The organism is Leucobacter sp. CX169, from assembly GCF_017161405.1.
Lineage (GTDB): Bacteria > Actinomycetota > Actinomycetes > Actinomycetales > Microbacteriaceae > Cx-87.
The window spans coordinates 1,208,444-1,322,862 of record NZ_CP071051.1 but is presented as its reverse complement, the minus strand read 5'-3'; the positions used below and the strand labels follow the sequence as shown (position 1 = coordinate 1,322,862).

The 114,419-nt window shown below is 68.1% G+C and carries 107 protein-coding genes and 2 tRNA genes (2 of these 109 running past the window's edge); 16 read left to right on the top strand and 93 right to left on the bottom strand.

Features of this window, described 5'->3' with window-relative positions:
- On the top strand, positions 1-686 hold the 3' portion of the coding sequence (locus JW030_RS05915) for a universal stress protein (protein ID WP_188044861.1). The gene continues 163 nt to the left of window position 1, outside the view; only the last 686 of its 849 coding nucleotides appear in the window; its start codon lies beyond the left edge, outside the window; the stop codon is at positions 684-686.
- 70 nt (positions 687-756) lie between these two features.
- Here the strand turns inward: JW030_RS05915 and JW030_RS05910 are convergent, their stop codons facing one another.
- The 4 genes from JW030_RS05910 to JW030_RS05895 form a co-directional block, all read right to left on the bottom strand.
- Positions 757-2,304 carry a carboxylesterase/lipase family protein gene (locus JW030_RS05910; protein ID WP_188044862.1) on the bottom strand — a complete coding sequence of 516 codons (1,548 nt, stop codon included), beginning with the start codon at positions 2,302-2,304 and terminating at the stop codon, positions 757-759.
- Between the two features lie 17 nt (positions 2,305-2,321).
- Entirely contained in the window at positions 2,322-2,996 is a 675-nt protein-coding gene (locus JW030_RS05905) for a GAP family protein (RefSeq protein ID WP_188044863.1), read from the bottom strand.
- Between the two features lie 94 nt (positions 2,997-3,090).
- Positions 3,091-4,818: a hypothetical protein gene (locus JW030_RS05900; RefSeq protein WP_188044864.1), complete on the bottom strand. Its 1,728-nt coding sequence runs from the start codon at positions 4,816-4,818 to the stop codon at positions 3,091-3,093.
- Positions 4,815-5,471 (bottom strand): response regulator transcription factor, encoded by a 657-nt coding sequence (locus JW030_RS05895; protein ID WP_188044865.1) that lies wholly within the window; start codon positions 5,469-5,471, stop codon positions 4,815-4,817. Before JW030_RS05895 ends, JW030_RS05900 begins: the two co-directional genes overlap by 4 nt.
- Before the next feature lie 111 nt (positions 5,472-5,582).
- Between JW030_RS05895 and JW030_RS05890 the strand changes: the two genes are divergently transcribed.
- A complete protein-coding gene (locus JW030_RS05890; RefSeq protein WP_188044866.1) occupies positions 5,583-5,858 on the top strand; it encodes a hypothetical protein in 276 nt (91 codons plus the stop codon).
- Complete coding sequence (locus JW030_RS05885; protein WP_188044867.1) at positions 5,855-6,532, top strand: Pr6Pr family membrane protein; 678 nt, start codon at positions 5,855-5,857, stop codon at positions 6,530-6,532. The genes JW030_RS05890 and JW030_RS05885 overlap by 4 nt, the downstream gene beginning before the upstream one ends.
- Here the strand turns inward: JW030_RS05885 and JW030_RS05880 are convergent.
- The 14 genes from JW030_RS05880 to JW030_RS05815 form a co-directional block, all read right to left on the bottom strand.
- A complete protein-coding gene (locus tag JW030_RS05880; RefSeq protein WP_188044868.1) occupies positions 6,529-7,011 on the bottom strand; it encodes a DUF4870 domain-containing protein in 483 nt (160 codons plus the stop codon). The genes JW030_RS05885 and JW030_RS05880 overlap by 4 nt on opposite strands.
- 49 nt (positions 7,012-7,060) lie before the next feature.
- Positions 7,061-8,179: a hypothetical protein gene (locus tag JW030_RS05875; protein ID WP_188044869.1), complete on the bottom strand. Its 1,119-nt coding sequence runs from the start codon at positions 8,177-8,179 to the stop codon at positions 7,061-7,063.
- Positions 8,176-9,588 (bottom strand): NAD(P)/FAD-dependent oxidoreductase, encoded by a 1,413-nt coding sequence (locus tag JW030_RS05870; protein WP_188044870.1) that lies wholly within the window; start codon positions 9,586-9,588, stop codon positions 8,176-8,178. Before JW030_RS05870 ends, JW030_RS05875 begins: the two co-directional genes overlap by 4 nt.
- Positions 9,589-9,874: 286 nt before the next feature.
- Positions 9,875-9,947 (bottom strand) — tRNA-Ala (locus tag JW030_RS05865).
- Between the two features lie 73 nt (positions 9,948-10,020).
- The gene (gene rsfS, locus JW030_RS05860) at positions 10,021-10,386 is read right to left on the bottom strand and encodes a ribosome silencing factor (RefSeq protein WP_188044871.1); all 366 of its coding nucleotides are present in this window, start codon (positions 10,384-10,386) and stop codon (positions 10,021-10,023) included.
- Between the two features lie 40 nt (positions 10,387-10,426).
- Positions 10,427-11,929, bottom strand: coding sequence for a hypothetical protein (locus JW030_RS05855; protein ID WP_188044872.1), 1,503 nt, complete (start codon positions 11,927-11,929; stop codon positions 10,427-10,429).
- Positions 11,926-12,528 carry a nicotinate-nucleotide adenylyltransferase gene (gene nadD / locus JW030_RS05850; RefSeq protein ID WP_188044873.1) on the bottom strand — a complete coding sequence of 201 codons (603 nt, stop codon included), beginning with the start codon at positions 12,526-12,528 and terminating at the stop codon, positions 11,926-11,928. Before nadD ends, JW030_RS05855 begins: the two co-directional genes overlap by 4 nt.
- 7 nt (positions 12,529-12,535) lie before the next feature.
- The gene (locus JW030_RS05845) at positions 12,536-12,745 is read right to left on the bottom strand and encodes a hypothetical protein (protein ID WP_188044874.1); all 210 of its coding nucleotides are present in this window, start codon (positions 12,743-12,745) and stop codon (positions 12,536-12,538) included.
- Between the two features lie 59 nt (positions 12,746-12,804).
- Positions 12,805-14,058 carry a glutamate-5-semialdehyde dehydrogenase gene (locus JW030_RS05840; protein WP_188044875.1) on the bottom strand — a complete coding sequence of 418 codons (1,254 nt, stop codon included), beginning with the start codon at positions 14,056-14,058 and terminating at the stop codon, positions 12,805-12,807.
- A gap of 63 nt (positions 14,059-14,121) precedes the next feature.
- Positions 14,122-14,919 (bottom strand): glutamate 5-kinase, encoded by a 798-nt coding sequence (gene proB / locus JW030_RS05835; RefSeq protein ID WP_188044876.1) that lies wholly within the window; start codon positions 14,917-14,919, stop codon positions 14,122-14,124.
- On the bottom strand, positions 14,912-16,420 hold the full coding sequence (gene obgE / locus JW030_RS05830) for a GTPase ObgE (protein ID WP_188044877.1): 1,509 nt from the start codon (positions 16,418-16,420) through the stop codon (positions 14,912-14,914). The genes proB and obgE overlap by 8 nt, the downstream gene beginning before the upstream one ends.
- 93 nt (positions 16,421-16,513) lie before the next feature.
- A complete protein-coding gene (gene rpmA, locus JW030_RS05825) occupies positions 16,514-16,771 on the bottom strand; it encodes a 50S ribosomal protein L27 (RefSeq protein WP_188044878.1) in 258 nt (85 codons plus the stop codon).
- 49 nt (positions 16,772-16,820) lie between these two features.
- Complete coding sequence (gene rplU, locus JW030_RS05820; protein WP_188044879.1) at positions 16,821-17,129, bottom strand: 50S ribosomal protein L21; 309 nt, start codon at positions 17,127-17,129, stop codon at positions 16,821-16,823.
- 215 nt (positions 17,130-17,344) lie between these two features.
- Positions 17,345-20,122, bottom strand: a complete 2,778-nt coding sequence (locus tag JW030_RS05815) for an Rne/Rng family ribonuclease (RefSeq protein ID WP_188044880.1) — start codon at positions 20,120-20,122, stop codon at positions 17,345-17,347.
- A 284-nt stretch (positions 20,123-20,406) separates the two neighbouring features.
- Here JW030_RS05815 and JW030_RS05810 point away from each other — a divergent pair, with 284 nt between their 5' ends.
- Complete coding sequence (locus JW030_RS05810) at positions 20,407-21,027, top strand: vitamin K epoxide reductase family protein (protein WP_188044881.1); 621 nt, start codon at positions 20,407-20,409, stop codon at positions 21,025-21,027.
- A gap of 25 nt (positions 21,028-21,052) precedes the next feature.
- Here the strand turns inward: JW030_RS05810 and coaE are convergent, their stop codons facing one another.
- Positions 21,053-21,649, bottom strand: a complete 597-nt coding sequence (gene coaE / locus JW030_RS05805) for a dephospho-CoA kinase (protein ID WP_188044882.1) — start codon at positions 21,647-21,649, stop codon at positions 21,053-21,055.
- A 111-nt stretch (positions 21,650-21,760) separates the two neighbouring features.
- On the opposite strand from coaE, the gene JW030_RS05800 reads away from it, so the two are divergent.
- Complete coding sequence (locus JW030_RS05800; protein WP_188044883.1) at positions 21,761-22,372, top strand: DUF4126 domain-containing protein; 612 nt, start codon at positions 21,761-21,763, stop codon at positions 22,370-22,372.
- Positions 22,373-22,511: 139 nt separating this feature from the next.
- Here the strand turns inward: JW030_RS05800 and rpsA are convergent, their stop codons facing one another.
- The 3 genes from rpsA to polA form a co-directional block, all read right to left on the bottom strand.
- The gene (rpsA, locus tag JW030_RS05795) at positions 22,512-23,963 is read right to left on the bottom strand and encodes a 30S ribosomal protein S1 (protein WP_188044884.1); all 1,452 of its coding nucleotides are present in this window, start codon (positions 23,961-23,963) and stop codon (positions 22,512-22,514) included.
- A 191-nt stretch (positions 23,964-24,154) separates the two neighbouring features.
- Entirely contained in the window at positions 24,155-24,766 is a 612-nt protein-coding gene (locus JW030_RS05790) for an ankyrin repeat domain-containing protein (RefSeq protein ID WP_188044885.1), read from the bottom strand.
- A 42-nt stretch (positions 24,767-24,808) separates the two neighbouring features.
- Positions 24,809-27,445, bottom strand: coding sequence for a DNA polymerase I (gene polA, locus JW030_RS05785; protein WP_188045033.1), 2,637 nt, complete (start codon positions 27,443-27,445; stop codon positions 24,809-24,811).
- Between the two features lie 94 nt (positions 27,446-27,539).
- On the opposite strand from polA, the gene JW030_RS05780 reads away from it, so the two are divergent.
- Complete coding sequence (locus JW030_RS05780) at positions 27,540-27,959, top strand: hotdog fold thioesterase (RefSeq protein ID WP_188044886.1); 420 nt, start codon at positions 27,540-27,542, stop codon at positions 27,957-27,959.
- Between the two features lie 71 nt (positions 27,960-28,030).
- Here the strand turns inward: JW030_RS05780 and JW030_RS05775 are convergent, their stop codons facing one another.
- On the bottom strand, positions 28,031-28,666 hold the full coding sequence (locus JW030_RS05775; RefSeq protein ID WP_223159815.1) for an ANTAR domain-containing response regulator: 636 nt from the start codon (positions 28,664-28,666) through the stop codon (positions 28,031-28,033).
- Positions 28,667-28,679: 13 nt separating this feature from the next.
- Between JW030_RS05775 and JW030_RS05770 the strand changes: the two genes are divergently transcribed.
- Positions 28,680-28,761 (top strand) — tRNA-Leu (locus tag JW030_RS05770).
- A 158-nt stretch (positions 28,762-28,919) separates the two neighbouring features.
- On the opposite strand, the gene pyk is transcribed toward JW030_RS05770, so the two are convergent.
- From pyk to JW030_RS05615, 31 genes are all read right to left on the bottom strand, one after another.
- A complete protein-coding gene (gene pyk / locus JW030_RS05765; RefSeq protein ID WP_188044888.1) occupies positions 28,920-30,377 on the bottom strand; it encodes a pyruvate kinase in 1,458 nt (485 codons plus the stop codon).
- A 69-nt stretch (positions 30,378-30,446) separates the two neighbouring features.
- On the bottom strand, positions 30,447-31,388 hold the full coding sequence (gene lgt / locus JW030_RS05760; RefSeq protein ID WP_188044889.1) for a prolipoprotein diacylglyceryl transferase: 942 nt from the start codon (positions 31,386-31,388) through the stop codon (positions 30,447-30,449).
- Positions 31,389-31,445: 57 nt separating this feature from the next.
- Positions 31,446-32,234 (bottom strand): tryptophan synthase subunit alpha, encoded by a 789-nt coding sequence (gene trpA, locus JW030_RS05755; protein WP_188044890.1) that lies wholly within the window; start codon positions 32,232-32,234, stop codon positions 31,446-31,448.
- Positions 32,231-33,463 (bottom strand): tryptophan synthase subunit beta, encoded by a 1,233-nt coding sequence (trpB, locus tag JW030_RS05750; RefSeq protein WP_188044891.1) that lies wholly within the window; start codon positions 33,461-33,463, stop codon positions 32,231-32,233. Before trpB ends, trpA begins: the two co-directional genes overlap by 4 nt.
- A 40-nt stretch (positions 33,464-33,503) precedes the next feature.
- Positions 33,504-34,274, bottom strand: coding sequence for an indole-3-glycerol phosphate synthase TrpC (gene trpC / locus JW030_RS05745; RefSeq protein WP_188044892.1), 771 nt, complete (start codon positions 34,272-34,274; stop codon positions 33,504-33,506).
- Positions 34,275-34,276: 2 nt separating this feature from the next.
- Positions 34,277-34,510, bottom strand: a complete 234-nt coding sequence (locus JW030_RS05740; RefSeq protein ID WP_188044893.1) for a DUF6704 family protein — start codon at positions 34,508-34,510, stop codon at positions 34,277-34,279.
- Between the two features lie 114 nt (positions 34,511-34,624).
- A complete protein-coding gene (locus JW030_RS05735) occupies positions 34,625-35,335 on the bottom strand; it encodes a Trp biosynthesis-associated membrane protein (RefSeq protein WP_188044894.1) in 711 nt (236 codons plus the stop codon).
- On the bottom strand, positions 35,335-36,888 hold the full coding sequence (locus tag JW030_RS05730; protein WP_188044895.1) for an anthranilate synthase component I: 1,554 nt from the start codon (positions 36,886-36,888) through the stop codon (positions 35,335-35,337). The genes JW030_RS05735 and JW030_RS05730 overlap by 1 nt, the downstream gene beginning before the upstream one ends.
- A gap of 90 nt (positions 36,889-36,978) precedes the next feature.
- On the bottom strand, positions 36,979-38,673 hold the full coding sequence (locus JW030_RS05725) for an ABC transporter permease (RefSeq protein ID WP_188044896.1): 1,695 nt from the start codon (positions 38,671-38,673) through the stop codon (positions 36,979-36,981).
- The gene (locus JW030_RS05720) at positions 38,670-39,635 is read right to left on the bottom strand and encodes an ABC transporter ATP-binding protein (protein WP_188044897.1); all 966 of its coding nucleotides are present in this window, start codon (positions 39,633-39,635) and stop codon (positions 38,670-38,672) included. Before JW030_RS05720 ends, JW030_RS05725 begins: the two co-directional genes overlap by 4 nt.
- 57 nt (positions 39,636-39,692) lie before the next feature.
- On the bottom strand, positions 39,693-40,079 hold the full coding sequence (gene hisI / locus JW030_RS05715) for a phosphoribosyl-AMP cyclohydrolase (protein ID WP_188044898.1): 387 nt from the start codon (positions 40,077-40,079) through the stop codon (positions 39,693-39,695).
- Positions 40,076-40,855: an imidazole glycerol phosphate synthase subunit HisF gene (hisF, locus tag JW030_RS05710; RefSeq protein WP_188044899.1), complete on the bottom strand. Its 780-nt coding sequence runs from the start codon at positions 40,853-40,855 to the stop codon at positions 40,076-40,078. The genes hisI and hisF overlap by 4 nt, the downstream gene beginning before the upstream one ends.
- A 12-nt stretch (positions 40,856-40,867) precedes the next feature.
- Positions 40,868-41,707: an ATP phosphoribosyltransferase gene (gene hisG, locus JW030_RS05705; protein ID WP_188044900.1), complete on the bottom strand. Its 840-nt coding sequence runs from the start codon at positions 41,705-41,707 to the stop codon at positions 40,868-40,870.
- Positions 41,708-41,796: 89 nt separating this feature from the next.
- Positions 41,797-42,060: a phosphoribosyl-ATP diphosphatase gene (locus tag JW030_RS05700; RefSeq protein WP_188044901.1), complete on the bottom strand. Its 264-nt coding sequence runs from the start codon at positions 42,058-42,060 to the stop codon at positions 41,797-41,799.
- A gap of 83 nt (positions 42,061-42,143) precedes the next feature.
- Positions 42,144-42,806, bottom strand: coding sequence for a ribulose-phosphate 3-epimerase (gene rpe / locus JW030_RS05695; RefSeq protein ID WP_188044902.1), 663 nt, complete (start codon positions 42,804-42,806; stop codon positions 42,144-42,146).
- Between the two features lie 183 nt (positions 42,807-42,989).
- Complete coding sequence (locus JW030_RS05690) at positions 42,990-44,519, bottom strand: RsmB/NOP family class I SAM-dependent RNA methyltransferase (RefSeq protein ID WP_370567017.1); 1,530 nt, start codon at positions 44,517-44,519, stop codon at positions 42,990-42,992.
- Complete coding sequence (locus JW030_RS05685; RefSeq protein ID WP_188044903.1) at positions 44,516-45,430, bottom strand: methionyl-tRNA formyltransferase; 915 nt, start codon at positions 45,428-45,430, stop codon at positions 44,516-44,518. Before JW030_RS05685 ends, JW030_RS05690 begins: the two co-directional genes overlap by 4 nt.
- Before the next feature lie 155 nt (positions 45,431-45,585).
- Entirely contained in the window at positions 45,586-47,670 is a 2,085-nt protein-coding gene (locus JW030_RS05680) for a hypothetical protein (RefSeq protein ID WP_241095583.1), read from the bottom strand.
- A gap of 9 nt (positions 47,671-47,679) precedes the next feature.
- Complete coding sequence (gene metK / locus JW030_RS05675; protein WP_188044904.1) at positions 47,680-48,873, bottom strand: methionine adenosyltransferase; 1,194 nt, start codon at positions 48,871-48,873, stop codon at positions 47,680-47,682.
- 110 nt (positions 48,874-48,983) lie between these two features.
- Positions 48,984-49,238 (bottom strand): DNA-directed RNA polymerase subunit omega, encoded by a 255-nt coding sequence (gene rpoZ, locus JW030_RS05670; protein WP_188044905.1) that lies wholly within the window; start codon positions 49,236-49,238, stop codon positions 48,984-48,986.
- A gap of 75 nt (positions 49,239-49,313) precedes the next feature.
- Positions 49,314-50,207 carry a guanylate kinase gene (gmk, locus tag JW030_RS05665; RefSeq protein WP_188044906.1) on the bottom strand — a complete coding sequence of 298 codons (894 nt, stop codon included), beginning with the start codon at positions 50,205-50,207 and terminating at the stop codon, positions 49,314-49,316.
- Positions 50,204-51,085 carry an orotidine-5'-phosphate decarboxylase gene (gene pyrF, locus JW030_RS05660; protein WP_188044907.1) on the bottom strand — a complete coding sequence of 294 codons (882 nt, stop codon included), beginning with the start codon at positions 51,083-51,085 and terminating at the stop codon, positions 50,204-50,206. The genes gmk and pyrF overlap by 4 nt, the downstream gene beginning before the upstream one ends.
- Entirely contained in the window at positions 51,082-54,384 is a 3,303-nt protein-coding gene (carB, locus tag JW030_RS05655) for a carbamoyl-phosphate synthase large subunit (RefSeq protein ID WP_188044908.1), read from the bottom strand. Before carB ends, pyrF begins: the two co-directional genes overlap by 4 nt.
- On the bottom strand, positions 54,384-55,583 hold the full coding sequence (gene carA, locus JW030_RS05650) for a glutamine-hydrolyzing carbamoyl-phosphate synthase small subunit (protein WP_241095582.1): 1,200 nt from the start codon (positions 55,581-55,583) through the stop codon (positions 54,384-54,386). Before carA ends, carB begins: the two co-directional genes overlap by 1 nt.
- Complete coding sequence (locus JW030_RS05645; RefSeq protein WP_188044909.1) at positions 55,584-56,111, bottom strand: hypothetical protein; 528 nt, start codon at positions 56,109-56,111, stop codon at positions 55,584-55,586.
- The gene (locus JW030_RS05640) at positions 56,108-57,496 is read right to left on the bottom strand and encodes a dihydroorotase (RefSeq protein ID WP_188044910.1); all 1,389 of its coding nucleotides are present in this window, start codon (positions 57,494-57,496) and stop codon (positions 56,108-56,110) included. The genes JW030_RS05645 and JW030_RS05640 overlap by 4 nt, the downstream gene beginning before the upstream one ends.
- A complete protein-coding gene (locus JW030_RS05635; protein WP_188044911.1) occupies positions 57,493-58,500 on the bottom strand; it encodes an aspartate carbamoyltransferase catalytic subunit in 1,008 nt (335 codons plus the stop codon). The genes JW030_RS05640 and JW030_RS05635 overlap by 4 nt, the downstream gene beginning before the upstream one ends.
- On the bottom strand, positions 58,497-59,027 hold the full coding sequence (pyrR, locus tag JW030_RS05630; protein WP_188044912.1) for a bifunctional pyr operon transcriptional regulator/uracil phosphoribosyltransferase PyrR: 531 nt from the start codon (positions 59,025-59,027) through the stop codon (positions 58,497-58,499). The genes JW030_RS05635 and pyrR overlap by 4 nt, the downstream gene beginning before the upstream one ends.
- Before the next feature lie 102 nt (positions 59,028-59,129).
- On the bottom strand, positions 59,130-59,582 hold the full coding sequence (gene nusB / locus JW030_RS05625; RefSeq protein ID WP_188044913.1) for a transcription antitermination factor NusB: 453 nt from the start codon (positions 59,580-59,582) through the stop codon (positions 59,130-59,132).
- Between the two features lie 2 nt (positions 59,583-59,584).
- A complete protein-coding gene (efp, locus tag JW030_RS05620) occupies positions 59,585-60,148 on the bottom strand; it encodes an elongation factor P (RefSeq protein ID WP_188044914.1) in 564 nt (187 codons plus the stop codon).
- A gap of 104 nt (positions 60,149-60,252) precedes the next feature.
- On the bottom strand, positions 60,253-60,687 hold the full coding sequence (locus tag JW030_RS05615) for a type II 3-dehydroquinate dehydratase (protein WP_188044915.1): 435 nt from the start codon (positions 60,685-60,687) through the stop codon (positions 60,253-60,255).
- A gap of 70 nt (positions 60,688-60,757) precedes the next feature.
- On the opposite strand from JW030_RS05615, the gene JW030_RS05610 reads away from it, so the two are divergent.
- On the top strand, positions 60,758-61,324 hold the full coding sequence (locus JW030_RS05610) for a thioesterase family protein (RefSeq protein WP_188044916.1): 567 nt from the start codon (positions 60,758-60,760) through the stop codon (positions 61,322-61,324).
- A 40-nt stretch (positions 61,325-61,364) separates the two neighbouring features.
- Here JW030_RS05610 and aroB read toward each other — a convergent pair whose 3' ends face one another.
- The 10 genes from aroB to JW030_RS05560 all read right to left on the bottom strand — a co-directional run bounded on the left by aroB (position 61,365) and on the right by JW030_RS05560 (position 72,163).
- Positions 61,365-62,456, bottom strand: coding sequence for a 3-dehydroquinate synthase (gene aroB / locus JW030_RS05605; RefSeq protein ID WP_188044917.1), 1,092 nt, complete (start codon positions 62,454-62,456; stop codon positions 61,365-61,367).
- Positions 62,453-63,202: a shikimate kinase gene (locus JW030_RS05600; protein WP_241095581.1), complete on the bottom strand. Its 750-nt coding sequence runs from the start codon at positions 63,200-63,202 to the stop codon at positions 62,453-62,455. The genes aroB and JW030_RS05600 overlap by 4 nt, the downstream gene beginning before the upstream one ends.
- Complete coding sequence (gene aroC / locus JW030_RS05595; RefSeq protein WP_188044918.1) at positions 63,199-64,395, bottom strand: chorismate synthase; 1,197 nt, start codon at positions 64,393-64,395, stop codon at positions 63,199-63,201. The genes JW030_RS05600 and aroC overlap by 4 nt, the downstream gene beginning before the upstream one ends.
- Positions 64,396-64,400: 5 nt before the next feature.
- Positions 64,401-65,267, bottom strand: a complete 867-nt coding sequence (locus JW030_RS05590) for a shikimate dehydrogenase (RefSeq protein ID WP_188044919.1) — start codon at positions 65,265-65,267, stop codon at positions 64,401-64,403.
- A 4-nt stretch (positions 65,268-65,271) separates the two neighbouring features.
- Positions 65,272-66,381: an endolytic transglycosylase MltG gene (gene mltG, locus JW030_RS05585; RefSeq protein WP_188044920.1), complete on the bottom strand. Its 1,110-nt coding sequence runs from the start codon at positions 66,379-66,381 to the stop codon at positions 65,272-65,274.
- A 4-nt stretch (positions 66,382-66,385) separates the two neighbouring features.
- Positions 66,386-66,895 carry a Holliday junction resolvase RuvX gene (ruvX, locus tag JW030_RS05580; RefSeq protein ID WP_188044921.1) on the bottom strand — a complete coding sequence of 170 codons (510 nt, stop codon included), beginning with the start codon at positions 66,893-66,895 and terminating at the stop codon, positions 66,386-66,388.
- Complete coding sequence (gene alaS, locus JW030_RS05575; RefSeq protein WP_188044922.1) at positions 66,892-69,546, bottom strand: alanine--tRNA ligase; 2,655 nt, start codon at positions 69,544-69,546, stop codon at positions 66,892-66,894. The genes ruvX and alaS overlap by 4 nt, the downstream gene beginning before the upstream one ends.
- A 28-nt stretch (positions 69,547-69,574) precedes the next feature.
- Positions 69,575-69,799, bottom strand: coding sequence for a hypothetical protein (locus tag JW030_RS05570; RefSeq protein ID WP_188044923.1), 225 nt, complete (start codon positions 69,797-69,799; stop codon positions 69,575-69,577).
- A gap of 131 nt (positions 69,800-69,930) precedes the next feature.
- Positions 69,931-70,560, bottom strand: a complete 630-nt coding sequence (rpsD, locus tag JW030_RS05565; protein ID WP_188044924.1) for a 30S ribosomal protein S4 — start codon at positions 70,558-70,560, stop codon at positions 69,931-69,933.
- A gap of 220 nt (positions 70,561-70,780) precedes the next feature.
- A complete protein-coding gene (locus JW030_RS05560) occupies positions 70,781-72,163 on the bottom strand; it encodes a replication-associated recombination protein A (RefSeq protein WP_188044925.1) in 1,383 nt (460 codons plus the stop codon).
- A gap of 126 nt (positions 72,164-72,289) precedes the next feature.
- On the opposite strand from JW030_RS05560, the gene JW030_RS05555 reads away from it, so the two are divergent.
- Together JW030_RS05555 and JW030_RS05550 are read left to right on the top strand one after the other, a co-directional pair.
- Positions 72,290-73,516, top strand: coding sequence for a DUF349 domain-containing protein (locus JW030_RS05555; protein WP_188044926.1), 1,227 nt, complete (start codon positions 72,290-72,292; stop codon positions 73,514-73,516).
- A gap of 252 nt (positions 73,517-73,768) precedes the next feature.
- A complete protein-coding gene (locus JW030_RS05550; RefSeq protein WP_206348636.1) occupies positions 73,769-74,173 on the top strand; it encodes a hypothetical protein in 405 nt (134 codons plus the stop codon).
- Positions 74,174-74,278: 105 nt separating this feature from the next.
- Here JW030_RS05550 and JW030_RS05545 read toward each other — a convergent pair whose 3' ends face one another.
- On the bottom strand, positions 74,279-75,010 hold the full coding sequence (locus JW030_RS05545) for an alpha/beta fold hydrolase (protein WP_188044928.1): 732 nt from the start codon (positions 75,008-75,010) through the stop codon (positions 74,279-74,281).
- Positions 75,011-75,083: 73 nt separating this feature from the next.
- Between JW030_RS05545 and JW030_RS05540 the strand changes: the two genes are divergently transcribed.
- Complete coding sequence (locus JW030_RS05540; RefSeq protein WP_188044929.1) at positions 75,084-75,782, top strand: YafY family protein; 699 nt, start codon at positions 75,084-75,086, stop codon at positions 75,780-75,782.
- A 31-nt stretch (positions 75,783-75,813) separates the two neighbouring features.
- Here JW030_RS05540 and JW030_RS05535 read toward each other — a convergent pair whose 3' ends face one another.
- From JW030_RS05535 to leuA, 7 genes are all read right to left on the bottom strand, one after another.
- Entirely contained in the window at positions 75,814-78,063 is a 2,250-nt protein-coding gene (locus JW030_RS05535) for a bifunctional (p)ppGpp synthetase/guanosine-3',5'-bis(diphosphate) 3'-pyrophosphohydrolase (RefSeq protein ID WP_305798135.1), read from the bottom strand.
- Positions 78,064-78,126: 63 nt separating this feature from the next.
- Positions 78,127-79,170: a protein translocase subunit SecF gene (gene secF / locus JW030_RS05530; RefSeq protein WP_188044930.1), complete on the bottom strand. Its 1,044-nt coding sequence runs from the start codon at positions 79,168-79,170 to the stop codon at positions 78,127-78,129.
- Positions 79,170-80,939 carry a protein translocase subunit SecD gene (gene secD, locus JW030_RS05525; RefSeq protein WP_188044931.1) on the bottom strand — a complete coding sequence of 590 codons (1,770 nt, stop codon included), beginning with the start codon at positions 80,937-80,939 and terminating at the stop codon, positions 79,170-79,172. The genes secF and secD overlap by 1 nt, the downstream gene beginning before the upstream one ends.
- Before the next feature lie 41 nt (positions 80,940-80,980).
- Complete coding sequence (gene yajC / locus JW030_RS05520) at positions 80,981-81,457, bottom strand: preprotein translocase subunit YajC (RefSeq protein ID WP_241095580.1); 477 nt, start codon at positions 81,455-81,457, stop codon at positions 80,981-80,983.
- A gap of 62 nt (positions 81,458-81,519) precedes the next feature.
- Positions 81,520-82,530: a Holliday junction branch migration DNA helicase RuvB gene (gene ruvB, locus JW030_RS05515; protein ID WP_188044932.1), complete on the bottom strand. Its 1,011-nt coding sequence runs from the start codon at positions 82,528-82,530 to the stop codon at positions 81,520-81,522.
- Complete coding sequence (gene ruvA / locus JW030_RS05510) at positions 82,527-83,150, bottom strand: Holliday junction branch migration protein RuvA (RefSeq protein ID WP_188044933.1); 624 nt, start codon at positions 83,148-83,150, stop codon at positions 82,527-82,529. The genes ruvB and ruvA overlap by 4 nt, the downstream gene beginning before the upstream one ends.
- A gap of 75 nt (positions 83,151-83,225) precedes the next feature.
- Complete coding sequence (gene leuA, locus JW030_RS05505) at positions 83,226-85,001, bottom strand: 2-isopropylmalate synthase (protein WP_188044934.1); 1,776 nt, start codon at positions 84,999-85,001, stop codon at positions 83,226-83,228.
- A gap of 181 nt (positions 85,002-85,182) precedes the next feature.
- On the opposite strand from leuA, the gene JW030_RS05500 reads away from it, so the two are divergent.
- A complete protein-coding gene (locus tag JW030_RS05500; protein ID WP_188044935.1) occupies positions 85,183-86,967 on the top strand; it encodes a DUF2207 domain-containing protein in 1,785 nt (594 codons plus the stop codon).
- Between the two features lie 100 nt (positions 86,968-87,067).
- On the opposite strand, the gene JW030_RS05495 is transcribed toward JW030_RS05500, so the two are convergent.
- From JW030_RS05495 to lepA, 13 genes are all read right to left on the bottom strand, one after another.
- On the bottom strand, positions 87,068-87,454 hold the full coding sequence (locus tag JW030_RS05495) for a DUF5684 domain-containing protein (protein ID WP_188044936.1): 387 nt from the start codon (positions 87,452-87,454) through the stop codon (positions 87,068-87,070).
- A gap of 40 nt (positions 87,455-87,494) precedes the next feature.
- On the bottom strand, positions 87,495-88,418 hold the full coding sequence (gene era / locus JW030_RS05490) for a GTPase Era (RefSeq protein WP_188044937.1): 924 nt from the start codon (positions 88,416-88,418) through the stop codon (positions 87,495-87,497).
- Positions 88,415-89,740 (bottom strand): hemolysin family protein, encoded by a 1,326-nt coding sequence (locus JW030_RS05485; protein WP_188044938.1) that lies wholly within the window; start codon positions 89,738-89,740, stop codon positions 88,415-88,417. The genes era and JW030_RS05485 overlap by 4 nt, the downstream gene beginning before the upstream one ends.
- Positions 89,737-90,198, bottom strand: a complete 462-nt coding sequence (gene ybeY / locus JW030_RS05480; RefSeq protein WP_188044939.1) for an rRNA maturation RNase YbeY — start codon at positions 90,196-90,198, stop codon at positions 89,737-89,739. The genes JW030_RS05485 and ybeY overlap by 4 nt, the downstream gene beginning before the upstream one ends.
- The gene (locus JW030_RS05475; protein ID WP_223159817.1) at positions 90,195-91,262 is read right to left on the bottom strand and encodes a PhoH family protein; all 1,068 of its coding nucleotides are present in this window, start codon (positions 91,260-91,262) and stop codon (positions 90,195-90,197) included. The genes ybeY and JW030_RS05475 overlap by 4 nt, the downstream gene beginning before the upstream one ends.
- The gene (locus JW030_RS05470; protein ID WP_188044940.1) at positions 91,252-91,602 is read right to left on the bottom strand and encodes an HIT domain-containing protein; all 351 of its coding nucleotides are present in this window, start codon (positions 91,600-91,602) and stop codon (positions 91,252-91,254) included. Before JW030_RS05470 ends, JW030_RS05475 begins: the two co-directional genes overlap by 11 nt.
- A 10-nt stretch (positions 91,603-91,612) precedes the next feature.
- Positions 91,613-92,410: a hypothetical protein gene (locus tag JW030_RS05465; RefSeq protein WP_188044941.1), complete on the bottom strand. Its 798-nt coding sequence runs from the start codon at positions 92,408-92,410 to the stop codon at positions 91,613-91,615.
- An 8-nt stretch (positions 92,411-92,418) separates the two neighbouring features.
- Positions 92,419-93,222, bottom strand: coding sequence for a 16S rRNA (uracil(1498)-N(3))-methyltransferase (locus JW030_RS05460; RefSeq protein ID WP_370567018.1), 804 nt, complete (start codon positions 93,220-93,222; stop codon positions 92,419-92,421).
- Complete coding sequence (gene dnaJ / locus JW030_RS05455; protein WP_188044942.1) at positions 93,203-94,291, bottom strand: molecular chaperone DnaJ; 1,089 nt, start codon at positions 94,289-94,291, stop codon at positions 93,203-93,205. Before dnaJ ends, JW030_RS05460 begins: the two co-directional genes overlap by 20 nt.
- A 70-nt stretch (positions 94,292-94,361) precedes the next feature.
- Positions 94,362-95,399, bottom strand: a complete 1,038-nt coding sequence (gene hrcA, locus JW030_RS05450; RefSeq protein ID WP_188044943.1) for a heat-inducible transcriptional repressor HrcA — start codon at positions 95,397-95,399, stop codon at positions 94,362-94,364.
- A gap of 87 nt (positions 95,400-95,486) precedes the next feature.
- Positions 95,487-96,713: a radical SAM family heme chaperone HemW gene (hemW, locus tag JW030_RS05445; protein ID WP_188044944.1), complete on the bottom strand. Its 1,227-nt coding sequence runs from the start codon at positions 96,711-96,713 to the stop codon at positions 95,487-95,489.
- Complete coding sequence (locus JW030_RS05440) at positions 96,713-97,471, bottom strand: DUF1990 family protein (protein WP_241095579.1); 759 nt, start codon at positions 97,469-97,471, stop codon at positions 96,713-96,715. Before JW030_RS05440 ends, hemW begins: the two co-directional genes overlap by 1 nt.
- Entirely contained in the window at positions 97,468-99,318 is a 1,851-nt protein-coding gene (gene lepA, locus JW030_RS05435; RefSeq protein WP_188044945.1) for a translation elongation factor 4, read from the bottom strand. Before lepA ends, JW030_RS05440 begins: the two co-directional genes overlap by 4 nt.
- A gap of 256 nt (positions 99,319-99,574) precedes the next feature.
- On the opposite strand from lepA, the gene rpsT reads away from it, so the two are divergent.
- Positions 99,575-99,835 carry a 30S ribosomal protein S20 gene (gene rpsT / locus JW030_RS05430; RefSeq protein WP_188044946.1) on the top strand — a complete coding sequence of 87 codons (261 nt, stop codon included), beginning with the start codon at positions 99,575-99,577 and terminating at the stop codon, positions 99,833-99,835.
- Positions 99,836-99,940: 105 nt separating this feature from the next.
- On the opposite strand, the gene JW030_RS05425 is transcribed toward rpsT, so the two are convergent.
- The 5 genes from JW030_RS05425 to JW030_RS05405 all read right to left on the bottom strand — a co-directional run bounded on the left by JW030_RS05425 (position 99,941) and on the right by JW030_RS05405 (position 106,750).
- On the bottom strand, positions 99,941-100,939 hold the full coding sequence (locus JW030_RS05425; protein WP_188044947.1) for a DUF808 domain-containing protein: 999 nt from the start codon (positions 100,937-100,939) through the stop codon (positions 99,941-99,943).
- Between the two features lie 158 nt (positions 100,940-101,097).
- Positions 101,098-102,126 (bottom strand): DNA polymerase III subunit delta, encoded by a 1,029-nt coding sequence (gene holA / locus JW030_RS05420; RefSeq protein WP_188044948.1) that lies wholly within the window; start codon positions 102,124-102,126, stop codon positions 101,098-101,100.
- 9 nt (positions 102,127-102,135) lie between these two features.
- Positions 102,136-104,646: a ComEC/Rec2 family competence protein gene (locus JW030_RS05415; protein ID WP_241095578.1), complete on the bottom strand. Its 2,511-nt coding sequence runs from the start codon at positions 104,644-104,646 to the stop codon at positions 102,136-102,138.
- Positions 104,643-105,617 (bottom strand): ComEA family DNA-binding protein, encoded by a 975-nt coding sequence (locus JW030_RS05410; RefSeq protein ID WP_241095577.1) that lies wholly within the window; start codon positions 105,615-105,617, stop codon positions 104,643-104,645. Before JW030_RS05410 ends, JW030_RS05415 begins: the two co-directional genes overlap by 4 nt.
- Positions 105,618-105,805: 188 nt before the next feature.
- Complete coding sequence (locus JW030_RS05405) at positions 105,806-106,750, bottom strand: GlxA family transcriptional regulator (protein WP_188044949.1); 945 nt, start codon at positions 106,748-106,750, stop codon at positions 105,806-105,808.
- Positions 106,751-106,859: 109 nt separating this feature from the next.
- Between JW030_RS05405 and JW030_RS05400 the strand changes: the two genes are divergently transcribed.
- On the top strand, positions 106,860-107,507 hold the full coding sequence (locus JW030_RS05400; RefSeq protein WP_188044950.1) for an isochorismatase family protein: 648 nt from the start codon (positions 106,860-106,862) through the stop codon (positions 107,505-107,507).
- 98 nt (positions 107,508-107,605) lie between these two features.
- Here JW030_RS05400 and leuS read toward each other — a convergent pair whose 3' ends face one another.
- Together leuS and JW030_RS05390 are read right to left on the bottom strand one after the other, a co-directional pair.
- Positions 107,606-110,140, bottom strand: coding sequence for a leucine--tRNA ligase (gene leuS, locus JW030_RS05395; RefSeq protein ID WP_188044951.1), 2,535 nt, complete (start codon positions 110,138-110,140; stop codon positions 107,606-107,608).
- Between the two features lie 50 nt (positions 110,141-110,190).
- Positions 110,191-111,600, bottom strand: coding sequence for an anthranilate synthase component I family protein (locus tag JW030_RS05390; protein WP_241095575.1), 1,410 nt, complete (start codon positions 111,598-111,600; stop codon positions 110,191-110,193).
- Between the two features lie 51 nt (positions 111,601-111,651).
- On the opposite strand from JW030_RS05390, the gene JW030_RS05385 reads away from it, so the two are divergent.
- Together JW030_RS05385 and JW030_RS05380 are read left to right on the top strand one after the other, a co-directional pair.
- Positions 111,652-112,323: a maleylpyruvate isomerase N-terminal domain-containing protein gene (locus JW030_RS05385; protein WP_206348634.1), complete on the top strand. Its 672-nt coding sequence runs from the start codon at positions 111,652-111,654 to the stop codon at positions 112,321-112,323.
- A complete protein-coding gene (locus JW030_RS05380; RefSeq protein WP_188044952.1) occupies positions 112,323-113,129 on the top strand; it encodes an aminotransferase class IV in 807 nt (268 codons plus the stop codon). The genes JW030_RS05385 and JW030_RS05380 overlap by 1 nt, the downstream gene beginning before the upstream one ends.
- A 189-nt stretch (positions 113,130-113,318) precedes the next feature.
- On the opposite strand, the gene cydC is transcribed toward JW030_RS05380, so the two are convergent.
- A protein-coding gene (cydC, locus tag JW030_RS05375) for a thiol reductant ABC exporter subunit CydC (RefSeq protein WP_241095574.1) crosses the window boundary here: on the bottom strand, positions 113,319-114,419 show its 3' portion. The gene runs 603 nt beyond the window's last position; the window shows 1,101 of its 1,704 coding nt (coding positions 604-1,704); its start codon lies beyond the right edge, outside the window; the stop codon is at positions 113,319-113,321.

Here is a 114,419-nt window from a genome sequence, read left to right as displayed (position 1 = left end):
AGCACGCCTCCGAGCAAATGCTTGAGGCCGAGTGCGCCTACGCCGCATCACGCGGATTTACGGGAAAAGTGACCGGCACCGCGGTCGTCGGCCACCCAATCGCCGAGGTCGCGGAGGCCTCGAAGCGTGGCGACCTCGTCGTGCTGGGAGCTCACGAGGGCAGCCGGCTCGCCGGGTCTTTCTTCGGCACCCGCGCCGTAAAGATCGCGGCAGCCGCATTCTGCCCGGTGGCCGTCATCCCGTTCAAGCGGCACCCCGCCGCAGCGGGGGTCGTCGTCGGCGTCGACGGCTCGGAAGCCTCGACAAAGGCTGTGGCCTACGCGGCTGAAGAAGCGTCTCGGCGCGGCGTTGCCCTCCACGCCGTCTATGCGTGGATGCCGCCACTCACGCCCGGCCTTGAGTACCTCTGGAGCGATGAGCTTGCCGAGTCGCAGCGCGCCGCCGCCGACGAGGCGATCGCCATCGGCGTCGCGGGGCTCGCGAGTCGCTACCCCGACCTGGTGATCGAGCGACACACGGTACAGTCACCCCCGGTCGCCGCCCTGCTCAACGCCGCCGAGAACGCCGAACTCCTCGTGGTGGGCAGCCGCGGGCGCGGCGGTTTCCAGCGGCTGCTGCTCGGCTCGGTGAGCCACGGCCTGCTCCAGGCCCTTCCCTGCCCGATCATCGTCACGCGCGCGGAGTAAGACGGGCCGACGAGAGACGCGCAGCGGCGGCCGGCACCCCTGGGTGTTGGCCGCCGCTGCGCGTCTCTCGTCAGCGGAAGGACAGCGCCGTATCGCCCCACCCCTGGCGCAACGTATCGTCGAGGTCTGAACGCACCTCGTCGGTCGCGTCAATGTGCAGTGACTGTCGGCGAGCCAGGTCGAACTGCGGCCACTCGGTCGCAGGCGCCGGAGCTCCCGGGGCCTCACCGTTGGCGAAGGCGGTCCAACGGGCACGCATGCGTTCCGACAGCGCCCGTCCCTTGCGCCGTCCGCCCAGGAGGAAGGTCGGGTCCTTCGGGGTCGTGTCGAGATTTCCCCAGACGTAGGGCAGCTCGGTCGCGTGTGTCGCGCCTATACCGAGTACGCGCAGCATCGGCGTGGCGTAGTCGAAGCGGTAGAGCCAGACAGGGGCCACCTTGCTGTGACCTTCGACAGCCCAGAGGGTGGGCATCCGAAAGCCGATGTCGCGGGCGATCCCGAGGCCAATCGCCCGATGCCGCACCCCCTCGTACGCCTCGAGGACCTGCTCACGGGGCGGCAGCGTGACGTCCGGGTTCTCGGCGCTCATCGCCGCGAACATGGCGTTGATTGTCGGCTCGGTAATCGGCATGAGCGGCGACTTCATGTACTTGAAGAGGGTCGCTTCGTCCCGGTTGGTGCCGATCAGCAATGGCACCGGAAGCGCCCGGCCCTCACGAAGCCGCGTGAGGGGATGCTCGGGGATGAGCTCCCCCTCCACGACGGGAGCGAACGGTAGCGTCCCGGGCGCGAGGGCTGGGATCTTCGCGTAGACCTCGCTGCTCGCCGCCACGATTTCATCGACACTCTTCTCTCGGGCCTCGGTGACGGTCTCCGCCCCGAGCGCCGCGAGGAATACCTTCGCCGCGGTCTTCGCGCGCTCGCTGGTATAGACCGAGCTCACTGGCGAGCTCTCAGCGATTGCGCGGGAGAACAAGCCCTCGGCGCTGGGCATTGCGAGGAGTGTCGTGACAATCCCGGCCCCAGCCGACTCGCCGAAGACGGTGACCCTTGCCGGGTCCCCGCCAAACGCGGCTGCATTGTCCTGCACCCACCTGAGCGCCAAGAGAACATCACGTACCGCGAGATTGCTGTCCACCTCAGCTCCGTCCGCGAAGCCAGTGAGGTCGAGAAACCCGAGGCCGCCCAACCGGTAGTTGATACTCACCAGGATCACGTCGCCCGACTCCACGAGCGCGCGCCCGTCGAAGAGCGGCTGGCTCGCCGAGCCGAACGTGTACGCGCCACCGTGGACCCAGACCATCACCGGTCGCGGCGCGGCCGTCTCAGCGTCCGCGCCCCACGGCGCCCAGACGTTCAAGAACAGGCAGTCCTCGTCCGTGACGGTGTCCGCGCCAAGCGGAACGGCCGGGTTCAGCGATTGGGGCGCGGCGGCGCCGAACGCGCGTGCATCGAGCACTCCGTCATGCACCGGGCTCGCCACGGGCGCCCGCCAGCGCAGGTTTCCTGTCGGGGCCTGCGCATAGCGGATGCCCTTCCACACGGCGATGCCGGCCGTGGCGATGCCGCGAACGCGACCGGCCGAGGTCGAGACGATGGGATGGGAGAGATCAGTCATGATTCGTCCTTTCAAGTTCAGCGAACGAGCTGGTGAATGAGGTGCGACGCTTCTACCGCCGCGAGTACCGCAAACAGGACCGTCATAATGGCCGCGTTGTGCTGCACCATCTCCGTCTTCAGCCGCTCAAGGACCGCAATGACGCGCTGCGACCCGCTCGCAGCGAGCAGCGTCGGCAGCAGGATCCCGAGCGAAGCGTAGATCGCGAACATCGCGCTGAGCGCGATCACCATGAGCACCCCCAGGTCGTGCGCGCCGATCAGCGAACCGGCCTTCAGCTCAAGCGGGATGTTCTTGCTGTTCGTCACGGCCATGAGCGCGCCGAGGCCTGCGGCCTTCAGAGGCGTGAGCGAGTCCACCGCAGCAAGCCAGGACGGCATCGACGCGGCCGCACCCCCTCGGGGTCTCCCGAGCCAGCTCACGACGGCCAGCACCGTGAACCCGAGGGCCAGCGCTGCGGTAATGACGAGTACGACGGTGTCGTCCTTGTCCGAACCGCCGGCTCCCGCGCCGGCGGTGGAAAGCGCCGCGACCAGCGTGAACGCGAAGCCGACCAGGATCACGGCCGCCACGTATGCGAGTCCGTTCCTGCCGCCGCGCGGGGACAGGAGGATCGCGACGATTGCAACGATCGGCAGCGGGCTGATGATGCTTCCCAGCCCCAGCGGTAGTAGTTGTCCGAGATCACCCATAGTAAACGTCCTCCCCCTGGCGCCGTGCCCCTCGCACTGGCGCTGGGGTGACGGTATCGCGACCCCGTAGCCGACGGAGCCGTGGAGGGGGAAATTACGACTGAGCCTGCGCCCCGACGCGCACCCCGACGGTGAGTTGCACCGTGCCCATCGACTCGGTGAGTTCGACCCGGTCCGCCCGGCGGCGCAATTCGCGCACGCCCGAGCCTCCCGCAACGAGGTGCTCCAGCGTTCCGGGCGACGAAACCCGAAGCGTCACCGCGCCGGCTTCGAGTTCGAGCCGAACCCGCGCGATCGGGCGGGCCGCGTGCCGCAAGATGTTCGTGAGTGCCTCCGAGAGCGCGTCGACCACGACCCGGCCCGACGCAGGTGACGCGTCGAGTATCGGCCAGACGTTCGCGTCGCACGACAGGTCGCAATCAATCACGCGCCCCCAGGCCGCCAGCACTTCCTCAACGGCCTGCCGCGAAAAGGCGACCGGTGACCTCGGCTCGTCGATGCGCTCGATCGCCGCACGGATGGTCCCGAGCTCGCGCTCCCAAGCCCGCTGATCGTCGTGTTGGGACAGGAAAACGACAGCTGTGAGGCACGCAGACTGCACTTCGCCGTGCACCCACTCCGCGGCGTCGGCGAGTACCTGTTCCGCCGAGCGCCGACCCTCGTACTCATCGGCGCGGTACCGGAGGAGCTGGGCGGCCAGGCGCTCCTCCTCAGCGGCGAGCCGAAGAACGTGGCCCGCGCAGAGCCCGCTTGCCACAGCGATCACGAGATAGGTGACGGGTCCCACCGCCGAGATGCCCGCCTCCGGCAACACCAGCCACGCTGCGGCTGAGAGCGCGATTGACACAACCGTGTATCCGACCAGCAGGGACAGGGCGCGGCCCCGACCGGTGCGCGGTGCACACCGATCCACGCCACGAGCCAGGGCATTCTCGGCGAGCGCCCCGCAGCCGCCCACGACGAGTACTGCCCAGAGGGTGGGGCCGGCCCCGGCGCGCTGCAATAGAAACGGGAGGAAGATCAGCACGTAGAGCAGCGTCGGGAGCCCGATTGGCGGGGGCGAGAGCACCCAGAGGTGTGGGGAAATCTCCCGCTCCGCCGAGGCTGGAAAGCCGTGCTCGGAATCGGGATTGGCCGAGGCCAGGTCTGTTTCCCGCAGCGCACTGAACTCGTGCGCGACGGGTCGCACAATCCCCTCGGAGAATGCCAGCAGCACCGTCGAGCGCTCCCCCGGCCCGATGCCGAGCACCCCCTCTGGGACGGCGGCGAGGAGGCGCTCCCGGCCCCTATACACGGCCGCGCTCGCGCTCGCACGTAGCTTCGACCCCGCCGTCCGCTCGCATTCAAGTGCTCGCGTCACGGTGGCGAGCGAGGCAAGCACCTCCCGCCGGCGGCGCAGCGTCGAGGTCGCGAGCGCGATGAGCGTGAGCGAGATCGAGATGACGAGGAGATTGGTCAGGATCCTGCCGGCCATGGGCACGGGCAGGCCGGGCACTCCGGCCAACTCCATAAGCGCTTGGGTGAAAAGCGGGCGCAACGCACCCAGCACCGCCATCGTTGCGAGTACCACCGCCGTGCGCGCGGCCGCGGCGCGAACCCGGCGCTCGAGCAGCGCGCCAATGCTTCCCACGCCGCCAATGACGACGTGTACTCCCGCCGCGACAGCGATACCCAGCATCCGCTGCGTGGGGGTCGTCGCGGAGTCGTACCCTCCCAGGAGGGTGATCGCGAACGGTGCAGTGACCAACCATGACCACACCGAGAAGAACGAGCCGTGCGAGAGGACCTGGCCGACCTGGGCGAACGGCCGACGCAGCGTCACGTCGGGACGAGGGGGCCGAAGAGCCGATTGTACTCGTTGGCAGCCACCACCCGCGGATTGACCGCGCTCACCCGCGAAACGCCAAGCGTGTCAAACACCCGAGCCACCGTGCGTTCGACCGCGCGCACCGACGCGTCGGTGCGCGCGGCGATTTCCGTGTTGGAGAGCCCCGCAGCGATCAGGGACAGCACACGACGCTGGTGTTCGGTGAGCGCCCCGATCCCCGCTGGCAAGTCAGCCGGCACCGTCGCCGCCATCGGCTGGTCCTCGCGAGCACGCAGCGCCTGCTCGAGCGCCGCTACGAGGTCGTCCGGAGAAGTGATCTGTGTCTTGTCGAGGTGGACTGCTCCGAGGATCGCATCCTGACCCTGCGGATGCGCCGCGCGCGGGAAGCTCGTCACGAACACGATGCCCAGATGCGGCGCAAGCCGTCGGGCGATGTGGGCGAGTTCAACGCCATCGGGACGCGATCCCAGCTCGATGTCGGTGACCAATACATCCGGGTCCCACTCCTCCAGCATGTCGAGTGCCGCGTGTGCCGAGGAGGCGCTCATCACTGCAAACCCGGCGCTCTCAAAGACGGCGGCGGTGAGCACTCGCATGGCCTGCTGGTCCTCCACGTACAGCACACGTCGAGTCCACTGAGTCTTCATTTTCCGAGCGTATCAATTGCCGAAGAGCATCGGCGTGAGAAATGCAGAGCCGTTCCGCCAAAATGCGATCACCGGGCCATAGCATTGAGCCACTTGCCTGAGGAGGCCTCCATGACTTCTGCACCTGTCCCGAACACGCCCCGTCCATCGCCAGCCCCGTCGAGCCCCGAGCAGCGACGCTCGATGTCGGGCAAAACGATCACCGCATTGATCCTGCTGGCGATCTCGCTCGCCTTCGTCTTCTCGAACCTGAATCAGGGAACAATCATGTTCCTCGGGTTTCGCTTCGTGATGCCCGTCTGGATCTGGTTCCTCGGCGTGCTGCTCATGGGAGTCGTCATCGGCTCGCTCTTCCCCTGGTTCCGCGGACGGCGCAAGAAGAAGTGACCCGCGTCTGGCCCTGGGTACGCCTGGCGGGGGCTGCCCTGATTCTCGCCGCCGTCATCGCTCAATTGTCCGTCACCATCACTGGCGCGATCGACCATCATCGCGACGTCGCGACTACCGCGGTGAACTTCATGAGCTTCTTCACGATTCAGTCGAACTTGCTGGCCATGGTGACGCTAGCCGTCGGCGCGTTCCTGAGCTGGCGCCGACCCGCCACCGAATCCCGTGAGCCGATCTGGTTCGCCGCCTTGCTGGCCTCGGTCACGACCTACATGATCGTGACCGGCATCGTCTACAACACGCTGCTCCGCGGCGTCGCGCTGCCGCAGGGCACCACGGTGCCCTGGTCGAACGAGGTGCTGCACGTCATCGCCCCGCTGATCCTGCTCCTCGATCTCCTCGTCGCCCCGGGACGACGCGGGCTGGGTTGGGGCAGGATCCTGACGATCGCGGCTTACCCGATCGCCTGGGTGGCATACACACTGATCCGGGGTCCGATCACGGTCAACCCCGTCACCGGGGAGCCCTGGTGGTATCCGTATCCCTTCCTCAACCCGCATCTGGTGCCCGGAGGGTTCCTCGGGGTGACCGGGTACATCATCGGCATCGCCATCGCGATCGTCGCCGTGGGCGCCGCCGTGCTGTGGTGGGGACGTCGCCGCGATCGCGCCTAGGCGCTCGGGCGCAGGAACGGGATCGCGAGCGGATTGCGGAAGACGCGAGTTCCGCTGATGACCGTGCCCGCAATCGTGACAATCGCGTGCGCGATGGCGAGCACGACGTAACCCAGGACAGCGAACCCGATCGGGAAGAACCCGGCCGATTTCGTCTCAGGGAATCCGACCGCGAGGGTGAGGACGTACAGCCCCAAGAGCACGACGACACTGAGCACGGTCAGGCCCCAGTTTGCGGCAATGCGCGCATTCTCCGTGGCCAGCGGGATGCCCCTGCGCTTCGTCGATGGATAGACCGCGGCCATGACGATGCCGGCAATCACGATGCCCACCAGGGGCGCGGGAATGTAGGCCAAAAAGCCAAGCGCCCACGACTTGCGGCCGGTAGGGGGCTGCTGCACATACTGCTGCTGCAGCGGATAGGCGGGCTGGGGAGTCAGCGGCTGCTGCGGGGCGGGCTGGAATACAGGATCAGACATCGGGGCACTTTCCGGCGAGGGTGATGCGCAGCGGACTGCCGGCGCGTGCCTAATCTAGCGGGTGCGTGCGCAGAGCCGTGTCGGGGGCACGCCCGCGTATTTTTCGGAATGCGCCCGCGCCGGCGGCACGCACCGACTGAGCCGAACGGGACGCCCCCGCGAGCCAGGCCCCCAGGGCGACGAGCCCCGAGAAGACCATCCCGGTGACTGCCGTCGCCGCGAGGGCCGCGGTGAGCTGGCCATACATCGCAGTGGCGGCATCGGCCGGGAGGAGAGAGGGACTGACCTCGCCGAGAAAGAGTGCACGCCCCAGGTTGACGCCCAGCGCGAGGAGCCCGAACGCCGCAGTGAGAGCCGCCGCCGCCCAGGCGAACGCGCGCAGGCGGCGCTTCGCCACGAGCACGCCCCCGGCGACGAGCACGAGCGAGACCCAGGGCAGCCAGTATCCCACTGTTGCCACGAGCTGGTAGCCCACGCGAATCTGCCCGAGGGATTCGGACTGCACGATGGGAATCTCGCGATCCACGTCGGGAATTGCCGCCGCGAACGCCACCCCGCGGTCGACGAGTTCCTTCTGCACCGCCTCGGCCACGACGCCAAGCCGCAGGGAGAGCATGCCGTCCGAGGCGAGTCCGAGCGCAGACCCCGGTTGGTCTTGGATGACTGCGATGGTTTCGGAGTGCGCCAGCGCCAGGGTCTGGCTCCAGACTCCGGCGAACCGCGGGGACGCAACCACGTTCGTGACAACGTCGCCAATCATCGCCTCGATCCCCATCGCAGCGGGACCTTCCAGCAGTCCCAGCGCGGCTTCCGTCCGGGGCGGTAGTCCCAGCCCTCGAATGCCGTCGGCGACGTCCCGCACCATGCCCGGAACGTCGACCTGATCGTTGATCGCGGCCGTCACCTCGGTCGCGATGAGTGCTTGCACGGCAGGATCCTGCGCCAGAGGCCCCAAGGTCGCAACGAAACGGTCGGTGTCGACGAGCTCGAGCCTCGCCCACGCTCCGAGCACCGCGACGGGAGCAAGGACAACGCCCAGCGTGATCAGAATGACCGCCAAGGTAGACCGTAGCCACCCGGAACGCGTGGGGCGCTGGAGCGTCCGATTCTCGCGCTCGAGTGAAGCCACCCGATCACGGAGTGCGTCGAGTTCGTCGAGCTCGCTCATGGTGTCCCCTCGGCCTCGAGAAAAGCGGGCGTGAACAAGAGGTTCAGACCCTCTGCAATGGTGGGATGTGCAATGATCGCGTCGCGCACCCGCGTGTATTCGAGGGCCGCGAGCATCGCCATCTGCAGGACGGCGATCGCCTCGCTCGCCTCGGGCCCGCGCAGGGCTGCCCCCAGTATCTGGTGGCTGTCGGCGTCGATGACGGCTTTCCAAGTGCCCTCGAGGTGCCCCAGTGTGCGCGCCCGGGGAATCGCCGCCACCGGCATCCGCGCGATGCGCACACGATGGCCGGCCGCACGCGCCGCCGACTCGGTGAGCCCGACGCGCGCCAGCTCGGGCGTGGTGAAAACGCAGTACGGAATGAGACGACCGTTCGTGCTGCGCAGCGCGCCCGCTCCGGCACGCGACGCGAGGTTGTGGGCGAGCACTCGATAGTCGTCGTAGGAGGCGTGCGTGAACTGCGGACTGCCGGCGACATCGCCCGCCGCCCAGACACGCTCGGCGCTCGTGCGGAGATACTCGTCGACCTCGACGAAGCCGCGATCAGTCAGGCGCACGCCCGCGCGTTCGAGGTCGATTCCCGCTGTCTGCGGCGTGCGCCCGACTGCGACGAGCACCTCTGATGCAGCGAGGGTGACCCCTGAGTTCAGGGTGACCGAAATCGTCCCGTCGTCGGCACGCGACACCCGCTGCGCCGTCTCCCCCAGGTGCAGCGTGATGCCGGCGGCCCGAAAACTCTGGGCGACTTCTTCGGAGACGTCCGGGTCCTCCCCCGGCAGCAGTCGCTCCGCGCGCTGCACGACCGTGACGGTGACGCCCAGGGTGTTGAGGACGTCTGCGAACTCGCAGCCGATGTAGCCGCCGCCGAGGACGATGATGCTCTGCGGCAAGGCGTCGAGGCGAAGAAGCGTCTCGCTCGTGTGCACCTCGACGCGATCGAGCCCCTCAATGTTCGGAATCGTCGGGGATGCGCCGAGGTTCAGCACCACGTCGGCGCCGCGAATCGTACGCACTCCGCCGTCCGGCAGCGTCACTTCCACTGTTCGTGGGGCGACGAAGCGTGCCTCGCCCAGGATCAGGTCCATCCCCGAACCGGTGAACGCCGCGAGCTGCCCCTGGACCATCGCGTCGACGACATCCTCCTTGCGCCGGCGGAGCCGCCCGATCTCCGCTCGGACGTCCTCCGCCCCGGCGATCCCAAACTCGGCTGCGCGTCGAACGTCTTGCAGGATCCGCCCGCTGTTAATCAGCGTCTTCGTCGGGATGCAGGCGACGTTGATGCAGGTCCCGCCGATCATGCCCCGTTCCACCATGGCGACCGACTGCCCGGCGCGGGCGCATTCCATTGCGAGTGACTTGCCCGCTTTGCCTCCCCCGACGACGAGGAGGTCTACGTTTTCGAGCACCATGGCGCCGGGGCGCCCTCTCGGTGCCGGGGTAGCTCACGCGCCGCGGAGGCGCCAATGAGCGTCGCGCAACGGAGCGTGCAAGAAGATGACATTGACGACTCCCCGAAATCCGACCTGGCCGCTCGCGCGGGACACAATGGCATGAGGCGCCCATCGCGCCCCTGACTCGGAGGGTACACCACGGTCAGTCAGATCCGGGGGCATGAGCCACGTCTCGCACCCATGCAAAAAGCCCGGGCGATGTTTCGCATTTCTGCGATTCATTGCCCGGGCTTTTCGATAAACGTGGATCTGAGGGGATTCGAACCCCTGACCCCCTGCATGCCATGCAGGTGCGCTACCAACTGCGCCACAGACCCGTGGAAGTCGGACGAATGCTCGCCCGACAACTCATTTAGCTTACAACAGAGGGGTACCCCCGCCGCAAATCGGTCACACCTCGGGCGCGTCGAGAGCGATCGCGGGGCAGTCCTTCCAGAGCCGCTCGAGGTCGTAGAACTCGCGCTCCTCCTGGTGGAAAACATGCACGATGAGGTCGCCGAAATCCAGCAGCACCCAGCGCCCGGTCTCGCGACCCTCGCGCCGAAGCGTCCGAGTTCCAGCTTCATTCAGCTGGTCCTCGATCTCGTCAGCGATCGCCTGCACGTTGCGCTCGACGCTTCCGCCGACGATGAGGAACACGTCGGCCAGGCCGAACGTCTCCGATACGTCCAGGGCCACAGGCCCGGTCGCACCCTTGTCTTCTGCCGCTTGTACTGCAACCCGCAGTTCACGCAGCGCCTGCTCAGTAGCAGCCACACTTCTCCTTCATGGATTTACGAATTCGGGAGCCGACTGGCTACCCAAACATTCCGTTTGACGCGCCCCAGGCCAGTAGCCCGATCACGGCGAGCAGCAGCCCGCCGGCGGTCAGCGAGAGGATCAGCGGAAGCCGATTCCCCTTCTTGGTGTGCGGGGCAACGACGCCGGATCCCTCGACGGTTCGCGCGCTGATGGCGCGCGTTGCCGACACCGGGGCGGAGTCATCAGGGACAGGCTCGTCGCTCAAGTCGATTCCGAGGTCGGCAAGCGGGTCAGACTCGATCGAGTCGTGCAGACGCGCGTGCCCTCCCGTCTCGCCTAACGACTTCGGCAGCTCGATGGAACCGGTGACGAACAGCTCACCGGTCTCCCCCAACGGTCCGGCCAGGTCGGTGCCCTCGGGCATCGACGGCAGGATCAGTGCCGCCGTGTTCGACGACGTCGCACCCTCGGCAGCAATTGCGCGCGAGATGAGGTCGTCGAAGTCGCCGGTGCGTTCAGTCAGCGGAGCGATGAGATCGTCCGATGGCAGTGCCGGAATCGCCTGCGTCGCCGGATCATCGAAGACCGAACGCTCTTCGGCGAGCGGCGCTATGTCGGGGAACGAGTAACTCGTGCGAGCCGAGGTAGGCGCGGGTGCGTCGGCAACTTCGCCGTCCTCGTCCTCATCCTCGTCCTCATCTACCGCCAGGGCGGGGGCTGCGGGCTCGAAGTGGTCGAAGGTGACTGCTGCACCCATAACATCCTCGGCGACGAGTTCTCCGACAACGTCTTCGTCGCCATCAATCTCAAGAATCTCTTCCTGGGGCGCCTCGTCGTCTGCCGCCTCCGCGTCAGCCTCCGGCTCGACTGCGGCTTCGTCGTCGCTCGCCGCGTCCTTCGAGCGACTCCAGGGCATCCGGAACCGACCCTTTGCGGGAGCCGCAACCGACGCCTCCCCCTCGAGCTCTTCGTCAGATCCGTCCGTGCCGCTCTCGTCGAGCGCATCGATTGCCGACTCGCTCGGCTCAGCTGCCGCGCTCGTCGACACCTCAAGAAGATCCGCGAACGACATCGCCTCGGTGGGAGCCAGCCGGTCATCAAACTCAGGAACCTCGACCGGGGCGACAACGAACTCGTCTGCCGCGATCGCGGGTTCATCCGCGGGTGCGGCGTCGGCTCCCGCTTCGGGCTGGGGGTCTGCCGCGGTCTCAGTCGATTCCACAACCGGTGCGCTCGGCTCGACCTCATCGTCGACCTCGGTGTCGACGACAGTGTCCGTCTGCGGCGCGGCCACAGGCGCGTCAACCTCTGCCTGGCGGGCAAGCGCCGCCTCGCGTAGCTCGCGCATTTCGCGTCGCGTGCGCACCCGGCCATTCTCGTCAACCGGCGAAATCTCGATCGCGTCGCTGCCAGTCGCCGTCACTGCGGCGTTTTCCGCAGCATTCTCCTCGGCGGGGGCAGGGGAACTCGAGACCACGGGGATCCCGGTGGTCTCCAATTGCTCCTGCATCCGCCGCGCACGGCGGCTGGTCAGCTTCGGTTCCTCGTGCTCGTTCATCTATTTACTCCCGAGTCCGTATACAGGTCGTGCTTCGCAATGTACTGGACTACGCCGTCTGGCACGAGGTACCAGACAGGAAATCCCCGCGCGACCCTACTCCTGCAGTCCGTCGAAGAGATCGCCAGCGCGGGAACTTCAAGCAAACTCACGTTCTCGCCGGAAAGCCCCAGCGCAGAAAGCTCGTGGCCAGGACGCGACACCGCGATGAAGTGGGCGAGCTCCCAGAGCTCGTCCACATCTTTCCAGCTAAAGATCTGCTCGATCGCATCGGCACCCGAAATAAAGAACAGATCCGCGTTCGGGTATGCCTTACGGATGTCGCGCAACGTGTCGACTGTGTAGGTCGGGCCGGAACGGTCGACATCCACACGGCTCACACTGAATCGCGGGTTGGAAGCGGTCGCGATCACCGTCATCAGGTAGCGATGCTCGCTCTCCGACACCACCGTCTTCTGCCAAGGACGGCCAGTGGGCACAAAGACCACCTCATCGAGGTCGAAGCTCTGTGCCACCTCGCTCGCCGCAACTAAGTGGCCATGGTGGATCGGGTCGAACGTACCGCCCATCACGCCGATCCTGCGGCGATTCGTGGACATGCGCCGCCTAGTGGCCGTGCGAATCGCCGTGCTCGCGGGCGTAGGCAGCAGCCTTTTCCGCGTGGCGGTTCGCCACGTCGCGGAAGCTGAAGGTCACAAGACCCAGCACCACGAAGAGGGTGAGGACGATCGCCCCGAACATCGGAGCGGGCATCGGAAGCTCGTTGACAACGTGCGCGCCTTCGCTAGCAGCGGCAATCGTGGCGAGAACAGACATCAGTTACTTCCTTGAACGTATCGTCGGCCGGGTGGTCGAAACTAGTCTAGCCGGTCTGATCAGCGGATTTGGCCTGAGCCACGCACAAGCCACTTCGTGCTCGTGAGTTCAGGAAGCCCCATCGGCCCGCGCGCGTGCAACTTCTGAGTAGAAATACCCACCTCAGCGCCGAACCCGAACTCGCCCCCATCGGTGAACCTCGTAGAGGTATTCACCATTACCGCGGCCGAGTCGACCTCGGCAAGGAAGCGTTCTGCGTTCGCATAGTCCGCGGTCACGATGCACTCAGTGTGGTGCGTCGAGTAGCGGTCGATGTGCTCCATCGCTTCGTCGATGGAGTCGACAACGCGGACCCCCATCTCAAGGCCCAGGTGCTCGGTAGCCCAGACCTCGTCAGTGGCCGAGTGCATAGCGGGGACCAGGTTGCGCGCGGCATCGTTCCCGTGCAGCAAGACCCCGGCTCCCATGAGATCGGCCGCAATGCGGGGCAGCACCCGGGCGGCTGCGTCACGGTGCACCAAGAGCGTCTCGGCGGCGTTACACACGCTCGGGCGATGTGTCTTCGCGTTCTGCACGATCGCCGCAGCCATCTCGACGTCGGCGCTCGCGTCTACGTAGACGTGCACGATGCCGGCGCCGGTCTCAATAACGGGGACGGTCGAGTCCTGCACGACACTTGCGATCAGACCCGCACTCCCCCGCGGGATCAGGACATCGACGTAGCCGCGAGCGCGCATGAGGCGAGCCGCCCCCTCGCGACCGAACTCATCGATGGTCTGCACCGCTGCGCCGGCAAGTCCGACGCTGTTCACCGCCTGCTGAATGAGAGACACGAGCACCGCATTGCTGCGCTCGGCGGCGGTGCCACCGCGCAGCACCGCGCCATTGCCACTCTTCAGCGCGAGGGCCGCAATGTCGATCGTGACGTTCGGGCGCGCCTCGTAGATCGCGCCCACGACGCCGAAGGGCACCCGCACCTGCGCGAGGGTGATTCCGTTCGGAAGCGTGCTGCCACGTACGACGGCGCCGACGGGATCCGGAAGTGCAATAATCTCGCGTACCGCAGCGGCGAGTCCGCGCAGCCGGGTCTCGTCCAGCAGCAGCCGGTCGAGGAGACCTGCTTCCAGCCCGTTGTCGCGCCCGCGGGCCAGGTCATCGGCATTTGCCTCGACGATCTCTGGGATCGATGCCTCGATGTGCTGGGCGATCGCCTCGAGCGCCGCATTCTTCTGGGCGGTCGTGGCGGTGGCGAGCGTCTTCGCCGCGGTACGGGCGGCAACCAGGCGGTCGAGAAGCGGGTCCTGAGCATTCATTCCGCCAGCATATCGCGGGATAGAGCGCCGGCGAACGAGAACCACCGAGGCCCTCGCGTGCCCCTAGGCGGACGCCGCTGTGGCGGCGGGAGCTGCCTCAAACCAGGTGCCGAGGTCGACCCCGTCGAGCAGCTCGCCGATGCGACTCGTTTCGGTCAGCACCACCGACACGCCGGCATCGGCCGCCAAACGCGCCGCCTGCACCTTAGTCTGCGCACCACCGGTGCCCCAGCCGGACTCGGCCTCGCCAATACGTACGCCGCTCAGTTCATCGCCGTAGGGAACGCGGGCAATTCGCTTCGCCCCCTTTTCGGTGGGGGGCGCGGTGTAGAGCGCGTCAACGTCGGAGAGCAGCACGAGGGTGTCGGCGTCGACCAGGCGCGCGACGAGCGCGGCAAGCCGATCGTTGTCGCCAAAGCGGATCTCGTGTGTCGCGACGGTATCGTTCTCGTTCACGATCGGCAGAATTCGCAGCTGCAGCAGGCGCTCAAGAGATCGCTTCGCATTGCCGCGGTGGGTGGGGTTCTGCATGTCCTGCGCCGTCAGCAGCACCTGCCCGGCGATCAGGTTGTGAGCGCTCAGCGCACGCTGATAGCGATTAATGAGCACGTTCTGGCCCACTGCTGCCGCGGCCTGCTGGGTCGCGAGATCGTCGGGACGCGTCTCGAGTTCGAGGTACGGCACCCCCGTCGAGATTGCACCACTCGAGACGAGCAATACCTCAACTCCGGCGGCGCTCAACCGCGCGAGCTGATCGACGAGCAGCGGAATCTGATCCGCGTTCTCGCCGCTCACGGAGGAGGAGCCCACCTTGACTACCAGCCGGCGGGCCCCAAACAGCGCTTGTTCCGTACTACTCATCCAACGCTTCCCACATGCCAGACTCACGCTCGCTCTTCAGCTGCGACCGAGCCTCAGCCTTCGCGTCCATGAGATCGTGGTACTCCTCGCGACGCTCCTTGTTGGTGCGCCGGTTGTTCTGCTCGACACGCGCGTCGGTGCCGCGCTGGCCCATCTGAACCTCTGCGGCAGTGGTCAGGGTCGGCTCCCAGTCGAAGACGACGCCGGATCCGGGGCCGATGACGACGGTCGAACCCTCAACGGCACCCGCCTTGACGAGCGCCTCCTCGATGCCGAGCTTCTGCAAACGGTCAGCGAGATAGCCCACGGCCTCGTCGTTCTTGAAGTCGGTCTGCGCAACCCAGCGTTCGGGCTTGAGACCCAGTACGCGGAAGAAGTTGCCGTAGCTGCCGCCCTCGGAAACGACGCGGAACCCGCCGTCGTTCACCGGCTTCGGGCGAATAATGATGCGCTCAACCGAGTTCTCGCGCGCGATGCGCGCAGCGCGCTCGGCCTCTACGACCTCGGCCAGCGCGAAGTTCATCTCGCGAAGGCCCTCGTGGGCGACCGCCGAGATCATGAAGACCCGGTAGCCACGCGCTTCGAGCTCGGGCTTCACCAACTCAGCAAGTTCGCGTGCCTCGGGCACGTCAATCTTGTTCAGCGCGACCAGCTGCGGTCGCTCAATGAGCGGCACCTGGCCCTCTTCGACCGGGTAGGCACCCAGCTCGTGCAAGATGACGTCGAGGTCGGAGAGCGGGTCGCGACCCGGCTCGAGCGTTGCGCAGTCGAGGACGTGCAGCAGGGCGCTGCACCGCTCGACGTGGCGCAGGAAGTCGAGTCCGAGGCCCTTTCCCTCGCTCGCGCCCTCGATCAACCCGGGAACATCGGCGACCGTGAAGCGGTGTTCACCCTCCTGTACCACGCCCAGGTTCGGGTGCAGCGTCGTAAAGGGGTAATCGGCAATCTTCGGCCGAGCGGCGCTCAGCGCCGCGATCAAGCTGGACTTTCCGGCCGACGGGTACCCCACCAGGGCAACGTCGGCGATGGTCTTCAGCTCGAGCGTGACCGAACCTTCCCACCCCTCGGTGCCGAGGAGCGCGAAGCCGGGGGCCTTGCGCTTCGTGCTGGCGAGCGCGTTATTGCCCAGCCCACCCAGGCCGCCCTCGGCAATGACGTAGCGCATGCCGGGCTCGGTGAGGTCCACCAGGACCTCGCCGTCAAGATCCTTCACGACGGTACCGACGGGCATCGGCAGCTCAAGGTCGGGGGCCTTGTTCCCGTCACGGTAGTTGCCCGCGCCGTAACCGCCGTTCTCGGCGGTACGGTGCGGTCGACGGTGGTACTCCAGGAGCGTCGTGACCTGCGGATCCGCGACCAGCACGACGTTGCCGCCGTTGCCGCCCACGCCGCCATCAGGGCCGGCGAGCGGCTTAAACTTCTCGCGCCTGATCGATGCACAACCGTCGCCGCCTCGACCCGCCTTTAGGTGGAGCTGTACTTGATCAACAAAGGTGACCATGTTTCGTCCTTCCTTACCGCGGTCGCGGCAAACACACTCCGGATACGGCAAAGGCGAGCCGAAGCTCGCCCCTGCCATTCAAACTTCTAGCGACTACGCTGCTGCGGCCACCACGTTGACGACCTTGCGGCCACCCTTGCGACCGAACTCGACCGCGCCAGCGGCGAGGGCGAAGAGGGTGTCGTCGCCACCACGGCCAACATTGGCGCCCGGGTGGAAGTGGGTTCCGCGCTGACGCACGAGGATCTCGCCCGCGTTGACCTGCTGGCCACCGAAGCGCTTCACGCCGAGGCGCTGGGCGTTCGAGTCACGACCGTTACGAGTCGAGCTCGCACCTTTTTTGGATGACATTAGTTCAGTCTCCTCTGAATATATTTCTGAGAGCGTCAGTAGCCAGTGGCTACTTGATGCCCGTCACCTTGATGCGGGTCAGATCCTGGCGGTGTCCCTGGCGGGACTTGTAGCCGGTCTTGTTCTTGTAGCGCTGAATGATGATCTTGGGGCCACGGAGATCTTCGAGGATCTCGGCGGTGACCTTGACCTTGGCGAGCACTGCCGCGTCGGTCGTCACCTGATCGCCATCAACGAGCAGCACCGCGGGAAGCTCAAGCTTGCCCTTGGCCTCGCCCGAAAGACGGTTCACCGTGATGATGGACCCGACCTCTACCTTCTCCTGCCGGCCACCGGCGCGCACAACTGCGTAAACCACTTGTCTACCTTTTCTTCGAGGGAATCGTCTTCTGGGCTCTTCGCGAAATATGTTCACGAAGGCTGTCTCGAGTGCGGATTGTTCCACCCACGGCCAGAGACCGATACGGGGTTCCGCAGTGCCATCCCCAGCGGGACGGCAGCAACACTCAACTATATCGCAGGGTTTCTAGCCGGTCAAATGCAGCGAACCGCGTGTCTCGGCGAAAAATCCGGCTATTCGGCTCCGTCAGCGAGCGAGCCACCGCGGATAGCACCCGTGGAAACTCGCCGACGACGGTTCCGACTCTGGCCGGGGGCCGGAGCCTCCGGAAGCGCATCGAGCACCGAGTCCAAGAGCCCCGCTTTCGGAGCGTCCCCACTCGCCTGCGTCGCACGGGGCGACTCAGCGGGCGGGTTCTTACCGGAGGGCATTGCCTGGCCAAGCATCTCGGCCACTGCGCGCACGGCATCGGCATCGACGGTCTCCGCGGGGGCCTCGGACCGACTCACCACCGGGACATCGGCAATGAGCTCGGCAACCGCCTCGGCGGCGCGCGCCTCGCGACTCGCATCGTTCTTTGCGCGGCGGCTGCGCACGCGACCGGACACCGCGGGCGCCTGCTGCGCTGGCGCTTGCGCCGGGGCCACCAACTGAGTATCTGCCGAATCGGCGGCCTCGTGATGCGCGTCTTCTCGCCCGGAAGCCGGGATCGTGGAAGCAGCAACCGCGGCGAGCATGTTCTTGGCGCCGTCCGTGATGCTGTGGGTCTGCGCTGCGGGCTGAGGCTGGACCGGAGCCGCGGACTTTCGGCGATTGCGCGAGCTGTTATTCGCCGCGCCTCCGCCGTTGCCGTTGCTACCGTTCGCGTTCGCACCTGCATCGCTCCGGTGACGAGTCACGGGGTCGTGATGCACGATGATGCCGCGGCCGGCGCAGGTGTCGCACGGCTCACTGAATGACTCCAGCAGGCCCAGGCCAAGCTTCTTGCGCGTCATCTGCACGAGCCCCAGCGACGTGACCTCGGCCACCTGGTGCTTGGTGCGATCCCGACTCAAGCACTCGACCATGCGGCGGAGCACGAGATCACGGTTCGACTCGAGCACCATGTCGATGAAGTCGACCACGATGATGCCGCCGATATCGCGCAGGCGCAGCTGACGCACGATCTCCTCAGCCGCTTCGAGGTTGTTCTTCGTCACCGTCTCCTCGAGGTTTCCCCCCGAGCCGACGAACTTGCCGGTATTGACGTCGACAACGGTCATCGCCTCGGTCCGGTCGATCACGAGCGAACCGCCGGACGGCAGCCACACCTTGCGATCGAGCGCCTTCGAGATCTGCTCCGTAATACGGAATTCCTCGAAGATGTCGCGCTCTTCCTCGTAGCGCAGCGTGCGCTCCAAGAGATCGGGGGCCACCTGGCCGAGGTAGTCGTGGATCGTCTGGAAGGTCGACTCCCCCGAGACCACCATGCGGTGGAAGTCCTCGTTGAAGACATCCCGCACAATCTTGATGAGCATGTCGGGCTCGGAGTGCAGCAAGGCCGGGGCTCCGCCCTTGCCGGTGCGCTCCTGAATCGACTCCCACTGACGGGTGAGGCGCTGTACGTCGAGCGTGAGCTGTTCTTCGCTCGCCCCCTCCGCGGCGGTGCGCACGATGACGCCCACACCCGTGGGAAGCGCTTCCTTCAGGATCTTCTTCAGGCGTGCGCGCTCCGTATCGGGAAGCTTGCGGGAGATGCCGTTCATGGATCCACCGGGAACGTACACGAGGAAGCGCCCCGGGAGCGACACCTGGCTCGTGAGACGGGCGCCCTTGTGTCCGACGGGATCCTTCGTCACCTGGACGAGGACCTGGTCACCGGGCTTCAACACGTTCTCAATGCGGCGGGCGGTGTTGCCGCCCTCAAGCGCAGACCAATCAACTTCGCCCGAGTACAGCACGGCATTCCGGCCGCGACCAATATCGACGAAAGCGGCCTCCATGCTCGGCAGCACGTTCTGGACGCGTCCGAGATACACGTTGCCAATCAGCGAGCTCTCACTCGAGCGAGCCACATAGTGTTCAACCAGCACGCTGTCCTCGAGGACACCGATCTGGATCCGGTCGTCCTTTGAGCGAACCACCATGACACGGTCGACCGACTCTCGACGGGCGAGGAACTCAGACTCGGTCACGACGACGCGACGACGTCCAGCCTCGCGGCCATCACGGCGACGCTGCTTCTTGGCTTCCAGCCGCGTCGATCCCTTGATCTTCTGCGGCTCGGTAATGAGCGGCGCCTGACGTTCGCGAACGCGACGCGGCTCTTCCTCGTGCTCAACATCACTGCCCGAACGACGACGCGTGCGTCGGCGGCCGCTCTCGCGGTCGTCCGAGTCGCGGTCGCGCTCCTGGAAGCGGTCCTCACGAGAGTCGCGGGATGCTCGCGCCTCGCGCTGGCGATCCGCGCGCTGATCGAAGATCTCGTCCAGCTCGCGCAGGTCACGGCCGGAGTCTCGCCGCGAGCGCGGCGGGATCGGCATCACATCGGGTGCCAAGAAGATGAGCTTCGTCGTGGCGCGGAAGCGCTGCTCCGGCGTCATCTCGGCAAACGGAATGACTGGGGCGAGTGCCGGAGCGGCCGCTTCAGCGGCTTCTTCGGCCACGGGCTCCGCTGCCGCGGGTTCCGCGCCTGCGGGCTCTTCGACCCGGGGGGCCTCGGCTGCCGGAGCGTCGTCAGTCGCCGCGGCTGCATCGCTTGCCGCTGCATCGGCGACAACTGCGTCAGTAGCGACAGCCTCGAGCAGCTCCGTTGCCGGCTCGACGGCCGCTTCGTCCGCCTCGGTGCCGGGCTCTGCGGCGGACGACGCCTCATCTCCCGCTTCCGCCACGGCTTGAGTGCCGGCCGCGTCTACGGTCGCCTCCTCAGCGTCGCGGACCGACTCGGCCGCAGCATCCAGTGCGACGTCCGTTGTCTGTTCGTTTTCCCCGCTCAGTTCGGGCTGTTCATCGTCATTCTGAAAATTCACCATTCGCAGGTGCACTCCTCTACCGGGCGAGCTTCCGCTCCCCGGATATCTCACTCCTGCGGCGACTTCTGCGCCGCGAATCCTTTGCGGCACCCTCGGTGCCGTCCGGTCGTTCATCGACCGTCGGCACCCTGTCGGGCACCGGTAAACTTCGCACGTGGCCCGGACCTAGAGTCCGAGTTCACGCTCTGACCATTATGTCATGCGGGGGCCGCGGGAACACCCCTCGCCACGACGGGATTTGCGCGCTCAGGCGAGCGCCCCTCGGCGGGCGATAGGATCCTGCCATGACGACGTCCGCGAACGCGCCCGCTCAGCCTCGCCCGGTAGCCTTTGCCCTGTTCACGATTGTGCTCGGCGCCATTGGCTGGTTTGCCTCGTGGGAGCTCTTGACCGAGTACATTAAGACGCTGCAGAACCCCGGGTACAGCCCCAACTGCAACGTGAGCGTGCTCGTCACCTGCGGCCCCAACATGGGTTCCTGGCAGGGATCCCTCCTCGGCTTCAGCAACACCATCATCGGCGTTTCCGCCTTTGTCGCCCCGATCGTCGTCGGCGCAGCCTTGCTTGCCGGCGCTCGATTCTCGCGCTGGTTCTGGCACCTCTACCAGCTAGGCCTGCTCGCCGGTTTCGTCTTCATCTGCTGGCTGTCCGTGCAGAGCGTCTTTGCTCTCGGCACGCTGTGCCCCTGGTGCATGGTCGTATGGACGGTCATGATTCCGCTCTGGTGGACCGGGCTCTTCCGCCCGTTTGCCGCCGGGGATATTCCCTCCCCCGCAGGCACGCAGCGAGTCTTCCAGGGTCTGTACTCATGGAGCTGGGTCTTCGTGGTCGCGTGCTACTTCATCATCGCGACCTTCGCGCAGGTCAACTTGAACTGGCTCGCGGAGCTCATGCGAGCGTTCTAGCGAACACCGTACCGTCCCCGGTGGGCTATCCCGTCAACCGTTCCCACAACGCATCGGCCGCGGCCAGGGTTTCTTCCTCCGATCGCGAGGTATCGATGATGACGTCGGCGATCGCACGGCGTTCCTCGTCGCTCGCCTGGTTGCGCACGCGGGCACGCGCATCGGCTCCAGACATGCCGCGGTGCGCCATCAAGCGCTCCACACGCATCTCGGCAGGCGCATCAGCCACGACGATGAGATCCCATGGGTGGTCTACGCCGGCCTCCACGAGCAGTGGAACGTCGTACACCACCACCGCGTCAGGATCGCGCTCCCCCGCCTCTCTGATGAGCCTGCGGGTGAGTTCCTGCACCGCCGGGTGCACGATCGACTCGAGGTCCTCGAGCGCGCTGCCGTCCGAGAACACCAGCGCACCCAGCGCCGCACGGTCGAGCTCGCCGTCGCCCGTGATGATCCCCTGCCCAAATCGCCGGGCGATCTGAGCGAGGGCGGGAGTTCCCGGCGCCACCACGTCGCGGGCTAGTTGGTCGGCATCCAGATGCACGGCCCCGTGTTCCGCGAGGCGTCGGGCAATCGTTGACTTGCCGGACGCGATTCCGCCGGTGAGACCGATGAGCTGCACGCACGCAGTCTATCCGGGGCGTGGCCTGGCACACACGTGCTGGGAAGGACTCGCTGACGTCGTACACTGGGGCCAGCCGAAATCGGGCCTGCAGGTCGACGGGAGACACCCATGATTGAAGTAGTCACCGGGTTGGTGCTCGCCTCCGCGGCCGGCCTCAACGCCTACATCCCGCTGCTCGGCCTCGGACTCCTCTCGCGGTTCACCGAGCTCGTTGCCCTGCCCGACGGCTGGGCGTGGTTGGAGAACACCTGGGTGATGGTGATCCTCGGCGTGCTGCTCGCCATTGAGACGCTGGTCGACAAGGTCCCGGCGCTCGACACCGTCAATGACGTGCTGCACACGGTCATCCGCCCGGCGTCCGGCGGGCTGGTGTTCGCCGCCGGCGCCTCGAGCGAGACCGTGGCGGTCACCGATCCGGCGGCGTTTGTCTCGTCCCAGAACTGGTGGCCGTTTGTCATCGGGATCCTGGTCGCGCTCGTCCCGCACCTCTTGAAGATGATCAGCCGCCCGGTGCTCAACGCCGTCACAGGCGGGGCTGGAGCCGCGGTGGCGAGCACCGCAGAGGACATTGGAGCGGTCACGCTCACGGTGCTCGCGGTCGTCGTGCCGATCCTGGCGCTGCTGCTGCTCGTGGGACTCGTGGTTTGGCTCTCGCTCCGTCTGCGACGGGCATTGCGGCGACGCGAGGCCGCCCAGCTCGCTGCGCGGGCGTCCGTCTAGCGCACGGCCAATACGCTCGCCCATTGGCCGCGCCCTCGGCGGCGCCTCCAGCCAACGCCGAAGGCCCGGCGCCCCTTTCGGGGAACCGGGCCTTCAGTGTGTGAAGTGCTTCAGCCTGAACGAGGTCAGACCGCGAGGACTAGTTGCCCTCGAGGCGCTCCTTCAGCGCAGCAAGCGCCTCGTCGTCGGCAAGGGTGCCGGCCGAGGAGGAATCGCTCGAGAAGGTGGAAGCGCCAGCCTCAACCTTGGGGGCCGCAGCCTGATCCACGATCGACTGTGCAACCTGCTTCTTGTGCGACTCCCAGCGAGCCTGGGCAGCTGCGTACTCGAGCTCCCACTTCTCGCGCTGAGTCTCGAAGCCTTCCTTCCACTCCTGGGTCTCAGGATCGAAGCCCTCGGGGTACTTGTACTCACCGTTCTCGTCGTACTCGGTGGTCATACCGTAGAGCGCCGGATCGAACTCGGTGCCCTCGGGATCCACACCGTCGTTCGCCTGCTTGAGGCTGAGCGAGATGCGGCGACGATCGAGATCGATGTCGATGATCTTGACGAAGACCTCTTCGCCAACCGACACGACCTGCTCGGCGAGCTCAACGTGCTGGCCCGAAAGCTCGGAGATGTGCACGAGGCCCTCGATGCCATCGGCAACGCGAACGAACGCACCGAAGGGAACGAGCTTGGTGACCTTGCCCGGAGCGATCTGGCCGATCGCGTGCGTGCGGGCGAAGACCTGCCACGGATCTTCCTGTGTCGCCTTGAGCGAGAGCGAGACGCGCTCGCGATCGAGCTCGACCGAAAGCACCTCGACGGTGACTTCCTGGCCAACCTCGACGACCTCGGATGCGTGGTCGATGTGCTTCCACGACAGCTCCGAGACGTGCACGAGGCCGTCGACGCCGCCGAGGTCCACGAACGCGCCGAAGTTGACGATCGAGGAGATAACACCCTTGCGGACCTGGCCCGGTGCGAGGTTCGCGAGGAACGTCGAACGGCTCTCCGACTGGGTCTGCTCGAGCAGCGCACGGCGCGAGAGCACGACGTTGTTGCGGTTCTTGTCGAGTTCGAGGATCTTCGCCTCGAGCTCCTGGCCCAGGTACGGGGTCAGGTCACGCACGCGGCGCAGCTCGATGAGCGAGGCCGGGAGGAAGCCGCGGAGCCCGATGTCCACGATGAGGCCGCCCTTGACGACCTCGATGACGGTGCCGGTGACGACGCCGTCCTCTTCCTTGATCTTCTCCACATCGCCCCATGCACGCTCGTACTGAGCGCGCTTCTTGGACAGGATCAGACGGCCTTCCTTGTCCTCCTTCTGGAGAACGAGCGCCTCGACGGTGTCGCCGACCTTGACAACCTCGTCGGGGTTGACATCGTGCTTGATGGAAAGCTCGCGGGAGGGGATGACACCCTCGGTCTTGAATCCGACGTCGAGGAGAACCTCGTCGCGGTCAATCTTCACCACGGTGCCCTCAATGAGGTCTCCGTCGTTGAAAGACTTAATCGTCAGTTCGACCGCGGCAAGAAAGTCTTCTGCAGATCCGATGTCGTTGATCGCGACCTGCTTGAGTGCCTGATCGGTCGTTGCGTTCGTCATGTAGTTTGTACTCCAGGGTGGACAGGAATTCGGGCCGGGATCAGGAAATGATCTGAATCTCGGCGATGGATTGGGTATATCTCGCCACAAGCGTGACGCTCTAGCCTAGCGCGCCGCTGCCGGTCCGGTCAATTGCGCTTCCGGGCGCGTCGCGCGGACTTCCCCTAAGGGAGACCTACTCGGGAGAGTCCCTATCGGTGCCCGCCCGCGGCCTCGATCAGCTGTGCGAGGCCCGCGTACCCTCGCGCTTCCGCGTTCGCCAGCGGGGTTCGGCCCTCGAAATCACGGAGGTTCGGGTCGGCCCCGCCGGCGAGCAGGAGGCGCACGGTGTCGCGGTGCTGCTCGTCGTCGGCGCCAAGCAGCACCGCCTCCTGAAGCGCGGTCCAGCCGAGCTTGTTGACGTGATTGGGGTCAATGCCTGCGTCAAGCAGCAGCTCCGTGACCCGGACGTGGCCATACTCCCCCGCGGGAATCAGCGCCGTACCGCCGTAACGATTGGTTCGCGCAAGGTCCGCGCCGTGGCGGAGGGTGAGTTCGAGGATCTCGACGTACCCCTCGGCGCCGGAGTAGAGGTAGGCGTTGTCGAGCTGATCATCTTGCGCATTGACGTCGGCGCCCGCTTCGATGAGCGCCCGGGCCGCCGCGACGTGGTTCTGCTGCGTCGCGAACAGGAGTGGAGTGCGTCCACGAGGGCCCCGGCGCTCACGCTCCGCTCCCCGAGCCAACGCCTCAGCCACCCGGGCGCCATCGTTCGCGGCGATCGCGGCGTGCAGTTCGTCGTTCGGGTCGAGCTCGGGGGACATCAGACGGGCCTCCTGCCAGGGGTTCGGATGGGGCAGACCGGGCTAGTGCGCGGCCGCGTTCCAGTTCGCGCCCCGGCCAACCTGCACCTCGAGCGGCACCGAGAGCTCCGCCGCCCCAGCCATCTCTTCACGCACAATCGCCTCGAGGGCATCCCACTCGCCCGGCGAGACCTCGAACATGAGCTCATCGTGAATCTGCAGCAGCATGCGCGAGCTCAACCCGGCCTCGGCTACCCGGCGTTCGATCTTGATCATCGCCAACTTGATGATGTCCGCCGCGCTTCCCTGAATGGGGGCATTGAGCGCCGCGCGTTCCGCGTTCTCGCGCAGCACCCGGTTCGGGCTCGCCAGATCAGGGAACGGGCGCCGACGGCCGAAGATGGTCTCGGTGACGAGCTCCTGCTTCGCCTCCTGAACGACCGAGCGCAGGTAGTCACGCACCCCACCAAAGCGCTCGAAGTAGTCGAGCATGAGCTGCTTCGCCTCGCCCGCGCTGATACCGAGCTGCTTCGACAGGCCAAACGCGGACAGCCCGTAGGCGAGGCCGTACGACATGGCCTTCACCTTCGAGCGCATCTCGTTCGTCACCTCGTCGGGGGCGACCCCGAAGATGCGCGATCCGACAAAGCGGTGCAGGTCCTCGCCCGCGTTGAACGCCTCGATCAGGCCAGCGTCGCCCGAGAGGTGCGCCATGATGCGCATCTCAATCTGCGAGTAGTCGGCCGTCAGCAGGCACTCGTATTCGGGGGCGTGAATGAAGCCCTCGCGAATGCGGCGGCCCTCCTCCGTCCGGACCGGGATGTTCTGTAGGTTCGGCTCGGTCGAGGCCAAACGCCCCGTGCTCGCGCCGATCTGCACGAGCGTTGTGTGGATGCGCCCGTCGGGCTGCACCGCCTTCACGAGCCCCTCGATGATCTGGCGCAGTTTATTGGCATCGCGGTGCGCGAGCAGGCTGCCGAGGAACGGGTGCGGGTGCTTCGCCTGTAGGTCGGTCAGCGCCGCCGCGTCAGTCGTGTAGCCGGTCTTCGTCGCGCGGGTCTTCGGCATCCCGAGCTCGGTGAACAGCACCTCCTGTAACTGCTTGGGCGAGCCGAGGTTGACCTCGTGACCCAGGTAACCAAAGGCCTCCTGCTCGAGTTCCACGACTCGCTCAGCCAGCGCCGCCTCGTGCGCCTGCAAGAGCGGGAGATCCATCTGGACGCCGCGGCGTTCGAGATCCCCCAGCACCGGCACGAGCGGCAACTCGATCGAGCGATACACGAAATCAGTCTTGCCCTGGAACTGCTCGAGCAGGGCGGCGTGGACGCGCAGCACGTACCAAGCGAGTTCCGCCTCGCCCGCGACGCTTCCCTCTTCCGGCACCAGCTGGTTGGGGTCGCCCTCCGGCACCTGCTCTCCCAGATAGCGCGCCACGGCCGCCGCGATCGTTTTCTCGGGCGCAGTCGGCCGTGCGAGCCAGGCGGCCACGAGGGCGTCGCCGGCGAGCCCGCCAAGCCGGATCCCGGCCCGATCGAGAATCTTGCTCTGTGCCTTCGCGTCCCACAAAATCTTGGGCGCGTCCGAGGTCAGCCAGCGCTCGAGCGGCGCGTAATCGCTTGCGCCCGGACGCCAGGTGAGCTGGACCGAGGCCGTCGTGCTCGCGACACCGATGCGCACGGCACCGTCGCCGTCGTCGGCGAGCAGCACCGCCGGGCTCTCGAGCGCGGCGAGCCACACCTCGAGCTCTTCGTCGAGCAACACCTTCGCGGCCGGAGCGACCGGCACCTCAGCGACGGCGGTCGCGGCTGTAGCGCCGGAGGTCCCGGCCGGCACCTCGGCGCCGACGAGTTTGGCGACACGTTGCAACAGCGTCCGAAATTCCAGTCGGCCGAACATGTCCTGTACCTGCGCGAGGTCCATCTCGCCGCGCTTGAGTGACTCGAGGGTTACGTCGAGCTCGACGTCGCGCACGAGTCGGTTCAGCCGCCGGTTCCGCTCGGCCAGGTGCGCATGCTCGCGGAGGCTCTCGCCCACCTTCCCGCCGATCTCGTCCTGGCGTCGCAGAATCTCCTCGAGCGAACCGAACTGGTTGATCCACTTCACGGCCGTCTTCTCACCGACCTTGGGAACGCCGGGGAGGTTGTCGCTCGTCTCGCCGACCAGCGCCGCGATCTCGGGGTACTGCTCGGGACGAATGCCGTAGCGCTCCATGACCTTCGCCGCGTCGTAACGGGTGAGCTCGCTCACGCCCTGCTTGGACGGGTAGAGCAACGTCACGTTGTCGTCGACGAGCTGGATGGTGTCACGGTCCCCGCTCACCACGAGCACGCGGTATCCCGACTCCGAGCCGCGCAACGAGAGCGTGGCGAGGATGTCGTCGGCCTCGTAGTTTTCCTTCTCGATCGTCACGATCCCCATCGCGTGCAGGGCCTCCTGCAGCAGTGGGATCTGTCCCTTGAACTCGACGGGAGTCTCGCCACGAGTGCCCTTGTACTCGGGGTACTCCTCAGTGCGGAACGAGTGCCGAGAAATGTCGAAGGCGACCGCGAGGTGGTCCGGCTTCTCGTTCGCCAGCAGATTGATCAGCATGGCAATGAACCCGTGGATCGCGTTCGTGTGTTGCCCGTCACGGGTCTGGAAGCTGTCTACCGGGAGCGCGTAGAAGGCGCGGAAGGCCAGCGAGTGGCCATCGATGATCATCAGAGTAGGCTGGGGCGAATTCGACACGTCACCAGCCTACTTCGCTAGGCACCATCTGCGGGCCTGATCCGGCCCGGAAAGGACGCCTCGCCGCATGAGCCAGCGCACCGAAATCGACCCGCTCGCCTACATCCAGGAGCGCGGACTGGGCGCCCTCGCGGATCGGATGGGTATCGAGATGATCGAGTTCACCGCCGATCACGCGATCGCGACAATGCCGGTCGAAGGAAACACGCAGCCGATCGGCCTGCTGCACGGAGGTGCGTACGTCGTGCTCGGCGAGACGCTCGGCTCGATGCACGCGAATCTGCACGCCCCCGAGGGGTTCGTGGGTGTCGGTGTCGACATCAACGCGACACACACCGGATCTGCGACCGCGGGCATCGTCCGTGGGGTGTGCACGCCGATCCACCTGGGCCGCACCCTCACCGTCCACGAGATTGTGATCTCGGACGAGCAGGATCGACGCTGCTCAACCGTGCGCATCACGAACGTGTACCGCCCGATTCGCTAGCCCCACAAGCAAAACGGCCCCGGATCCTGTCAGGATCTCGGGGCCGTTTGTCGATCGTGGCTCTGGCCAGGCTACTTCTTCTGTGAACCGAGCTGATCGATGATCGTCTTGGCGACGTCCTGCATGGTCAGGCGACGATCCATGGATGCCTTCTGGATCCAGCGGAACGCGTCGGGCTCGGAGAGGCCCATCTTGTCGTTGAGGATGCCCTTGGCGCGGTCGACGAGCTTGCGGGTCTCAAAACGCTCGGCGAGGTCAGACACCTCGGACTCGAGCGCCACAATCTGCTGGAAGCGAGAGATCGCAATCTCGATCGCAGGCAGCAGGTCGGCCGGGGTAAACGGCTTGACGACGTACGCGAGTGCGCCGGCTTCGGTGGCTCGGTCGACGAGCTCCTTCTGGCTGAAGGCGGTGAGCAGCACGACGGGTGCGAGGTGGTTCTTGTTGATGCGCTCGGCTGCCGAGATGCCGTCGAGCTGGGGCATCTTGACGTCCATCACGACGACGTCGGGGCGGAGCTCTTCCACCAGAGCAACTGCGGTCTCTCCATCACCCGCTTCGCCCACAACATCGAATCCGTTGTCGCGCAGGATTTCTACGATGTCGAGCCGGATGAGTGATTCGTCTTCGGCGACGACAACGCGTCGCTTGGAGCTTGGGGTGTTGGCCTGGTCAGTCACGACACTTAGTTTACGGTACGCTGGCATGTGTCACCTGTAAGCCGGATTGGCGGAATCGGCAGACGCGGAGCACTCAAAATGCTTTGCCTTCGGGCGTGCGAGTTCAAGTCTCGCATCCGGCACTGATTGACACAGGAGAACGCCGGGTCCCCTCTGGGGCCCGGCGTTCTCCTGTTTGCGCGCGGCGCACGCTGCGCCGTGAAACACGAAAGCGCCAGGAATCCCTGCGGGGAAACCTGGCGCTTTCGTGTTCGCGCGGGCGTGTCGGCCCGGAGTCGCGCTAGTCCGCGAGGTGCTTGCGCGGTCCCGCGTCGGCGAGCAGGCCGGAGGACTCCCCCACGCGGTGGATACGCAGCGTGTTGGTCGAGCCCACTACTCCGGGAGGGGATCCGGCAATCACGAGCACCGTGTCGCCGACCTGGGCTCGCTCGTTGGAGAGCAACACGCCATCGACCTGCCCGAACATCTCGTCCGTCGAATCGACACGCGGCGTGGTGAAACTGTCCGCACCCCACGTGAGTTCCATGCGGCGACGAATCGCGTAGCTGGGCGTGAAGCCGAGAATGGGGATGGGCTTGCGCAGTCGCGACATCCGGCGCACCGTGTCGCCCGACTCCGTGAAAACGCAGATGTACCGGGCGCCAATGAACTCCGCGACCTCGGCCGCGGCGAGCGTGAGCGCGCCTCCCTGCGTGCGCGGCTTCGTGCCGAGCGGGTCGATGCGATCGAGCGCGTGGTCCTCCGTGGCGGAAATGATGCGCGCCATCGTCTCGACCGCGACGATCGGGTACGCCCCCACGCTCGTCTCGCCCGAGAGCATGACCGCGTCGGCGCCATCGAGCACGGCGTTGGCGCAGTCAGACGCCTCGGCGCGGGTCGGGCGCGGGTTCTCGATCATCGACTCGAACACCTGCGTCGCCACGATGACGGGTTTCGCGTTGCGGCGCGCGATGGCGATGGCCTCGGTCTGAACGAGCGGCACCCGCTCCAGCGGCATTTCGACGCCCAGGTCGCCCCGGGCGACCATGATGCCGTCAAACGCCTGGACGATCTCCTCGAGGTTGTCCACCGCCTGCGGCTTCTCGATCTTGGCGATCACGGGAAGGCGAACGCCCTCCTCGTCCATGATCACGTGCACCCGGGTGATGTCGGCGGCGTCGCGCACAAACGAGAGCGCGATGTAGTCGACGCCCAAACGCAGCGCCCAGCGCAGGTCGGCTTCGTCCTTCTCGGACAGCGCGGGAACGTTGACCGCGACGCCGGGAAGGTTGATCCCCTTGTTGTTCGAGATCGCGCCGGGCACCTCGACCACGGTGTAGACGGTGTCGTCCGTCACGCGCACTGCGCGCAGCGTCACCTTGCCGTCGTCGATGAGCAACGGATCGCCGGGGCTCACGTCGCCGGGCAAGCCCTTGTGCGTCGTGCCGCCGATCGTCCGGTCCCCCACGATCTCGCGAGTCGTGATGGCGAACTCGTCGCCGACCTCAAGGTCGTACGGGCCGTCAGTGAATCTTCCGAGCCGAATCTTCGGCCCCTGCAGGTCGGCGAGCACCGCAATCGGGCGCCCGACCTCAGCCTCAGCGCGGCGAATGTTGCGGTACACCCCCTCGTGCACGTTATGGGTGCCGTGCGAGAGGTTCAGCCTCGCGACGTTCACTCCCGCCTTGATGAGGTCCAGCGTGTGGTCGTAACTCGACACAGCCGGACCCCAGGTCGCGACGATCTTTGCGTGGCGCATGCTCGCTCCTCGAGGTAGATGATGCGGCGCTGCCCACGCCGCAAGGGTGCCGCGACTGACGGCGGAAAGCTAGGCGTCCGCCGCCACGTTCCCCTTGGCACTTCGCGCCGCGAGTACATGGTGGTACTCGTCGGGGTTCGCGGTCTCCTCTTCAATCGACTGTACCGGGTTTCGGCGACCGGGAAGGTACACGCTCGTCTCAATTCCGGGGTGACGACGACGCTGGACCAGGATCAGCACGATGCCGGCAACGATCGCGACGAGGGCGGTGAAAACGTTGGTGCGCAGGCCCAGGATGATGAGGCTCGGATCGACCCGAATCGACTCAACGATCGCGCGCCCGATTCCGTACCAGATGAAGTACATCCCGAGGAAGGTGCCCCAGCGCGGCTTCAGACGACGCTCAATTGCGAGCAGCACCACGATGCCGAGCAGGTTCCAGAGCAGCTCGTACAGGAAGGTGGGGTGGAACAGCGTTCCCTCGGGAAGCCCGACGGGGAACGCCGGGTTGTTGGCGGAAATCTCGAGGCCCCAGGGCAGCGTGGTCGGGCCGCCGAAGAGCTCGTGGTTGAACCAGTTCCCGAGGCGACCGAAGGCCTGCGCCAGGAGCAGTCCGGGAACGAGCGCGTCGGCGAACGACCAGAAGCGGACGCCGGTCAGGCGCGAGGCGATCAGCACGCCGATGGCACCACCGAGCAGTGCACCGAAGATCGCGATGCCGCCCTCCCAGATTGCGAAGACCTTCCAGAGGTCCTTGCCCGGGCCAAAGTAGTCACCGAAGTGGGTCACGACGTGGTAAATCCGGGCGCCGATGATGCCGAGCACCACCGACCAGACCATGAAGTCGATTGCAACGCCGCGCTCGGCCCCGCGCTTCGTCAGGCGACTGCTGACCCACAGGGTGGCGGCGATGATGCCGAGCAGGATCCAGAGGGCGTAAAAGTAGATCCGAATCGGACCGATCTGCAAGAAGCTCACGTCGGGGCTCGGGATACTGAACGGGAGAATCATGCCTCTTCTTTCACCTGAGAAAACTGGGGGCGTCGTTCCGGGTGGAACGAAGCAATCCTAACGCTGCGTGCCTTCGGCCAGCGCCGCGGCGACCGCCCGGACGCCCGCGACGCCATCCGCCGCGAGTGCACGCACGAGTGCAGAGCCCACGATCGCACCATCGGCGTACTCGAGCACCTCGCGCACCTGGGCGCCGGTCGAGATGCCGAGGCCCACACAGCTGTGCTCGCACCCGACCGCGCGCAGGCGCTCGACGAGGGTGCGTGCGGCCTGATCGACATCCCCGCGGGCGCCGGTAACTCCCATGGTCGACACGGTGTACACGAAGCCGCGGCTGAGTTCGGTGACGGTGCGCAGGCGCTCGTCACTCGAGGTCGGGGCGGCGAGGAACACGCGGTCCAGCTCTGCCCGCTCGGAGGCGGCCAACCAGTCGCCGGCCTCGTCGGGGATCAGATCGGGAGTAATGAGACCTGCACCCCCGGCGGCCTTGAGCTCGTCGGCGAACCGGTCCACGCCGTACTGCATGACGAGATTCCAATAGGTCATGACGAGTACGGGGGCCTTGACCTGCTTCGTGATCTCGCGGACCGCAGTGATGCCGTCTGCGACGCGGAAGCCGTTCTTCAGCGCCTCGACCGTGGCAGCCTGGATGACCGGGCCGTCCATGACGGGGTCCGAGTAGGGCATGCCGAGCTCGATGATGTCGACGCCGCCCTCGACCATTGCGACCGCGGCATCGATGCTCGTCTTCAGATCAGGGAAGCCGACCGGAAGGTAGCCGATGAGCGAACCGTTGGATGCGTCCTTGCGGATCTGGAGCGTGCGCTCCACTGCGGACTCGCTCACGCGCTTGCTCCCTCTGCCGTCGAACCGTCTACTGGGGAGTCGTTCAGGCCGAAGTAGCTGGCCGCCGTCTCCATGTCCTTGTCGCCGCGCCCCGAGAGGCACACGAGCACGGTCTGATCCGGGCGCATGGTTGCGGCAAGCTTCAGGGCGCCCGCGAGCGCGTGCGAGGACTCGATCGCCGGGATAATTCCCTCGGTGCGCGACAGCTGCATAAGCGCGTCCATCGCCTCCGCGTCGGTGATCGGCAGGTATGTCGCCCGCCCGATCGCCTGCAACCAGGCATGCTCCGGACCGACGCCCGGGTAGTCGAGTCCCGCCGAGATCGAGTGCGATTCGATCGTCTGGCCGTCCTCGTTCTGGAGCATCTGGCTGCGGGCGCCGTGCAGGACGCCCGGGCGCCCGAGCGTCAGGGTCGCTGAATGGCGAGGGGTGTCGATTCCTTCGCCCGCCGCCTCGTAGCCGTAGATGCCGACCGACTCGTCGTCGAGGAACGCCTGGAACAGGCCAGCAGCGTTCGAGCCGCCGCCCACGCACGCGGCGATCGCGTCGGGCAGCGCGCCCGTGCGCTCAAGCATCTGTTCGCGCGCTTCCTCGCCGATGATCTGCTGGAAGTCGCGCACCATCGTCGGGAACGGGTGCGGACCGGCGACGGTGCCGAAGACATAGTTCGTCGTCTCGACGTTCGTGACCCAGTCGCGCATCGCCTCGTTGATTGCGTCCTTGAGGGTGCGCGATCCGGCCTCGACCGGGATCACCTCGGCGCCGAGCAGCCGCATCCGGGCGACATTGAGCGCCTGGCGCTCGGTGTCGACCGCGCCCATGTAGATCGTGCACTCCAGGCCGAAGAGGGCCGCCGCGGTCGCCGTCGCCACGCCATGCTGGCCGGCACCGGTCTCGGCGATCACGCGCTTCTTGCCGATGCGCCGCGTCAGCAGCGCCTGGCCGAGCACGTTATTGATCTTGTGCGAGCCCGTGTGGTTCAGGTCCTCGCGCTTCAGCAGGATCCTGGCGCCGCCGGCGATCGCCGCAAACCGCTTCACCTCAGTGAGCGGTGAGGGGCGACCCGTGTAGTCCTTGAGCAGCCCGGCGAGTTCTGCCCGGAAGGCGGGATCCGCCTTCGCTGCGTCGTAGGCATCGGTGAGCTCGTCGAGCGCGAGCACGAGGGATTCGGGAACGAAACGTCCGCCGAATTCGCCGAAGTACGGCCCGGATACGTGGCTGAGAGTCATGGGATCCTCGAAGTGGTTGTGGGGCGCCAGGGGCGCCAAGTTACACGCTCAGGAAGCCAGCGAGCGTGGCGATGGGGTCGTTCGTCACCAGCGCCTCGCCGACCAGCACGACGTCGGCGCCGGCCTCGCGGTAGTGCGCGACGTCGGCGACGTTCAACACTGCTGACTCTGCGACGCGAATCACGCCGGCCGGAATCTGGTCCGCGACGCGACCAAACAGGTCGCGATCAAGCTCGAACGTCGAGAGGTTGCGGGCGTTGACCCCGACCAGCTCCGCGCCGAGGTCGACGGCGCGGGAAACCTCGTCGGCCGAGTGCGTCTCGACCAGCGGGGTCATGCCAAGCTCACGCACGAGCGTGTGCAGGCGCACCAGCGTCGTCTGTGGCAGCGCCGCGACGATCAGCAACACGAGGTCCGCGCCCGAGGCACGGGCCTCAAGCACCTGGTACTCCTCGCCGATGAAGTCCTTGCGGAGCACCGGTAGGCTGACCGCCTTGCGCACTGCCTCGAGGTCCGCGAGCGACCCGCGGAACTTGCGCTCCTCGGTCAACACGCTCACCGCGCTTGCCCCGCCAGCCTCATACTGCGCGGCCAACGCCGCGGGCTCGGGAATGTCGGCGAGCAGGCCCCGCGAGGGGCTCGCGCGCTTGACTTCGGCGATGACACGAATGCGATCGGCAGGGGCGAGCGCGGCAAGCGCGTCGATCGCGGCGGCGCGCGCAAGCGCCTCCGCCTCGACCTGCGCGTACGGCCGAAGCTCGCGGCGCTTACTGGCGTCCTCGAGGGATCCTGCGAGCAGTTCGCTGAGCACGGTTAGTGCGAGGACTTCGGGGAGTACTTGGGCCCATTGACCCCGTAGCCGGCCTTGGCCAGCACCCATCCGAGGATGAGGCCGATCAGCGCGACGCCGGCGCAGATCCAGACCAACCAGGCCTGGTGAAGGAAGAAGGCAACGGTGCCGGCCGCGATCGCGATCAGCATGACGATCACTGCGGTCCACGCAGCGGGCGAATCTCCGTGTCCGGGCTCTTCGTGCTGGGTACTCATGAATCTCCTCTAACGAATGGCAACCAAAAGCTGTTGTCTCAGACCAGACTACCGGTTTGGCGAGCGAAGCGCGGCACCCGGGGTCGCGTGCCGCGGGGGCGCGGTCTCCCCGCGCTAGGCCCGAGTGGCGGAAGCGTCGCCCTCGGGCGCGTCCGCCGGATCGGCTGGCTCGCCCGAATCGGCCACCTCGCTCGGATCTGCCACCTCGCTCGGATCGGCGCCGTCGCTCAGCGCATCCCAGTCTGAGATGCGGTCGTGCTCAGGTGTCTGGGCGGCCTGGCCAGCAGGGTCGTCTCCGGCGGGGCGTGGGCCGGACGCCGTGGCGGCCGTTTCATACTTGCGGCCGGCGGCCCGCCAGCGGCTGCCCCACACCAGCACAGCGATGCCGAGGAGCGCGGCGATGCAGCCCGCCGTGGCAGTGATCGCCGCCCACACGCTGACCTGGCTCGAGGCGACCACGGCGATACCGGTCGCGTCGCTGCCACCGATCCCGGTGAGCTCGGTGACTTTGCCCGCGGCGGCGTCAAGCGGAGCTTGCAGCACCCCCAGAGTGAGGGCCACAATGCCGCCGCCGAGAACGACGCCGAGCGCGCCGAGCACGAAGCGAAAGATCCGGCCCGCGATCGTGAGCGCCAGCGCCAGTGCAGCGAGGGCCAGGGCCATGGGCGCGAGCGGAGGGCTGAGCTGCTGACCCGTGACCGTGAGTGTCCCCTGCGCGGAGACCCCCTCGCTGAGTTCGATACTCAACCAGACCTGGGTCGCGGCGATGAGCGCGACCGCGGCCACCAGCAAGGTACCGGTGACGACGAGCTTCTTACTTGCCATCAGCGCGTCCCGCCGAGCGTGCGCAGCGTGTTGGCGATCGCGACGGCGCGAAGCGGCGCCGCCGCCTTATTGCGTGACTCCTGGTCTTCCAGCTCGGGGACCGAGTCGGCGACGATGCCGCCGCCGGCCTGGACCATCGCGACGCCGTCGCGGATGGTGGCCGTCCGAATCGCGATGGCGAGATCAGCCGAACCGCCCAGACCGAAGTACCCGACGACGCCGCCGTAGACGCCGCGCTGCACCGGCTCGAGTGCATCGATGATCTCGAGCGCACGCGGCTTCGGCGCCCCCGAGAGCGTGCCTGCCGGAAAGGTCGCCCGGAATGCGTCGATTGAGTTCTGCTCGGGGCGTAAGCGACCCTCGACGGTCGACACGATATGCATGATGTGACTGAAGCGTTCGATCCGCATGAACTCGGTCACCTCCACCGAATCGGAGCGACAGACACGGAGCAGGTCGTTGCGCGCAAGATCGACCAACATGAGGTGCTCGGCGCGCTCCTTCTCGTCGGCCATCAGATCGCGCTCGAACTGCTGATCCTCCTCAATCGACTCGCCCCGGGGACGCGATCCCGCGATCGGGTGCGTCAACACGCGGTCGTCGTGCACGGTGACGAGCGCTTCGGGACTCGATCCCACGACCGCGAACGGACGCCCGTCGTTGTCCTCGAGACTCAGCAGGTACAGATACGGGCTGGGGTTCAAGTGGCGCAGGACGCGGTACACGTCGAGCGGGTCGGCGTCGCAGCGATGATCGAACCGTTGCGACAGCACCACCTGGAAGATGTCGCCGTCGACGATGTGCTGCTTGGCCACGGCGACACCCGCGAGATAGTCTGCCTCGCTGGTCAGCCGGACGGCCTCGGCGAGTGCCTCGCGGTCGAGCACGCCCAGCGGAGTGGCGGCCGGGGCGGCGAGCCGCTCCTGCAGCGCGTCGAGCCGACGCTGGGCGTCGGCCCACTGCGCGTCAGCGTCGGCCTCGATGAGGTCGTCGTTGAGGACGTTTACGATGAGCGTCACGAGCCCGTCGCGGTGGTCGATCACGACGAGCTCGGACACGAAGCTCAGCCCCTGGGCGGGAAGTCCGGGGCCCTCGGTCGGGCCGTGCTCGAGGCGCTCGAACTGCCGCACCGTCTCCCACCCCATGTATCCGACGAACCCACTCGCGAGCGGCGGCAGGCCGGGAAGCGGCGCACTCTTCCAGCGCTCGTAAACCTCGCGCAGCGCCTCGACCGGGGCAAGGCCCGTGACGCCGCCAGGCAGCAGACGTTCTTCCGCGAGCGCGACGCCGTCTCCCCCGGTCGGCCGCCAATTGGCGCGTCCGCCCTGCTCACCGAGCGTGCCGAAAGTACCGGCACCGACAAAGCTAAAGCGGGTCCAAACGCCGCCCTGCTCTGCCGACTCAAGCAGAAACGTTCCGGGGCGCGACTGCGCGACCTTTCGGTAGATGCTCACGGGAGTGTCCCCGTCCGCGAAGATCTCGCGGCACACGGGGATCACTCGATGGGTGGAACGCGCGGCGTCAAAAGCGTCGCGGGGCGTCGAAGTGCTCACCGCATCATCGTAGCGCGGCGCCAGCGCTGATCCTGCGCCCGCACGGAGGCGGGATGGTCCAGGCCGCGCCGAGAAGCAGGAGCGCCTCCCCTAGGCCGAAAGCGCGAGGTCCCGCCGGCGCACGAGCCAGGCGGCGACGACGGCGGCGGCGACCGCGATCACTGCCATGGCCCACGCGGGACCCCAGTCCACCGGTCCGCTCGGAGACAGAGCCACCACGATCGGCGTGTGGGAGAACGGAGAGACGTTGCGCACCCAGTCGGGCAGCCCGAGGAGCCCGCCGAACTGTCCGATCGCGATGGCCAGGATCAGCAGCACCCACGAGAGCCAGATCGTCGCGCGCGGCCGCACCGCGAAGACAAGCGCAGCGGCTGCCAGCAGCACGAGTACGGCGGGCAGCTGCGCAAGGCTGGCGACGGCGGCGATCGCAGCCCGGTCGCCGAACCCGGGTGACTGACTCAGACCCAGAAATGCCCCGAGCACCGCGGCGCCGAGCACGAGCACGGCGGTCACGCCACCGAGCACCAGAAAGCTCAGAAACCACCGAACTCGCGTGACGGGCGTCGCCAGCACCAGCTCGCCGGTGCCAGAGGATTCATCCTGCCGTGCGCGCACGATCGCCTGGACGGCGGCTACCGCTGCGAGGAGGCCGATCAGGCTGAACATCGACGAGGTGAACAGGTCGATGAACGACCCCTGAGCTTGCGGGCCCGCAAACGATCTGAGCGTGCTGCTGAGCGTGTTGCTGAACTCGTCGGCAGGGCCACTCCCGACCCGCACGAGCTCGAGCACGGTCTGCCCCAGCGCGCCGACGAGTAGCCCAAAGAGTCCGCCGGCAATTACCCAGCCCAGCGTCGCCGTGCGCTGCAGGCGCCATCCGAGGCTCAGCGGTCCGCGCAGACTGGAGTGCGCCGCCGGGCGCCCGGCCCGCTCCGGGAGCAGGCTCGAGCCCAAGTCGCGGCGCCCCTGCAGCGCGAGTGCGACCGCCCCCAGGGCGACGGCGAGGAGTAGCCCCAGCCCGAGCGGCCAGACCCGCTCGCCACCCGCAGCGGCGGGCGTGAACGGATTCACCGCCTGTCCCCAGCCAATCGGGCTCAGCCAACTCGGCCACGCCGGCGTCATACTCACCCCGTCGGCCTGGACCGTGCCAGTCGCGTCGCCAATACCCCGGAGCACGTAAGCGAGCGTGACCACCACTGCGGCAAGTCCGTTTGCCCCACGCGAGGTGCGCATGAGCTGCGAAGCGCCGAGCCCCACCCCGAGGAAGACCAGCCCCACGACCGCGAGCGCACACCCCGCCAGTACACTTCCCGTTGCCCCGGCTCCGCCCCAGAAATAGCCGAGGGCGGACACGGCGCCGATCGCGAGGCTGAGCGACACTCCTTCGACGAGCGTCGCCACGAGCGGGGCGTACCGCGCTGCGGGCGTCGCGCTGATGAGCTCCGTCCGACCCAACTCCTCGTCCGCACGCGTGTGTCGCACCGCGAGGAACGTCATCATGAGCCCGATCAGCACGGCCAGGAACGCAAACAACAGGAAGAACTGAAACGCGTCCGCGGCGGGGCCCTGCGGGGTGCCGCGCAGGATCAAGATGGCCGGGGTGGTTTGGATGAGGTGCAGCACCTCGGTGCGCTGGGCCGCCGTGCCGAACGTGCCCGCCACCGCGGCATTGCCCACGTAGGCCAGAAGCGCAAAACCCGCGAGCCAGGCGAGGGCCTGCGTCCGGTCGCGCCGGAAGCGCTGCGCCACCAGGGTGCGCAGCACGCGCGGCGCCCGCTCGGTCATGACTCCGCCTGCGCCGTTCCCGGCGCAGCAGGCTCCGCGCCGTAGTGCCGAAGAAAGAGCTCCTCGAGCGAGGGAGGGTTGACCGTGACGCCCGCGGCGCGCAGCTCGGCGAGCGCGCCGAGCACGCGCGGCATGTCGTCGCTGTCGGCGGTGAAGCGCAGTCGTGCGCCGTCGCGCACGAGGTCGTGAGCCCCGGGGATCCTGGCCAGCTGCTCGGGCCGCAACTCCCCGTCGGGCCCGACATGGGCGAGGGACACCTCGGTGCGTGTCAGATGGCGCAGCTTGGCCAGCGTGCCCGTCTCGACGGTTCGTCCCGCACGGATGATGCTGACCCGGTCGCAGAGGTGCTCCACCTCGCTGAGGATATGGCTGCTGAGTAGGACGCTCTCTCCGTCGCGCAGCAGCTGCGCGATCTGCGCCCGAAAGGTCGCCTCCATGAGCGGGTCAAGCCCGGAGGTCGGTTCGTCAAAGATGTAGAGGTCCGCGGGAGTCGCGAGCGCTGCGATCAGCGCGACCTTCTGACGATTCCCCTTCGAGTACGTGCGCGCCTTCTTCCCCGTGTCAAGCTGGAACGCCTCAATCAGGGCGGCCCGCCGCGCCGCGTAGGCGCGCTTGTCCTCGTCGCCACCGCGAAGTCGAGTGATGAGGTCAATCGCCTCGCCGCCCGTGAGATTCGGCCAGAGGCTCACATCCCCCGGCACGTAGGCCACGCGCCGGTGGACCAGGCCCGCGTTGTTCCACGGATCCTGCCCGAACAGATGTGCCTGGCCGGCGCTCGCGCGCACCATGCCGAGGAGCACGCGCAGCGTCGTCGACTTCCCCGAGCCATTGGGGCCGAGGAAGCCATGCACCTCGCCTCGGTCGACGCTAAGGTCGAGCCCGTCCAGCGCCCGCACGCGCCCAAACGTCTTCACCAGGGAGCGGGTTTCGACCACCGCCCCCGACTGCGTATTGATGCTCATGCACCAGACGTTACGCCCGTTTAGCGCCCGCGGCGGAGTTTCGGGAAAACCCCCAGGTTAGCCCTGGTCACCGCCGGGATCGCCCTCGATCGAGGGCAGCTCCCGGCCGGTGAAACAGCTGCGGGTGCCCGTATGGCACGCCGCTCCAATCTGGGCGACGCGCACGAGCAGCGTGTCCCCATCGCAATCCGTCGCCACCGAGCGAACGTACTGGCGGTGACCCGAGGTGTCCCCCTTGCGCCAGTACTCCTGGCGGGAACGCGACCAGAAGGTCACCCGCCCGGTCGTGAGCGTGCGGGTGACCGCCTCGGCGTCCATCCAGGCGAGCATGAGCACCTCGCCCGAGGCATCGTCCTGAATGATCGCGGGCAGCAGCCCGCCCTCGCCAAAGACGAGGCCCTCGGGGCCGGTGATCGCTGATTGTGCGTTGATCTCGCCACTCATGCGGCACCTCCAGGAAGTCGCACGGGGTAGCCCGCCTCCGCGAGTGCGTGCTTCACCTCACCAATCGTGAATGTGCCGTCGTGGAAGACGGACGCCGCAAGTACTGCATCGGCGCCCGCCTCGATCGCTGGGGCGAAATGCTCGAGCTTGCCGGCGCCGCCAGAGGCGATCACCGGCACAGGTGAGAGCGCGCGCACGCGGCGCACGAGCTCGAGGTCAAAGCCCGCGAGCGTGCCGTCGGCGTCCATCGAGTTGACGAGCAACTCGCCCGCACCGCGCTCGGTCACCTCGCTGCACCAGGCGAGCGCGTCGAGGTCGCTTTCGCGTCGGCCGCCGTGCGTCGTGACGACGAAGCCCGAGGGCATCCGATCGCTGCGTTTGACGTCGAGCGAGAGCACGAGTACCTGGGCTCCGAAGCGGTCGGCGATCTCTCCGATCAGCTCCGGGCGGGCAATCGCGGCGCTGTTCACGCCGACCTTATCGGCACCCACCTCGAGCAGCCGCGCGACGTCGTCAGCGCTGCGCACGCCGCCACCGACGGTCAGCGGAATGAACACCTGCTCGGCGGTGCGCCGCACGACGTCGTGCGTCGTGCTGCGATCGTCCACCGTCGCGGTGACGTCGAGGAAGGTGAGCTCGTCGGCCCCCTGCTCGGCGTAGCGCGCTGCGAGCTCGACCGGGTCGCCCGCATCACGCAGGTTCATGAAGTTGACGCCCTTGACGACGCGGCCACCGGCCACATCGAGGCAGGGAATGACGCGAACGCTGATGCTCATGTCGCGGCTTCCTTAGAGGCGAGCGGCGTGGATGGCCGTGACTAGAATGGCGCGGGCGCCCAGGTCATAGAGCTGGTCCATCACCTGGTTCGCGCTATCGGCCAGCACCATCACGCGCACCGCAACCCACTCCGGGTCCCGCAGCCGCGAGACCGTGGGCGATTCGATGCCGCCGGCGATCTCGATCGCGGCCTCGAGCTTGTCCTCGGGAAGGTCGTAATCCATCATCACGAACTTGCGGGCGACGAGCACACCCTGGAGGCGGCGCAGCAGTCGTGCGCTGTCAGGGTGCGCCTTCGGGCCACCGATCAGCAGCGCGGTCGACTCGAGAATGACCGGTCCGAAGATCTCGAGGCCGGCGGCGCGCAGCGTGGCGCCGGTCGACACGACGTCCGCGACCGCGTCTGCGACCCCCAAGCGCACCGCGGACTCGACGGCACCGTCGAGGCTGACCAGCGTCGCGACGACGCCACGGGCGCGCAGGAAGTCGTCGACGAGCTTCGGGTAGCTCGTGGCGACGCGCTTGCCCGCGAGCTGCGCGACCTCGGTGATCTCGCTCGACGGGGCCGCGAAGCGGAACGTCGAGTCGGCGAACTCGAGGCCGGCGATCTCGTGCGCGCCGGATCCTGAATCGAGCAGCAGGTCGCGACCCGTGATGCCGACGTCGAGCGCACCCGAGCCGACGTAGGTGGCGATGTCGCGGGGGCGCAGGTAGAAGAACTCGACGTCGTTGCGCGTGTCGGTGTGCACGAGCTGGCGCGAGTCACGGCGGCCCGAGTACCCGGCCTCGGCGAGCATGAGGGCGGCGGTTTCGGACAACGATCCCTTATTGGGGATGGCGATACGGAGCATGAGGTTTCGATTCTGTCGTGAGGGACCGGATCCGGTCCTTCGTGGAGAGGGATGACCGGGAAGCGCGCCGACGACAGAGGCGTCGGGCGCTAGAGATGCTTGTTCACGTCGTCAAGGGTGAGCCCCTTGGCGAGCATGAGTACCTGCAGGTGATAGATCAGCTGGCTGATCTCTTCCGCGCACGCGTCGTCAGACTCGTACTCGGCCGCCATCCACACCTCGGCGGCCTCTTCGACGATCTTCTTCCCAATCGCATGCACGCCGGCGTCCAGTCGGGCCACGGTGTCGCTGCCTTCAGGGCGCGCCACCGCCTTCGCGCTGAGCTCGGAGAACAGGGAATCGAACGATTTCACGTGCCTAGCCTAGCGGTCGCCGGGGGGTGCGACGCGCCACACGACCGGTTTCGGCCCCGAGAGTGGCGTCGCTCGGGGAAAAACTAGTGCGCGTGCGCCGCCGCGGCGACGCGCAGGTCGGCGATCCGCGACTCGGGCACGCCGCCGTAGACGGCCGATCCGGCCACGAACGTGTCCGCGCCGGCCTCGGCCGCGATGCCGATCGTGTCGACCGTGATGCCGCCGTCGACCTGCAACCAGACGTCGAGGCCCTGCCGCTTCTTCGCCTCGGCGAACAGGCGCAGCTTGGACATCATGTCGGGCATAAACGACTGGCCGCCGAACCCGGGCTCGACCGTCATGACCAGCACCTGGTCGAACTCGTGCAGAATCTCGAGATAGGGCTCGGGGTCGGTGCCGGGCTTCAACGCGATGCCGGCGCGGGCGCCGATGTCGCGGAGCTTACGCGCGAGGGCGACCGGGTCGGCCGCGGCCTCGGCGTGAAAGGTCACAGAGAACGCGCCGAGCTCGGCGTACCCCGGCGCCCAGCGGTCGGCGTCGGAGATCATGAGGTGCACGTCGAGCGGCACCGGCGACACCTCTTGGATGCGCGCCACGATCGGCGGGCCCATCGTGAGATTCGGTACGAAGTGATTGTCCATCACGTCAACGTGCACGTAGTCGGCGGTGGCGATCCGCTCGAGCTCGTGCTGCAGGTTGACGAAATCGGCGGACAGGATGCTCGGGTTAATGCGCGCTGCGGTCACGCAGGCCAGTCTACCGGGCAGGATCCGCACCGGCGGGCACGATCCGGTGCTGCGTGAGCAATGTCGGAGATGTCACACATGTCGGAACGAAACGCCGTGTTCCCGTCCGACATACGTGTCATCTCCGACATTCGTGACAGCGCAGGGCAGGATCCGCACCGGCGGATCCTCCCCGAGCCCGCGCTAGCGGCGGGCGAGCAGGGAGACGAACATCGCGTCCGTGCCGTTGCGGTGCGGCCAGAGCTGTACCGAGAGCGCCTCGCCGGCGAGTTCGAGTTCGCCGCGGGCCTCGCGCTGGGCGATCGCGCGTGCGTCGAGCTCGGTGAACTCGGGGTGCTTCGCGAGAAAGCGGTCCACGACGGTGCGGGTCTCGGCGATGTGCGGCGAGCAGGTGACGTAGGCGAGCACGCCGTCATCGGCGAGGTGCCTCGCTGCGGCGGTCAGCAGCTCGGCCTGCAGCACGCGAAGCGGCGGCAACTCCTCGGGCTGCTTGCGCCAGCGCGCCTCGGGACGACGGCGCAGCGCGCCCAGTCCGCTGCACGGCGCGTCGACGAGGATGCGGTCGAAGCGGGCGTCCGCTCCCCCGTAGGCCTCGTCCTCGCGGCCGTCATGGCTGACGACGTCGACGTGTGCGCTCACGGCCGAGACGGCGCGCCGCACCAGGTCGGCGCGGTGCTCGGAGACCTCGTTCGCCCGGACCGTGGCGCCACCGAGCGCGGCCTCGGCGCCGAGCAGCGCGGTCTTCCCACCAGGGCCCGCGCACAGGTCGAGCCAGCGCTCGCCCGGGGCGACCGGCTTCGCTCGGGTGAGGAGGAGCGCCGCGAGCTGGGAGCCCTGATCCTGCACACGAACCGTGCCGTCTGCAGCGCCCGCGGCCTTGATCGCGGAGATCGGGTCGCCGCCCGCGAGCTCGAATCCGATCGGCGAGGGGCCCGAGGCGCGCAGGCCCGCGTGCTCGAGCGTCAATTCGTCGGCGTCGAAGCCCTGGCCGGGCAGCGCCGCGACGCTCACGCGCGGCGGCAGGTTGTCGGCCTCGAGGAGGGCGCCGAGCTCGTCCGCGCGACCCTCCGCCGTCAGCGCGGCGCGCAGGGCGCGCAGCACCCAGACGGGGTGCGAGGAGCGCTGGGCGAGGGACTCGTCGGGCGAGGCCGCCTCGTCGTTGATGCGGTCGTCCCACTCGGCGGGGTCGGCGCGGCCGACCGTGCGGAGTACGCCGTTCACGAAGCCTGCGCCCTGCGGCACCGCGACGCGGCGCTGCAGCTCGACCGACTCGTTCACGGCAGCGTGGGCACCCACCCGCATCGAGAGCAGCTGGTGCACGCCGAGGCGCAGGACATTCCGGGTGCGCGGATCGATGTCGGCGATGGGACGGTTCGCCGCGATCTCGATGATCCGGTCGTAGCGGCCCTGACCGCGCAGCGTGCCCGAGGTCAGCTCTGTCGCCAGCGCGGCGTCACGGGCGTCGAGGTTCGCCGCCCGAATCTTCGCCGGGAGGGCAAGGTTTGCGTAGGCGTCGCGTTCTTCCACGTCGCGCAGTACGTCGTAGGCGACGAGGCGCGCCCCCGATATCCAGGCCTTGGGCGCCTGCTGCTGACCGCCGCGACGGTTGCCCCCGCGGGGGCCGCCGCCCTGCGCGCCGCCGCGACCGCCGCCATTGAAGTATCCGCCGTTCTGGCCGTGCGTTCCGCCGCTCGGGCGCCGCTCACCGCTCACGCGACCACGACCGATCCGCCGCGGCCGCGCAGCCAGGCTGCGCCGTCCATGGCGGGCTTGCCGGCCGGCTGCACGCGGTCGAGCGCGAGGCCGATGCCGTCGACCGTGCCGAGCACTGCCTTGCCGTCGACGAGTGCGACGACGCCGGGGGCGGGCGATGCGCCCGAGGTGAGAGTGATGGCGTGCACCTTGAGTGACGCTCCGTCCGTTTCGAGGGTGGCGCCCGGTTCGGGCGTGACGCCCGCCCAGTGCGCGAGAATCTGCGCGGCGGGTTGCCGCGGGTCGAGGTGACCGTGTGAACGATCGAGCTTGTGGGCGTAACTTGTCTCGCCGACCTGCGGCTCGCCGGCCAGGGCGCCGGAATCGAGGCCTTCGACGGCGGCGAGCAGCGACGCGGTGCCGTGCTCTGCCAGCAGCGCGAGCGCGTCACCCGCGCTCGTGCCGGCGGGCACGGTTAGCGCGCCACGCGTCAACACGTCGCCCGCGTCGAGTGCGGCGACGAGGCGAAACACCGTGAGGCCGAGCTCCTGCTCGCCCGCCATGAGCGCGCGCTGCACCGGTGCGGCGCCCCGCCAGCGCGGCAGGTCAGAGAAGTGCAGGTTGATCCAGCCGTGCACGGGCGTGCTCAGCAGCGGCTCGCGAATCAGACCGCCGTACGCCACCACCACACCGAGGTCGGGCGCGAGAGCCGCCACCTGCGCCGTGACCGCCTCGCCGAGCGTGTTCGCCTTGATCACGGGCAGGCCGAGCGCCTCGGCCGCGTCGGCGACCGGTGACGGCGTGAGCACGCGCTTGCGGCCGAGTGGCGCGTCCTCACGGGTGATGACGGCGAGCACCTCGTGGCCGGCGGCCACGAGTGCCCGCAACGAGGGGGCGGCAACCTCTGGGGTGCCGGCGAAGACAATACGCATGGGGTCTATTCTCGCAGGTCGCCCGGGCGTTCCCTTCCCCGCAGGATCTTCCAGACGTCGCGCGGCCCCACCCGCCGCCGCGCGATCCGGCGCATATGGCTCTTCCGGGAGCCGGGAGCAGCCATTTGCGACGGGTCGCGGCCGGGGCACCGCGCCTAGCCGTCGAAGACGCCGCGGTCGTCGAAGCGCAGCCGCAACGCCTCGGGGCGGCGCCCCGGGGCGCGCCCGCGCGCGCGAGACGTGGCCCCGGCGGCATCGGCGATCAGCGCCGCGCGCAGGCGCTTCGCGACTTCAGCACCCTGCTGATAGTCAAAGCGGACAATCGCCCGCACGGTCTCGACCCCATCGGCCATGGGCTGCGGCGTCGGCCCAAGCCGGTCGATTCCGGTGAGGCCATCGAGGCGCGAAAGCGCCCGTTCGACTTCGGCGGCGCCCCCCGTCACGCTGGCCACCCGCACCGCCGGCGGGTACCGGAGCCCTTGCCGGTCGGCGAGTTCCTGCTGCAGCCACTCCTCGACCCGCCCGGTCGCGAATGCCCGCACGAGCGGCCCGCCCGCCCCGACGAGCACGCAGCTCGCGCCGGGGGCGGCTAGGGCCGCGGCGTTCTCCCACCAGCGCAGGCAGTCCTCGCCCGCGCGCAGCGTCTCGAGCCCCAACAATCGGTCGGCATCGAGCAGCACGACCGCGCGATAGCCGCCGGCCGCGAGCGGCTCGGCCCCGCGCGTCGCGACGACGAGCGCGGGGCGCGCATCCACGCGACTACGGGCGTGTTCCCCGTCGCTCAACAACACCCGAGTGCCGGGCAGCGCCGTCTCGAACTGCTCCGCCGTGCGGCTGGACCCGGCGCCGCGCACCTCGAGCTTCGTCTCGCCGCACTGCTCGCAGCGCCAGCCCGCCGCACTCTCGCCGCACCAGCGGCAGGCCGCGCGGCCCTGACTCCGGAAGCCGATGGGGCCGTTGCACGAGCGGCAACGCGCAAGGTCGTGGCACCGCCCACACACGGCGATCGGGGCGTAGCCGGGCGCCGCGACCTGCACGAGCACCGGACCGGTCTCGAGCCCCGCGCGAATGGTCTGGATCGCGATCCCCGGGATGCGACCGGGCTGCCGGTCCTCGTTCGTGAGCGCGCCCGAGAGCACGATGCGGGTGCGCTTGGGCGGGGTGCGTTGCGGGCGGACGTAGCCCAGGTCGACGAGCCGCTGCACCTCGGTGCTGCGCGCGTGCGCGGCGAAAAGCAGACCGGCCCCTTCGAGCTCGGCGCGCACAAGCGCCGCGTCGCGGGCGTGCACGTACGGCGCGAGCGGCTCGGCGAGGACGGGATCGCCGTCGGTCCAGACCAGGATCGCGCCCAGGTCGTGCGCGGGCGCATAGACGGCGGAGCGATTGCCGAGGACGATGCGTGGCACCGGGTCGAGCGCCCGCATGAATGCGGCGTAGCGCTCGGCATTTGACTGACGGGAGTCCACCCGCACGACCCCCGCGTGTCCGAGCGAGGCGAGCGCGTCGCGCACCTGGTCGAGGTCGCGATAGTCGGGTACGACGATGATGACGCTCTTGCCCGCGGCATGGGTCGCGAGCGCCGTGCGGGCGAGCTCGGCCGCCCAGGTGCCGACCCACTCCCCCGTGCTCAGTCGCTCGGGGCCGTGCGAGGCCGTGAGCGACAGTCTCGCGCCGTCGACGAGGAGCTGGCCGATTGTCGCTTCGGACTCGACGGCCTCGTACGGGACGTCGTCAGCGCCCGGGTCGGCCGCCGTACCGGCCAGGTGCTGCTTCTCGACGCGTACCTGTCGCGCCGGGATCGCGAGGCGCAGGATGTCGCCGGCGCTTCCGCCAGCTCGGTCGGCCAGGTGCCGGGCGAGCTGCCACACCTCGGGGGTCAGCACCGAGACAGGCGAGACCGCGTCGGTGACCGGCGCGAGCTCCCCCGTGAATTCGCTGCGCTCAACGAAGTCGATGAGGTAGCCGAAGGTGTTGCGGGTGCGCGACCGAAACGGCACGCGCACGCGCTGTCCGGCGCGCAGCGTCCCCGAAAGCGACTCGGGCACCGCGTAGTCGAAGAGGTGATCGAGCTGCGGCAGCGCCGAGTCCAACAGGATCCGCGCGACCGGGCCCGTCGCCGGGGCGGGGACCGCGCTCGCGCCTGTACCGGGGTCGGGCAAATCTCCCGCACCGGGCACCGGGATCGCTCGAGCGTCCGTCCCCTCCGGAACGGACGCTGAGGCGGGATCCTGCGCGGTCAAGTCGGCTCGCTAGCGGTCGAGACCGGCGGCAGCGCGCAGCTCGGCGACCCGCGGCGTCGCCTCCCAGGTGAACTCGGGCAGCTCGCGCCCGAAGTGGCCGTAGGCCGAAGTCTTCGCGTAGATCGGGCGCAGCAGGTCGAGGTCGCGAATAATCGCAAGCGGGCGGAGGTCAAACACCTCGCGGATGGCCGACTCGATGCGGTCGAGCGGGACGGTCTCGGTGCCGAAGGCCTCGACGTAGAGTCCGACCGGGTGTGCGCGACCAATGGCGTACGCCACCTGGACCTCGAGGCGCTCGGCAAGACCGGCACGGACCGCGTGCTTCGCGACCCAGCGCATCGCGTACGCGGCCGAGCGGTCGACCTTCGAGGGGTCCTTGCCGCTGAACGCGCCGCCGCCGTGCCGCGAGGCACCACCGTAGGTGTCGATGATGATCTTGCGACCGGTGAGGCCCGCGTCGCCCATGGGGCCACCGACGACGAACGGTCCGGCCGGGTTGATGAAGAGCTCGGCGTGCGCGCTGGGCAGCTCGACCAGATCGAGCACTGGCCGGATCACGAGCCGCTCGACCTCGGCGCGCAGCGCCTCCTGCGAGATGTCGCGCGAGTGCTGGGTGGAGACCACGACGGCCTCGATCGAGACGGGGCGGGTGCCGTCGTAGCCGACCGTCACCTGGGTCTTGCCGTCGGGCCGAAGCTCGAGCAGCTGGCCCGAACGGCGAACCTCGGCCAGCTTCTCGGCCATGCGGTGCGAGAGCCAGCTCGGCAGCGGGTGCAGCTCAGGCGTCTCGGTGCACGCGTAGCCGAACATGATGCCCTGGTCGCCCGCACCCTGGCGGCTGAGGTCGTCGTCGTCGAGGCCGAGGCGGGTTTCGAGGGACGCGTCCACGCCCTCCGCGATGTCGGGCGACTGCTGTCCGATCGAAATCGAGACCCCGCAGGAGTTCCCATCGAAGCCCATCTCCGAGCTCGTGTAGCCGATCTCGCGCACGGCGTCCCGCACAAGCTGCGGGATCTCGACGTACCCCGAGGTCGAGACTTCCCCCGCCACGTGCACGAGGCCCGTGGTCACGAGCGTCTCGACGGCGACGCGGGCCCCGGGATCCTGTTCCAGCATCGCGTCCAGGATGGTGTCGGAGATGCGATCGCAAATCTTATCGGGGTGCCCCTCGGTCACAGACTCAGAGGTAAACAGGCGGGTCATAGTGAGCTCCAGCGACGCGGGTGAATAAGAACAGTGGGGTGGAACAGGAACGGCGGTGCCGGATCCCTCTCAAGGGTATCCGGCACCGCCGACAGTGAATGCCTGTGTGACTATTCGGGACGAGCCGTCATGGTCAGCTTGCCTTCGACGATCTCGTGCAGCGCGATCGACAGCGGCTTGTCCTCGACCGTGGAGTCCACGAGCGGTCCGACGTTGTCGTACAGGTTCCCGTCGTGCAGGTCGGTGTAATAGTCGTTGATCTGGCGCGCGCGCTGCGACGCAAAAATCACCAGCGCGTACTTCGATTCCACCTTCGACAGGAGGTCGTCGATGGGGGGATCGATAATGCCGTTCACATTGGCCATGGGTGTGCTCCTCAAGTAGACCTACTTAGCTTACCGGATGCCCGGGATTTCGGGATGCGCGTTTGCCGTTCGGTTTTACGCGTCGCCGCGCATGATGTCGACGAGACGGGCAGCAGCCCGCTCGACAGTGTCGTTGACGATGATCTCGTCGAACTCTTCGGCCGCCGCGAGCTCAACCTTGGCGGTCGCGAGACGACGCTCCCGCTCCGCCTCGTCCTCCGTGCCTCGGCCGACAAGTCGGCGCACCAGCTCGTCCCAGCTGGGCGGCGCGAGGAAGACCAGTCGCGCATCGGGCATGGCGGCGCGCACCTGACGCGCACCCTGCAGGTCGATCTCGAGCAACACGAGCTCGCCGCGATCGGCGGCTTCGAGCACGGGCTGACGGGGGGTCCCGTAACGGTTCTGGTTGTGCACCGTCGCCCACTCGAGCAACCCGTCGCCGGCAAGCATGCGGTCAAACTGCTCGTCGTCGACGAAGTAGTAGTGCTGGCCCTCGACCTCGCCGGGACGCGCCTTCCGCGTCGTCGCCGACACGGACAGCGTGACCTCGGGATAGTGCTCGCGCACGTAGGTCGCCACCGTTCCCTTGCCCACCGCGGTGGGCCCGGCAAGGACCGTGAGCCGCGGCCGCTCCGTCGTAGCACCAAAGCGCTCGCGCATGAACTGCTCGAGCCGGGAGCGCTGACGCGCGCCCAGGCCGCCGAGCCGCTTGCGCTCGGAGATCTCGAGGTCCTCGAGGATGCGCGGGGCCTTCACCTGGCCGATCGCGGGCAGGCTGAGGAGGAAGTCGGTGATGCGGAGGCCGGAGGCCGCGGAGCCGCGTTCGAGAGACTGCTCGAGCACGCGCATGGGCGACAACTCACCGCTGCGCAGTCGTCGCTTCAGCTCGGCGCGGCCCTGGCGCGCTTCGACCGCGGCGCGGTTTGCCGCGACCCGATCGACCTGGGGCATCTCTGCGTGCGTACTCATAGTGTGTCCAGAGTACCGAGGCTTTGGGCAATCGTCGCCGAACGCTCAGCGATTCGCTTGGCGAGGCCAGCGGCACCGCCCGCGAGGACGCTGCGCGACTCGCTGGCGAGCAGGCCTCGAGAGAGCGATCCGAAGATTGTGCCCGCGTCCTCGACTCGTGCCCCCTGGAACCCGAAACCCGGCGCGAGCACAGGAAGCGCCGGTCCCCCGGCGTACCCGTCCGTCGCGATTCCGAAGCGGTCGAGCTCAAGCGTCGCGCCCAGCACTACACCGATCGAGCCGACTTCGGGTGAGCCCGATCCGGCGAGCGCCGCATCCTCGTTCCACGACGCGGCGTCGGCAACCATGCCCTCGGCGACCGTGCGCCCGTCGACAAGGCGAGCGGTCTGCACGGCAAACGCTTCGGGGTTCGAGGTCGCGGCGAGCACAAACAGGCCCTTGCCATGATCGCGCACGTGGCCGAAGGCACCCGCTAGCGTGCCAAACCCCTGGTACGCCGCGACGGTCATCGCGTCCGCTTCGAGGGGCGAGCCAGGCGTCAGCCAGGCGTCCGCGTACGCGGCGAAGCTCGAGCCGATGTCGCCGCGCTTCACGTCGGCAATTACGGTCACGCCGGCTGCACGCGCGTCAGCGAAGACTCGCTCAAGCGCTACGAAGCCCGCGGCGCCGAAGCGCTCAAAGAACGCGATCTGCGGCTTGACACAGGCCGCGACGCCGGCGGCGGCCGCGACAACGTCCCGGCCCATCCGCTCGGCCCCGGCGGCGTCGTTCGACACTCCCCAGTCGGCGAGCAGCGAGTCGTGCGGGTCAATTCCGACGCACAGGTGCCGGCCCGCAGCGAATGCCGCTGCGAGCCGGTCCCCGAACGACTGAGTCATCGAGCGGCGGCCTCTGCCGCGCGCTGTTCTACCCGATCGGCTTCGTACTCCTGGAGCGAGCGCACCGAGAAGCCCTCGTTCGCCACCGCGAGCGCGCCGACCGCGGCGGCCAGCTCGGCGATCGTGGTGAAGATCGGCTTGTCCGCCGCGACGGTCGCCGCGCGAATCTCGTACCCGTCCGCGCGCGCCGAGCGACCGCTCGGCGTGTTGATGACGATGTCGATCTTGCCCGCGTTGATCAGGTCAACGACCGAGTCGCCCTCGCTCTGCTCCGAGTGCTTGCGCACTGCGCGGGACGTGATGCCGTTGCGGGCGAGCACCACCTGGGTGCCCTGCGTCGCGAGGATCTCGTAACCGAGCTCCTGCAGGCGCAGCACCGGCAGCACGACGGCGCGCTTGTCACGATCGGCGACCGAGACGAACACGGTACCGGACAGCGGCAGCGCGCTACCGGCCGCCGCCTGGCTCTTGGCAAAGGCACGCGGGAAGTCGCGGTCCATGCCCATGACCTCGCCGGTCGAACGCATCTCGGGGCCGAGCAGCGAGTCGACGATCAGGCCCTCGTGCGTGCGGAAGCGCTTGAACGGAAGCACGGCCTCCTTCACGGCGACCGGGGCGTCGATCGGGATGCGCGAGCCGTCGCGCTCGGGCAGGAAGCCCGAGTCGAGCAGCGACTGGATGCTCTCGCCCGCCATGACCCGCGATGCCGCCTTCGCCAGCGGGATCCCGAGGGCCTTCGCGACGAACGGGACCGTGCGCGACGCGCGAGGGTTCGCCTCGAGCACGTAAAGCACTCCCTGCCCGATCGCGAACTGCACGTTCAGCAGGCCGTGCACGCCAATGCCGCGCGCGATTGCCTCAGTGGCGTCCCGAACCTGGGCGATCTGGTCGTGTCCGAGCGTCACGGGCGGCAGCGTGCAGCTCGAGTCACCCGAGTGCACACCCGCCTCCTCGATGTGCTCCATGACGCCGCCGACGTACAGCTGATCGCCGTCGAAGATGGCGTCGATGTCGATCTCGATCGCGTCGTCGAGGAAGCGGTCCACCAGCAGCGGGTGGCCGGGGCCGACGAGCGCGTGGCCCGCGATCCGCTCGAAGTAGCCGCTGAGCGAGGCCGTGTCATACACGATTTCCATGCCGCGTCCCCCGAGCACGAACGATGGGCGCACGAGCACCGGGTAGCCAATTTCCTCGGCGATCCGGATCGCTCCGGCCTCGTCGGTTGCGGTGCCGTTGCGGGGCGACACGAGGCCGGCCTCGTCGAGGATCTTCGAGAACGCGCCGCGCTCCTCCGCCAGGTCGATCGCTTCGGGCGTCGTGCCCAGGATCGGGACTCCAGCGTCCTTCAGCGGCTGTGCCAGGCCGAGGGCCGTCTGGCCGCCCAACTGCACGACGACGCCGACGAGCTCACCGCTCTTGCTTTCGGCGTGGATGACCTCGAGCACGTCCTCAAGCGTCAGCGGCTCGAAGTACAGGCGATCCGAGGTGTCGTAGTCGGTCGAGACCGTCTCGGGGTTGCAGTTGATCATGATGGTCTCGTAGCCGGCCTCGGAGAGGGCGAACGAGGCGTGCACGCACGAGTAGTCGAACTCGACGCCCTGACCGATGCGGTTCGGACCGGACCCCAGGATCACGATCTTCTTGCGGTCGGACGGGGTGACCTCGGTCTCGAAGTCGTACGACGAGTAGTGGTACGGCGTGAGCGCGGGGAACTCGCCGGCGCAGGTGTCGACCGTCTTGAAGACGGGGCGCAGGTCAAGCTCGTGACGCAAGCTCCGCACGGTCGCCTCGTCCAGGCCGCGCAGCTGCGCGATCTGAATGTCGGAGAAGCCATGGTCCTTGGCGTGCGCGAGCACCTCACGGGTGAGCTCGGGCGCCGCCGCTACCTCGTCCGCGACCTCGTTGATCAGCACGATCTGGTCGAGGAACCAGGGGTCGATCTTGGTCGCGTCGAAGACCTGCTCGGTGGTGGCACCCTTGCGGAGCGCCTGCTGGACATCGATGATACGGCCGTCGGTCGGACGCACCATGCCGACGAGCAGCGATTCGACCGAGCGGTCATCCTCACCCCAGTGGAACGACGAGCCGCGCTTCTCGAGCGAGCGCAACGCCTTCTGCAGCGACGTCGAGAAGTTGCGCCCAATGGCCATCGCCTCGCCGACCGACTTCATGGTCGTGGTCAGCGTGTCGTCCGCTGCGGGGAACTTCTCGAACGCGAAGCGGGGAACCTTGACGACAACGTAGTCGATCGTGGGCTCAAAGCTCGCCGGGGTCACCTTCGTGATGTCGTTCTGGATCTCGTCGAGGCGGTAGCCGATGGCGAGCTTCGCGGCGATCTTGGCGATCGGGAAGCCGGTGGCCTTCGACGCGAGCGCCGACGAGCGCGACACACGAGGGTTCATCTCGATGACGACGACGCGGCCGTTGGACGGGTCGATCGCGAACTGAATGTTGCAGCCGCCCGTGTCGACCCCGACGCGACGAATGATGTCGATCGAGATGTCGCGCAGGTTCTGGTACTCGCGGTCCGTCAGCGTGAGGGCCGGGGCCACGGTGATCGAGTCACCCGTGTGTACGCCAACGGCGTCGACGTTCTCGATCGAGCACACGACGACCGTGTTGTCGGCAGTGTCGCGCATGAGCTCGAGCTCATACTCCTTCCACCCGAGGATCGACTCCTCGAGCAGCACCTCGGTCGTGGGGCTGTAGTGCAGGCCGTCGCCGGCAATGCGCACGAGCTCTTCTTCGGTGTACGCGAAGCCCGAGCCGAGGCCACCCATCGTGAACGAGGGGCGCACGACGAGCGGGTAGCCGAGGTCCTTGGCGAACTCCTTGGCCTCTTCGATCGTGTGTGCGATATAGGACTTGGCTACCTCTGCGCCCGCGGCGATCGCGATGTCCTTGAAGAGCTGGCGATCCTCGCCCTTCTGGATCGCGTCAACCTTCGCGCCGATGAGCTCGACGCCGTGCTTCTCGAGGATGCCCAGCTCGTGCAGCTGCATCGCCGCGTTGAGCGCGGTCTGGCCACCGAGGGTCGGCAGGATCGCGTCGGGGCGCTCCTTGATGATGATCGACTCGATGACCTCGGGGGTAATCGGTTCGATGTACGTCGCGTCGGCGAAGTCGGGGTCGGTCATGATCGTCGCAGGGTTCGAGTTCACGAGGATGACGCGGACGCCCTCCTCGCGAAGCACACGGCATGCCTGGGTACCCGAGTAATCGAACTCGCAGGCCTGGCCGATGACAATCGGGCCCGACCCAATAACGAGGACGGAATTAATGTCTGAACGCTTCGGCATTATTCTGCTGCTCCCGATTCGGTGGTGTTCGTGCGGCTTTCGGCGTTGCTCTTGACGAGTTCGCGGAAGCGGTTGAAGAGATAGAAGGCGTCGTGCGGCCCAGCAGCTGCCTCGGGGTGGTACTGGACCGAGAACGCCGGCAGGTCGAGGCACTCGAGCCCCTCGACGACCTGGTCGTTCAGGCTCACGTGGCTCACCTGGACGCGACCGAAACCGGCGGGCGAGTCGATCACCCCGTCGATGGGCGCGTCGACGGCGAAGCCGTGGTTCTGCGCCGTGATCTCGACCTTGCCGGTGCGCTTGTCCATGACGGGCTGGTTGATCCCGCGGTGGCCAAACGGCAGCTTGTAGGTCGAGAAGCCGAGCGCCCGGCCGAGCAGCTGGTTGCCGAAGCAGATGCCGAAGTACGGCAGGCCGTCGCGCAGCAGTTCCTGCAGGATCGCGACGTGTCCGTCGGACGCCGCGGGGTCACCGGGACCGTTGGAGTAGAAGAGCGCGTCCGGAGCGAGCGCGCGGATCTCCTCGAGCGTCGTGCGCGCCGGCAGCACCGTCACATCGAAGCCGTGCTCGGCGAGGTAGGTCACTGTGGCGCGCTTCACGCCGAGGTCGAGCACGGCGATCCGGCCGACCCGCTCGTCGCCCGACGCCGCGACCTCGTAGGCCTCGGGGGTCGAAACGACCTCGGAGAGGTTCTTGCCGGCCATGCTGGCCTGCTCGCGCACGATCGCGAGCTGCTCCGCCTCAGGGAGCATCGCGTCGGCGCCCGAGAAGACGCCGGCGCGCAGAGCGCCCGCCGAGCGGATGTGGCGGGTGAGGGCACGGGTGTCGACACCCGAGATGCCCACGACGCCGTCGGCGACGAGCTCCTCGTCGAGCGAACGCTCGGCACGGAAGTTCGAGACGCGGCGAGCGGGGTCGCGGACAACGAAGCCGGCAACCCAAATCTTGTCGGACTCCTTGTCGGCGTCGTTGACGCCGGTGTTTCCGATGTGCGGTGCCGTCATGATGACGATCTGGCCTGCGTAGGACGGGTCAGTGAGGGTCTCCTGGTAGCCGGTCATGCCGGTTGAGAAGACGACCTCTCCGAGGGTGCGCCCGCGAGCGCCGTATGCGCGGCCCGCGTGACGCGTGCCGTCCTCGAGCACGAGCACTGCGCCGTCAAGGGCAGTGTCAGTGGTGTGGGCGGTGAGAGTAGTCACCTAGGCCTCCTGAGTGGTGTCGTCGGAAAGGGAAGAGTATGGGGTGGCGCGGGCGATGGCCTCGACCGCGTCGGCAAACGCGCGCTGTCCGGCAGGATCAGGGAAGCGGAAGCTCGACTCGAGCTCCCGGTCATCGGCCTGCCAACGCACGAGCGCGAGGCCGTCGGCCTCAACAACCTTGTCGATGCGGGTCTGCGCGGTGCCCGAGCCGAGAATCTGCGCGCCGGGGATGCGCACAGGGTGCTCCCCCGGCAGCCGGAACTCGAGGCCGTCCGTGAACAGGTCGAGCTCGCCGTAGCCGCGAAACGCGAGGCCGGGGGCGGCGACGCGCTCGAGCGGCGCGCCGGCGGGCGTCGTCGCCACGTAGAACACGCGCGGGAAGCTGGTTGTGGGCGGCCCGGCGAACGGTGCGGCCGAGGTTTCCACCTGCGCGTCGCGCCGGGTGCGGCGCCGCCAGGCGGTCCACATCAGCAGAAAGAGCAGGGCCGCGAAGGCGAGGGCCACGAGGCCCCAGAGAAGCTGGGTCATGCCGAGCTCCCCCGGCCCTGCGCAGCAGCCGCCACGGCAGCCGCGTCGGCAAGCACGCCGTCGTCAAGCGTGATGACGCCGCGGCGAATCGTGGTGTGCACGCGTCCCGGCAGCTCCATGCCGAGGAACGGCGAGTTCGCGCTCAGGCCGCGTAGCTTCTCTGGGCCGAACGCGCTGACGCCGCTGGGGTCGACCAACACGAGGTCGGCCGGCTGGCCGGCGTCGAGCGCCGTCGGGTGACCCGACAGGCGACCGATCTCGGCAGGCTTCGCCGAGAGCAGGCGCTCCAGCTCGGCCCAGGACGCGTGGCCGTTCGCCACGAGCGTGGCCTGCGCGACCGGCAGCGCCGACTCGAGACCGACCATGCCGAACGCCGCGGCGTCCCACTCACAGTCCTTCGCCTCGACCGGGTGCGGCGCGTGATCGGTCGCGATGATGTCGATCGTGCCATCGGCCACGGCGGCGCGAAGCGCGAGCACGTCGCTCTCACGCCGCAGCGGCGGGTTGACCTTGTACCGAGCGTCGTAGCTGCGCGCCAACTCCTCCGTGAGGATCAGGTGGTGCGGCGTGACCTCGGCGGTCACGGGAATGCCCCGCGACTTTGCCCAGCGCAGCACCTCGACGGAGCCGGCAGTGGAGAGGTGGCAGATGTGTAGCCGCGCACCGACGTGCTCGGCGAGCAGGACATCCCGCGCGATGATCGACTCTTCCGCGACCGCGGGCCAACCCTTGAGGCCGAGCTCGCTGGACAGCGTGCCCTCGTTCATCTGGGCGCCCTCGGTGAGGCGGGGATCCTGCGCGTGCTGCGCGATCACGCCGTCGAAGGTCTTCACGTACTCGAGCGCGCGGCGCATGAGCAGCGGGTCGTGGACGCACTTGCCGTCGTCGGAGAAGACGCGCACGCCGGCGCGCGACTCGGCCATCGCGCCGATCTCGCTCAGGCGCTCGCCCGCAAGGTCTTCGGTGACGGCGCCGATCGGGCGCACGGTGGCGTAGCCAGCGGCGTCGCCCAGGGCCTGGACCTGTTCAACGACGCCGGCGGTGTCGGCTACGGGCATGGTGTTCGCCATCGCGAAGACGGTCGTGAAGCCGCCGGCCGCCGCCGCGCGGGTGCCGGTGAGTACCGTTTCCGACTGCTCGAAGCCGGGCTCGCGCAGGTGCGTGTGGAGGTCGACCAGGCCGGTCATCGCGATCAGGCCATCGGCCTCGATCACGCGCTCGCCCGCGCGCGGCTCGAGCGCGGTGCCACGCTCGACGATCGTGCCGTCGACGATACGCAGGTCCACTGCGGGCACGCCTGCGAGGGCCACCGCGTCCGTGCAGCGCGCACCGAGGTCAGCGGCGAGGCGCGCCCCGCGGATCAGAATCTCGTTCGTGGCGCTCATGCCGGCGTTCCTTTCGTGTCGTTCGTCGTACTGGAGTTGTGGTCAGCGGGTGCTTCGCCGCGCTCGCCACTCAGCAGCAAGTAAAGGGCGGCCATGCGCACTGAAACGCCGTTCGCGACCTGCTGCAGCACGGTGGAGCGCGGAGAGTCCGCCGCGGCGGACGAAATCTCGAGCCCCCGGTTCATGGGACCCGGGTGCATCACGATGGTCTGCGGCTGCAGCTGCGCCAGCCGGCGATCGTCGAGGCCCCAGCCGCGCGAATACTCTCGCTCATTCGGGAAGTATGCGGCGTGCATGCGCTCGGACTGAATGCGCAGCAGCATTACGACGTCGGGCTTGTCTTCGCGCAGCGCCTCGTCGAGCGAGTGCCGCACGGTGACGGGCCAGGCGCGGGCGCCGAACGGGATCAGCGTCTCGGGCGCGACGAAGGTCACCCGCGCGCCGAGCGCGTGCAGCAGCCAGAGGTTCGAGCGCGCCACGCGCGAGTGCGCCAGGTCGCCCACGATCACGACAGACACGCCGTCCAGGTCGCGTCCGCGGCTCGCGTGCTCACCGTGCAGCCGGCGGCGCATGGTGAACGCGTCGAGCAGCGCCTGCGTGGGGTGCTCGTGCGTGCCGTCGCCGGCGTTCAGCACGCCGGCAGAGATCCAGCCGCTGCTCGCGAGCCGGGCGGGCGCGCCAGAGGCGGGGTGCCGGATCACGACACCGTCGGCGCCGATCGCTTGGAGCGTCTGCGCCGTGTCCTTGAGCGATTCGCCCTTGGAGACCGACGAGCCCTTGGCGCTGAAGTTGATGACGTCCGCCGACAGCCGCTTCGCGGCCGCCTCGAACGAGATGCGGGTGCGCGTCGAGTCCTCGAAGAAGAGGTTCACGACGGTCTTGCCGCGCAGCGTCGGGAGCTTCTTGACCTCGCGCTGCTGCGTCGCCGCCATGTCCTCGGCGGTGTCGAGGATCATGATGGCCTCATCGCGCGACAACGTGCGGGTGTCGAGCAGGTGCCTCATGAGTCGATCGCCACTTCGTCGAGTCCGTCGTGCTCGGTCAGACGCACGAAGATGCGCTCGCTCGTCGCGCTCGGAAGGTTCTTGCCGATGAAGTCGGCGCGAATGGGCAGCTCGCGGTGTCCCCGGTCGATCAAGGCGGCGAGGCGCACGGCGCGCGGGCGGCCGTGGTCGTTCAACGCGTCAAGCGCGGCCCGAACGGTGCGTCCCGAGTAGAGCACGTCGTCCACGAGCACGACGGTTGCGCCATCAATGCCCGGTTCGGGGATCGCGGTCGGCAGCGTCGCGCGGATCGGATGCTTGGCGAGGTCGTCGCGATACATCGTGACGTCGAGCTGGCCGACGGGGACGTTCGTTCCCTCGATGCGCGAGATGATGTCGGCGATCCGATGCGCGAGCGTGACGCCGCGGGTCGGGATGCCGAGCAGGACGAGCCCAGATACGCCCTTGTTTGACTCGATGATTTCATGCGAGATTCGGGTGAGTGCCCGCGAGATCTCGGCACTTTCCAGTACCGTACGCGTTCCCATATCCGAGCCCCCCTTCTCCGCCTCACTGGACGGGAATTAAAGAAGTGCTAACCCAAAAAGTATAGCGTGGATCTGCCGGCACTCTCGCGCCGGCAGACCCCGCTACTCTGCTGTCGCGGACTTCGCCTTCGACGCGTCGCGCGGAGCCGCCTGCTTGGCCACCTGGCCGAGCACGCCGTTCACGAACCGACTCGAATCCTCAGTCGAGTACTCCTTCGCCAGTTCGATCGCTTCGTCAATCGCCACCTCGACGGGCACATCGGGGTTGTGCAGGATCTCCCACGACGCGAGCCGCAAGATCGCGCGGTCCACGTTGGGCATCCGATCGATCGACCAGCCCTGCGAGTACGTCGCAATGAGCTCGTCGATCTCCTCGCGGTGATCAACGACGCCGTCGACGATCTCCCGCGCGTACATCCACGAGGTCAGGCGGTCGGGCTCGGACGACGCGCGCGTCGCCTCGGATGCCACCACGGAGTCGAGCGCGTCGCCGCGCACGTCCGCCTGGAACAGCATGTCCAAAGCCCGCTTGCGGGCCTTCCTGCGAGCGCTCATGACTAGTCGTTCACGCGGCCGAGGTAGTCACCCGTGCGGGTGTCGACCTTGACCTTGGTGCCCTGCTCCAGGAAGAGCGGAACCTGAATCTCGTAGCCCGTCTCGAGCGTCGCCGGCTTGGTGCCGCCGGTCGAGCGGTCGCCCTGCAGGCCGGGCTCGGTGTAGGTGACCTCGAGGACCACCGAGGCGGGGAGCTCGACGTAGAGGGGCTCGCCCTCGTGCAGCGCGATCGTCGCGGTCTGGTTCTCGAGCATGTAGTTGGAGGCGTCTCCGACGACGACGGGGCTGACCGTGATCTGGTCGTAGTCCGTCAGGTCCATGAACACGTAGTCGGCGCCGTCCATGTAGAGGTACTGGAAATCGCGACGATCTACGGTCGCGGTCTCGAGCTTCGCGCCCGCGTTGTAGGTCTTGTCGATGATCTTGCCGGTGACGACGTTCTTCTGCTTGGTGCGCACGAACGCGCCACCCTTACCGGGCTTGACGTGCTGGAACTCCACCACGCTCCAGAGCTGGCCGTCAACCTTGATGACGGTGCCGTTCTTGATGTCGCTCGAAGTTGCCATGCTGGGTTTCGTCTCCGGTCTTCAGGTTCAATCGCGCAATTGCACGCAGCGAACAGTCTACCGCGTCAGCGCCTGGACGCCTTGCGGCGCGGGGCGCGTCCCGATCAAGCCCCGCGGAGGGCGATCAGGGCGAGCGAGTACGAGTCGAAACCGAAGCCGGCAATGACGCCGGAGGCAATGCCGGAGATCACGCTCGTGTGACGGAACGTCTCACGTGTGTGCGGGTTCGAGATGTGCACCTCGATGAGGCGGGCGCCCGCCCCCGGCACCATGGCGGCGGCGTCGCGCATCGCGTAGCTGTAGTGCGTGAACGCGGCGGGGTTCAGGATCACATCGGTGCGCGACAGTGCCGCCTCGTGCAGCCAGCCGACCATCTCGGCCTCGTTGTCCGTCTGGCGCACCTCGACCTCCTGCTCGGGCGTCGCCGCGGCATCGAGCACGCGCGCGAGGTCCGCGAGGGTGGCGCTGCCGTACACCTCGGGCTCGCGCACCCCGAGCATGCCGAGGTTCGGTCCATTGAGTACGAGGATCTTCGCCATGATCGCCAGTGTATTGCAGTGCTCCCACAACCGGTGTCGCGCGCGGCCGCACTCCCCCTAGGCTCGCGACATGCACATGATGTTTCGGACCCTCCTGCACTATTTCTTCCACGGGCGACGCGGCCCGCGCCTGGGCTTTCGCGATGTGAGCCGCTCAAGCTTTCGCGTGATGCCCACCGACCTCGACCTGTTGCGCCACGTGAACAACGGCGTCTACTTGTCGATCATGGATGTCGCCCGGTTCGACATGCTGCAGCGCAACGGAGTCATGGCGATCTTTGGCGCGCGCGGCTGGTACCCCGTCGTGGTGGCCGAGACGATCTCGTTTCGGAAGTCCCTGCAGCTGTGGGAAAAGTTCACGATCGAGTCGCAGATGCTCGGTTTCGACGACCAGGCGGTGTTCCTCGAGCAGCGCTTCGTGCGCCCCGACGCGTCGGGCACGCCCGAGGTCTACGCGCGCGCCGTCGTTCGCGCGCGCATCCTCAAGAAGTCCGGCGGAGTGGTGAAGGTCGCCGAGATCGCCACTGCGGCGGGCGTCGACATCGACGACTTTGAGCTGCCCGACCAGCTGCGCGAGTGGGGCAGCGCGTCGCGCCTCCCCTCGACGCGCGACGCCGCCCCGAGCGTCTGGGGCTGATCTTGCCGTTCCCGGGACAGTGTGCGCCGATGAGCCGCAGCTAGCCCGCGATCTCTTGGTACGCGAACTGCAGCACCGACTGGTCAACGCCCGCGAGCACGCGTGGCTTGCCGATCCCGTCGAGCACGATGAAGCGCAGCATGCCGGCGCGAGCCTTCTTGTCGCGCTGCATCGTCGCGAGCAGCCCCTCCCAGCGCCCGGCCGGGTAGGTCAGCGGCAGGGTGAGCGAGCCGAGGACGCGGCGGTGTCGCTCGACGTCGGCGTCCGAGAGCGCGCCCGCCATGCGTCCGAGTTCGGCGGCGTACATCATGCCGACCGAGATGGCTGCGCCGTGGCGCCACTGGTAGCGTTCCGCATGCTCGATGGCGTGGCCGAGCGTGTGGCCGTAGTTCAGGATCTCGCGCGGGCCGCTCTCGCGGAAGTCCTCGCTCACGACCCGGGCCTTGACGCCGATCGCGAGCTCGATGACCCGGCGGAACTGCGGCGTCTGCGGGTCGGTCGCGGCCTCGACGTCGGCCTCGAGGATGTCCAGGATCTCGGGCTCGGCGATGAAGCCGCACTTGGCGACCTCAGCGAAGCCCGCGAGGATCTCGTTGCGCGGCAGCGAGTTGAGCAGGTCGAGGTCGCAGATGACGGCGTGGGCCGGGTAGAACGCGCCGACGAGGTTTTTGCCTTCCTGCGTGTTCACCCCGGTCTTGCCGCCGACGGCAGCGTCGACCATGCCGAGCACCGTCGTCGGCACCTGCACGAGGCGGACGCCGCGCAGCCAGGTGGCCGCGACGAAGCCCGCGAGGTCGGTGACCGCGCCGCCGCCGAGGCCGATCACGGCGTCGGTGCGGGTGAAGTCGGCCTGGCCCATGATGCCCCAGCAGAACGCCGCGACCTCGACCCGCTTCGCCGCCTCGGCATCGGGCACCTCGGCGAGGAGCACCTGGGTGTACTTCTCCTGCAGCTCGGCGCGCAGCTCTTCCGCCGCCCGTCCGACCGTCGGCGTGTGCACGATGAGAATCTTCGAAACGCGCTCGCCCAGCGCCTCGATGATTCGTCCGCGCAGCCCGCGCCCCACGATCACCGTCGACGCGGCCTCGCCCGTCACCTGAATCTCGGTCACCGTGCCGCGCTCGCCAGTCATTCGTCTACTCCCTCGTCTTCCGTTCCCCGGGATTGCGGGTTCAGGATCCAGGCGGCGATGCGCCGCACCAGTTGTTCTTTGCTTGCCCGGTCCGTGCGGAACGTGACGTCGGCGACGGCCTCATACACGGGCCGGCGCTCCTCCAGGATCCGCGACCAGGCTCCCGGGTCGTCTCGCAAGAGCGGACGCTTCGTCAGGTTCGCGGTGCGCTTCACTGCGCGTTCCGTGGTCATCAGCAGGATCACGGGGTGTTGACGCAGCAGTTCCCGCGTCTCATCGGCCAGCACCGCTCCGCCGCCCAGGGCGAGGATGCGGGCGCCGGGTTCGGCGAGCTCCGCGGCGATCGTCGCCGCTTCGATCTCACGAAACGCGGGCTCGCCGCGCTGCTCGAAGATCTCGGGGATCGGGCCGTGGGCCTGCACGATGCGGGCGTCGGAGTCGATGAACGGGATGCCGAGCTCGCGCGCCACGCGGCGCCCGATGCTCGTCTTCCCGGCTGCCATGGGACCGACCAGCACGATGGCGTGCGGCGGCAAATCGGCGCTGGCCACCGGGATCGCGCCCGTGCCAGCGAACGCATCGGCGTGAGGCGGATCTACGTGGAGCGGTTCCGCGCCGGCGCGGGGCTTGGGCGCGGGCTCGGCTGCCTCGGCGACGACCGGCGACGCCGCGGCGAGCTGTAGCGCAGCGTTCCGCGCGAGATCCGGCGCGGCGGCCTCACGACTCGCGCGGCGGCTCGCGGTCACGACTCGATCGCGGTCTGGAGCGTCTCGGGGATTGCCGCGAGGTAGGACTCCAGGTTGCGCCGGGTCTCGGCGACGCTGTCGCCGCCGAACTTCTCGAGCATCGCGTCGGCGAGGGTCAGCGCGACCATCGCCTCGGCGACGACGCCCGCAGCGGGCACCGCGCAGACGTCACTGCGCTGGTGGTGCGCCTTGGCGTCCTCACCCGTCGCGGTGTCGATCGTCGGAAGCGCGTGGGGCACGGTGGCGATGGGCTTCATGCCGGCTCGTACGCGCAGCACCTGGCCGTTCGTCATGCCGCCCTCGATGCCGCCCGCGCGGCCGGTCTCACGAGCGATCTTGCCGTCCTGCATGTGCAGTTCATCGTGCGCGGCCGAGCCGCGACGCCGGGTGGTCTCGAAGCCGTCGCCGACCTCGACACCCTTGATCGCCTGGATGCCCATGAGCGCGCCCGCGAGGCGCGAGTCCAGGCGACGATCCCAGTGGACATACGATCCCAGCCCGGTGGGCAGGCCGTAGGCAAGCACCTCGACGATGCCGCCGACCGTGTCGCCCGAGCGCTTGGTGTCATCGACCTCTTCGACCATGAGCGCGCTCGTGGCCGCGTCGAAGCAGCGCAGCGGATCAGCGTCCAGTGCCGCGACGTCGCCGGGACCGGGAAGCGGGGCGCCCGCGGGCACCGCAACGGGGCCGATCGCGACCGTGTGGCTGACGAGCTGGACGCCGAGCTCGGCGAGGAAGGCGCGGGCGACGGCGCCCAGGGCGACGCGCGCCGCGGTCTCCCGGGCGCTCGCGCGCTCCAGCACCGGCCGGGCCTCGTCGAAGCCGTACTTTTGCATGCCAGCGAGGTCGGCGTGACCGGGGCGCGGGCGGGTCAGGGGCGCACCGCGTCCGCGGGACTTCTCCGAGAGCTCGGTCGCTTCCGGATTCATCACCTCGGCCCACTTGGGCCACTCGGTGTTGCCGATGCGGATCGCGACAGGACCGCCGATGGAGCAGCCCTGGACGACGCCTCCGGAGAGGTTCAGCTCATCCTGCTCGAACTTCATGCGCGAACCACGGCCGTAACCGAGCTTTCTGCGCGCGAGGTCCTCACGGATCCCGTCGAGCGAGACGGGCACCCCTGCGGGCAGCCCCTCGAGGACAGCAATGAGTTCTGGGCCGTGGGATTCCCCAGCCGTGAGCCAACGAAGCATGATTCCTATCCTCCCACACCGGCGGCACGCATCGCGGCGAGCACGTCCGGCTCGCCCGAAAGCTGCGCTGTCGGGTCTCCACTCACAAAAATTCGGACCTGCACGAGGGCCTGGAACACGAGCATGTCGATGCCCGATTCGGCGCGTCCGCCAGCCGACCGCCAGCGCTCGGCCAGCGGCGACGGCCACGGGTCGTAGGCGACGTCGACCAGGGGAACCCGCTCGATTCCCAACGGCAACTCGAGCGTCGCCCCGGCGGTCCCCGGGAGCGTCGAGATGACGAGCGTCGCCGTCGCCACGGCTGGAGTCGCCTCGGCGCCGGTGAGCCCGCCCGAGGCGAGCTCCGCCGTTCCGCCGCCGCTCAGACGCAGCCGGTCGACGAGGGCCGCTGCCGCCTCCGGGCGGCGCGCCAGCACGGTGACCCGTTCGGCGCCAATCTGGCGGGCAGAGAGCACCGCCGAGATTGCGGTCGCCCCCGCGCCCAGCACGATCGTCTCGCGCGCGTCCGAGCCGACACCCATGAGGGCGGCCGCGAGACCGACGACGTCGGTGTTGAACCCGACCCAGCCGGAACCGCCTGCGGACGGGTCGCGCAGCAGCGTGTTCACGACCCCGCTGTCGGTCGCGACCGGATCGAGGCGCGCCGCCAGGCGGTGCGCCTCCTCCTTCAGGGGCATCGTGAGCGAGAGGCCGCGCCACTCGTCGCCGAGGCCGGCAAGCCTTGCCTCGAGGTCCTCCGCCTCACAGTGGATCGCCTCGTACTTCCACTCCAGCCCGAGCGTTTGGTACGCCGCCGCATGGATGCGCGGAGAACGCGAGTGCGCAATCGGCGAGCCCAGTACCGCCAGCCGCGACCCCGCGGGGACGGTCACCGCATCAGTCACAGTATTTCTGACCCTGCTCGCGCGCCGCAGTGCACCATTCGGCGAGGCGCTGCACGTTTGCCTCGTGCTCTTCGCCGGTCACCGCGTACGCGGTCTCCCCCGTCTCGAGGTTGATCGGCATGAAGAACATCCAGGGGCCGTCGGCCGGGTGCATGGCCGCGTCGATCGCGACGTCGCCGGGCATGCCGATGGGACCCACGGGCAGCCCCGGCAGCGCGTACGTGTTCCAGAGGTTCGAGGTGTCGGCGCGCTCCTCCGGTGTCGTCCAGACCGTGTGCGTGTTGCCGGTGCCGTACGCGACGGTGGCGTCCGACTGCAGCAGCACGCCCTGGTCGAGCCGGTTCAGGAACACGCGAGCGATCTTGGGGAAGTCTGCCGGGTTGCTCCCGGCCTCGAGCTGCACGACCGAGGCCAGCGTGAGCACGCGATACTCGTCCCCCGCGGGCACGCCGTGCTCAGCGAGCGCCTGGTACATCCGGTCGATCATCTTCTGGATCACGGTGTCCGCCGTGTCCTCAGGCGTGAACGTGTACGTGGCCGGGAACAGGTAGCCCTCGAGGGAGACCGCCTGCTCGGGCAGACCAAACCGCTGCGGGTCGGCGTTCGCCGCCTCGAAGTCCGCGAGGGGGATTTCAGTGACGCCCGAGATGAGCTCGAACGCGCGAACGGTCCGGGATCCCTCCGGAATCGTCACGGTGAGCTCCATCCGGTTCGCGGGATCCTCGAGGGCAGCAAGCGCCGCGGCCGAGCTCATCTGCAGCTTGAGCCGGTACGTGCCCGGGTGGAACTCGACCGCGGGATCCTGCTCGAGCAGCAGCGCGTAGAAGGCCTCGGAGGTCTTGACGACGTCCGCCTCCGCAAGGCTCGCGGCAATATCCTCGCCGATCTCGCCCGAGGTGATGGTGATGAGCACCTCGCCGGTGCCCTCGCCCTCGTAGTCGTTGCTCGTCCACCCCAGCGCCTGCGAAATCCGGTCGCCGTACTCGGCCCACGCGATTGCGCCGACCGTGCCCAGCCCGCCGAGCAGCACTGCGGCGACGATCAGCGAGACCAGCACCCGCTTCCCGGTCTTGCCTCGCTCCTTCGGTGTGTGTCGTGCCATCCCGTTATGCCCCCGCCTCGGTGCCGTCGTTCGGGGCGAGCAGCGATCCTGCTGGCACGCCCTGCACACGCTCAATCTCGAGCGCATGCTGCAGAATGACAACGGCCGCAGCCTGGTCGATCACTCCGCGAGACTCTTTGGTCTTCTTTCCTACACTGCGCAGCTGGCTCTGCGCCGAGACAGTTGAGAGGCGCTCGTCGACGAGCCGCACCTCGAGGTGCGGGGCGCGGTCGGCGAGCAGCTGCGCGAAATCCCGGGCGTCGTCAGTCGACGCGGTCGACTCGCCCCGCATGTTCAGCGGGAGGCCGATGATGAGTCCACGCGCACCCTCCTCCGACACAATTGCCAGGATCCGCGCGACATCGGTCCCGGGCGAGAGCTCGCCCTTCGCGTTCTTCGCGCGCGGGACGGTCTCGACCGGGGTCGCCAGCATGCCGTGGAGGTCGCAGCGGGCGACGCCGATCCGGGCGCGCCCGACGTCGATGCCCAGCCGGACTCCCCCGATCACGCTCATCCGGCGATAGCCCGGCGAATCTCGGCCAGCGCGGTGCCGATCTGGGACACGTCGGTGCCGCCGCCCTGGGCCAGGTCGTCCTTGCCACCGCCGCCGCCGCCGAGCACGCCTGCGCCAAGTTTTGCGAGCGCTCCGGCTTTCGCGCCACGCTCGCGGGCCTCCGGCGTCGTCGCAGCGATCACCACGGGCTTGCCCGAAGCGTGTCCCGCGAGCACGACAACCGCGGGCTGACCCGAGAGGCGCTCGCGCACCTGCAGGGCGAGCGAACGAATGTCGTCGGGCGAGCCGACCTCGCCGAGGTCGCGCAAGACAACGCGCAGTTCGCCGATGGCCTCGGCGGACTCAGCGAGCTGGGGCACCCGTTCGGCAAGCTTTGCGGCCTCGAGCGCCGCAATCTTCTTCTCAGCGGCCCGAAGCTGCACGCCCAGGTCCCGCACCTTGCCGACGAGCTCGGCCCGCGGCGTCTTGAGCCCGGTCGCGAGTTCCTGCACGATGGCGCGCTCGGCCGCGAAGTTCTGGAACGCTTCGAATCCGACGAGCGACTCGATACGGCGGTTCGTGGAGCCGATCGAGCTCTCGGTCAGGAGGTTGATCATGCCGATCTCGCTCGACGCGCCGACGTGGGTGCCGGCACACAGCTCGCGCGACCAGGCGCCGCCGATATCGACGACGCGGACGCGGTCGCCATACTTCTCGCCGAACAAGGCCATGGCGCCGAGCGCCTTGGCCTCGTCGAGCCCCATCTCGCGGGTCACGACGTCGTAGTTGGCGCGGATCGCGAGGTTCGAGACCTCCTCAATCTCGCTCTTCGTCTCGTGCGACAGTGCCGCATTGTGCGTGAAGTCGAGACGTAGGTAGCCGGCTTTGTTGTACGAGCCCGCCTGATGCGCGGTCTCGCCGAGGATCTGGCGAAGGGCCGCGTGCACGATGTGCGTGCCGGAGTGGGCCTGCGTGGCGCCGCGGCGATAGCCGGCGTCGACGCGGGTCTCGGCGCGGTCGTCGACCGCGACGGTGCCGATGCGGACGAGCACCGTGTGCACGATGAGGCCCTGTACGGGGCGCTGTACGTCGAGCACCTCGAGCTCGAAGCCGTTTCCGACGATGACGCCCTGATCAGAGTCCTGACCGCCCGACTCGGCCCACAGCGAGGTCTCGGCGAGCACGACCTCGGCCGTCTGGCCCTCGTGCGCCGCCACGGCCGGCACGCCGTCCACGACGATGCCGAGCACGCGGGACTCGTGGTTCAGCTCGTCATAGCCGGTGAACGCCGTCGAGCCGAGGCCACGAAGCTCGCGGTAGACCGAGAGGTCTGCGCGCTGACCCTTCTTGGCCTTCGCGTCGGCCTTCGCGCGGTCGCGCTGGGCCTGCATGAGATTCGTGAAGACCTCGCGGTCGACGCTTACCCCCGCCTCTTCGGCGATCTCGAGCGTGAGCTCGATCGGGAAGCCGTGCGTATCGTGAAGCAGGAACGCGGTCGGGCCGGGAAGCGCGGTCTTCGCCTCATTCGCTGCCGAGACTGCCTCGTCCAAAATCTGGATGCCGGACTGCAGGGTGCGAAGGAACGTGCGCTCCTCCCCGAATGCCGACGCCGAGATGAAGCCGAAGTTGTCGGCGATTTCGGGGTAGGACTCCTGCATGGCGTCGCGCGACGCGGTGAAGAGCTCGGGGAACGTGGCGCCCTCGACGCCGAGCAGGCGCATCGAGAGGACGACGCGGCGCAGCAGGCGGCGCAGGATGTAGCCGCGCCCCTCGTTGGAGGGAGTGACCCCGTCGCCGATGAGCATGAGTCCCGAGCGGACGTGGTCGGCGACAATGCGCAGACGCACGTCGTCGCCGTGGTCGGCGCCGTAGGTCTTGCCGGCCAGCTTTGCCGCGGCGTCGAGCACCGGGCGCACCTGGTCGATCTCGTACATGTTCTCGACGCCCTGCTTGAGGAACGCGACGCGCTCGAGCCCCATGCCCGTGTCGATGTTCTTCTTCGGCAGTTCGCCCAGGATGCGGAAGTCGGTCTTGGAGGTCACCTGATCGACCTCGTACTGCATGAAGACGAGATTCCAGATCTCGACGTAGCGATCGTCGTCCGTCGCGGGGCCGCCGTCGATGCCGTAGGCGGGGCCGCGGTCGAAGAAGATCTCCGAGCACGGGCCGGCGGGGCCCGGCTGACCGGTGGACCAGTAGTTGGTCTCCTTGCCCAGGCGCTGGATCCGCTCTGCGGGGAGACCGGCGATGTCGCGCCACAGCGCAAACGCCTCGTCGTCGTCCTCGTAGATCGTCACCCAGAGGTCCTTGGCCTCGAAGCCCAGGCCACCCGCCGCCTCGGAGGTGGTGAGCAGGTCCCAGGCGTTGCGGATCGCGCCTTCCTTGAAATAATCGCCGAACGAGAAGTTGCCGCACATCTGGAAGAAGGTGCCGTGGCGCGGGGTGCGCCCGACCTCCTCGATGTCGTTGGTGCGGATGCACTTCTGCACGCTCGTCGCGCGCGGGTACGGCGCGGGGACCATGCCCGAGAGGTAGGGCACGAACGGCACCATGCCGGCCACCGTGAACATCAGGGTGGGGTCGTCGCTCACAAGGGACGCCGAGGGAACAACGGTGTGCCCGCGCTCAGCGAAGAAGTCGAGCCAACGGCGACGGATTTCAGCGGTCTGCATGGGTGATCGGAATCCTTCGTGTTGCGTGTTATTCGGCGGTATTGTCGCGCAGGCGACCCAGGGCGGCCTCGACGTCGTCGAGCGCCGCTTCGGGCTCAACTTCGCGGTAGCCGCTCGCGACGGCGTCGCTGAATTCGCGAGCGCCCTGGCCGAGGCGGTCGAAGAATCGACGACCCTCGGGGGTCTGGTTGACGAAGTGCGCGGCGGCGAAGCCGAGCGCCACTCCGCTTATGAGCCAAGTGAGCTTTCGCATGTGCGTGGTCCCTCCCGCCGATCCCGCGATCGGCACCCGTTCATCGTAGCGGCAGGGATATGCCCCGCGCGGATACCACGAAGGGGGCGCCGCAAGATGCGGCACCCCCTTCGCGAAACGCTCAGTTGAGACTAGCGAGCAGCGTAGTACTCAACGACGAGCTGAACTTCACAGGTCACGGGGACCTCGGCGCGCTTCGGACGACGCAGCAGGCGTGCCTGCAGCTTGTCGAGCTCGACCTCGAGGTAACCGGGAACCGGGGGAAGCACCTCGGCGTGGCCGCCGGCAGCAGCGACCTGCAGGGGCTCGAGGCCCTCCGAGCGCTCCTTGACGTGGATGACCTGACCGGGCTTCACGCGGAACGACGGGCGATCCACCAGCTGGCCGTTGACCATGATGTGACGGTGCACGATGAGCTGGCGAGCCTGCGCCGTGGTGCGGGCGAATCCTGCACGCAGCACGAGTGCGTCGAGACGCATCTCGAGGATCTCGACCAGGTTCTCACCGGTCAGGCCGTCCTGACGACGGGCTTCCTTGAACGCGATGAGCAGCTGCTTCTCGCGGATGCCGTACTGGGCGCGAAGACGCTGCTTCTCCCGCAGGCGAACGGCATAGTCGGAATCCGACTTCCGCTTGGTGCGTCCGTGCTGGCCGGGGCCATAGGGGCGCTTCTCAAGGTAGCGAGCTGCCTTGGGGGTAAGGGCAATCCCGAGCGAGCGGGAAAGACGAGTCTGGCTGCGCGTACGCGACGTAGTCGACACAGATGTCCTTTCAGGTTGCTTGACGCGATCGCGGCGCGATCACGCATTGTTCTCTCGGCCATGTCACGCCCGCATTCACAAAGGAATGCACGCGACGCGACGAACCGTATCCGGTGAGGGAACGACCAGTTGCAGCAACCCGGCGTCCGAGTCGTGCCACCCCAACAGTGAGGCTCGCGTGAACGCGAAACCACTGGGGCGTTGGCCAGCGTCTAGTCTATCACGTACTGTCGGCGCCATCGCGCCCGCGCGGTTCGCCGTGCACAATCCGCAGGATTTTCTCCAGCCGTTCACTCACCGCACGCTCGTTTCCGTGAGTGGTGGGCAGGTAATACCGGCGCCCCGCGAGCTCGTCGGCGAGGTGCTGCTGTCGAGACACGCCGAGCGGGTCGCTGTGCGGGTATTGGTAGCCGACACCGTGCCCCAGGCGCTTAGCGCCCGCGTAGTGGGCGTCGCGCAGCGGCTTGGGCACCCGACCAAAGCGGCCGGCGCGCACATCGGAGATCGCACTGTCGATCGCGCTGATCACGGCGTTGGACTTCGGTGCGGTCGCGATGTAGATCGTGGCCTCGGCGAGCGGGATCCGGGCCTCGGGCAGCCCGATCATCTGTGTCGCCTCCGCCGCCGCCACTGCAATCAGCAGTGCCTGCGGGTCAGCCATCCCCACGTCCTCGGCGGCGTGCACCATGAGGCGGCGAGCAATGAAGCGCGGGTCCTCCCCCGCCTCGATCATGCGAGCCAGATAGTGAATTGCGGCGTCCGGGTCAGAGCCACGTAGCGACTTGATGAACGCGCTGATCACGTCGTAGTGCTCGTCGCCGTTCTTGTCGTAGCGCAGCAGCGCGCGGTTGACGGACTCCGCGACGACGTCGCCGGTGACGACCGCTTTGGCCCCCTCCTCGCCCTCCTCGCCCTCCGCGGCCAGCGCGAGCGCGGACGAGGCGGCCGCCTCGAGCGCCGTCAGGGCGCGCCGCGCGTCGCCCGAGGAAAGCTGAATCATCGCGGCCATCGCCTCATCGGTGACCTCGACGCGACCTGCGAGCCCGCGATCGTCGGTGATCGAGCGGGTGAGGAGCTCGCGCAGCTGATCGTCGTCGAGCGGTTCGAGCGTGAGCAGGAGCGAGCGCGAGAGCAGCGGGCTGATGACCGAAAACGACGGATTCTCGGTCGTGGCGGCGACGAGCGTCACCCAGCCGTTCTCGACGCCGGGCAGCAGCGCGTCCTGCTGCGCCTTGCTGAACCGGTGAATCTCATCCAAGAACAACACGGTCGCGATGCCGTACAGATCGCGGTTGTTGAGCGCGCGCTCCATCACGATGCGCACGTCTTTCACGCCGGCATTCACCGCCGAGAGCTCCACGAAACTGCGGCCACTCGAATGGGCGATCGCCTGCGCGAGCGTCGTCTTTCCAGTACCCGGCGGGCCCCACAGGATCACGGAGACGGCGCCCGACGCCCCCGCGTCCTCGGCCGCGAGCGTGCGCAGTGGGGATCCTGGTCGGAGCAAATGTTGCTGACCCACGACCTCGTCAAGCGAGCGCGGACGCATGCGGACCGCGAGCGGAGCCGTCTGCCCCGCACCCGCGAGAGAGGAATCATTCATTCCGCCATCGTATCGGCGAGGCCCGCCGACAGCATGGACGGCCGTCGCCTATGGCATAGTTGGTGAGGGTATAGACCGGTCGACGACTCGTCGACCTCTACGGATCACGGAACAGGTGAACACACGGTGAGCGAAGCTACGAACGAGACGCCCTGGGGCCGCGTCGACGAGACGAATACGGTCTACGTCCGCGACGGCGAGACCGAGCGTGCCGTCGGCCAATACCCAGACGGTACCGCAGAGGAGGCACTTGCCTACTTCCAGCGCAAGTTCGCGGATCTCGCGGGCCAGGTCACGCTGCTCGAACAGCGCGTGAACAAGGGCACCGGATCCGCCGACCTGAGCTCGACGGTTTCGCGCCTGCAGGAACAACTGCGCGAACCAGCCGCTGTCGGCGACCTCGCGGCGCTACGCGCACGAGTGGAGAAGCTCGGCGGCAAGGCACACGAGCTCAGCGATCAGCAGAAGGCCGAGCGCGAAGCCGCCCGTGCCGAGGCGATCGCCCAGCGCGAGGCCATCGTCGTCGAGGCAGAGCGGCTCGCCGCGCAGCCCGAGGCGTCGATTCGCTGGAAGGAGACGTCGCAGGCGATCGAGGACCTCTTCACGCAGTGGCAGGCGGCCCAGCGCACCGGCCCCCAGGTGCCCAAGGGTCAGGCCGACGCGCTCTGGAAGCGGTTCCGTACCGCCCGCCAGCACCTCGACACCGCCCGTCGCAACTTCTTCACGCAGATGGACGCGACGAACAAGGACGTCAAGCAGCGCAAGGAGCGCATCATTGCCTCCGCAGAGGCGCTCGCGGGCCGCGGCACCGAGGCCATTCCCGAGTACCGTCGCCTGCTCGACGAGTGGAAGGCATCGGGCCACGCAAGCCGCAAGCTCGACGACCAGCTCTGGGCGCGATTCAAGGCCGCGGGTGACGTGCTTTACTCGGCCAAGGCCGCAGAGGTCGCCCAGTCGAGCGAGGAAGAGCAGGAGAACCTCGTGCTGAAGGAGGCTCTGCTCGTCGAGGCTGAGCCGCTGTTGCAGTCGACCGATCATGATGCCGCTCGCAAGCGCCTCACCGACATCCAGCTTCGCTGGGACGAGATCGGCCGCGTGCCTCGCGAGGCGCTGCGCACCATCGACGGCCGCATTCGTGCGGTTGAAGATCACGTGAAGGCGCTGCAGGAGGCGCACTGGCGTGCGTCGAACCCGGAGACCAAGGCTCGCAGCGAGGGCCTGCGCGGCCAGCTCGAGGCCTCGATCGCCGAGCTCACCGCCGAGGCCGAATCAGCCAAGACCCCGAAGGCGAAGGCCGAGGCCGAGGAGAAGCTCGCGACGCAGCGCTCCTGGCTCGAAGCCCTCGGAGCCTAGGCACGCGTCTCAGTTCCCCTGGCCGGGCATTCCCCGTCCACCACACAGCCCCTGGGCCGGTTCTCCACAGATCCGGTCCAGGGGCTGGCGTGTTTCTGGGCACCCCCACACGATGGTGCCATGACCCATTCGCCCGGCCCTCCGCCAATTCACCTCTTGCCGCCTGCCGTGCGATCAGCGGAGCGCCTACGCGGCACACTCGTTCCGTGCGGACCAGGCCTCAGGCCCGTCGCCTGGCCTGAGGCACCGCGCGTGCGGGCGGCGACGCTCGAGCAGCTGTGCTCCCCCAGCCTCGCTGCCGTCCTCGCGACCGCGGCGTGGGTCTGGGGCGCGCGTCGCGCGTTGGACAGGCCGGTCGAGGTTGCCGGCGGACGCGGCGGCGCGGCCGCCGAGCGCTTCGACCCCGGGCTCCGGGTACGCGACCTCCGCTTTGACGCCGGCGAACTGCATCAGTTCGGCGGGCTACGCGTCAGCACGCCCGCACGGACCGTCAGCGACCTCCTGCGTCTACGGGAGGACTTTGGCGCACCCGATCGCGCCGCGTGCCGATTGCTCCTGCGCCTGGTCCCCGGGGGCGCTGCCGAGGTGGCCGCCAGCCTCGCACGGCGCCCCGTGCCTCATCGACGACGCGCGCTCGAGCGACTCGGAGACGTCTGAGCCTCCGGGACGCAGCCTCCGGGACGCAGCCGCAAGGAAGCAGCCGCAGGGAAGCAGCCGCAGGGAACGGCCGGGTGTGCGAACCGAGCTCGACGTGCGCGGAGATCAGTCGGCCCGCGACGCCTCAGCCTGGATGATCTCGGCGAGCTCGCGGGGCTTACTCCACATGGGCCAGTGGCCCGTCGGGAGGTCAACGACGTCGAGCTGCTCGAGGGCGGCAACCTCAGCGAACATGGGGTGCCCTGCGCGCGCCAGCTCGAGCATCTGCGCGCCCGGGAGCGAGCAACAGACCAGGGTCGTCGGGACGCCCCGGCGCGCGTCGCCCGTCAACTCAATCGGCTCGCGAAGTACAGGCCCGGGCTCGGGGACGGCGCGGACCCGAAATCGCTCGAGCGCGTCTGCGCTCAGGCCATCGAGACTCGCCTGCTGTCTGAGAACATCGAAAGGCGGCAGCGGAAGCTCCGCCAGGTCTTCCGGGAAGTCTGGGGCAAAGATTGTCCCGGGTGCCACCGGGCCGGAGTCGACCCACACCACTCGGCGGACTCGTTCGGGGTGTCGGTCCAAGACGAGGCTGACGGGTGCGTTCGCGCCGCTGTGGGCCACCAGCACTGCCGGAGCATTCCCGTGTTGCGCCAAGACGTCCAGAATCGCCTCGACCTGAGACTCGAGGGTCCGCGTCGCTCGCGCCGGGTCCTTCGCATCGAGCCCCGGCAGGGTCATCGCGACGGCGCGCAGACAATCAGGCTGCAGCTGTTCCAGCACCTCGTCCCACGCCCACGCGCCCAGCCAGTGGCCGGGGATCAGAATGACGGTCGGGCTGCTCGTTGTGTTCTTCATGTCACTACTTTTGCAGGCCCTCCGGACACGGGTATGTCACTATTTATGTCATGAATTCAGAAACACGTGCAGCGTGAAACGAGCGGAGCGCCTGCACGCGCTCTCGGAGATGTTGCGCCGCGGCGGGGCCCGCGGGATCTCGGCGTCACGCATGGCGAGCGAGTTCGCGGTGTCCGAGCGCACGATCAAGCGGGACCTCGACGCGCTCGAGAACAGCGGTGCACCGCTCTGGTCGCGCCCGGGGCCGGGCGGTGGGTATGGGCTGGCTCACGGCGCTACCCTGCCGCCGGTCAGCCTGTCTCCGGCGCAGGCGGTCGCGCTCATGGCGGCGGTGTCCGCGGCGCCCGACGCCCCCTATGCCGACCTGGCGACCGCAGGAATGCGCAAGATCCTGGACGTCCTCGACCCCAGGACTCGTGCGCGGGCGGACGAATTGGCCAGCCGGGTATGGGTCAATAGCCCTCCCGTGCCCTCGCGCGCGACCAAGTCCGCGCTGGAAGCGGCGATGACGGAGCAGCGCGTCATCCGCCTTCGCTACACGTCCGGGGACGGACGCACGACTACCCGCGACGTCGAACCCGTGCTGTTCGCCTCGACGAATGGCCAGTGGTACCTGATCGGTTGGTGCCGTCTGCGCGACGCCATGCGATGGTTTGCCGTGTCGCGCGTCGAACGGGCCACGGTGACGCAGGCAGCCTGCAGCGGCCACACGATCGACGAGGTGGGGGCGGCCCCGGTTGGCGCCCGGCCGGTACACGGCTGGGACGCTTGAACCAGGCGAAGCCACTCGCCAGGGAGGACCGTTAGGCCCCGCTCACGCGATAGACGTCGTAGACGGCGTCGATGCGGCGCACCGCGTTGAGCACCCGGTCAAGGTGCGACGTGTCGGCCATCTCGAACGCAAACCGACTGATCGCGAGTCGCGTGGTGGACGTCTGCACCGATGCGGAGAGAATATTCACGTGGTGCTCTGAAAGCACGCGGGTCACATCCGAGAGCAGGCCGGCGCGATCAAGCGCCTCCACCTGAATCTGCACCAGGAAGATGCTCTTCGTCGTCGGCGCCCACTCCACCTCGACCAAGCGATCGGCCTGGCTCTTCAGGGCGAGGAAGTTCACGCAGTCGACCTGATGTACCGAGACGCCCTGGCCCTTGGTGATGAACCCCATGATCGGGTCCCCGGGAACCGGCGTGCAGCACTTTGCTAGCTTGACCAGGATGTCCGAAGCACCCTTCACGACGACGCCGCTGTTCGCATCAGGCTTCGCGCGGCGGCGCGCGGGTGACGGCTCCGCCGGAATGAAGGCCTCTTCCGATGAGTTGTCCTGCTCGGTGAGGTTCGCGAGGACCTTCTCGATCACCGACTGCGTCGAGACATGTCCCTCGCCGACCGCGGCATACAGCGCCGACACATCGGCGTAGCGCAACTGCAGCGCCACCTGGGGGAAGGCCTCGGCGCTCATGAGCTTCTGGAGCGGAAGGTTCTGCTTGCGCATCGCCCGGGAGATCGCTTCCTTGCCCTGCTCGACCGCCTCGTCGCGGCGCTCCTTGGTGAACCACTGCCGGATCTTGTTCTGGGCGCGCTTGCTCTTGACAAAGTTCAGCCAGTCCTGGCTGGGGCCTGCATCGGGATTCTTGGAGGTGAACACCTCGACGACGTCGCCGTTTTGCAGCTCGGTCTCGAGCGGCACGAGCCGGCCGTTGACGCGGGCGCCCATCGTGCGGTGTCCCACCTCGGTGTGCACCGCATAGGCGAAGTCAACCGTCGTGCCACCGGCCGGCAGGCCCACCACGCGCCCCTTGGGCGTAAAGACGTAGACCTCCTTCGCGCCGATCTCGAAGCGCAGGGCGTCGAGGAACTCGCTCGGGTCTTCCGTCTCGGCTTGCCAGTCGGAGATATGTGCAAGCCAGGCCATGTCAGCCGAGGGCTGCGCACCGCTCGCGTTCGCCCCTTGCTTGTACTTCCAGTGTGCCGCGACGCCATACTCCGCGCGCTGGTGCATCTCGAACGTGCGGATCTGAATCTCGACAGCGCGACCGTCGGGGCCGATGACCGTCGTGTGCAGGGACTGGTACAGGTTGAACTTCGGGGTCGCGATGTAGTCCTTGAAGCGTCCGGGAATCGGGGTCCACCGGGCGTGCACGGCGCCGAGTACCGCGTAACAATCACGGATCGTGTGCACGAGCACCCGGATGCCGACGAGGTCGTAGATGTCGTCGAAGTCGCGCCCCCGGACGATCATCTTCTGGTAGATCGAATACAGCTGCTTCGGGCGGCCAGTGACCTCGCCGCGGATGCGCGACTCGCGCAGGTCCGACTCGAGAGCGCCGATCACGCGGCCGACGAGCTCCTCGCGCTCCGGGTTGCGCTGGCCGACGAGGTTGTCGATTTCGGCATACAGCTTCGGCTTGAGGACCGCAAACGAGAGGTCCTCGAGCTCGTTCTTGATCGACTGGATGCCGAGGCGGTGCGCGAGCGGCGCGTAGATCTCGAGTGTCTCCTGCGCCTTGCGCTTCGCCGATTCCGACGAGACAAAGCCCCAGGTCCGCGCGTTGTGCAGACGGTCGGCCAGCTTGATCACGAGCACACGGATGTCCTTCGACATCGCGACGATCATCTTGCGCACGGTCTCGGCCTGCGCGCTGTCGCCGTACTTCACCTTGTCAAGCTTGGTGACGCCGTCGACGAGCATCGCGATCTCTTCGCCGAACTCGGTGGTGAGCTGCTCGAGCGAGTACTCGGTGTCCTCCACGGTGTCGTGAAGGAGCGCCGCAGCGACCGCAACGGGAGCGACCCCGAGATCCGCCAGGATCTGCGCGACGGCGATCGGGTGCGTGATGTACGGCTCGCCACTTCGCCGCTTTTGCCCGCGGTGCGCGCGTTCCGCGACCGTGTACGCGCGCTCGATAACCGAGGCGTCGGAGCGCGGGTGGTTCGCGCGAACCGTGCGCACGAGCTGCTCCACGGCACCGGGGGCGTTCCCCCGCGAGAAGATGCGGGGCACGAGACGCCGCAAGGAGGTGCTCGTTGTGCCAGGGTTTCCCTCAGTCACGTGATCACCTCCTCTGTTGGAACGCTACACCACGCCCCGGGTCCCGGGGCGTGGTGATGGAATCTACGCCTTGGCCGCTTCCGGGGCCGCCGCTTCGACGTCGGCGTCAGCCGCGTGCGCGCCGCGCTCACGGATGCGCAGTACCTTCTTGTCGTGCTTGACAATCGCGGGCTCGTGTTCGCGCAGGTGGGCGTACAGCGGGGCCGCGATGAAGATCGTCGAGTACGCGCCGACCAGGATGCCGATGAACAGGGCGAGCGAGATGTCCCGCAGCGTTCCCGCTCCGAGCACAAACGCGCCGATGAACAGAATCGAGGCGACCGGCAAGAGCGCCACCACCGAGGTGTTGATCGAGCGCACGAGCGTCTGGTTCACCGCGAGGTTCACCGCCTCGCCGAAGGTCCGCTGATCGTTGAGCTCGCCAATCGCGGTGTTCTCGCGGATCTTGTCGAACACCACCACCGTGTCGTACAGCGAGTACCCAAGGATCGTGAGGAAGCCGATCATGGCCGCCGGGGTGATCTCGAAGCCGGTGATGCCGTACACGCCCGCGGTGATGATCAGGTCGTGGAACAGCGCGATCATGGCCGCGAGCGACATCTTCCAGGTGCGGAAATAAATCGCCATGACGACCGCCGCGAACACGATGAACACGATGAGCGCGATGATGGCCTGACGGGTGATGTCTTGCCCCCAGGCGGCACCAATGTAGGACGAGGTGATCGTCGACTCGTCGACACCGTACGCCTTCGCGAGGGCAGCCTTCAGCTCACGGCTTTTCTCCTCGTCCAGCTGCTCGGTCTGTACCCGAATGTCGGTCTGGCCTACGAGCGAGATGCGCGGGGCGCTGTCGGGGAGCACCGAGGCGACTGCGGCCTCGGCGGTGCCGAGGTCGCGATCCTGGCTCGAGGTCGTGTGAACCTGGAACTGGCTGCCGCCCGAGAACTCGATGCCGAACGTGAACCCGCCGCGCAACAGCGGGCCCAGGATCGAGACGAGAATCAGGATTGCGGCGACGATGTACCAGGTCTTACGGCGTCCAACAATGTTGAACGAGCGCTCGCCGGTGTAGAGGTCGTTGCCGAAGCGTGCAAGTGAGAGACCCATCAGGAGTCCTTCCCTGCCGCGACAGCGGCATCGGTGAGTCCGGCAGCCTCGGCGGCCTTGCGTTCTGCGATGGTCTGGCGACGCTGCGCCTCTTTCTGGCTCGCAGCGACTTTCTTGCCGGGGCCGCTCGCGGCGACCACGGGCTCCCGGAACTGCGCGCGACCCCGGTAGACCGCGCCGAGCTGGCGCGGATCCAGGCCAGAGAACCGGTGACCGTTCTTGTAGAAGCGGGTGCGCGAGAGCAGCGTCATGAGCGGGTGCGTGAACAGCACGACGACGAGGACGTCGACAATGGTCGTCAAACCCAGCGTAAACGCGAAGCCGCGGACGTTGCCGATCGCGAGGAGGAACAGGATCGCCGCCGCCAGGAAGTTGATGCCATCCGAGGCGAGCACCGTCCGGATCGCGCGCTTCCAACCGGCCTCGACCGCGGACTCAAGCCCGCGCCCGTCCCGCAGCTCGTCTCGAATGCGCTCGAAGTAGACGATGAAGGAGTCAGCGGTGATACCGATTGCGACAATGACACCCGCGACGCCGGCGAGCGAGAGGCGGTAGCCCTCGCGCCACGACATGAGGGTGAGCAGGAGGTAGGTGAGCACCGCGGCGACCACGAGCGAGGCGACCGTGAGGAGTCCGAGCACGCGGTACTGGATGAGCGAGTACACGACGACGAGCAGCAAGCCGATGAGACCCGCGAGCAGGCCCGCCTGCAGCTGGTTCGTGCCGAGCGTCGCCGAAATGTCTTCCTGGCTCTGCACGACGAAACTGACCGGAAGGGCGCCGAACTTCAGCTGATCGGCGAGCGCCTTCGCGCTGTCCTGCGTGAACCCACCCGAGATGGACGGTCGTCCGTCGAGGATCTGTGCCTGCATGGTCGGCGCCGAGAGCACCTTGCCATCGAGCACAAACGCGAACTGGTTCATCGGCGCCTGCGCGCCGTAGAGCCGGGTACTGACCTCGCCGAACGCCTTGGTGCCGGCCTTGTTCATGGTGATCTGCACCACCCAGCCGCCGGTCGTAGCGCCGGTGCTGGTGGTCTCGGGCTGAGCGACAGCGTCAGTGATGACTTCGCCGCCGAGCTCGACCGGGCCGAGCACATACTTGATCTGTCCCGACGGGTCACACGTGATCAACGGGCGATCCGCGGGGGCGTCGCCTGCCGACTGCGCGGCCTCAGAGTCACAGGTGAAGTCCATGAACTTCTGCTGCAGCCCCTCGGTCAGCCACGCGACATCGCCGGCGCCCTTCGGCAGCGGCGACGGATCAATCGACGGATCCGACTCGCTCGTGGCCTCCGGGGCCGGGGCGGCTTCGCCGTCGACGGGCTCTTCAGCCGTGCTGCCATCGCCGCCGTCGACCTGCGCAGACGTTGCGGATCCGGTGTAGGTGAGCACCGGACGGAACTCGAGCTTCGAGGACGCCTGAATGCGGGCGAGCGTGGCCTCGTCGGCCTTGCCCGGGATCGACACCGAGATGTTCTGGTTGCCCTGCGTGGTGACCTCGGCCTCGGAAACGCCGGAGGCGTTCACACGCTGACGAATGATCGATACCGCCTGGTCGAGCTGCTCGCCCGACACCTGGTTGCCGTCCGTCTGCTTGGGGGCAAGCAGGATCTGCGTGCCGCCTTCAAGGTCAAGCGCGAGCTTCGGGTGCAGCGTCGCCTCTCCCTGCATGAAGCCGTAGCCGATGAGGCCGACAAGGCCAAGGATCAGGACGAGGAGCCACGTCAGTGAACGACGCGCCTTCCTCACCGCGGGAGTGGTCGCCACGAAGTGTCTGCTTTCTCTGTCGAGATGTCGGGAGGGACTGCCTACGCCTTGGGCGCGGCGTCGCCGTTCTTCTCGTCGTCCTCGCCGGCCGCGGTCGTGTTCTCGCCGGTCTGCTCGGTGGAGCCGTCGAACGGGCTACGGAACTCGGGTGCCGCGGGCTCGTCTGCCTTGGCGGCGTCAACGTGCTCGCCGAACGCGGGGTCGTCGTCGGGGTGGACGGTCTCTGCAACCGCGACGTCCGCGTCGGACGGGGTCACAATGGTCGAGACGGCATTGCGGTGCACGACGAGCGTTGAGGTGCCGCTGCGGAGCGTGACGCGGTTGTCTTCCTCGTTGATCTCTTCGACCGTGCCGTAGATGCCCGACTGGAGCATCACCTCGGCACCGGGGATGAGTCCGGACTGCATTTCCTGAGCGGCCTGCTGGCGCTTCTTTCCGTTCCGGACCATGAAAATGATCAGCACGGCGATAAGCGCGAGCATGATGAGGGAGAACGGATCAGCAAAGAGATTCTGCACAGTGGGCCTTTCGAGCACGTGAACGTCTCCCCAGAGCGACTGCGCACGGGGACCACAGACGACTATAGGGCATCCGGGATGGGAAGACCGCAGTGCGCCCACGCCAAGGGGGTCGCCATGCGCCCGCGAGGGGTGCGTGTGAGCAGTCCCGAGCGCACGAGGAACGGTTCGACGACCGATTCGATCGTCTCCGCTTCCTCGCCGACCGAGACCGCGAGCGTGGAGAGCCCGACCGGTCCCCCACGGAAGCGTTCGACGACCGCGCGGAGCACCTCGCGATCAAGCCGATCGAGACCGTATTCGTCGACATCGTAGAGTTTGAGGGCGTCGCGCACGGTCGCGGCATCGCCGGGCCGACCGTGCACGAGGCTGAAATCGCGCACGCGTCGGAGCAGCCGGTTCGCGATGCGGGGCGTGCCCCGCGAGCGACCGGCGATCTCGCTGATGCCCGACGCCTCGACCGGAAAGTCCAGCAGCCCGGCCGCCCGCTCGGCAACCCGAAACAGTTCGTCCTTGGCGTAAAACTCGAGGTGCGCGGTGAAACCGAACCGGTCTCGCAGCGGGTTCGGAAGCAGGCCCGCGCGCGTCGTGGCACCGACCAGCGTGAACGGTGCGATCTCCAACGGAATCGAGGTCGCGCCTGCCCCCTTGCCCACCATGATGTCAATCTTGAAGTCCTCCATCGCGAGGTACAGCATCTCCTCGGCACTGCGTGCCATGCGATGAATCTCGTCGATGAAGAGCACCTCGCCGGGGGTGAGCGCGGAGAGCACCGCTGCGAGGTCGCCGGCGTGCTGGATGGCAGGTCCCGAGGTCTGGTGCAGGGGCTGCCCGACCTCGGTCGCGACGATCATGGAGAGCGTCGTCTTGCCTAGGCCTGGGGGGCCTGCAAGCAGGATGTGGTCCGGGGTGCGCTGCTGCATCTGGGCGGCCTCGAGCAGCAAGCGCAGCTGCTCACGTACCCTGGTCTGGCCCACGAACTCGTTCAGCGTGGCCGGGCGCAGGGCGCCCTCGAAGCTGAGTTCGGCGGGCGACACTGGCTGCGGGGAAATCTCCGCGGAGTGCCCGGTCATCGAATCATTCCGCGACTACGGGATCCGGCTTTCGGCGCCTGAAGCAGGGCGAGCGCCGCGCGCATCAGACCAGCCGGGTCTTCGGGCGCGCCACTGTCGCGGGCACCGGCAACCGCCTCCTCCGCGTCGGTCTCGGGCCAGCCGAGGCCCACGAGACCCAGCACGACCTGCGCGTCCTCACTCGGAGCGGCGGGGGCCATCGCCGGGTCGTCGACCCCCAGGTGTTCGACCTTGCCCTGCAGCGAGACCACGATGAGTTTCGCCGTCTTGGGCCCAATGCCGCTGACCTTCTTGAACGGCTTTTCGTCCTCAGCCTCGACCGCGCGCCCGACCACGGCCGGCGACAGCGTCGAGAGCACGCCGAGCGCGGAGCGGGGCCCCACCCCTGAAACGGCGATGAGATGACCAAACAGCTCCAGCTCGGCCTGGCTGGCAAACCCGAAGAGCGTGAGCGAGTCTTCGCGCACGACGAGGGACGTGAGGAGGAACAACTCGTGCCCGGCTCGCGCAGAAAGCGCAAGGTCGGCCGTCACCTCGGCGCGCACGCCCATGCCGCCCATCTCAACGACGACCCAGCCGGATCCGGAAGCGAGCACTACACCGCGCACTGAAGCAATCACACTCGCCACCCTACGGGTGCGCCCCCGGCGGGAGAATCTCCCACGCCGGGGGCGCTCGAACACATGTACGAGTGCTTAGCTCGCGACGGCCTCCAGAGCACGATCGTCGGCGGTCTCGCGCACCGCTCGGTTCACCGAGCTCACGATGGCCTTGAGGGCGGCACGACTCGTGTCCGGATCGATGCCGACGCCCCACAGTCGGGTGCCGTCGACCTCGAGGTCGACATACGCGGCAGCCAGGGCATCGCCGCCCGATCCCATCGCGTGTTCGACGTAGTCGAACAGGGTGATCTCGTGGCCGCGCTCCCCCAGCGCCTTGAGGAAGGCATCGACCGGGCCGTTGCCCGTGGTCGTGATGGAGACGGCCTCGTCGGCGACCCGGAGGTCGACGGAGAGCTCCGTGACGCCATCACTCGCGCTTGTGCTCGTCGTGCGCGTGATCTCGTACTGGCCCCAGCGCTCGGCCTCGGTGTGCGTCCCGCCGACGGGGAGGTACTCGTCCTGGAAGATCGTCCAGATCGCGTCGCTCGACACTTCTCCGCCCTCGGTGTCGGTGTGCTCCTGCACGACCGCACTGAACTCGATCTGCAGGCGTCGCGGCAGATCCAGCGCGTGGTCGGTGAGCAGCAGGTAGGCGACTCCGCCCTTGCCCGACTGCGAGTTCACGCGAATCACGGCCTCGTACGAGCGACCCAGGTCTCGCGGGTCGACCGGCAGGTACGGCACGGCCCATTCGAGGTCGTTGACCGAGACGCCGGCGGCCTCGGCATCCGCCGCCATGCGCTCGAAGCCCTTCTTGATCGCGTCCTGGTGCGACCCAGAGAAAGCGGTGTAGACGAGATCGCCTGCCCACGGGCTGCGCTCGGGCACGCGCAGCTGCGTGCAGTACTCGGCGGTGCGGCGCACCTCGTCCAGGCGAGAGAAGTCGATCTGCGGGTCGATGCCCTGCGTGAACATGTTGATCCCGAGCGCGACCAGGTCGACGTTGCCGGTGCGCTCACCGTTTCCGAACAGGCACCCCTCAATTCGATCGGCCCCTGCCAGATACCCGAGCTCTGCCGCGGCAACGCCCGTGCCCCGGTCGTTGTGCGGGTGCAGCGAGATGATGACGTTCTCGCGGTGGTTGAGGTGACGCCCCATCCACTCGATCGAGTCCGCGTAGATGTTCGGCGTCGCCATCTCGACCGTCGCGGGCAGGTTAATGATGACCTTGCGCTCGGGCGTGGGCGTGAAGACTTCGAGCACGGCGTTGCAGACCTCGGCGGCGTACTCGAGCTCGGTGCCGGTGTACGACTCGGGCGAGTACTCGTAGTAGATCTCGGTGCCCGCGGCGATGGACTCACTCGCGACACAGAACTTCGCGCCCTCCACCGCGAGCTGCTTGATGCCCTCGCGATCCTGACGGAACACCACGTCGCGCTGGAGGATGCTGGTCGAGTTGTACAGGTGCACGATCGCGCGCTTCGCGCCGATCAGCGATTCGTAAGTGCGAGTGATCAGGTGCTCGCGCGCCTGGGTGAGCACCTGGATGGTGACGTCGTCGGGGATCGCATTGTCCTCGATCAGGTGGCGCACGAAATCGAAGTCGGTCTGACTCGCCGAGGGGAACCCGACCTCGATCTCCTTGTAGCCCATCTGCACGAGCAGATCAAACATGATCCGCTTGCGCTCGGGGCTCATCGGGTCGATGAGGGCCTGGTTGCCGTCGCGCAGGTCGACCGCGCACCAACGCGGCGCCTGAGTGATGCGCTTGGACGGCCAGGTGCGATCGGGCAGATCGACCGCGATGATCTCGTGGTACGGGCGGTACCGGTGGACCGGCATCTGCGAGGGCTGCTGGGTGTTCTTCATGATCTTCTCCGTGGGGTCGAAGTCCGTCTGGACTCAGAGCGGTCGGCCACGCAAAACACCGCGACGAGGAAGGCCTGAGAACTAGGCCTCGTCGCGGCAGCTAAGGAGAAGCAGAGCGTGCAGCACATTTCCACTCTAGCACCGCGATCGGCGGCTGACCGTTCCCCAGTACGCTGGGGCCATGTTCGGTCGACTCTTCTCCGCGCTCACGCTCGCCTCAGTGGTGCTGCTCGCCTTCCCGGCAGCGGCGCATGCCGACGTCGAGGACTTCGAGTACGCAAGCTGGGATCAACGGGTCTCCCTCGACCTCGACGCCGAGGGTCGCGCGGTCGCGCAGGTCACCGAGACCATCGTCGCCGATTTCCCCGAGTTCGATCAGAACCGCGGCATGGTGCGCGGCGTGCCCCAGATCTACGACAACGCCCGGCTCTCCCCCAGCAATTTCAACGTCGTGAACGAGCGCGGCGAGCCAGTCCCGTTCACGCTCGACGCAGACGACGATTTTCGGGTGGTCCTCACGGGCGATGACTCGTACGTGCACGGGCTCCAGACCTACGTCATTACCTACACACTGCAGAACGTGATTCACGTGCCCGGTGACGCACCGATCGACGAGTTTTACTGGGATCTCCTCCCCCTGTCGCGCGAACAGCCGATCCGCGAGTTCAGTGCGACGGTCGCCTTTTCACCTCGCCTGGCAAATGCCCTGAGCGGGCCAGCCTCGTGCTACAGCGGTGAAGCCAATTCGACCGCCTCATGCTCTCTCCAGGGGCCACAGCCGACGGCCGACGGCGGCGCGGAGTTCATCCTCCAGCCGCTGGCGCTCCCCGCGAACTCGGGCGTGACGGTCGCGATCGCGCTTGCGCCCGGCACCGTCGTGCAGCCGACGAGTCGTGAGAAGAACTTCGCGACGGACGTCCTGCCGATCGGCATCGGGGCAGGCGGGGTCGGTCTCGCGGCGGCAGCCGGGATCCTCACCGCCCGGCACCGCAAGCGGGCACGCACCGCGACGGGCGTCATCATCGCCCAGTACGACGTGCCGGACTCACTGCCCCCCATACTGGTGCCGGCGATTCTCGAGGGCACCAAGGCGGCGATTCCCGCCGAGTTCATTCACCTGGCCGTACGCGGGGCGATTCGGGTCGAGGACGGCGAGCAGCCGAAGCAACCGGTCTTCCGACTGCTGGACGCGTCGAGGGCCGCCGACCCCCTCGATGCGCGGGCGCTCGTCGAGATCTTCGGCGCCGGCAGCCCCGTCGGCACCGCCCTGCCGCTGCCCAAGTCCGACACCGATTTCTCCTCACGCATGTCCGCCCTCAGCGCGTTCGCCCAGAAGGACGCGAAGCAGCGGGGCCTCTTGGCGGGCCAACGGGCCCCCGGTGCGGCGAGGCTCGGGCTCATCGGCGTCGGCATCGCCCTCATCGGCGTCGCGCTGTCCGCGTTCGGCCTGTTCACGGGCCACATGAATGCGAGCGGCGCCTTCGCGATCAGCGTCTTCGCGCTGATTCTCTCCGCGATTGTCGCCATCGCGTCCTCGATCAAGTGGCCGACGCACACTCCAGCGGGCGCCGAAGCACGCGAGTACCTCTTGGGCGTTCGCGAGTTCATCAGGGTCGCCGAGGCCGACCGGCTGCAGATGCTGCAGTCGTACTCGGGCGCAGATCGTCAGGGCGTCGAGGGCGCTCAGGTGGTACACATCTACGAGCGCCTCCTGCCCTATGCAATGCTCTTTGGCCTCGAGAAGGAGTGGGGCAAGGTACTGCAGCTCGCCTACGAGACCCAGCACACGGCTCCGCTCTGGTACCCGGGGTTTGCACTCGGCAGCCAGAGCTTCGATCAGTCGATCTCGAAGTTCTCGCAGTACGTCGGGTCGTCCGCGAGCTACTCCTCGAGCAGCTCCAGCGGTTCGGGCGGCGGCGGCTTCTCAGGCGGTGGCGGGGGCGGCGGCTTCTCAGGCGGGAGGTAGCCCGCCCCAGCCGCGGAGCCGTTCAGCCCGCCCCGCACATACACGAACGCCCGCCGAGCCCCGAGGGGCCAGCGGGCGTTCGTCGCGCTCGGAGCGGCGCCTACTTGATGCGGCGGGTGTAGGTCGCGCTTCCAAAGCCAAGAATGAGCAGGCCGATCAACGAGAACAGCCACAACAGGAAGAACGAGAACACACCGGACTTCCCAAAACGCTCGCCGAGGCGGAACGCGAGGAGAATACCGAAGATGAAGTTCGCGATGGGCACGAGGTACCACAGCGACATCCAGCCGGAGTACCCCGCGACCTTCACCAAGAAGATCACATTGACGATGGGGATGATCGCGAGGATGCCGGCGTACCCGGCCTTCGTGAAGATCCGCCACATCGCAATCGCGCCGATGACGTAAATCGCGAGCGAAATCACCACGGAAGTGGTGGATCCTGCGACCTCCGCGATGTTGTCGAACATCGTGGTGTTGTAGTCCATGTCTGCCCCCTTGGTTTGGTGTGGTCAGCCTATCGCTTCACTAGAACCCGAGGCGACCCAAGAATTTCGGGTCCCGCTGCCATTCCTTCAGCACCTTGACGCGGAGGGACAGATACACGCGGCGGCCCAGCAGTGCCTCGATCTGGTGACGCGCTTGCTCCCCCACCTGCTTCAGGCGGCTGCCGCCCTTGCCGATGATGATGCCCTTTTGACTGTCACGCTCGACGTAGAGGTTCGCGTAGAGCTCGAGGAGTCCGTCCTCGCGCTCCTCGCGGTCCTCGATCACGACGGCGATCGAGTGCGGCAGTTCGTCGTGGACGCCCTCGAGCACGGCCTCACGGATGAGCTCGGCGATGCGGTCGTCGTCCCCCTCGTCGGTCATCTGCTCAGCCGGATACAGCGGCGGCGAGACGGGCATGAGCTTCAAGAGCTCGCGCATGAGAATCTCTAGCTGTTCCTGGCCTCGCTCGCTCGAGTCGACCGCCGACAGCGGGATAACCGCGTCCCACTCGCGCAGCGCGTCCACACGGGCGATCTGCTCGATGGACTGGTTCATGCTCGCGGTGTCCATCTTGGTAATGATCGCGACCTTCTTCGCGCGCGGGTACTCTTCGAGCTGCTCGCTGATGAAGCGGTCACCCGGACCGAGCTTCTCGTTCGCCGGCACGCAGAAACCGATCACGTCGACATCGCCAAGCGTCGACTGCACGAGCGCGTTCAGGCGCTCGCCGAGCAGCGTGCGGGGCCGGTGAATGCCCGGGGTGTCGACGATGATCAGCTGGCCGTCTTCGCGGTGGACGATCCCGCGGATGGCGCGCCGGGTCGTCTGCGGCTTCGCGCTCGTGATGGCGACCTTCTCGCCGACGAGCGCGTTGGTCAGGGTCGACTTGCCGACGTTGGGCCTGCCCACGAACGAGACGAAGCCCGCCCGGTGCGTGGACTCGGGTACTGCGTGTTCCGTCATGATTTTTCCTCCGAGTTCAGGGACTCCCGAAAGCCGTCCCCGTTCGCCTGGTCGTCGCCCACCCATCGTGCGCGCACCGTCACCAGCCTCTGTGTCTTACGTTCTGTCTCCAAGGCGGTGAGCTCGATCCCGGCGAGGACGACCGTGTCCCCTGGTTCGGCAAGCCGACCCAGTTCTTTGGCCACCAAGCCGCCGACGGACTCTACGTCGTCGTCTTCCAGCTCAATGCCGAAGAGTTCTCCGAGCTCGTCGACGGGCAACCGCGCGTTCACGCGGAACTCACCCTCGCGCTCGAGCACGGCGTCCGGTTGTTCACGGTCGTGCTCGTCGCTAATGTCGCCCACGAGCTCCTCGATGAGGTCCTCCAGCGTCACCAGCCCGGCGATCCCGCCGTACTCGTCCACCACGAGCGCCAGGTGGTTCGCCTCCCGCTGCATCTGGCGCAGCAGGTCGTCGCCGCGCTGGAGATCGGGAACAAACACTGCCGGCTTCATAATCCGCGAGACCGCAGTCGTGTCCGCCTCGTCCGGCCGACGCAGCACGAACCCGGCGACGTCGCGCAGGTACGCGACGCCCACAACGTCATCGACGTCGCCCGTGACGACCGGGATCCGGGAGTGGCGTGACGTGAGCAGCTGCTCAAACGCCTCTCGCACCGTCTCCGTGCCGTCGATGGTCACCATGTCGGTGCGGGGCACCATGACCTCGCGCACGAGCGTGTCCCCGAACTCGACGATCGAGTGGATGAGGTCGCGGTCGTCCTCCTCGAGCAACTCCTGCTCGGCGGCATGATCGACCATCGAGAGCAGCTGCTGCTCGTCGCGGATGCGCGCGCTGCCGGTGCCGCGGGCCGGAGTCACCCAGTCCCCCAGCCGGATCAGCCCGCTCGCGATCGGGCCGAGGACGATGCGCAGCACGCGCACGGTCGGGGCGGTCGCCCGCAGGATCTGGTCGGGGTGGTGCGTGCCGATGCTGCGGGGGCTTGAACCGACGAGGACGTAGGTGACGGCCGTCATAATCAGGGTCGCGAGCGCGAGTGTGACCCACAGCTCCTCGATCGTGTACGCGAGCACGACCGTGATCAGCACGGCAGCGAGCGTCTCAGCAATCACGCGGACGAAGTTGAGCGCGTTGAGGTGCGAGGCCTCGTCGTCGGCGATCGCCCGAATCGCGCGCCCGCTGCCAGCTTGTTCGTCGGCGAGGGCGATGAGCTGCGCGCGCGAGCGCACCGAAAGCGCTGCGTCGGTCGCCGCGAGCAGTCCGCCAACGGCGAGCAGCACCACTGCCGCCGTGACGAGCAGCGCGAGCACTGCGCCGCTCACTTGCCCCGCTCGCTCATCGCAAAGCTCAACAGAATGTCCCGCTGGAGCCCGAACATCTCGGCCTCTTCCTCGGGCACCGCGTGGTCAAAGCCCAGCAGGTGAAGCACCCCGTGGGTGAGGAGCACGTTGATCTCCTGCGCCGTCGAGTGACCCGCCGCGACCGCCTGCGTCTCGGCAACCGACGGGCAGATCACGATGTCACCTAAGAGGCCCGCCGGGGTCGGCTGGTCGGCGCTGCCCGGGCGTAACTCGTCCATGGGGAAGCTGAGCACGTCGGTCGGGCCGGGCTCATCCATCCATTGCACGTGCAGCTGCTCAATGGTCGCCTCGTCCACGAGCAGGATCGCGACGTCCGTATCGGGGTGGACGTGCATCGCGCCCATCGCAAAGGTGGCGAGGCGCTGGAGGCCCGCCTCGTCGACCTCGTAGCCGGATTCGTTGTTGATCTCGACGCTCATCGCGGACGCTCCTTGGTTGCTGCTGTGTCAGGCGAGGCCTGGGAATTCTGCCGCGCAAAGCGCTTGGCCTGTTCAATTTCCTCGTACGACGAGTACGCGTCGACGATGCGCCCAACGAGGCTGTGCCGCACGATGTCGTCGCTCGTGAGGTTCGTGAAGTGCACGTCGTCGACACCCTCCAGGATCCGGGTGACGACGCGCAACCCGCTTGCCGCGAGCGGCAGATCGACCTGGGTGATGTCACCGGTGACGACCATCTTCGAGCCGAAGCCGAGTCGGGTGAGGAACATCTTCATCTGCTCGGGCGTCGTGTTCTGCGCCTCGTCGAGAATGACGAACGACTCGTTCAGCGTGCGCCCGCGCATGTACGCAAGCGGGGCGACCTCAATCGTGCCGCTTGCGAGCAAGCGGGGCACGAGGTCCGGGTCCATCATCGCCCCGACTGCGTCAAAGAGCGGGCGCAGGTACGGGTCAATCTTGTCCTCGAGCGTGCCGGGGAGGTACCCCAGGCGCTCACCGGCCTCGACGGCGGGCCGCGTCAGGATGATCTTCGCGACCTCGCGGCGCTGCAGAGCCTGCACGGCCTTCGCCATCGCGAGATAGGTCTTGCCCGTGCCGGCCGGGCCGATGCCGAACACGATGGTGTTCCGGTCGATCGCGTCGATGTACTCGCGCTGGCCCTCGGTCTGCGGGCGCACAGACTTTCCGCGGACCGTCAGGATCGGCTCCGACAGCATCTGCGCCGCGTTCGTCCCCTCGTGCTCATGGACCATGCGGGACACCTCTCGGACATCGTGGCTGTTGACCGGGCCGCTGCGCCGGGCGACCTCAAGAATTTGTTCGGTGACGCGCTCCGCGGCGCGCACCGCGGAGGCGGGGCCGCGCAGGGTGAGTACGTAGTCGCGGACGTGGAACTCCACCGCGGGATGGTTGGCCTCAAGCTCAGCGATCAGGCGATCGCGGTGCCCCAGGAAATCCGCCACGTCGACCCCGGTGAGCAGAAGCGTGCGACTGAGTAGCGGGTCGCCAATGTGCGACCCCGGTGTGACGGCGTCACGACCCAACGAGGCTCCGTTCTTCGAGCCCGCCGGCGAGCACGTGGGCGTGCACGTGGAAGACCGTCTGCCCGGCGTTCGCGCCCGAGTTAAAGATCATGCGAAAGTCGCCGTCTGCGTGCTCGGCGGCGAGCCGCTGAGCGACCGTAACTATCTCGGCGAGCAGCGACGGATCGCCCGCTGCGAGCTCAGCGACGTTGGCGTACTCGGTCGTCTTCGGGATCACCAGCAGGTGCACGGGTGCCTGCGGAGCGGCGTCGGGGAACGCGATGACGCGCTCCGTCTCCGCAAGGATCTTCACGGGGATCTCGCCCGACACAATCTTGCCGAACACCGTCTCTTCTGCCATGCCGTCCAGTCTATCGCGCGGGCCCGGGAAACTGCCGCTCTCCCGCCGGGGTCGCCGCCACGATGTTGCGTCGACCGAGGCCGGTGAGCGCAAAGTCGTAGGACTCGCCAACCTGGATCGCCTCACGCACCTGGACATCCCAGAAGTGCCCTCGGAGGGAGTCCTTCGAGATGCGAAAGCTGCCGCAGCTCGACTCGACGCGTTGCTGATACCCGGCATGGCGCGCTCCCGGAGTCCGAATATGCTCATTGGAAGACACGAGGCAATTCGCTTCTGCCGACGGTACAAACTGGCCGACGCCCATGACCACGAGCATCGCCCCCATGGCCGCGAGCACGCCCCAGCTCAGCCAGTGCCGCCAGGTGATCCGGACGCGACGCTTCCGGCTCGGCGGCCTCCGCGCCCGGGTGACGACCAGCACCGCGGTGCTCGCCGTCACGATCGTCACGATCAGAAACGCCAGGCAGACCGGCAGGATCCTGCCCGCACCAAATCTCGCGGCCACCAGATTGAACGCCGCAAACGAGAGAAACGAGGAGACCGCCGACGTGGAGAGGAGCAAGAACCAGCACCGGACAAACTTCGGTTGCCGCTGGGTACACCAGACGAAGGTCAGCCCGCCGGCCGCCCCGAGCAGGGCGAACGCCGCCACCGCCGCCGCGCGCCCGAAGGTCAGCGTCTCCGGGTGCCCCAGCGCCGCTGACCAGACCCAGATGGGGCCGACCCAGCCAGCCGCCGCGAGGAGCCCGACGAACCCGAGGGTGAGCTTCAGCTCACGGCTCCACGGTCGGCGTCGTCGCCTCGCCACCGCTCGCGCTACCAGCGTCCGAGCGCGACATTCACGATGGCTAGGGCCGCCGGTCCCGCGCTCGACGTCCGCAGCACCGTCGATCCCAGCAGCAGGATCTCGGCGCCCGCGCCGGCAAGCCGGTCGATCTCGGCGTCGCTCAGGCCGCCCTCGGGGCCGACCACGAGGTAGATGTCGCGCGGATCCTGCCCCGAAATCTCGGCGGCCCACGAGCTCAGCGTGCGCTCGCCCCGTGGGTGCAGGACGACGACGTTCGACTCGCCCGCGGCGAGTTCACACAACTCAGCCATGAGCAGCGGCTGGGTGACCTCTGGAATGTGCGCGCGCAGCGACTGCTTGGACGCCTCGCGCGCGATGCGTTGCCACTTGGCGACGCCCTTCGCGACGTTCTCATCGCCGTTTGTGCCCTTGCCCCGCCAGCGCGAGATCGTGTACGCGGACTCCCAGGGCGCAATGGCGTCGACACCGAACTCGGTCGACTGCTCGACCGCCCGCTCGGCGCGGTCCCCCTTCGCGAGGGCCTGGACGAGCACAACGCGACGCTCAGGGCGCTTTTCGCGCCGAACGGACGCCACGCGCACGGTGAAGCGCTTCTTCTCGGCGGTCTCGACGACACCGCTCGCGATCACGCCCGCGCCGTCACCGATCAGGATCTGCTCGCCGACACGCAGCCGACTCACGGCGACCGCGTGGCGCGCTTCTTCCCCGGTGACCTCAAGGAGACCGCCGGGGGCAAAGTCCGAAGCACTTGCCGTGTCGGTGAAGTACAGGTTCGCCATCTCGAGCTCCGGCCTAGCGGAAGAAGCGGTCACGGATCTTGCCGAAGAGTCCCTGCTGGAACTCGCCGAGCTTGGGCCCGTCTTCCTTGCGGAGCGCGGCAAGCTGGTGCACGAGGTCCCGCTCGCGGGAGCTCAGCTTCGTCGGGGTGATTACCTGGATGGCCACCTTGAGGTCGCCGCGCGCGGTGCTGCGGAGCTTCTGCACACCGCGGGCGCGGACCGTCATGATGTCGCCCGACTGCGAACCCGGGGCGATCTCGAGCGAGATGTCGCCGTCGAGACCCGGCACCGTCGCGGTGGCGCCGAGGATCGCGTCGGTCATCTGTACCTCGAGGGTGCAGAGCAAGTCATCGCCCTCGCGGCTAAACACGTCGTGGTGGGCCACGCGGAACTCGATGAACAGGTCGCCGTTCGGGCCACCCGCGGGGCCGACCTCGCCGCCGCCGCGCATCTGCATACGGGTGCCCGTCTCGATGCCCGAGGGGATGTCGACGGTGATGGTGCGGCGCTCGCGCACGCGTCCCTGCCCGCCGCACTCCACGCAGGGGTGCTCGATGATCGTGCCATGCCCGCGGCACGATCCGCAGGGGTGGTTCGTGACGACGTTGCCGAACAGCGAACGGACCTGGCGCTGGACCGAACCGGAGCCGTGGCAGACGTCGCAGGTGGTGGGCGAGGTGCCCGGCTGGCAGCAGCTGCCGTTGCAGGTGCCACACAGCGCCGCGGTGTCGACCGACAGCTCGCGCTGCACCCCGAACATGACGTCCTCGAGGGTGACATCGACGCGAATGAGCGCGTCCTGCCCGCGTTCGGTGCGCGAGCGCGGGCCCTGCTGCCCGCCGAAGCCGCCCCCGAAGAAGGTCTCGAAGATATCGCCGAAGCCTCCGGCGTTTCCGCCCTGCCCGCCCATGTCGTACTGCTGGCGTTCCTGCGGGTCACTGAGCACATCGTAGGCGTGAGTGACCGCTTTGAACCGCTCGGATGCCTCGGGGCTCGGGTTCACGTCGGGGTGCAGCTCGCGGGCGAGCTTGCGGTACGCCTTCTTGATCTGCTCGATGCTGGCGTCGCGCTCGACGCCCAAGGTCTCATAATGGTCGACCACTGCTGGCGACTCCTTCAGGTGTGTGTTTCGGTCAATTCAACGATGCAGAGGGGACTCTCGGGGCAAGGCCCTAGGTGCCACTCCCCAGCATCCGGTTCAGGTAGCGGGCGACAGCGCGCACCGCGGTCATGTTGCCGGCGTAATCCATGCGCATGGGGCCAAGCACCCCGATACGCGACACCGAGTCGCTGGACGACTCGTAGCTGGACGCGATCACCGCGGTGTCGGGCAGTCCGTACTGCAGGTTTTCGCGGCCGATCGAAGCGGTGACCTCGCGACCGTCGCTCGTGAGTTCCCCGAAGAGGCGCAGCAGGGTCACCTGCTCCTCAATCGCCTCGAGGACCGCCGGAAGCCCGCCAAAGCTCTCCCCCGGCTTCGTGAGATTCGCTGTCCCCGAGAGCGCGATGCGGTCGGTGCGGTTGGACTGCAGCTGGCCGATCAGCACCCCGAGCACCGTGCCGACGAGCTCGGCCTCCTCTGGCCTCGCCCAGTCGTCGCAGCTGGCGAGCAACCGCGCCGCGGCGCCGGCCGCCTGCTCGATGTCCAGCCCGATCAGGGCCGGGGTGATCCGGTCGCGCACGCCGTGCACCCAGGCCTCGGTGACCTGCGCGCCCGGGAGGCGAGCAATCTGCTGCTCGACGACGCCGGTCCCCGTGATGAGGACGCACAACACCCGATCCTCGGCGACCGCCACAAGCTCGATATGCCGCACGACCGCGCGCTTGAGCGACGGGTACTGCACCACTGCAACCTGATTGGTGAGCTGCGCGAGCAGGCGAACCGTGCGGGCGAGCGCGTCGTCAAGGTCGCTCGAATCATCAAGAAAGCGCTCAATCGCGGTCCGCTGCGCCTGGCTCAGCGGCCGCAGGTCGCGCAGCGTATCGACGTAGAGCCGGTACCCCTTGTCGGTGGGCACCCGACCGGACGAGGTGTGCGGAGCCGCGATCAGCTCCTCCTCCTCGAGTAGGGCCATATCGTTGCGAATGGTCGCCGCCGAGACGCCGAACTGGTACCGATCGACCAATGCCTTCGAACCAACGGGCTCGTGCGAGACGACGTAGTCGCCCACGATGGCGTGCAGCACAGCCAAGCTGCGTTCCGAGACCATTCGCCCCCCCTTCGATTACTGGCACTCTCGTTGCCGGAGTGCTAAAAGCCTAGCGCAGAGCTCCCCAGAAAAGCTGAAGCGCACCCACTAAGCACCGAGGAGGCGATGCACGACGATATCCGCCAACAAGCGCCCACGCAGCGTCGGTACCACTCGACCGGCAAACGCGGCCGCGGGATCCACGAGTTCATCGGCAATGAGCCCGGCAACTGCCTGGCGCCCGGCCGCATCGAGGGCGCTCACGGGCAGCCCGTCGCTGATGCGAGACTCGAGCAGCACGCGCTCGGTGCGCCGCGCCTCGTCATCGAGCAGCTCGCGGGCGTGCGCCGGCGAGACACCGCGGGCCATCCGCTCGGCGTAGGCCGCCGGGTGCTTGACGTTCCACCACCGAACCCCACCAACGTGGGAGTGCGCGCCGGGGCCCGCGCCCCACCAGTCCTCGCCCGTCCAGTACGACAGGTTGTGCCGCGAACGGAATTCGGGGCCCTTCGCCCAGTTCGACACCTCGTACCAGCTGAAGCCCGCGGCGCCTAGGCGCGCGTCAGCCAGCTCGTACATCTCGGCGTGCAAGTCGTCGTCCGGGGCAGCCACCTCGCCGCGCTTAATGCGCGCCGCGAGCTTCGTGCCGGCCTCGACGATCAGCGCGTACGCCGACAGGTGATCGGGCTCGAGCGCGATCGCCGCGTCGAGCGAGCGCTCCCAGTCCTCGATCGTCTCCCCGGGGGTGCCGTAGATCAGATCGACGCTCACCTGGAGGCCGGCCTCGCGCGCCCACCTGGTCACGAGCGGAAGCCGCTCGGGCGAGTGCGTGCGGTCGAGGGTCGCGAGCACGCTCGGCACCGCCGACTGCATGCCGAAGCTCACGCGGGTGAAGCCCGCTTCCTTGAGCTCGACGAGGTACGCGGCGTCGACCGAGTCGGGATTCGCCTCGGTCGTGACCTCCGCGCCATCGGCAATGCCCCACTCGGCCCGGATCCTGCCGAGCATTTTGCCCAGGTCGGACGCGGGCAGCAGCGTCGGGGTGCCGCCGCCGAAAAAGACGGTGGAGGCGGCGCGCTCGGGCAGGCCCGCGCGGCGGAGGACCTCGGCACCGAGGGCGAGCTCGCGCTGCACCTCGTCGGCGTAGCTCTCTTGGGTCGTGCCGCGCAGCTCGCTCGCAGTGTAAGTGTTGAAGTCGCAGTAGCCGCAGCGGACGCGGCAATAGGGCACGTGCACGTAGACGCCGAAGGCGCGCTCGCGGGCGCCGGCCAGCACGCTCGCGGGCAGCGAGCCATCTTCCGGAGCCGGGATACCGTCGGGCAGGACGCTCGGCATCAGTTCACAGCGTCGAGCGTGCCGGAGTCGTCGCCGTCATCGTTTACTGCGGGCTCGGATGGCGCGTCCTCGATCGCCGTCGTCTGCCCGGCAGCCTCAGGAGTCGCGTCTGCCTCGGCGCTCGCGGCGGCTGCCGGCAGCAACGCACGCAGCTGATCGCGCGCGGACTCCATCGCCTTCTTGAGCTGCGTACGACCCTTGATGCCCAAGAGGCCAGATTCGGGCGCGACGAGGAACCCCCGCACGGTCGCCCAGACCGAGTCGTCCTCGCGGAACTCGACGCAGTAGAGGGACTCGCCGATCGCGCCGGAATCATCCATGGAACCGACCGCCAGGCCGATCCTGCGCGGTTCGTTCACGACGTAGACCACGCGAATCTTGCGAGCCTCCTGGCCGCCCCCGCCCAGTCGGGCGGTGGTGCCGGCGGTGATGTAGGGCTCGCCATCCGGGCCGAAGTTCTGCTCGGCGCTGCCCGGGGTGACCGGGGTGCCCTGGGCGTCGAACTCGATCCCGGAGTAGGCGCCGCCGTCGCCGACCACGACCTCCTCGACCACGAGGCCGGCGCCACGCGCGGCGCCCCAGGTCATGAGCGCGCTCGAGGCGATGGTGAAGCGGTCCTGGCCGCTGCCCAGGCGGACGGAGTCCTCAAACGGCGTCGTGCCCTCGGGCGGGAACCGCATGAGGTCTGGGGCGTTCGAGGCTCCCACGGACGCGTACGTCGCGGGGACCTCAATGTGACTGGCTCGTCGCTGGGTCAATTTTTGACCTCCTTGCCCTCCGTGTCGCCCGAGAGGGCAGCAATGAACGCCTCCTGAGGGACCTCGACGCGGCCAACCATCTTCATGCGCTTCTTGCCCTCCTTCTGCTTCTCGAGCAGCTTGCGCTTGCGGCTGATGTCGCCGCCGTAGCACTTGGCAAGCACGTCCTTGCGGATCGCGCGGATCGTCTCACGGGCGATGATGCGGGCGCCGATCGCGGCTTGGATGGGCACCTCGAACTGCTGGCGCGGGATGAGTTTGCGCAGGCGCTCGGCCATGAGGGTTCCGTAAGCGTAGGCGCTGTCGCGGTGCACGATCGCGCTAAACGCGTCAACCGCTTCGCCCTGCAGCAGGATGTCGACCTTGACGAGGTCCGCCTCCTGCTCACCCATGGGCTCGTAGTCGAGGCTCGCGTAGCCCTGCGTGCGACTCTTCAGGTGGTCGAAAAAGTCGAAGACGATTTCCGCGAGCGGCATTGAGTAGCGCAGCTCGACGCGCTCGCCAAGGTACTCCATGCCCATCAGGGTGCCGCGGCGGCTCTGACAGAGCTCCATGATCGTGCCGACGTAGTCCTTGGGGGCCAGGACCGCGACGCGCACGACCGGCTCCCGCACGCTCTTGATCTTGCCGTCGGGGTACTCCGAGGGGTTCGTCACCGTAATCTCGGCGTTGTCCTCACGGGTGACCTGGTAGACGACCGAGGGGGCCGTGGCAATCAGGTCGAGATCGAACTCGCGGCGCAGACGCTCCGTGACGATCTCGAGGTGCAGGAGGCCGAGGAAGCCACAGCGGAAGCCGAAGCCGAGCGCGACCGAAGTCTCGGGCTCGTACTGCAGCGACGCGTCCGAGAGCTTGAGCTTGTCGAGCGCCTCGCGCAGCACCGGGTAGTCCGAGCCGTCGATCGGGTACAGGCCCGAGAAGACCATCGGCTTCGGGTCGGTATATCCGTCGAGCGCCTCGGTGGCGGGGTTGCGGTGCGAGGTGATCGTGTCGCCGACCTTGGACTGGCGGACGTCCTTCACGCCGGTGATGAGGTAGCCAACCTCGCCGACCGAGAGCCCCTTCGAGGGCGTCGGTTCGGGCGAGGAGACGCCGATCTCGAGCACCTCGTGGGTCGCGCCCGTCGACATCATCTGGACCTTCTCGCGGGGCGAGATGCGACCGTCGATGACGCGGACGTACGTGATGACACCGCGGTACGAGTCGTACACCGAGTCAAAAATCATGGCGCGCGACGGCGCGCTCTCGTCGCCGACCGGGGCCGGGACTTTCTGCACGACCAGGTCGAGCAGCTCTTCCACGCCCATACCGGTCTTGCCCGATACCCGCAGGATGTCGTCGGGGTTGCCGCCGATGAGGTCGCAGATTTCCTTCGCGTACTTCTCGGGGTCGGCCGCCGGCAGGTCGATCTTGTTCAGCACCGGAATGATCTCGAGGTCGTTCTCCATCGCGAGATAGAGGTTTGCGAGCGTCTGGGCCTCAATGCCCTGCGCAGCGTCGACCAGCAGGATCGCGCCCTCGCACGCGGCGAGCGAGCGCGAGACCTCGTAGCTGAAGTCCACGTGACCCGGGGTGTCGATCATGTTGAGCGCGTAACTCTTGCTTCCGACGTCCCAGCCCATGCGCACCGCCTGAGACTTGATGGTGATGCCACGCTCACGCTCGATGTCCATGCGGTCGAGGTACTGGGCGCGCATCTCGCGATCGGGGACGGATCCCGTGATCTGGAGCATACGGTCGGCAAGGGTCGACTTTCCGTGGTCGATGTGCGCAATTATGCAGAAATTGCGGATCGACTCGGGCGCGGTCGCGGCCGGGATCTGGGGGTTCACACTGCGAGGAGACATTGTGGGCCATTATCCCACGCCGACGGAGAAATCCCGCTTCGGCGAGTTTTCTCGGCGCGGGCGGGTCGCAGGATCGAGCAGGCCTTCGTCGTCCGGCGACGCGCAAACCGGGAGAGGTGCGCTCCCGGCCGGATCCTGGTAGGCTGACTTCTTGGACTTGCGTGTGGGCTTGAACCACACATCCCGTACGGTGCCCTCTTCACCAAGCGGATCAACCTGTTTTCACTTCTTTATTACTCAAAGGATTTTACCCAACGTGGCAAATATCAAGTCGCAGATCAAGCGCATCAAGACCAACGCGAAGGCAACGGAGCGCAACCGCGCCGTCAAGAGCGAACTTCGCACCGCGATCCGCGCAACCCGTCGCGCCATCGCCGAGGGCGACAAGGCGACCGCTGAGGCGACGCTGAAGGTTGCGACGCGCAAGCTCGACAAGGCCGTGAGCAAGGGTGTCATCCACCTCAACAACGCTGCGAACCGCAAGTCGGCCCTCGCGAGCCAGGTTGCCGCTCTCTAGCGAGCACCACACGCTTTACCCGAAGGGGCTCCGCTGCGGCGGGGCCCCTTCGTCGTTGGCTGGGCGGTGCGCCGCTCCCCGCAGCGGGCGCACCGCCACGCGAAACTACCTCGCGTCGGTGCTCTCCTCGGCGCTCGCGTCGGTGGCGGAGAGGTTCGCGGGATGCGTCGGCGCAGCGCCGCGGCGTGCGCGCGCGAACAGCGACGCCGCACCCACGAGCACGAGGCCCCAGAGCAGGCCGAGCAGCGCCGAACACAGCGTGTCGACGCACCATGCGATGAAGGGGAAATCCTGCAGCGGATCCGTCAGCGTGTGTAGCAGCGCGTAGGGCGCGGTGACGCCCACCTCTGCCAGGTTCACGAACAGAATATGACCGCCCACCCAGAGCATCGCGGCAGCCCCCACCGCGCTGAGCGCCGTGAACACCACCGGCATCGCGTGCACCAGCCCTCGTCCGAATGATCGCGCCGCCGCCGTCCGCTTCGAGCCGAGCCAGAGCCCCACATCGTCCATCTTGACGAGCAGTGCGACCGCGCCATAGACCATCACCGTCATGAGCAGCGCCACCACGACGAGGGTCGCCAGGCGAATCTGCCACGAGTCGGAAGCAATACTTGAGAGGGAGATGAGCATAATCTCAGTCGAGAGCACGAAATCGGTACGCACCGCGCTCGCCACGATGCCCTTTTCGTCCGCCTCGGTGCGTCCGGCCACTTCCGCGGCGGTGGTCTCGTGCGTCTGTCCGCGTCGGCTCTGCACCCAGTGCCAGACCTTGTGTGCCCCCTCATACGCAAGGTAGCTGCCGCCGACGAGCAGCAGCCACGGGAACACCCAAGGCGCCCAGATACTCAGCAACATCGCCGCGACGACAATAATCGCCTTGTTCACCAGCGAGCCCTTGGCGATTCGCCAAATCACCGGCAGCTCCCGTGCCGGGCGAATTCCCTGCACATACTGCGGGGTCACGGCCGCGTCGTCGATGACGACGCCGGCGGACTTCACGGTCGCTTTTCCTGCCGCCGCAGCGATGTCGTCCATGGACGCCGCCGCGGCGCGGGCGAGCACCGCTATGTCATCGAGAAAGGCAAAGAAACTGCCGGCCATGTTGAGTCCTCTCGCACACGGTGTTGTGCTTGTATGTTTTCACACGTCGGGAGGTCGCGCGCTACGCGACACCGATCAGGCCAATTATGCAGCGGCCGCGAGGCCGCGCTGCGTCCAGGCGCAGGCGGCAACACAGGGCGCGTCGACGGCCTCAGGAGTTAGTGCGCGAGCGAGCGACCCCGCCGGGCGACCAGCAAAACGTAGCGCTCGAGCGCGTACTCGGGATCGCGGGTGCCGCCCTTGAGGAGCCACTCGGTCTCGGCTCCCTGCACGATGCAGTGGGCGAGGTCCTCCTCGCGCCACCCGCGGGCGTCCTTCATGGCGCGCTCGACCTGCCAGGGGGCCATGCCGAGTTCCTTGGCGAGATTGCCCCCGCGGGCGCCGTACACACGGGCCATGCCGCGGATCTTCATGTTCAGGGCGGCGAGCATCGGAATGGCATCGACCCCGGCCGCGCGGGACTGCCGCAACAGAATGAGCGCCTCGGCGGCGCGGCCGGCGATCGCGGTGTCCGCGACGGCGAACGCTCCCGCCTCGACCCGGCCCTGCGTAGCCCGCTCAACCTCGCGCTCGCCGATCTGGTTCCCGACGTCCGAAATGAGCTGCTCGCACGCACCCGCGAGTTCGCCGATGTCGCCCGAGTAGGCCGCGACGAGCATGCGCAGAGCGGCGGGTGTGATGGTGGCGCCCTGCCTGCGGAATTCCTGCTGCGCGAACGCAAAGCGATCGGCGTCTTTCTTGACCTCGGCGCAGACGACCTCGACGCCGCCTCCCGAGCCGGCGCGGACCTTATCGAGCAGCGCCTTGCCTCGGGTGCCCCCGCCGTGGCGCAGCACCAGCACGGTGCCGTCGGCGGGGGCTTCCAAGTACTTCTTCGCGTCTTCGATGAGCGCGTCGCTGCACTTCTCGACGCCGCTGACCCGAATGAGTCTCGGCTCGCCAAACAGCGAGGGGCTCGCGAGGGTGAAGAGTTCGCCGGCGGTGTAGCCCGCGGCATCGACGTCGTGCACCTCAAGTGCCGGGTCCTCGGCGCGAAGGGCGTCGCGGATCGCGCGAATCGCACGGTCCGCGAGGAACTGTTCGGGCCCGCTGATGAGCACGACCGGGGCCGGCCGAGCGTCCTGCCAGACAAGCTGCGGGATTTTCGACGACGCGGATCGGGTTGCTGATTTTGCGGGTGCTGCCACGGCTCCAGCCTAGCGGCGACCACTGACACGAGGCTCCGCAACCTCGACCCAAACGCCGGGCTCACCCTCCCCGTCCGCCGTCACTGCGATGCTGCCGTGCTCGTCGGTGCGCAACAGCGGGACGCGGGCGCGGGCAAACTCAGCGACCACCTCGTGGTTCGGGTGCCCGTAGCGATTCTCAGCCCCCACTGAGACGATGGCGAGGCGCGCGTCCACGCTCGCTGGGAGGCCGGGCTCGCGGTCGCGGGATCCATGATGGCCCACCTTCACCACGTCCGCCCGCAGGTCGGGGTACGCGCGTAGCAGCGCCGCCTGCTCTTCTTGGCCTGAGTCCCCCAACAGGAGAACGCTCAGGCCGTTCGCCTCGGCCAGCAGGATCAGGCTCGCCTCGTTCGTACTGTCGGGCCGCGCCCTGGGCCCGGGGGCCAGGACCCGCCAGCTCAGGGGCTGCCCCGCGGGAGCGGCGTTCCCTGCGGCCCCGAGCACGAAGGGCACTCCCCCGGCTTCAAGCTGACGTACAACCCCGCGATCCACGTTCCCGGTGGTCGGCGGCGCGATCAGGGCCCCGTCGATGCGCCCGATCACCTCGTCGAGCGCGCCGACGTGATCCTGGTCGTCGTGCGTGAGCACGAGCAGCGAGATCCTGGTCACCCCGAATCGATCGAGGCAGGTCGAGAGCAAAGCCGCGTCGTCACCCGTGTCGACCAGCATCACGCGGTCAGGCTCGGCGGGGTCGCGCAGCAGGATGGCGTCGCCCTGCCCCACGTCGCACATGACGACTGCCCAATCGCGGGGCACGCCGGCCCGCTGCGCGAGCGGCGTGACGAGGGTCGTCGAGACCACCAACGCCGACGCGGCAGAAAGGAGAACTGTCGCGACAACCCGAACCGCGCGGGGCTTCTGCGGCTCGCGCTGCCACGGCCGTCGCGGCCCCGGGGGGACGACCCCCGGAAGGCCCAACCGGCCTGTCCAGACCAGCCAGGCGAGCACTGCGGCCGCCTGGGCGATGGTAAGCACGACCGCCCCGCCCCAGCCTTCTGGCCAGACCCAGCGCGCGAGCGGCAGGTCACCGGCGGTCTCGGCGACCGCCGCGATCCAGCGGGCGGGCCACGCGGCGAGCCAGACGAGGGCCACCGCGAGCGGCGGACAGAACGGAGCGACGAGAGCGGCAACGAGCCCCAGTGCGGTCCCGAGTGGCGCGGCGGGCCCCGCCACCACGTTCGCCGCCACCCCGATCGCCGGTAGACCCGGCTGCAGCAACAACAGGAACGGGCCGCAGGCGAACTGTGCGGCAGACGCGACCGCCAACGCTATGGCCAGTGGCTTCGGTAGCCACAGCGCGCGTGCCGCCCGCGTGAGGGGTGCGGCCAGCAGCAGGATCCCGGCGGTCGCCGCCACCGACAGCGCAAATCCAGCCTGAAGCGCCTGCCACGGATCAACTACCAGCAGGGCCAGGATCGCGACCCCGAGCGCCGAGAAACCGGCCTCGGGCCGCCCACCGAAGCGCGAGACGAGCACGACGACCGCCATTACCCCGGCGCGAAGCACGCTCGGGTCAGGGCCGACGACAGCGACGAACGCCGCCAGCCCGAGCCCCGAGATCACGACGCGGAGTCGGCGCCCCGCTCCGAGCCGCGCGGCGATGGCCGCCATCGCCCCGGTCACGAGCGCGCAGTTCGCACCCGAGACGGCGGTGAGGTGCGCGAGCGAGCTCTCCCGCATCGCCACGTCGAGATCCTCTGAGACCAGACTCGTGTCGCCCACGGCGAGACCCGGCACGAGCTCGGCACCCCGCACCCCTCGAGCCGTATCCAGCAGTCCCGCGCGGAGGGAGGCCGCGGCCGTCCCGGATGCCCCGGTGCTTCCAGTCGCCGCCGAGCGCACCGCGATCCCGAAGGCCGCCGAGTCGGCCGGGGCAAGTGCTCGCAGCGCCCCGCGCACCGACACCTGGGTGCCCGGGGCCCAGCCCGGCGGCGCCCGCTCCTCGAGCCACAGCAGGACCGGCACGGCCGGGTCCCCGGTACGCGCCGCCACCCAGCCCCGTTCCCCGCCAAAGCCCTCGGAGACTCGAGGAAACGCCGTCAGGGTTACCAGCAGCGTCACAGTGCGGTGCGCGGCGGCGTCCGCGACGAGCGGACTCGACGCACGGGCGCTTTCCATCACCACGGTGCGCGTGCTCACGAGTAGGAGGGCGGCAACGGTGATGGCCACGAGCCCCCAGAGCGGCGCGAGCCCGAGTAGCGCGCGCATCGACCCTGGGACACCCGAACCAGGCGCCCCCGCGCCAGAATCCGGCTCTCCTCCCCGACCCACACGGTCCCGCACCTCAGAGATCGCCCAGACACCCCCCAAGATCAGCCCGACGCAGAGCGCCAGTGCGGCGCACCAGCGCGCGAGTCCGGGGTTTGGCAGCATCGTTGCCGCCGCGGCCCAGGCGCACAGTGCCGGCGCGAGCAGCCGGCCCCGTCCCGGAGGCGTGGGACGACGCAGCTCTGGCGAGATCTCGCGGAGGAGCCTCATGACACACGCACCCGGTCGCGAAAACCCTCAAGCGTCTTCGCGCCGATGCCGGGCACCTCAAGCAGCTGGTCCACGCTCGAGAAGTCCCCATTCGCGGCGCGCCAGTCGAGAATGCGCTGGGCGAGCGCCGGGCCTACACGTGGGAGGCTTTCGAGCGCCCCCAGATCCGCGGTATTGAGGTCCACGGGCGCCGCCCCATTGGGACTCATTCCCGGAGTTGCGGGCCCGGGTGGGACCGCGTTTCCGGCGGCACCGGCCGCCACACCCGCGGCAATCGCCGCCGCGTCCGGTACGAGGATCTGCTCCCCGTCGACAACCGGGCGTGCCAGATTCACCCCCGCCAGCACCGCGTCACCCGTGGCCCCGCCGGCGCCAGCCACCGCGTCGCGCACTCGCGAATTGGCCGGAAGCTCGACCACCCCTGGTGCCGCGACGGCCCCGACGACATGCACGAAGACGGTGCGCGCAGCCGTACTCGAACCCTCAGCCGAGTCCGCGCTCCCAGAGTCTTCGCCAGCGGCAGCCCCGACTTGCGTTCCCAACCCTTCGCCTTTCTGGCCATCCGGCTCAGCGAGTGCGGCGATCTCAGCGCCCGCGGCTGCGCCACCCGGCGGGCTGTGCGGCTGAAACCAGACCAGGCCGAGCGCCACCGAAATGGCGACGACGAACACGACCGCCCCGGCCAGGTAGGGCACGCTGACTGCGCGCTCGATGCGCTGCCGGAGCGTCCGTGGCGGCTCCCAAGCATCAGCGCTGCGAGAGCGATCCCGCGTGGTCCAGCGTGCGCCTGGCGACAAGCGCATAATCGTACCCGATCCGAGGCTCGGCTCCAGGCTCGGCTCCGCGCCACGGACTGCCCGCACGCTCCGTTCCGCTCGCTGGTCTTCCCACCGATCGACCGTCTCGCCGCCGTCGGCATCCAGACTGTCGGACTCGTCCCACGGCTCCGGCAGCGCACGTTGTGGCAACATGACGCCACGCTAGGCCGCGATTGCACCGAACATCCGCGCGGGGCCCAGAAAGTGGAGAACCGGCAGGATCCTGCCCTTGTGAACGGAGAACGTGCAGCAGGTCGCGAACAATACGGACTCAGGAGAGCCGGCTCCCCCGGTTCATCCGATTGCTGGAGCATCCCCCTCAGTCGTTCTAGGCGAGCCCGCTACTGACCAAATCGAGTGCGGTATGACGTTGGGGTAGTGGAGTAGGCGGCGACAAAGTTCTGGCGAAAGGTCACCGCACTGCCAAATCCGCAGGCCTCCGCGATGCGCGCAATGCTCCAGCTCGTCGTCTCGAGCAGTTGCCTGGCGTCATCCAACCGGCGCCCCAGCACCCAGCGCGCCGGAGTGACCCCGTGGAACTCGCGAAACTTGCGCGTGAAGTTTCGAGTACTCATTGACGCATGTGCCGCCAGCGTCGCCACGCTGAGATCCTGGTCGAGATGCGCGAGCGCCCACTGGATAGTCCTACTGAACGGCTCGTCCTGCCGCGGAGTGAGCAAGGGGCGGGCAACATACTGCGCCTGGTCGCCTTCGCGATGCGGGGCGATCACGATTGAGCGCGCCACAGCCGCAGCCGCAGCGGCCCCCAGGAGGGTCCGCGTGATGTGGAGACAGGCGTCAAGCGCGGCAGCGGTACCCGCCGATGTGATGACGTCGCCGTGATCGATGTAGAGAGCCGCCGCGTCAAATTGCACCGCGGGAATCATTGCGTTCATCACCCCGAGCGCTTCCCAGTGCGTCACGGCGGTGCGCCCGTCGAGGAGTCCCACGTGCGCCAGCGGGAACGCGCCCAGGCACAGACCGACAATCTTGACCCCGCGGTCGTGCGCGTTCAGGATCAGGCGCCGGAGTTCTTCGGAAGGTTCTGGGAGGGACTCCGGCCACGAGGGAAACACCAATATCTCCGCGTCCGCGGCAACCTCGCTGCCCGACACGTCCCCGATGACGTAGCCCTCAGCGCTTCGCACCGGCCCACCCCCCTCAGAGAACACGTGCGTCGTCCATTCAGGAGCAGGACCCACCGCCGAGGCTTCGCCGAACACCAGCAACGGGGCCGCCAGATGAAACATCGTGACGCCGTCGAATGCAAATACCGCGATCTTCACCTTGGCCTAATTTCATCGAAAGGATGCTTTTACGCCTCTCACTGTAGTTCGCGTGCTTCTGAGATGGTGTTCACTGACCCGTCAATCACCGTTTCATGAGGAGCCCACAATGCCGACACCTCGCCGCGCGCTCGTCCTCGTCGACGTGCAGAACGAGTACTTCACCCCCAAAGGCCCGCTCGAAATTTACTACCCGAACCGGCTCGACTCGTTGGCGCACATCACGCGGGCGATCGACTTCGCCGAGCAGCAGGGCATCCCGATCGTCTCGGTACAGCACGAGTATCCGGTCGGAGCACCGGTGTTCGCCGTCGGGTCTGAGGGCTGGAAGCTGCATCCGGAAGTCGCGTCACGACGCACCGATGGCTGGAAGCACGTCGTGAAGCACTACTCGAGCGTCTTTGCCGACACAGACTTCGAGGCGTGGCTGCGTCAGCACGATATCGACACCATCACCCTGGTTGGCTACATGTCGAACAATTGCGAGCTCGCCACGGCGGCAGCCGCAGAGCCGCTGGGCATCACAGTGGAACTCCTGTCCGACGCCAGCGGCGCGATTCACCTGGCAAACGCAGCCGGCGCGATCTCCGCGGAGCAACTCCACGAGGCACTGATGGTGCTGCTGCACTCGAGCCTCGCCTCCGTGGGCACCACGAGCGCCTGGGTGCAGGCCGTCGAAGCGAAAGTTGCGCTTCCCACAAGCGACCTCGGGACTTCGGCGAGGCAGGGGCAGGCCGCATTCCCGCAGCACGGCTGAGCGCCCAAAACGGCTGAGCGCCCAAAACGAGAAAACCGGCAGGATCCTGCCCCTAAGAACGGGGAGGATTCTGCCGGTTGACACCGCCAGGAAGGAGGCTAGCCCTTCGTGACGATGCTCACGATCTTCGGGACGCGGACGACCACGTTGACGATCTCGCGCTCGGCAATCGCGCGCTGCACCGACGCGGACGCGCGGGCGGCGGCCTCGGCAGCCTCAGCGGTGACCGACGCCGGCAGCACGAGCTTGTCGCGCACCTTGCCGTCGACCTGCACGATGAGCGTGACCTCGTCCTCGACTAGCAGCGACTCGACCGCGGCGGGCCACTGCACGAGCGCGACGGTCGGCTCGTGGCCGAGCTTCGCCCACATGTCTTCCGCGGCGTACGGCGCGAACAGCGACAGGATCACGGCGACCGCCTCGGCCGACTCGCGTACCGCGGCATCCGCCGGTCCGGCGGCGCCGTCGATCGCCTTGCGTGTGACGTTGACCTGATCCATCAGGCGAGCGACGAGCACGTTGAACTTGTACCCCTCGATCAGGCCCGGGGCGTCCGCGAGGAGGTGATGCGTGTGGCGCCGCAGGCCGCTGTCGCCCGTGCTGAAGTCGGCGCCGGGCGCGCTCGCGACGTCGTTCGCGACGCGCCAGGCGCGGGCGAGGAACTTGGCTGAGCCCTGTACCGAGACGTCAGCCCAGTCGATATCGTCCTCGGGCGGGCCCGCGAACGCGAGCGTGACGCGGAGCGCGTCGGCGCCGTGGGCCTCAAGTTGCTCGGCAAACTCGACGAGGTTGCCCTTCGACTTGCTCATCTTGGTGCCGTCCTGCAACACCATGCCCTGGTTGAGCATGCCCTGGAAGGGCTCGGTGAAGTTCAGGTACCCGAGGTCGTGCAGCACCTTCGTGATGAAGCGCGAGTAGAGCAGGTGCAGGATGGCGTGCTCGACGCCGCCCACGTACTGGTCGACGGGCGCCCACTTCGCGGCCTCCGCCGGGTCGAAGGCCTGCGTCGCGTCCTGCGACGAGAGGAAGCGCAGGAAGTACCACGAGCTGTCGACGAACGTGTCCATCGTGTCAGGGTCGCGCTGCATGCTCTCGCCGGTGGCGGGGTCGACCACGGTGGCCCACTCGGTCGCGGCGCCGAGCGGCGACGACCCCTTGGGCTTGAGGTCGAGGCCCTCGCTCGAGGGCAGCACGACGGGCAGCTGATCCTCGGTGAGGGGGTGCAGCGAGCCGTCCTCGGCGTGCAGGATCGGGATCGGGGTGCCCCAGTAGCGCTGGCGTGAGATCAGCCAATCGCGCAGGCGGTACGTCTTCGCGGCGCGGCCGGTGCCCTTCGCCTCGAGAATCTCGATCGCCTTCGGGATGCCTTCAGCCTTGGAGAGGCCGTCGAGTTCACCCGAGTTCACGAGCACGCCCTCGCCGGCGCGTGCGATACCGGTCTCGGCGGGGTCGCCGGGGGCCTCTTCGCCGTCCGCAACGACAGCGTCGAGCACGACGCGCACCGGCAGGTCGAAGGTCCGCGCGAAGTCGAGGTCGCGCTGGTCGTGCGCGGGGACCGCCATGACAGCGCCGTGACCGTAGTCGGCCAGCACGTAGTCGGCCGCCCAGACGGGGATGCGCTCGCCCGTCACCGGGTTGATCGCGTAGCGCTCGAGGAAGACGCCGGTCTTCTCGCGGTCGGTGCTCTGGCGATCGATCTCGGTGCTCTTCTGCGCCTGCGCCAGGTAGTCCTGGAAGCGCGCGCGCACGGCCGGGTCAGCGTCGGCGACGAGCTCCGCAGCGAGGTCGGCATCGGGCGCCACGACCATGAAGGTCGCGCCGTGCAGCGTGTCCGGGCGGGTCGTGAAGACCGTGACGGGCGCCTCGCGGCCCTCGATCACAAAGTCGACGTCGGCGCCGATCGAGCGGCCGATCCAGTTGCGCTGCATGTTCAGCACCTTGGCAGGCCATAGGCCCTCGAGCTGGTCGAGGTCGTCGATCAGGCGATCCGCGTAGTCCGTGATCTTGAAGTACCACTGCGTGAGCTTCTTCTTCACGACCATCGCGCCCGAGCGTTCGGAGGTGCCGTCAGCGAGCACCTGCTCGTTCGCGAGCACCGTCTGGTCTACCGGATCCCAGTTCACCCAGCTGGCCTTGCGGTACGCGAGACCCTTCTCGTACATCTTGAGGAACAACCACTGGTTCCACTTGTAGTACTCGGGGTCGCTCGTGTGCAGCACGCGCGACCAGTCGAACGACGGCGCGTAGGTACGAAAGCTCGCCTTCTGCTGGTCGATGTTCGAGTACGTCCACTCGCGGGGGTCGACGCCGCGCTTGATCGCGGCGTTCTCGGCGGGCAGGCCGAACGAGTCCCAGCCGATCGGGTGCAGCACGTCGTAGCCCTGGCCGCGCCAGTAGCGCGCGAGCACGTCGCCGAAGCAGAATGCCTCGGCGTGGCCCATGTGGAGATCACCGGAGGGGTACGGGAACATGTCGAGCACGTACTTGCGCGGGGCGTCGTCCCCGAGCTTGCCCGCGGCGAACGGCTGGAGGTCTTCCCACACGGGAAGCCACCGGTCCTGAATGGACCGGAAATCGTAGGCTTCGGCCTGCTGCTCGCTCACGCGCACCTCTTTACTTCTTGGCAGTTTCATCGCCCGAATCTGTCGCCCGGGCACGCGCCCAAACCCGGGCACTCACTCCTCTAGCGTATCGCGCCCGAACGGGGTCGCAGCGCTGCCAGCGCAGCGCGCGCCTTGAGCCGCGATTCGGCGAGTTCCCGGGCAGGATCCGAGTCGATCGTGATCCCGCCGCCGGCCCCAATCAAGGCCATTTCCGGCAGGATCCCGCCGCGCAGCTCGACGCTCCGGATCGTCATCGCGAGCTCGGCCGCGCCACCCTGGTCGATCCACCCGAAGCAGCCGGCGTAGAGCCCGCGCGGGGCGCCCTCGATGGCACCCAGGATCTCGACGGCGCGCCGCTTCGGCGCCCCCGTCATCGAGCCGCCCGGGAAGCAGCTCTCGATCGCGTCGAACACGTCTCGCCCCGGGGTCAGGGTCCCGGTCACGGTGCTCACGAGCTGATGGACGTGCGCGTGGCTCTCGACGCGCTGGAACCCCTCGGTCCGCACCGACGCGGGCACGCAGACGCGGCTGAGATCGTTGCGCATCAAGTCCACGATCATGAGGTTTTCGGCGTGCTCCTTGGGGTCGGCCGCGAGATCGAGCGCGAGCTCGGCGTCGAGCGCCGCGGTCTTGCCCCGGGGGCGCGTCCCCTTGATGGGGTGCGTGGCCACGTGCAGCTCCCCATCGGTACCCCGCTGGACGCTCAAGAATCGCTCGGGGCTCGCGCTCACGAGCGCCCGGTCCCCCGCCACGATCACGCCGCCCCGGATCGCACCGCCCGCCGCGCGCAGCCGCGCGTAGATCGCCAGCGGGTCGAAGGATCCCGGAACGGCGGCCGTGTCGGTCAGGCAGAGCACATAGGCGTTTCCCTCGCGGATCGCCGCGCGACAGGCCTCGATATCGGCCAGATAGGTGTGCTCGCTGCGCATCCAGGTCGCCCGGGACTCACCGACGTCGATGGGTTCGTGCGCCGGCAGCGGCGCCGGCTGGGCTTGTGGCTGTGGCTCCAGCGCCCAACCGTATGCTGCGCGCCAGGCGTCGATGGCGCTCGGGGCACCGCGCAGCTCGGCGCGCCCTGTCTCGTCGTGGATCGCGAGGACGACGTCGATCCTCAGCGCGAACGCCGGCGGCACGGCGTCGGGCGCCGGATCCAGGCCGAGCAAGCCCACACCGAACTCGTACCCGAGGGCGACGACCCACCCCTCGTGAAACCCGTGTGGGCTGGCGGCACCGGGATCCTGCGCAGTCTGATGGGGGGCGGGCACCCGCAGGCCCGCAAGGAACTCTCGCTCGCACCCGCGCTCGGCGACACGCACCTCGCTCGCGACGCCCAGATAGCTCCAAGCGGACTGCGCCTCGTCGGGCGACACGACCTCGCCGTCAAGCCAACACCAGGCGGGCGTCTCGCGCAGGCGAGCCGCGACGGAGGACGCGTGGACCGGATGCGGGATCGCCCACACCTCGGGCGCGTGTTCCGGCGTTTCTTTCACGGCAATAGCGTAGTCGCGCGGCGGTACCCCTGTCGGTAGTACGCTCGCCGCATGAGTGAGCACGAACGTATGGCGCGGGTCACCGCCGCTGCAGCCGAGTGGGTCGCGGGCGTCGTCGCCGAGATCCCCGCCGACGGCTGGGATGGGCCCGGGCTCGGCGAATGGGACCTGCGGGGGCTCGTGGGGCACACCAGCCGGGCGCTCCTGACGGTGCGGGCCGCGCTGGAGACGGTGGATCGGGTGCGGGAGGCTGGCGCCCTCCCCGAGCTCGCGCACACCTCCGACTACTTCCTCGAGGTCGCGCGGCTGCCTGGCGCCGACCCCGAGAATGTGCGCGAGCGGGGCGTGGAGGCCGGGCGTGCGCTCGGCGATGACCCTGCGGCGGCATTTGCCCGCCTGGCGGATTCGGCGCTCGCGGAGGTGCGCGGCGCCGGCAACCCCGTCGTCGAGAGCATCGCGGGCACCATCCGCCTGTCGGACTACCTGGGCTCGCGCGTGTTCGAGCTCGTCGTCCACGGCATCGACATCTGCGGGGCGCTTGGCCGCGAGGCCGACGTGCCGGAGCAGGCTGCGAGCGAGGCGCTCCAACTTGCGGCCGTCCTCGCCGCGCGCGGGGGCCATGGAGTCGACCTGCTGCTCGCGGCGACCGGCCGCAGGGCTCTGCCCGCCGGGTTCTCGGTGCTGCAACCACGGGCTGGGTCGGGCATCGGCGGAGGCGCCTGATGGCAACGAACCTGGTTTCCGGCGCCGGTGCGGGGGCCGCCGCGGCCTCCGCTCGCCTCCTCGTCGCAGACTCCTTCCGCGTGCGACTGCACCATGAACGGGCCGAGGTGCGCGGGTTCCCGCTGCACGTCGAGCGCTTTCGCCGATCTGCCCTCGCGGCGGCCGCCGAAGTAGGGGTTCCTTCCGGGTTCTCCACCGAGCTCGACGATTTCATCTCAACCGCCTCCGGCAGGATCGCTGCGGCCGGTGCCGGCTTCCCGCGGCTCGAGCTCTGGCACGACGCAGCGGTTCCGGCAGCGGCGGCCGGGGCCGCGCTCGCGTTCGACCTGCTGCTGCGTCCGGTGCCGGAGCTGACCGGCGAGCTCGAGCTGCAGACCGCGACTGGCGCGCCTCCCCTGCCGCATCCGGAGCGCAAGGGCCCGGGCATCGCGGCCTACGCCGCGCTGCGTGAGGAGCTCCGCGCCGAACCGCTGCTCGTCGACGCGGACGGCATCGCCCTCGAGGGCGGCACGACGAGCCTGCTCTGGTGGGTCGGCGACGAGGCGTGCACCGCATCGAGCCGGGCGCGGGTCGACTCGGTCACCGAGCGATTCGTGCGCGGCGCGCTCCAGGGCATGGGGGTGCGCGTGTCAGCGGACACCGCGACCCCGGCCGAACTTTGTGACACCGAGGTGTGGGCGCTCAACGCCCTGCACGGCATCCGGAGGGTGACCTCGATCGACGGCCACGAGCTTCCGCCGCGACGGGACGCGAGCCTGTTGCTGGCCCAGACGGCGCTCGACGCCTGTTTCGCCCCGATCGACTAGCCTGCACGCCGCTTCTACGCCGCCGGGAATGGGCAAGAGCTCCATAGCCATTGGCGTCAAAACGACGCGTCAAATCCTCTCCAGGTGACACAAACTTGCGGTGTGGCTGCCCAATACCGCAACGTTTTGACGCGCCGATAGAGATTGACGCGTCGATGGCGCTGGGGGGGCGCAAGCGCACAGGATCCCCTACCGCGCTCGGTCTTCCGGCGCCGGCAGCTCAAGCCGCGCCGCGGTGATGCCCGTTGGCAGCGCGAGGTGGGTGATCAGCACGACCGCGCGGTCGCTGGGCACCGCCCCCAGGAGGTCACGCAGCAGCGCGTCCGCGCGATCCGGATCCACGTTCGCCGTCGGCTCGTCGAGCACGATCACGGGGAAGTCCCCGAGCAGCGCCCGCGCCAGGGCAATCCGCTGCGCCTGGCCTCCCGAGACGAGGGCCCCGCGCTCGCCGAGCCGCGTGTCGAGCCCGTCGCGGCCGCGCGCCCACTCAGCGAGCCCCACCCGCTCCAGCACGGCCCACAGCGCGTCGTCGTCGGGATCTTGCCCCGCCGAGTCCATCGCGAAGGCGAGGTTTTGCCTGAGGTCCTGATCGAAGAGGTGCGGGGTCTGCTCGCAGAGGCCGACGGTGCGGCGCACCTCGGCGATCGGCAGCGTACGGACGTCGCGCTCGCTCAGCGTGTAACGCCCGCCGTATTCAAGCAGGCGCACCAGCGCGAGCGCGAGCGTGCTCTTGCCCGCCCCGCTGTCGCCGCGAACGACGAGGGTGTGCCCCGCGTGTAGCGAGAAGTTCACCCCAGACACCGCGGGATACCGTGCGCCGGGGTGGCGCACCGCGAGGTCCGAGACCTGGATGAGTGGGGCCCCGGGCACCGGGTCCGCGACCTCGGCGGACGGCGCGCGGTCGATGGGAATCTCTGCGGGCAGCGGGACCTCGATGAGCGCGTCGATGCGAGCGGCACTTTCGCGCACCCGGCGCGACGCGGCGATCGCGACCGGCACCGCGCCAAAGACCTCGAATACCACCGTCGGCACGATGATGAGGGCGGCCATCGCCGGCGCGCTGTGCCCGGCGCCCGACACCTGGGTCATCACCACGAGGGTCGCGATGCCGGCGACGCCCGACAGAATCGCGGCGGCGAGCCCGGCGCCCCAGGCGGACTTGCGCTGAATCGCGCCGAGCGCGTCCTCCGCGGCGGCAATGCGATCGCGCTGCATGCCGAGGGCCCCGAACACCTGCAGCGTCTCGGCGGACGCGAAGCGCTCGAGCAGCGCGTCGGTGAGCGCCGCGCG

What these genes read in the sequence shown, in the direction of transcription:
- JW030_RS05910 (WP_188044862.1), bottom strand. Translation starts at nt 2,304, where the DNA reads ATGACTGATCTCTCCCATCCCATCGTCTCGACCTCGGCCGGTCGCGTT.
- JW030_RS05905 (WP_188044863.1), bottom strand. Translation starts at nt 2,996, where the DNA reads ATGGGTGATCTCGGACAACTACTACCGCTGGGGCTGGGAAGCATCATC.
- JW030_RS05895 (WP_188044865.1), bottom strand. Translation starts at nt 5,471, where the DNA reads ATGAAGACTCAGTGGACTCGACGTGTGCTGTACGTGGAGGACCAGCAG.
- JW030_RS05890 (WP_188044866.1), top strand. Translation starts at nt 5,583, where the DNA reads ATGACTTCTGCACCTGTCCCGAACACGCCCCGTCCATCGCCAGCCCCG.
- JW030_RS05880 (WP_188044868.1), bottom strand. Translation starts at nt 7,011, where the DNA reads ATGTCTGATCCTGTATTCCAGCCCGCCCCGCAGCAGCCGCTGACTCCC.
- JW030_RS05875 (WP_188044869.1), bottom strand. Translation starts at nt 8,179, where the DNA reads ATGAGCGAGCTCGACGAACTCGACGCACTCCGTGATCGGGTGGCTTCA.
- JW030_RS05870 (WP_188044870.1), bottom strand. Translation starts at nt 9,588, where the DNA reads ATGGTGCTCGAAAACGTAGACCTCCTCGTCGTCGGGGGAGGCAAAGCG.
- JW030_RS05855 (WP_188044872.1), bottom strand. Translation starts at nt 11,929, where the DNA reads ATGAACGAGCACGAGGAACCGAAGCTGACCAGCCGCCGTGCGCGGCGG.
- nadD (WP_188044873.1), bottom strand. Translation starts at nt 12,528, where the DNA reads ATGTCCACGAATCGCCGCAGGATCGGCGTGATGGGCGGTACGTTCGAC.
- JW030_RS05845 (WP_188044874.1), bottom strand. Translation starts at nt 12,745, where the DNA reads ATGTCTGTTCTCGCCACGATTGCCGCTGCTAGCGAAGGCGCGCACGTT.
- JW030_RS05840 (WP_188044875.1), bottom strand. Translation starts at nt 14,058, where the DNA reads ATGAATGCTCAGGACCCGCTTCTCGACCGCCTGGTTGCCGCCCGTACC.
- proB (WP_188044876.1), bottom strand. Translation starts at nt 14,919, where the DNA reads ATGAGTAGTACGGAACAAGCGCTGTTTGGGGCCCGCCGGCTGGTAGTC.
- obgE (WP_188044877.1), bottom strand. Translation starts at nt 16,420, where the DNA reads ATGGTCACCTTTGTTGATCAAGTACAGCTCCACCTAAAGGCGGGTCGA.
- rpmA (WP_188044878.1), bottom strand. Translation starts at nt 16,771, where the DNA reads ATGTCATCCAAAAAAGGTGCGAGCTCGACTCGTAACGGTCGTGACTCG.
- JW030_RS05815 (WP_188044880.1), bottom strand. Translation starts at nt 20,122, where the DNA reads ATGGTGAATTTTCAGAATGACGATGAACAGCCCGAACTGAGCGGGGAA.
- JW030_RS05810 (WP_188044881.1), top strand. Translation starts at nt 20,407, where the DNA reads ATGACGACGTCCGCGAACGCGCCCGCTCAGCCTCGCCCGGTAGCCTTT.
- JW030_RS05800 (WP_188044883.1), top strand. Translation starts at nt 21,761, where the DNA reads ATGATTGAAGTAGTCACCGGGTTGGTGCTCGCCTCCGCGGCCGGCCTC.
- rpsA (WP_188044884.1), bottom strand. Translation starts at nt 23,963, where the DNA reads ATGACGAACGCAACGACCGATCAGGCACTCAAGCAGGTCGCGATCAAC.
- JW030_RS05790 (WP_188044885.1), bottom strand. Translation starts at nt 24,766, where the DNA reads ATGTCCCCCGAGCTCGACCCGAACGACGAACTGCACGCCGCGATCGCC.
- polA (WP_188045033.1), bottom strand. Translation starts at nt 27,445, where the DNA reads ATGATCATCGATGGCCACTCGCTGGCCTTCCGCGCCTTCTACGCGCTC.
- JW030_RS05780 (WP_188044886.1), top strand. Translation starts at nt 27,540, where the DNA reads ATGAGCCAGCGCACCGAAATCGACCCGCTCGCCTACATCCAGGAGCGC.
- JW030_RS05775 (WP_223159815.1), bottom strand. Translation starts at nt 28,666, where the DNA reads ATGCCAGCGTACCGTAAACTAAGTGTCGTGACTGACCAGGCCAACACC.
- pyk (WP_188044888.1), bottom strand. Translation starts at nt 30,377, where the DNA reads ATGCGCCACGCAAAGATCGTCGCGACCTGGGGTCCGGCTGTGTCGAGT.
- lgt (WP_188044889.1), bottom strand. Translation starts at nt 31,388, where the DNA reads ATGATTCTCCCGTTCAGTATCCCGAGCCCCGACGTGAGCTTCTTGCAG.
- trpB (WP_188044891.1), bottom strand. Translation starts at nt 33,463, where the DNA reads ATGACTCTCAGCCACGTATCCGGGCCGTACTTCGGCGAATTCGGCGGA.
- JW030_RS05740 (WP_188044893.1), bottom strand. Translation starts at nt 34,510, where the DNA reads ATGAGTACCCAGCACGAAGAGCCCGGACACGGAGATTCGCCCGCTGCG.
- JW030_RS05735 (WP_188044894.1), bottom strand. Translation starts at nt 35,335, where the DNA reads ATGGCAAGTAAGAAGCTCGTCGTCACCGGTACCTTGCTGGTGGCCGCG.
- JW030_RS05725 (WP_188044896.1), bottom strand. Translation starts at nt 38,673, where the DNA reads ATGACCGAGCGGGCGCCGCGCGTGCTGCGCACCCTGGTGGCGCAGCGC.
- JW030_RS05720 (WP_188044897.1), bottom strand. Translation starts at nt 39,635, where the DNA reads ATGAGCATCAATACGCAGTCGGGGGCGGTGGTCGAAACCCGCTCCCTG.
- hisI (WP_188044898.1), bottom strand. Translation starts at nt 40,079, where the DNA reads ATGAGTGGCGAGATCAACGCACAATCAGCGATCACCGGCCCCGAGGGC.
- hisF (WP_188044899.1), bottom strand. Translation starts at nt 40,855, where the DNA reads ATGAGCATCAGCGTTCGCGTCATTCCCTGCCTCGATGTGGCCGGTGGC.
- hisG (WP_188044900.1), bottom strand. Translation starts at nt 41,707, where the DNA reads ATGCTCCGTATCGCCATCCCCAATAAGGGATCGTTGTCCGAAACCGCC.
- JW030_RS05685 (WP_188044903.1), bottom strand. Translation starts at nt 45,430, where the DNA reads ATGCGTATTGTCTTCGCCGGCACCCCAGAGGTTGCCGCCCCCTCGTTG.
- metK (WP_188044904.1), bottom strand. Translation starts at nt 48,873, where the DNA reads ATGACCCGCCTGTTTACCTCTGAGTCTGTGACCGAGGGGCACCCCGAT.
- rpoZ (WP_188044905.1), bottom strand. Translation starts at nt 49,238, where the DNA reads ATGGCCAATGTGAACGGCATTATCGATCCCCCCATCGACGACCTCCTG.
- gmk (WP_188044906.1), bottom strand. Translation starts at nt 50,207, where the DNA reads ATGAGTACGCACGCAGAGATGCCCCAGGTCGATCGGGTCGCGGCAAAC.
- pyrF (WP_188044907.1), bottom strand. Translation starts at nt 51,085, where the DNA reads ATGACTCAGTCGTTCGGGGACCGGCTCGCAGCGGCATTCGCTGCGGGC.
- carB (WP_188044908.1), bottom strand. Translation starts at nt 54,384, where the DNA reads ATGCCGAAGCGTTCAGACATTAATTCCGTCCTCGTTATTGGGTCGGGC.
- JW030_RS05645 (WP_188044909.1), bottom strand. Translation starts at nt 56,111, where the DNA reads ATGACCCAGCTTCTCTGGGGCCTCGTGGCCCTCGCCTTCGCGGCCCTG.
- JW030_RS05640 (WP_188044910.1), bottom strand. Translation starts at nt 57,496, where the DNA reads ATGAGCGCCACGAACGAGATTCTGATCCGCGGGGCGCGCCTCGCCGCT.
- JW030_RS05635 (WP_188044911.1), bottom strand. Translation starts at nt 58,500, where the DNA reads ATGAGGCACCTGCTCGACACCCGCACGTTGTCGCGCGATGAGGCCATC.
- pyrR (WP_188044912.1), bottom strand. Translation starts at nt 59,027, where the DNA reads ATGGGAACGCGTACGGTACTGGAAAGTGCCGAGATCTCGCGGGCACTC.
- nusB (WP_188044913.1), bottom strand. Translation starts at nt 59,582, where the DNA reads ATGAGCGCTCGCAGGAAGGCCCGCAAGCGGGCTTTGGACATGCTGTTC.
- efp (WP_188044914.1), bottom strand. Translation starts at nt 60,148, where the DNA reads ATGGCAACTTCGAGCGACATCAAGAACGGCACCGTCATCAAGGTTGAC.
- JW030_RS05615 (WP_188044915.1), bottom strand. Translation starts at nt 60,687, where the DNA reads ATGGCGAAGATCCTCGTACTCAATGGACCGAACCTCGGCATGCTCGGG.
- JW030_RS05610 (WP_188044916.1), top strand. Translation starts at nt 60,758, where the DNA reads ATGCACATGATGTTTCGGACCCTCCTGCACTATTTCTTCCACGGGCGA.
- aroB (WP_188044917.1), bottom strand. Translation starts at nt 62,456, where the DNA reads ATGACTGGCGAGCGCGGCACGGTGACCGAGATTCAGGTGACGGGCGAG.
- aroC (WP_188044918.1), bottom strand. Translation starts at nt 64,395, where the DNA reads ATGCTTCGTTGGCTCACGGCTGGGGAATCCCACGGCCCAGAACTCATT.
- mltG (WP_188044920.1), bottom strand. Translation starts at nt 66,381, where the DNA reads ATGGCACGACACACACCGAAGGAGCGAGGCAAGACCGGGAAGCGGGTG.
- ruvX (WP_188044921.1), bottom strand. Translation starts at nt 66,895, where the DNA reads ATGAGCGTGATCGGGGGAGTCCGGCTGGGCATCGACGTCGGGCGCGCC.
- alaS (WP_188044922.1), bottom strand. Translation starts at nt 69,546, where the DNA reads ATGCAGACCGCTGAAATCCGTCGCCGTTGGCTCGACTTCTTCGCTGAG.
- JW030_RS05570 (WP_188044923.1), bottom strand. Translation starts at nt 69,799, where the DNA reads ATGCGAAAGCTCACTTGGCTCATAAGCGGAGTGGCGCTCGGCTTCGCC.
- JW030_RS05560 (WP_188044925.1), bottom strand. Translation starts at nt 72,163, where the DNA reads ATGAATGATTCCTCTCTCGCGGGTGCGGGGCAGACGGCTCCGCTCGCG.
- JW030_RS05545 (WP_188044928.1), bottom strand. Translation starts at nt 75,010, where the DNA reads ATGAAGAACACAACGAGCAGCCCGACCGTCATTCTGATCCCCGGCCAC.
- secF (WP_188044930.1), bottom strand. Translation starts at nt 79,170, where the DNA reads ATGGGTCTCTCACTTGCACGCTTCGGCAACGACCTCTACACCGGCGAG.
- ruvB (WP_188044932.1), bottom strand. Translation starts at nt 82,530, where the DNA reads ATGACCGGGCACTCCGCGGAGATTTCCCCGCAGCCAGTGTCGCCCGCC.
- leuA (WP_188044934.1), bottom strand. Translation starts at nt 85,001, where the DNA reads ATGAAGAACACCCAGCAGCCCTCGCAGATGCCGGTCCACCGGTACCGC.
- JW030_RS05500 (WP_188044935.1), top strand. Translation starts at nt 85,183, where the DNA reads ATGTTCGGTCGACTCTTCTCCGCGCTCACGCTCGCCTCAGTGGTGCTG.
- JW030_RS05495 (WP_188044936.1), bottom strand. Translation starts at nt 87,454, where the DNA reads ATGGACTACAACACCACGATGTTCGACAACATCGCGGAGGTCGCAGGA.
- era (WP_188044937.1), bottom strand. Translation starts at nt 88,418, where the DNA reads ATGACGGAACACGCAGTACCCGAGTCCACGCACCGGGCGGGCTTCGTC.
- ybeY (WP_188044939.1), bottom strand. Translation starts at nt 90,198, where the DNA reads ATGAGCGTCGAGATCAACAACGAATCCGGCTACGAGGTCGACGAGGCG.
- JW030_RS05470 (WP_188044940.1), bottom strand. Translation starts at nt 91,602, where the DNA reads ATGGCAGAAGAGACGGTGTTCGGCAAGATTGTGTCGGGCGAGATCCCC.
- hrcA (WP_188044943.1), bottom strand. Translation starts at nt 95,399, where the DNA reads ATGGTCTCGGAACGCAGCTTGGCTGTGCTGCACGCCATCGTGGGCGAC.
- hemW (WP_188044944.1), bottom strand. Translation starts at nt 96,713, where the DNA reads ATGCCGAGCGTCCTGCCCGACGGTATCCCGGCTCCGGAAGATGGCTCG.
- lepA (WP_188044945.1), bottom strand. Translation starts at nt 99,318, where the DNA reads ATGTCTCCTCGCAGTGTGAACCCCCAGATCCCGGCCGCGACCGCGCCC.
- JW030_RS05425 (WP_188044947.1), bottom strand. Translation starts at nt 100,939, where the DNA reads ATGGCCGGCAGTTTCTTTGCCTTTCTCGATGACATAGCGGTGCTCGCC.
- JW030_RS05415 (WP_241095578.1), bottom strand. Translation starts at nt 104,646, where the DNA reads ATGAGGCTCCTCCGCGAGATCTCGCCAGAGCTGCGTCGTCCCACGCCT.
- JW030_RS05410 (WP_241095577.1), bottom strand. Translation starts at nt 105,617, where the DNA reads ATGTTGCCACAACGTGCGCTGCCGGAGCCGTGGGACGAGTCCGACAGT.
- JW030_RS05400 (WP_188044950.1), top strand. Translation starts at nt 106,860, where the DNA reads ATGCCGACACCTCGCCGCGCGCTCGTCCTCGTCGACGTGCAGAACGAG.
- leuS (WP_188044951.1), bottom strand. Translation starts at nt 110,140, where the DNA reads ATGAAACTGCCAAGAAGTAAAGAGGTGCGCGTGAGCGAGCAGCAGGCC.
- JW030_RS05385 (WP_206348634.1), top strand. Translation starts at nt 111,652, where the DNA reads ATGAGTGAGCACGAACGTATGGCGCGGGTCACCGCCGCTGCAGCCGAG.
- JW030_RS05380 (WP_188044952.1), top strand. Translation starts at nt 112,323, where the DNA reads ATGGCAACGAACCTGGTTTCCGGCGCCGGTGCGGGGGCCGCCGCGGCC.